101 protein-coding genes and 1 tRNA gene (2 of these 102 cut by a window edge) are annotated in these 115,343 nt (G+C 39.3%); 53 read left to right on the top strand and 49 right to left on the bottom strand.

Annotated elements, in window-relative coordinates; all coding sequences use genetic code 11:
* On the top strand, window positions 1-1,110 hold the 3' portion of the coding sequence (locus tag ACHWSC_RS19970; protein ID WP_394677916.1) for a Na+/H+ antiporter. It extends 468 nt beyond the left edge of the window; only the last 1,110 of its 1,578 coding nucleotides appear in the window; its start codon lies off the left edge, out of view; the stop codon is at window positions 1,108-1,110.
* 81 nt (window positions 1,111-1,191) lie between these two features.
* On the opposite strand, the gene ACHWSC_RS19965 is transcribed toward ACHWSC_RS19970, so the two are convergent.
* From ACHWSC_RS19965 to ACHWSC_RS19955, 3 genes are all read right to left on the bottom strand, one after another.
* Entirely contained in the window at window positions 1,192-1,458 is a 267-nt protein-coding gene (locus tag ACHWSC_RS19965) for a hypothetical protein (protein ID WP_088161582.1), read from the bottom strand.
* A gap of 39 nt (window positions 1,459-1,497) precedes the next feature.
* Window positions 1,498-3,294 (bottom strand): serine hydrolase, encoded by a 1,797-nt coding sequence (locus ACHWSC_RS19960; protein ID WP_394677915.1) that lies wholly within the window; start codon window positions 3,292-3,294, stop codon window positions 1,498-1,500.
* Between the two features lie 372 nt (window positions 3,295-3,666).
* Complete coding sequence (locus ACHWSC_RS19955; protein ID WP_201671370.1) at window positions 3,667-4,014, bottom strand: hypothetical protein; 348 nt, start codon at window positions 4,012-4,014, stop codon at window positions 3,667-3,669.
* A 216-nt stretch (window positions 4,015-4,230) separates the two neighbouring features.
* Between ACHWSC_RS19955 and ACHWSC_RS19950 the strand changes: the two genes are divergently transcribed.
* Window positions 4,231-4,890: a FadR/GntR family transcriptional regulator gene (locus ACHWSC_RS19950; protein WP_394677914.1), complete on the top strand. Its 660-nt coding sequence runs from the start codon at window positions 4,231-4,233 to the stop codon at window positions 4,888-4,890.
* Between the two features lie 88 nt (window positions 4,891-4,978).
* Window positions 4,979-6,190, top strand: coding sequence for an MFS transporter (locus ACHWSC_RS19945; protein ID WP_394677913.1), 1,212 nt, complete (start codon window positions 4,979-4,981; stop codon window positions 6,188-6,190).
* A gap of 49 nt (window positions 6,191-6,239) precedes the next feature.
* Here ACHWSC_RS19945 and ACHWSC_RS19940 read toward each other — a convergent pair whose 3' ends face one another.
* Window positions 6,240-8,117, bottom strand: coding sequence for a RagB/SusD family nutrient uptake outer membrane protein (locus tag ACHWSC_RS19940; protein ID WP_394677912.1), 1,878 nt, complete (start codon window positions 8,115-8,117; stop codon window positions 6,240-6,242).
* 36 nt (window positions 8,118-8,153) lie between these two features.
* Entirely contained in the window at window positions 8,154-11,369 is a 3,216-nt protein-coding gene (locus ACHWSC_RS19935) for a SusC/RagA family TonB-linked outer membrane protein (RefSeq protein WP_394677911.1), read from the bottom strand.
* Window positions 11,370-11,861: 492 nt separating this feature from the next.
* Between ACHWSC_RS19935 and ACHWSC_RS19930 the strand changes: the two genes are divergently transcribed.
* Window positions 11,862-12,401, top strand: coding sequence for a GNAT family N-acetyltransferase (locus ACHWSC_RS19930; RefSeq protein WP_394677910.1), 540 nt, complete (start codon window positions 11,862-11,864; stop codon window positions 12,399-12,401).
* A gap of 46 nt (window positions 12,402-12,447) precedes the next feature.
* Here ACHWSC_RS19930 and ACHWSC_RS19925 read toward each other — a convergent pair whose 3' ends face one another.
* The 6 genes from ACHWSC_RS19925 to ACHWSC_RS19900 all read right to left on the bottom strand — a co-directional run bounded on the left by ACHWSC_RS19925 (window position 12,448) and on the right by ACHWSC_RS19900 (window position 19,573).
* The gene (locus ACHWSC_RS19925; protein WP_075992649.1) at window positions 12,448-13,344 is read right to left on the bottom strand and encodes a polysaccharide deacetylase family protein; all 897 of its coding nucleotides are present in this window, start codon (window positions 13,342-13,344) and stop codon (window positions 12,448-12,450) included.
* Window positions 13,345-13,593: 249 nt separating this feature from the next.
* Window positions 13,594-14,343 carry a succinate dehydrogenase/fumarate reductase iron-sulfur subunit gene (locus ACHWSC_RS19920; RefSeq protein ID WP_394677909.1) on the bottom strand — a complete coding sequence of 250 codons (750 nt, stop codon included), beginning with the start codon at window positions 14,341-14,343 and terminating at the stop codon, window positions 13,594-13,596.
* Window positions 14,344-14,354: 11 nt separating this feature from the next.
* Window positions 14,355-16,271 carry a fumarate reductase/succinate dehydrogenase flavoprotein subunit gene (locus ACHWSC_RS19915; protein WP_088161590.1) on the bottom strand — a complete coding sequence of 639 codons (1,917 nt, stop codon included), beginning with the start codon at window positions 16,269-16,271 and terminating at the stop codon, window positions 14,355-14,357.
* A gap of 12 nt (window positions 16,272-16,283) precedes the next feature.
* Window positions 16,284-16,940, bottom strand: coding sequence for a succinate dehydrogenase cytochrome b subunit (locus tag ACHWSC_RS19910; RefSeq protein WP_075992652.1), 657 nt, complete (start codon window positions 16,938-16,940; stop codon window positions 16,284-16,286).
* A gap of 15 nt (window positions 16,941-16,955) precedes the next feature.
* Window positions 16,956-18,386: an anion permease gene (locus ACHWSC_RS19905; RefSeq protein ID WP_394677908.1), complete on the bottom strand. Its 1,431-nt coding sequence runs from the start codon at window positions 18,384-18,386 to the stop codon at window positions 16,956-16,958.
* Between the two features lie 20 nt (window positions 18,387-18,406).
* Window positions 18,407-19,573, bottom strand: coding sequence for a porin (locus ACHWSC_RS19900; protein ID WP_394677907.1), 1,167 nt, complete (start codon window positions 19,571-19,573; stop codon window positions 18,407-18,409).
* A gap of 323 nt (window positions 19,574-19,896) precedes the next feature.
* Here ACHWSC_RS19900 and ACHWSC_RS19895 point away from each other — a divergent pair, with 323 nt between their 5' ends.
* The 5 genes from ACHWSC_RS19895 to ACHWSC_RS19875 all read left to right on the top strand — a co-directional run bounded on the left by ACHWSC_RS19895 (window position 19,897) and on the right by ACHWSC_RS19875 (window position 24,031).
* Entirely contained in the window at window positions 19,897-21,288 is a 1,392-nt protein-coding gene (locus ACHWSC_RS19895) for a hypothetical protein (RefSeq protein ID WP_394677906.1), read from the top strand.
* Between the two features lie 103 nt (window positions 21,289-21,391).
* Window positions 21,392-22,423, top strand: coding sequence for a glutaminase A (gene glsA / locus ACHWSC_RS19890; RefSeq protein WP_394677905.1), 1,032 nt, complete (start codon window positions 21,392-21,394; stop codon window positions 22,421-22,423).
* Between the two features lie 27 nt (window positions 22,424-22,450).
* Complete coding sequence (locus tag ACHWSC_RS19885; RefSeq protein WP_075992655.1) at window positions 22,451-22,816, top strand: VOC family protein; 366 nt, start codon at window positions 22,451-22,453, stop codon at window positions 22,814-22,816.
* A gap of 124 nt (window positions 22,817-22,940) precedes the next feature.
* Window positions 22,941-23,381, top strand: a complete 441-nt coding sequence (locus ACHWSC_RS19880; RefSeq protein WP_394677904.1) for a carboxymuconolactone decarboxylase family protein — start codon at window positions 22,941-22,943, stop codon at window positions 23,379-23,381.
* 137 nt (window positions 23,382-23,518) lie between these two features.
* Entirely contained in the window at window positions 23,519-24,031 is a 513-nt protein-coding gene (locus tag ACHWSC_RS19875) for an SRPBCC family protein (RefSeq protein ID WP_394677903.1), read from the top strand.
* A 79-nt stretch (window positions 24,032-24,110) separates the two neighbouring features.
* Here ACHWSC_RS19875 and ACHWSC_RS19870 read toward each other — a convergent pair whose 3' ends face one another.
* The 8 genes from ACHWSC_RS19870 to ACHWSC_RS19835 all read right to left on the bottom strand — a co-directional run bounded on the left by ACHWSC_RS19870 (window position 24,111) and on the right by ACHWSC_RS19835 (window position 36,326).
* Window positions 24,111-24,854 carry a Bax inhibitor-1 family protein gene (locus ACHWSC_RS19870; protein ID WP_394677902.1) on the bottom strand — a complete coding sequence of 248 codons (744 nt, stop codon included), beginning with the start codon at window positions 24,852-24,854 and terminating at the stop codon, window positions 24,111-24,113.
* A gap of 68 nt (window positions 24,855-24,922) precedes the next feature.
* On the bottom strand, window positions 24,923-26,362 hold the full coding sequence (locus ACHWSC_RS19865; RefSeq protein WP_153847329.1) for a TolC family protein: 1,440 nt from the start codon (window positions 26,360-26,362) through the stop codon (window positions 24,923-24,925).
* On the bottom strand, window positions 26,355-29,519 hold the full coding sequence (locus tag ACHWSC_RS19860) for an efflux RND transporter permease subunit (protein WP_394677901.1): 3,165 nt from the start codon (window positions 29,517-29,519) through the stop codon (window positions 26,355-26,357). Before ACHWSC_RS19860 ends, ACHWSC_RS19865 begins: the two co-directional genes overlap by 8 nt.
* Window positions 29,520-29,540: 21 nt before the next feature.
* Complete coding sequence (locus tag ACHWSC_RS19855) at window positions 29,541-30,623, bottom strand: efflux RND transporter periplasmic adaptor subunit (RefSeq protein ID WP_201668346.1); 1,083 nt, start codon at window positions 30,621-30,623, stop codon at window positions 29,541-29,543.
* Window positions 30,624-30,801: 178 nt separating this feature from the next.
* The gene (locus ACHWSC_RS19850) at window positions 30,802-31,203 is read right to left on the bottom strand and encodes a hypothetical protein (protein WP_120334369.1); all 402 of its coding nucleotides are present in this window, start codon (window positions 31,201-31,203) and stop codon (window positions 30,802-30,804) included.
* An 84-nt stretch (window positions 31,204-31,287) separates the two neighbouring features.
* Window positions 31,288-32,502 (bottom strand): DUF763 domain-containing protein, encoded by a 1,215-nt coding sequence (locus ACHWSC_RS19845; RefSeq protein WP_394677900.1) that lies wholly within the window; start codon window positions 32,500-32,502, stop codon window positions 31,288-31,290.
* 158 nt (window positions 32,503-32,660) lie between these two features.
* Window positions 32,661-33,311, bottom strand: a complete 651-nt coding sequence (locus ACHWSC_RS19840; protein ID WP_394677899.1) for a hypothetical protein — start codon at window positions 33,309-33,311, stop codon at window positions 32,661-32,663.
* A gap of 93 nt (window positions 33,312-33,404) precedes the next feature.
* A complete protein-coding gene (locus ACHWSC_RS19835) occupies window positions 33,405-36,326 on the bottom strand; it encodes an FAD-binding and (Fe-S)-binding domain-containing protein (RefSeq protein WP_394677898.1) in 2,922 nt (973 codons plus the stop codon).
* Between the two features lie 214 nt (window positions 36,327-36,540).
* Between ACHWSC_RS19835 and ACHWSC_RS19830 the strand changes: the two genes are divergently transcribed.
* The 6 genes from ACHWSC_RS19830 (at window position 36,541) to ACHWSC_RS19805 (ending at window position 41,969) form a co-directional block, all read left to right on the top strand.
* Window positions 36,541-37,044 (top strand): FUSC family protein, encoded by a 504-nt coding sequence (locus tag ACHWSC_RS19830; RefSeq protein WP_312482796.1) that lies wholly within the window; start codon window positions 36,541-36,543, stop codon window positions 37,042-37,044.
* A 184-nt stretch (window positions 37,045-37,228) separates the two neighbouring features.
* Window positions 37,229-37,702, top strand: a complete 474-nt coding sequence (locus ACHWSC_RS19825; RefSeq protein WP_046673335.1) for an Lrp/AsnC family transcriptional regulator — start codon at window positions 37,229-37,231, stop codon at window positions 37,700-37,702.
* Window positions 37,703-37,720: 18 nt separating this feature from the next.
* On the top strand, window positions 37,721-38,788 hold the full coding sequence (locus tag ACHWSC_RS19820) for an EamA family transporter (RefSeq protein ID WP_394677897.1): 1,068 nt from the start codon (window positions 37,721-37,723) through the stop codon (window positions 38,786-38,788).
* Between the two features lie 145 nt (window positions 38,789-38,933).
* Entirely contained in the window at window positions 38,934-39,695 is a 762-nt protein-coding gene (locus tag ACHWSC_RS19815; protein WP_394677896.1) for a 5'-nucleotidase C-terminal domain-containing protein, read from the top strand.
* Window positions 39,673-40,632, top strand: coding sequence for a bifunctional UDP-sugar hydrolase/5'-nucleotidase (locus ACHWSC_RS19810; protein WP_120334364.1), 960 nt, complete (start codon window positions 39,673-39,675; stop codon window positions 40,630-40,632). The genes ACHWSC_RS19815 and ACHWSC_RS19810 overlap by 23 nt, the downstream gene beginning before the upstream one ends.
* A gap of 122 nt (window positions 40,633-40,754) precedes the next feature.
* Window positions 40,755-41,969, top strand: a complete 1,215-nt coding sequence (locus ACHWSC_RS19805) for an MFS transporter (protein WP_346068606.1) — start codon at window positions 40,755-40,757, stop codon at window positions 41,967-41,969.
* A 71-nt stretch (window positions 41,970-42,040) separates the two neighbouring features.
* On the opposite strand, the gene ACHWSC_RS19800 is transcribed toward ACHWSC_RS19805, so the two are convergent.
* The 4 genes from ACHWSC_RS19800 to ACHWSC_RS19785 form a co-directional block, all read right to left on the bottom strand.
* Complete coding sequence (locus ACHWSC_RS19800) at window positions 42,041-44,044, bottom strand: M13 family metallopeptidase (protein WP_394677895.1); 2,004 nt, start codon at window positions 44,042-44,044, stop codon at window positions 42,041-42,043.
* Window positions 44,045-44,155: 111 nt separating this feature from the next.
* The gene (locus ACHWSC_RS19795) at window positions 44,156-44,359 is read right to left on the bottom strand and encodes a hypothetical protein (protein ID WP_153847338.1); all 204 of its coding nucleotides are present in this window, start codon (window positions 44,357-44,359) and stop codon (window positions 44,156-44,158) included.
* A gap of 61 nt (window positions 44,360-44,420) precedes the next feature.
* A complete protein-coding gene (metA, locus tag ACHWSC_RS19790) occupies window positions 44,421-45,362 on the bottom strand; it encodes a homoserine O-succinyltransferase (RefSeq protein WP_394677894.1) in 942 nt (313 codons plus the stop codon).
* Window positions 45,363-45,475: 113 nt separating this feature from the next.
* Complete coding sequence (locus ACHWSC_RS19785) at window positions 45,476-46,006, bottom strand: TlpA family protein disulfide reductase (protein WP_394677893.1); 531 nt, start codon at window positions 46,004-46,006, stop codon at window positions 45,476-45,478.
* A gap of 232 nt (window positions 46,007-46,238) precedes the next feature.
* On the opposite strand from ACHWSC_RS19785, the gene acnA reads away from it, so the two are divergent.
* The 3 genes from acnA to ACHWSC_RS19770 all read left to right on the top strand — a co-directional run bounded on the left by acnA (window position 46,239) and on the right by ACHWSC_RS19770 (window position 51,394).
* On the top strand, window positions 46,239-49,007 hold the full coding sequence (gene acnA / locus ACHWSC_RS19780; RefSeq protein ID WP_394677892.1) for an aconitate hydratase AcnA: 2,769 nt from the start codon (window positions 46,239-46,241) through the stop codon (window positions 49,005-49,007).
* 278 nt (window positions 49,008-49,285) lie between these two features.
* Window positions 49,286-49,870 (top strand): pentapeptide repeat-containing protein, encoded by a 585-nt coding sequence (locus ACHWSC_RS19775; RefSeq protein ID WP_394677891.1) that lies wholly within the window; start codon window positions 49,286-49,288, stop codon window positions 49,868-49,870.
* A 138-nt stretch (window positions 49,871-50,008) separates the two neighbouring features.
* Window positions 50,009-51,394 carry a WG repeat-containing protein gene (locus tag ACHWSC_RS19770; protein ID WP_394677890.1) on the top strand — a complete coding sequence of 462 codons (1,386 nt, stop codon included), beginning with the start codon at window positions 50,009-50,011 and terminating at the stop codon, window positions 51,392-51,394.
* A gap of 83 nt (window positions 51,395-51,477) precedes the next feature.
* On the opposite strand, the gene ACHWSC_RS19765 is transcribed toward ACHWSC_RS19770, so the two are convergent.
* On the bottom strand, window positions 51,478-52,347 hold the full coding sequence (locus ACHWSC_RS19765) for a DUF808 domain-containing protein (RefSeq protein ID WP_088161609.1): 870 nt from the start codon (window positions 52,345-52,347) through the stop codon (window positions 51,478-51,480).
* Window positions 52,348-52,480: 133 nt separating this feature from the next.
* Between ACHWSC_RS19765 and ACHWSC_RS19760 the strand changes: the two genes are divergently transcribed.
* The 4 genes from ACHWSC_RS19760 to ACHWSC_RS19745 all read left to right on the top strand — a co-directional run bounded on the left by ACHWSC_RS19760 (window position 52,481) and on the right by ACHWSC_RS19745 (window position 55,839).
* Window positions 52,481-53,038 carry a DUF4256 domain-containing protein gene (locus tag ACHWSC_RS19760; protein WP_120334356.1) on the top strand — a complete coding sequence of 186 codons (558 nt, stop codon included), beginning with the start codon at window positions 52,481-52,483 and terminating at the stop codon, window positions 53,036-53,038.
* Window positions 53,039-53,073: 35 nt separating this feature from the next.
* Entirely contained in the window at window positions 53,074-53,931 is an 858-nt protein-coding gene (locus ACHWSC_RS19755; protein WP_394677889.1) for a DUF6265 family protein, read from the top strand.
* Between the two features lie 58 nt (window positions 53,932-53,989).
* Window positions 53,990-54,448, top strand: coding sequence for a GyrI-like domain-containing protein (locus ACHWSC_RS19750; RefSeq protein WP_201668332.1), 459 nt, complete (start codon window positions 53,990-53,992; stop codon window positions 54,446-54,448).
* 95 nt (window positions 54,449-54,543) lie between these two features.
* Window positions 54,544-55,839, top strand: coding sequence for a chloride channel protein (locus ACHWSC_RS19745; RefSeq protein WP_394677888.1), 1,296 nt, complete (start codon window positions 54,544-54,546; stop codon window positions 55,837-55,839).
* Between the two features lie 81 nt (window positions 55,840-55,920).
* On the opposite strand, the gene ACHWSC_RS19740 is transcribed toward ACHWSC_RS19745, so the two are convergent.
* The 3 genes from ACHWSC_RS19740 to ACHWSC_RS19730 all read right to left on the bottom strand — a co-directional run bounded on the left by ACHWSC_RS19740 (window position 55,921) and on the right by ACHWSC_RS19730 (window position 59,005).
* Window positions 55,921-57,342, bottom strand: coding sequence for an RtcB family protein (locus ACHWSC_RS19740; protein ID WP_394677887.1), 1,422 nt, complete (start codon window positions 57,340-57,342; stop codon window positions 55,921-55,923).
* Between the two features lie 103 nt (window positions 57,343-57,445).
* A complete protein-coding gene (locus ACHWSC_RS19735; protein ID WP_394677886.1) occupies window positions 57,446-58,540 on the bottom strand; it encodes a slipin family protein in 1,095 nt (364 codons plus the stop codon).
* 403 nt (window positions 58,541-58,943) lie between these two features.
* Window positions 58,944-59,005 (bottom strand) — tRNA-OTHER (locus ACHWSC_RS19730).
* Window positions 59,006-59,552: 547 nt separating this feature from the next.
* On the opposite strand from ACHWSC_RS19730, the gene ACHWSC_RS19725 reads away from it, so the two are divergent.
* A complete protein-coding gene (locus ACHWSC_RS19725) occupies window positions 59,553-60,140 on the top strand; it encodes a hypothetical protein (protein ID WP_394677885.1) in 588 nt (195 codons plus the stop codon).
* 81 nt (window positions 60,141-60,221) lie between these two features.
* Here ACHWSC_RS19725 and ACHWSC_RS19720 read toward each other — a convergent pair whose 3' ends face one another.
* Both ACHWSC_RS19720 and ACHWSC_RS19715 read right to left on the bottom strand, forming a co-directional pair.
* Window positions 60,222-61,475 carry an amidohydrolase gene (locus ACHWSC_RS19720; protein ID WP_394677884.1) on the bottom strand — a complete coding sequence of 418 codons (1,254 nt, stop codon included), beginning with the start codon at window positions 61,473-61,475 and terminating at the stop codon, window positions 60,222-60,224.
* Between the two features lie 76 nt (window positions 61,476-61,551).
* The gene (locus ACHWSC_RS19715) at window positions 61,552-62,403 is read right to left on the bottom strand and encodes an AraC family transcriptional regulator (protein WP_394677883.1); all 852 of its coding nucleotides are present in this window, start codon (window positions 62,401-62,403) and stop codon (window positions 61,552-61,554) included.
* Between the two features lie 390 nt (window positions 62,404-62,793).
* Here ACHWSC_RS19715 and ACHWSC_RS19710 point away from each other — a divergent pair, with 390 nt between their 5' ends.
* From ACHWSC_RS19710 to ACHWSC_RS19700, 3 genes are read left to right on the top strand one after another with little or no spacing between them, the layout of a single operon-like run.
* Window positions 62,794-63,408 (top strand): hypothetical protein, encoded by a 615-nt coding sequence (locus tag ACHWSC_RS19710; protein WP_394677882.1) that lies wholly within the window; start codon window positions 62,794-62,796, stop codon window positions 63,406-63,408.
* A 14-nt stretch (window positions 63,409-63,422) separates the two neighbouring features.
* A complete protein-coding gene (locus ACHWSC_RS19705) occupies window positions 63,423-63,776 on the top strand; it encodes a hypothetical protein (protein WP_145326766.1) in 354 nt (117 codons plus the stop codon).
* The gene (locus ACHWSC_RS19700) at window positions 63,761-64,957 is read left to right on the top strand and encodes an oxygenase MpaB family protein (protein WP_394677881.1); all 1,197 of its coding nucleotides are present in this window, start codon (window positions 63,761-63,763) and stop codon (window positions 64,955-64,957) included. The genes ACHWSC_RS19705 and ACHWSC_RS19700 overlap by 16 nt, the downstream gene beginning before the upstream one ends.
* Here ACHWSC_RS19700 and recR read toward each other — a convergent pair.
* A complete protein-coding gene (gene recR, locus ACHWSC_RS19695; protein WP_088161620.1) occupies window positions 64,954-65,568 on the bottom strand; it encodes a recombination mediator RecR in 615 nt (204 codons plus the stop codon). The two genes, ACHWSC_RS19700 and recR, sit on opposite strands and share 4 nt — an antisense overlap.
* Before the next feature lie 115 nt (window positions 65,569-65,683).
* Between recR and ACHWSC_RS19690 the strand changes: the two genes are divergently transcribed.
* The 6 genes from ACHWSC_RS19690 (at window position 65,684) to ACHWSC_RS19665 (ending at window position 74,428) form a co-directional block, all read left to right on the top strand.
* Window positions 65,684-66,388, top strand: coding sequence for a TIGR00730 family Rossman fold protein (locus ACHWSC_RS19690; protein WP_167512255.1), 705 nt, complete (start codon window positions 65,684-65,686; stop codon window positions 66,386-66,388).
* 211 nt (window positions 66,389-66,599) lie between these two features.
* Entirely contained in the window at window positions 66,600-67,157 is a 558-nt protein-coding gene (locus tag ACHWSC_RS19685; RefSeq protein ID WP_394677880.1) for an RNA polymerase sigma-70 factor, read from the top strand.
* Window positions 67,158-67,224: 67 nt separating this feature from the next.
* On the top strand, window positions 67,225-68,364 hold the full coding sequence (locus ACHWSC_RS19680) for a FecR family protein (RefSeq protein WP_394677879.1): 1,140 nt from the start codon (window positions 67,225-67,227) through the stop codon (window positions 68,362-68,364).
* Between the two features lie 35 nt (window positions 68,365-68,399).
* Complete coding sequence (locus ACHWSC_RS19675; protein WP_394677878.1) at window positions 68,400-71,669, top strand: TonB-dependent receptor; 3,270 nt, start codon at window positions 68,400-68,402, stop codon at window positions 71,667-71,669.
* An 18-nt stretch (window positions 71,670-71,687) separates the two neighbouring features.
* Window positions 71,688-73,238 (top strand): RagB/SusD family nutrient uptake outer membrane protein, encoded by a 1,551-nt coding sequence (locus ACHWSC_RS19670; protein ID WP_394677877.1) that lies wholly within the window; start codon window positions 71,688-71,690, stop codon window positions 73,236-73,238.
* Between the two features lie 68 nt (window positions 73,239-73,306).
* Window positions 73,307-74,428, top strand: coding sequence for an acyltransferase family protein (locus ACHWSC_RS19665; protein ID WP_394677876.1), 1,122 nt, complete (start codon window positions 73,307-73,309; stop codon window positions 74,426-74,428).
* 559 nt (window positions 74,429-74,987) lie between these two features.
* Here the strand turns inward: ACHWSC_RS19665 and ACHWSC_RS19660 are convergent.
* Window positions 74,988-76,448: an exonuclease domain-containing protein gene (locus ACHWSC_RS19660; RefSeq protein WP_244294275.1), complete on the bottom strand. Its 1,461-nt coding sequence runs from the start codon at window positions 76,446-76,448 to the stop codon at window positions 74,988-74,990.
* Between the two features lie 181 nt (window positions 76,449-76,629).
* Between ACHWSC_RS19660 and ACHWSC_RS19655 the strand changes: the two genes are divergently transcribed.
* The gene (locus tag ACHWSC_RS19655; protein WP_394677875.1) at window positions 76,630-76,911 is read left to right on the top strand and encodes a GNAT family N-acetyltransferase; all 282 of its coding nucleotides are present in this window, start codon (window positions 76,630-76,632) and stop codon (window positions 76,909-76,911) included.
* Between the two features lie 90 nt (window positions 76,912-77,001).
* On the opposite strand, the gene hutG is transcribed toward ACHWSC_RS19655, so the two are convergent.
* Genes hutG through hutH form a run of 4 tightly spaced genes read right to left on the bottom strand, consistent with a single transcriptional unit; the run spans window position 77,002 to window position 82,843 of the window.
* The gene (gene hutG / locus ACHWSC_RS19650; RefSeq protein WP_394677874.1) at window positions 77,002-78,006 is read right to left on the bottom strand and encodes a formimidoylglutamase; all 1,005 of its coding nucleotides are present in this window, start codon (window positions 78,004-78,006) and stop codon (window positions 77,002-77,004) included.
* The gene (locus ACHWSC_RS19645) at window positions 78,003-80,021 is read right to left on the bottom strand and encodes a urocanate hydratase (protein ID WP_394677873.1); all 2,019 of its coding nucleotides are present in this window, start codon (window positions 80,019-80,021) and stop codon (window positions 78,003-78,005) included. The genes hutG and ACHWSC_RS19645 overlap by 4 nt, the downstream gene beginning before the upstream one ends.
* 4 nt (window positions 80,022-80,025) lie before the next feature.
* Window positions 80,026-81,276 (bottom strand): imidazolonepropionase, encoded by a 1,251-nt coding sequence (gene hutI, locus ACHWSC_RS19640; protein WP_394677872.1) that lies wholly within the window; start codon window positions 81,274-81,276, stop codon window positions 80,026-80,028.
* Between the two features lie 7 nt (window positions 81,277-81,283).
* A complete protein-coding gene (hutH, locus tag ACHWSC_RS19635) occupies window positions 81,284-82,843 on the bottom strand; it encodes a histidine ammonia-lyase (RefSeq protein ID WP_333887063.1) in 1,560 nt (519 codons plus the stop codon).
* Between the two features lie 77 nt (window positions 82,844-82,920).
* Here hutH and ACHWSC_RS19630 point away from each other — a divergent pair, with 77 nt between their 5' ends.
* From ACHWSC_RS19630 to ACHWSC_RS19605, 6 genes are all read left to right on the top strand, one after another.
* Window positions 82,921-83,853, top strand: coding sequence for a LysR family transcriptional regulator (locus tag ACHWSC_RS19630; protein WP_394677871.1), 933 nt, complete (start codon window positions 82,921-82,923; stop codon window positions 83,851-83,853).
* A 117-nt stretch (window positions 83,854-83,970) separates the two neighbouring features.
* Window positions 83,971-84,261 (top strand): antibiotic biosynthesis monooxygenase, encoded by a 291-nt coding sequence (locus tag ACHWSC_RS19625; RefSeq protein ID WP_088161631.1) that lies wholly within the window; start codon window positions 83,971-83,973, stop codon window positions 84,259-84,261.
* 109 nt (window positions 84,262-84,370) lie between these two features.
* The gene (locus ACHWSC_RS19620; protein ID WP_075992695.1) at window positions 84,371-84,877 is read left to right on the top strand and encodes an S-ribosylhomocysteine lyase; all 507 of its coding nucleotides are present in this window, start codon (window positions 84,371-84,373) and stop codon (window positions 84,875-84,877) included.
* Window positions 84,878-85,519, top strand: coding sequence for a hypothetical protein (locus ACHWSC_RS19615; RefSeq protein WP_075992696.1), 642 nt, complete (start codon window positions 84,878-84,880; stop codon window positions 85,517-85,519).
* Between the two features lie 214 nt (window positions 85,520-85,733).
* Window positions 85,734-87,917 carry a bifunctional alpha,alpha-trehalose-phosphate synthase (UDP-forming)/trehalose-phosphatase gene (locus tag ACHWSC_RS19610; protein WP_394677870.1) on the top strand — a complete coding sequence of 728 codons (2,184 nt, stop codon included), beginning with the start codon at window positions 85,734-85,736 and terminating at the stop codon, window positions 87,915-87,917.
* Window positions 87,917-89,728: a glycoside hydrolase family 15 protein gene (locus ACHWSC_RS19605; protein ID WP_333887055.1), complete on the top strand. Its 1,812-nt coding sequence runs from the start codon at window positions 87,917-87,919 to the stop codon at window positions 89,726-89,728. Before ACHWSC_RS19610 ends, ACHWSC_RS19605 begins: the two co-directional genes overlap by 1 nt.
* Before the next feature lie 84 nt (window positions 89,729-89,812).
* Here the strand turns inward: ACHWSC_RS19605 and ACHWSC_RS19600 are convergent, their stop codons facing one another.
* The 3 genes from ACHWSC_RS19600 to ACHWSC_RS19590 all read right to left on the bottom strand — a co-directional run bounded on the left by ACHWSC_RS19600 (window position 89,813) and on the right by ACHWSC_RS19590 (window position 91,069).
* Complete coding sequence (locus ACHWSC_RS19600; RefSeq protein ID WP_075992699.1) at window positions 89,813-89,998, bottom strand: CsbD family protein; 186 nt, start codon at window positions 89,996-89,998, stop codon at window positions 89,813-89,815.
* A gap of 38 nt (window positions 89,999-90,036) precedes the next feature.
* The gene (locus ACHWSC_RS19595) at window positions 90,037-90,309 is read right to left on the bottom strand and encodes a hypothetical protein (protein WP_088161634.1); all 273 of its coding nucleotides are present in this window, start codon (window positions 90,307-90,309) and stop codon (window positions 90,037-90,039) included.
* 181 nt (window positions 90,310-90,490) lie between these two features.
* Window positions 90,491-91,069: a hypothetical protein gene (locus ACHWSC_RS19590; RefSeq protein ID WP_075992701.1), complete on the bottom strand. Its 579-nt coding sequence runs from the start codon at window positions 91,067-91,069 to the stop codon at window positions 90,491-90,493.
* A 145-nt stretch (window positions 91,070-91,214) separates the two neighbouring features.
* Here ACHWSC_RS19590 and ACHWSC_RS19585 point away from each other — a divergent pair, with 145 nt between their 5' ends.
* Window positions 91,215-91,565 carry a hypothetical protein gene (locus tag ACHWSC_RS19585; protein ID WP_394677869.1) on the top strand — a complete coding sequence of 117 codons (351 nt, stop codon included), beginning with the start codon at window positions 91,215-91,217 and terminating at the stop codon, window positions 91,563-91,565.
* 57 nt (window positions 91,566-91,622) lie between these two features.
* On the opposite strand, the gene ACHWSC_RS19580 is transcribed toward ACHWSC_RS19585, so the two are convergent.
* Complete coding sequence (locus ACHWSC_RS19580; RefSeq protein WP_153848526.1) at window positions 91,623-91,874, bottom strand: hypothetical protein; 252 nt, start codon at window positions 91,872-91,874, stop codon at window positions 91,623-91,625.
* A gap of 402 nt (window positions 91,875-92,276) precedes the next feature.
* Here ACHWSC_RS19580 and ACHWSC_RS19575 point away from each other — a divergent pair, with 402 nt between their 5' ends.
* The 3 genes from ACHWSC_RS19575 to ACHWSC_RS19565 all read left to right on the top strand — a co-directional run bounded on the left by ACHWSC_RS19575 (window position 92,277) and on the right by ACHWSC_RS19565 (window position 94,240).
* Window positions 92,277-92,777, top strand: coding sequence for an RNA polymerase sigma factor (locus ACHWSC_RS19575; RefSeq protein ID WP_088161637.1), 501 nt, complete (start codon window positions 92,277-92,279; stop codon window positions 92,775-92,777).
* 77 nt (window positions 92,778-92,854) lie between these two features.
* The gene (locus tag ACHWSC_RS19570) at window positions 92,855-93,046 is read left to right on the top strand and encodes a hypothetical protein (protein WP_088161638.1); all 192 of its coding nucleotides are present in this window, start codon (window positions 92,855-92,857) and stop codon (window positions 93,044-93,046) included.
* A 219-nt stretch (window positions 93,047-93,265) separates the two neighbouring features.
* Complete coding sequence (locus ACHWSC_RS19565) at window positions 93,266-94,240, top strand: DNA topoisomerase IB (RefSeq protein ID WP_394677868.1); 975 nt, start codon at window positions 93,266-93,268, stop codon at window positions 94,238-94,240.
* On the opposite strand, the gene ACHWSC_RS19560 is transcribed toward ACHWSC_RS19565, so the two are convergent.
* Window positions 94,237-95,442: an NAD(P)/FAD-dependent oxidoreductase gene (locus ACHWSC_RS19560; RefSeq protein WP_394677867.1), complete on the bottom strand. Its 1,206-nt coding sequence runs from the start codon at window positions 95,440-95,442 to the stop codon at window positions 94,237-94,239. The two genes, ACHWSC_RS19565 and ACHWSC_RS19560, sit on opposite strands and share 4 nt — an antisense overlap.
* 128 nt (window positions 95,443-95,570) lie before the next feature.
* Between ACHWSC_RS19560 and ACHWSC_RS19555 the strand changes: the two genes are divergently transcribed.
* The 4 genes from ACHWSC_RS19555 to ACHWSC_RS19540 all read left to right on the top strand — a co-directional run bounded on the left by ACHWSC_RS19555 (window position 95,571) and on the right by ACHWSC_RS19540 (window position 99,876).
* Window positions 95,571-96,326, top strand: coding sequence for a Ku protein (locus tag ACHWSC_RS19555; protein WP_120334437.1), 756 nt, complete (start codon window positions 95,571-95,573; stop codon window positions 96,324-96,326).
* A gap of 177 nt (window positions 96,327-96,503) precedes the next feature.
* Complete coding sequence (locus ACHWSC_RS19550) at window positions 96,504-97,130, top strand: hypothetical protein (protein ID WP_394677866.1); 627 nt, start codon at window positions 96,504-96,506, stop codon at window positions 97,128-97,130.
* Between the two features lie 165 nt (window positions 97,131-97,295).
* On the top strand, window positions 97,296-99,464 hold the full coding sequence (locus ACHWSC_RS19545; RefSeq protein WP_394677865.1) for an ATP-binding protein: 2,169 nt from the start codon (window positions 97,296-97,298) through the stop codon (window positions 99,462-99,464).
* A 112-nt stretch (window positions 99,465-99,576) separates the two neighbouring features.
* On the top strand, window positions 99,577-99,876 hold the full coding sequence (locus tag ACHWSC_RS19540; protein WP_394677864.1) for a hypothetical protein: 300 nt from the start codon (window positions 99,577-99,579) through the stop codon (window positions 99,874-99,876).
* Window positions 99,877-99,884: 8 nt separating this feature from the next.
* Here the strand turns inward: ACHWSC_RS19540 and ACHWSC_RS19535 are convergent, their stop codons facing one another.
* The 3 genes from ACHWSC_RS19535 to ACHWSC_RS19525 form a co-directional block, all read right to left on the bottom strand.
* Window positions 99,885-101,903, bottom strand: a complete 2,019-nt coding sequence (locus tag ACHWSC_RS19535) for a glycoside hydrolase family 43 protein (RefSeq protein ID WP_394677863.1) — start codon at window positions 101,901-101,903, stop codon at window positions 99,885-99,887.
* 266 nt (window positions 101,904-102,169) lie between these two features.
* The gene (locus tag ACHWSC_RS19530) at window positions 102,170-102,826 is read right to left on the bottom strand and encodes a response regulator (protein WP_394677862.1); all 657 of its coding nucleotides are present in this window, start codon (window positions 102,824-102,826) and stop codon (window positions 102,170-102,172) included.
* Between the two features lie 10 nt (window positions 102,827-102,836).
* The gene (locus tag ACHWSC_RS19525) at window positions 102,837-103,547 is read right to left on the bottom strand and encodes a hypothetical protein (protein ID WP_394677861.1); all 711 of its coding nucleotides are present in this window, start codon (window positions 103,545-103,547) and stop codon (window positions 102,837-102,839) included.
* Window positions 103,548-103,915: 368 nt separating this feature from the next.
* Here ACHWSC_RS19525 and ACHWSC_RS19520 point away from each other — a divergent pair, with 368 nt between their 5' ends.
* From ACHWSC_RS19520 to ACHWSC_RS19510, 3 genes are all read left to right on the top strand, one after another.
* Window positions 103,916-104,422, top strand: coding sequence for an RNA polymerase sigma factor (locus tag ACHWSC_RS19520; protein WP_394677860.1), 507 nt, complete (start codon window positions 103,916-103,918; stop codon window positions 104,420-104,422).
* Between the two features lie 169 nt (window positions 104,423-104,591).
* Window positions 104,592-105,314: an SIMPL domain-containing protein gene (locus ACHWSC_RS19515; RefSeq protein ID WP_394677859.1), complete on the top strand. Its 723-nt coding sequence runs from the start codon at window positions 104,592-104,594 to the stop codon at window positions 105,312-105,314.
* Window positions 105,315-105,688: 374 nt separating this feature from the next.
* A complete protein-coding gene (locus ACHWSC_RS19510) occupies window positions 105,689-107,023 on the top strand; it encodes a GH1 family beta-glucosidase (protein WP_394677858.1) in 1,335 nt (444 codons plus the stop codon).
* 19 nt (window positions 107,024-107,042) lie between these two features.
* Here the strand turns inward: ACHWSC_RS19510 and ACHWSC_RS19505 are convergent, their stop codons facing one another.
* Complete coding sequence (locus tag ACHWSC_RS19505; RefSeq protein WP_394677857.1) at window positions 107,043-107,855, bottom strand: hypothetical protein; 813 nt, start codon at window positions 107,853-107,855, stop codon at window positions 107,043-107,045.
* 108 nt (window positions 107,856-107,963) lie between these two features.
* Between ACHWSC_RS19505 and ACHWSC_RS19500 the strand changes: the two genes are divergently transcribed.
* Together ACHWSC_RS19500 and ACHWSC_RS19495 are read left to right on the top strand one after the other, a co-directional pair.
* On the top strand, window positions 107,964-108,479 hold the full coding sequence (locus ACHWSC_RS19500; RefSeq protein WP_205398221.1) for a hypothetical protein: 516 nt from the start codon (window positions 107,964-107,966) through the stop codon (window positions 108,477-108,479).
* 21 nt (window positions 108,480-108,500) lie between these two features.
* Window positions 108,501-108,887, top strand: a complete 387-nt coding sequence (locus tag ACHWSC_RS19495) for a DUF2809 domain-containing protein (RefSeq protein WP_394677856.1) — start codon at window positions 108,501-108,503, stop codon at window positions 108,885-108,887.
* 6 nt (window positions 108,888-108,893) lie between these two features.
* On the opposite strand, the gene ACHWSC_RS19490 is transcribed toward ACHWSC_RS19495, so the two are convergent.
* Window positions 108,894-109,412, bottom strand: coding sequence for a VOC family protein (locus ACHWSC_RS19490; protein ID WP_205398217.1), 519 nt, complete (start codon window positions 109,410-109,412; stop codon window positions 108,894-108,896).
* Window positions 109,413-109,671: 259 nt separating this feature from the next.
* Between ACHWSC_RS19490 and ACHWSC_RS19485 the strand changes: the two genes are divergently transcribed.
* Window positions 109,672-110,697, top strand: coding sequence for a threonine aldolase family protein (locus ACHWSC_RS19485; protein ID WP_394677855.1), 1,026 nt, complete (start codon window positions 109,672-109,674; stop codon window positions 110,695-110,697).
* Between the two features lie 94 nt (window positions 110,698-110,791).
* On the opposite strand, the gene ACHWSC_RS19480 is transcribed toward ACHWSC_RS19485, so the two are convergent.
* From ACHWSC_RS19480 to ACHWSC_RS19465, 4 genes are all read right to left on the bottom strand, one after another.
* On the bottom strand, window positions 110,792-111,508 hold the full coding sequence (locus tag ACHWSC_RS19480; RefSeq protein WP_394677854.1) for an MIP family channel protein: 717 nt from the start codon (window positions 111,506-111,508) through the stop codon (window positions 110,792-110,794).
* A gap of 127 nt (window positions 111,509-111,635) precedes the next feature.
* A complete protein-coding gene (locus ACHWSC_RS19475; RefSeq protein WP_394677853.1) occupies window positions 111,636-113,816 on the bottom strand; it encodes a DUF4838 domain-containing protein in 2,181 nt (726 codons plus the stop codon).
* 222 nt (window positions 113,817-114,038) lie between these two features.
* A complete protein-coding gene (locus ACHWSC_RS19470) occupies window positions 114,039-114,419 on the bottom strand; it encodes a PleD family two-component system response regulator (protein WP_394677852.1) in 381 nt (126 codons plus the stop codon).
* 167 nt (window positions 114,420-114,586) lie between these two features.
* On the bottom strand, window positions 114,587-115,343 hold the 3' portion of the coding sequence (locus ACHWSC_RS19465; RefSeq protein WP_394677851.1) for an NAD(P)H-dependent flavin oxidoreductase. It continues 323 nt past the right edge of the window; only the last 757 of its 1,080 coding nucleotides appear in the window; the start codon falls outside the window, past its right edge; it ends in the stop codon at window positions 114,587-114,589.

Here is a 115,343-nt window from a genome sequence, read left to right as displayed (position 1 = left end):
TCCTCATTAATAATTTTTCGCTTTGCAATGATTGCTGCAGCTACTGGCCAATATGTATGGTACCAAGCCGCCGTAAGCTTTATTTGGATGTGTATTGGTGGCGTGGGAATCGGACTGACAATTGCCTATGTTTTTCTGAAAATGCACAAACTTTTACCAACCGATTCCAATACAGATATATTGCTAACTTTTATTGCACCATTCTCGATGTATTTGGTAGCGGAACAGCTCCACGCTTCTGGGGTTCTTGCGGTTGTCAGTGGCGGCTTATTTCTCTCTTATCGTAGTCACGATTTTTTGAGCAGTGCATCCCGGATCCGGACAGTAACCGTATGGGAAAGCTTCTGCTTTCTATTGAATGGCATCGTCTTTATGCTTATCGGATTAGATTTACCAGAAATTGTTTCTGGATTGGGTGATACCAATATTTCTACTGCTATTGGCTATGGCGTAGCCGTTACAATAGTCCTTATTCTTGTACGAGTTTTTGCAGGGTATGCTGCGGTAATTACCACCTTGATTATGAGAAACTTTATAACGGTTGCAGATGCTCAATCACCAGGTTGGCAAACGCCAATGATTATCGGCTGGACGGGAATGCGTGGTGTCGTTTCTTTGGCAGCAGCACTATCCATCCCATTAACTTTAGCTGATGGATCTCCTTTCCCTCAACGAAACCTTATTCTTTTCATCACATTTGTTGTGATTCTGTTAACCCTACTCGTTCAAGGCTTGACGCTCCCTTTTATATTAAGAAAAATCAAATTAGTAGATAGAGACTTTATTAGAAGTGAAAAGGAGATCGATTATGAAATCCAGAACAGATTAGCCCAAGTCGCCGTTGACAAGATTCGTAATGATTACGCAGACAAAGTTGAAAGTTTTCCTACCTTGAAGGATCAACTACAGAAGTATGAAAATCAACTGCGGAGCTCCGAGATCATCATTAATTACGCCGAATACCGTAAAATCTATATCGATATCCTCGAAACCCAGCGCATTTGGCTTATCAATAAAAACCGTGAGGAACTTTTATTGGACGAAGAGATCATTCGAAAACACCTTCGTTTACTAGATCTTCAGGAAGAAAGATTGAATATGAGAAGTTAGTTTATCCCTAGATCAGCCTAATGCTGTACATTAATGATCGACAATACCGTTTGAATTGTCGATCATTAATAGCTAATTTACTTAATCTTCATCCAAATAAATGTCGTGGACAACAAAACGAATATTTTTGCTAAACACCAACATATCCTCCACATCTTCAGAATCTATAGCATAGAGTGTTTCTACCCCACCTTCATCCAAAAGTTCGGAATCTGGTATAAGTTCAAAAAAAGTGATTCCTTCAACAATGGATAATTCTTCAACTTTAATATATGATACATCCTGGCTTTTCCAAAGTGAGAGAATTTCCTTGGAAAACAATCGATAATTATTAGCTTGATTTGACATGGTCGCAAATTAGCAAAAAAAAAAACCATTATATTTATGTCATAACGTTTCTAAAATCTTACTGACTTTTTCATTTTTAGGATTAATTTCAAAAACTTTTCGATAATTCTCCTTAGCGCTATCTATTTGTCCTGATTTCAGGTAGGCTTCCGCTAAACTATCATAAACATTTTCACTTTTAGGATATAGCATCGTATTCACCTTAAATATATCAACAGCTTGATTTATTTTATGCTGATTGAGCAGTTCATAACCTACACCATTCAGGAAACCTTCTGAAAGCAAATCATTGGAACTATCCTGTTCTTTTGCTTTTTGATAAGCTTTTAATCCATCCTCGAAATTTCCTTCTAAAATAAGCTCCAGCGGAGTCCGGTCATTTGCATTGACTTTCGGATTTCTAGAATAAATCTTTTTATCGCGCAAAATCTGTACAAGCTCATATTGACCGCTTTCGGTATCCCTTGAAAATATGACGTTTACGTTTCGATCGCGCATAGCAAATGTATTTGCCGACACTTTAACCAATTCTACAGGCTTGTCTAGATTTTGGGCTGACATTAGCTTGCCATTTTGATTATAGATCCTTATAACACCATATCTTCCAGATCTATAACGTCCACTATTGTCATGTAGTTCTTGAGGACTTAGTGGCAAAATTTTATTTATTGGAGCTAGATAATTGGGCCATTGATAAGTTAATGCGACCGCTCGGACTAGTTCGTTGATAAATTCAGGTTTGTTTGTGTTTGTAAGAATAACTACTCCATCACCGCTTGTTTTATTTCCAATAAAATAGGAGCTAAAGCCTTCGTTCCATCCACCATGGCAAAAATAAGATGAGCCGTTATAATCTTCTAGGAATACACCTAATCCTATAATAGGTTCAATATAGGGACTTGTGAATTCTTCTGCCATCTTCTTAGAGATAACAAGACTACTTTTGCCATTTAAGGTCCGTTGAATATCGATTACGAATCTAGCGTAATCTTCTGCTGTTGACCATAGGCCCGCAGCCGCCTGTTCCGGGTAGACATGATATCTTCCTTCGACCTTTTTGCCATCCATCGTATAAGCCGTCGCTGCAAATTGTCTTTTCGATTCAGGAAGAGGCTGGGCAAAAGTGCTATTTTTCATACCCAAAGGCGAGAGTATCTTTTCTTCCATAATACTGCCATAATCTTTTCCTTCAATGTCAACGAGCATCTGTTGAAGTACCGTATACCCACCGCCTGAATATCGAAAATTTGAGCCTGGAAGTTTATCAACATAAACCATAGGTGTATTAGCTGGCTTTAGACCACTCAGTACTTCAACAGCTGTAGGAATTGGGTCTGTTATCCGATACCCCGGGAATCCACTTACAGTAAGTCCCGCAGTATGGCTAACGATATTTTTTAGTGTAACATCTTCCCCTTTGGTCCAGTCATTTTCAGGTATTTTCCAAGATTTCAGGTACAAATTCACATCGACATTGGATTCCAACTTGCCAAGCTCAACTTCCTTCAGTGCGGCATATGCACTTACAGGCTTGCTCATGGAGGCCACCTGAAATAAGGTATTTGACCTGACAGGCGTTTTCGAATCGAGATCGGCAAAACCATAAGTTTTGCTCCATAATACTTCAGAGTTTTTTATCACAGCGATGCTTACCCCTGGAACCTGATAGAATTCCATACGCGATATAATATTCCATGTCGGTTCACCCTCAAAACGAACAGGGGGTATTAGACTGGATTCTACATGAGAAATCTCATTTATTTTTTGATGGGCCGTTTGAGCAAATGCGGTTGACACTAGTATCGCAAAAATTCCAGTAATTGGTAAAGCTTTCATTTTATTTATGATCATTTAAATGGTAATACAAAGCTTCTATCCTATCAATCTTTAGCTTTGTAATTCTTCATTGAAATCTAATGCCAATTTTATTGCCAAAAACATAAGACACTATAAGACAGTTTGATATCATAATGTTTTAATATAAATTGATCGTATTCGGACATTTAATGTCCGAATACGATCAATTTAATTAGCTAAGTGGTACCTCGATTTTCTAACATCGTCACCTGTCTACCTCATCCCATGTTCGCATGTAGCAGCCATCTTCATTGTCGTAGTAAGATCGTAAATAGAAGTTCCCTTTGGGTTGTATTGCGGAAAATATGAGCGGGGATACTAGCCCCGCTACATTATTTGATTAATTGATACTTAATGATTAGGATTACCATAGTAGTTTTGGTAATTCTGAATGGTAGCGCTAAACCATGCACCACAGCTACTATAATACATATCATTGGCTCCATAGCTGGTGTATGTTAGAACCTGAGTTTCGATCAACTGACCACTTGTATTATAGATACTCATCGTCAATCTACATAGCGTACGAGACTTTCCGAGCTTGATCTCTTTGGCTTCGCTCACAATATTCAAATTAGTTTTTCCAGCTTGTGATTCGTAAATCGTTGATTTTTCAACCACGCTGTTGTCGACGGCTTTTGGACCTGTTTTTGCAAAAGTAGCAGATGACATTAAAGCCAAGGCTACGACGCTCATCATTAATTTTTTCATGTTTTTAAGTTTTAGATAAATACATTGGAGGACCAGCCTCTCTGTTAATTAATCCAAAACTGCTAATAAATTTAATTCAGTAAACCCTGTAATAAATATCTGTTGTAGTCGTAACAATATTCGGTTAGTTTGATCAAATTTTTGAAAATAACTAAGAATTCAAAAAATTCTACTACCTTTGCAATCATCAGATGATATGACTATATGAAGACTGAAGCTATCGTACGAAGATCCTTGGCGGAGGAAGTTGCCGCAGCAATAGAAGAAAAAATCAAATTGGGTGAATTTCCTGTAGAATCTAAACTTCCTACGGAACCAGAATTGATGAAGCAATTTGCTGTGGGCAGATCCAGCATTCGTGAAGCTGTCAAATATTTAAGTCAATCAGGCTATCTAAATGTGCAACAGGGGCTTGGTACTTTTGTCAAAAGTAGTACGGGTCATCATGCCCTTGATTCAAAAATTGAGAAAGCCAATTTTAACGATATTTTTGAAGTTAGACACGTATTAGAGTTGCGGATTATTGAAAAAGCAGCCTTAAATCGTACTTCGAAAGGTCTCAAAGATATGGCACAGGCACTTAAAAATAGAGCTAAATACGCCGAAATGGGAAATTTGACCGCATGCGTTAATGCTGATATTGCCTTTCACAGTGCAATTGCTGAATCATGTGGAAATAGTATTCTGACCGCTTTATATACAACCTTATCTGAGCATGTCAATAAGTTCTTCATGACTATTTATAAGGATACAGCCCCCTTCTTAACTTCACAACAGCAACACGAGGAACTGATGTTGGCAATTAAAGATAAAGAAGTGAAAAAAGCTGTTGATATTGCGAACCGAATTATCCAACAACTGTAATTTTCCTGTAGCATATGCAAACTATCAATCTCAATATATTCTATTTTTATCAACTAAAACATCAGATGACCTGATGAATATTTCCTTTATGAAAACACAATCACTAAACCCGAGTGGATCTTGGAAAAGTTCCGAAACTGTCTATCCGATTTTATTTGCGATTAGTCTTTCACACTTGCTCAATGACCTGATTCAATCTGTCATCCCAGCAGTGTATCCCATGTTAAAATCAAATTATGCCCTTAGTTTTACCCAAATTGGTATTATAACGTTGGTTTTTCAGCTTACCGCCTCTATTTTGCAACCTTTCGTAGGTTTGTATACAGATAAAAACCCTACTCCCCGGTCACTTGCTGTCGGGATGCTTTTCTCTTTAGCAGGATTGATATGCATTTCTTTTGCGTCAAACTTTATCTACATTCTCCTTTCTGTAAGTCTAATCGGGATGGGTTCGTCTATATTTCATCCGGAAGCTTCTCGAGTTGCTCATTTAGCTTCCGGAGGCAAAAAAGGGCTCGCCCAGTCTATCTTTCAGGTCGGCGGTAATGCTGGTGGTGCGATAGGTCCCCTTCTTGTAGCACTTATTGTGATCCCTTTGGGCCAACAATACATCGGTGTGTTTGGCGTATTGGCCATTGTAGCCGTTATGATTCTTACTTATGTTGGTAATTGGTATCAAATACACCTCAAGCCTAAGACACAAACAACTTCTGTTGGTGCTTCAAAATCTGACCTGTCAAAATCAAAAGTAATATTTGCACTTGTGATTTTATTGATACTCATTTTTTCCAAATATTTTTACATGGCTTCAATGACCAGTTACTTCACCTTCTATTTGATCAATAAATTCCATGTTTCTGTTCAGGAATCTCAGATTTATTTATTTATATTTCTTGCTTCTGTTGCCGCTGGCACTATATTGGGTGGTCCCTTGGGCGATCGTTACGGACGTAAATTAATAATTTGGGTATCAATTCTTGGGGCAGCGCCATTTACGTTACTATTACCCCATGTAGGACTTGGACTAACCATTGTCCTTGCTATTATAATCGGTTTGATCATCTCCTCGGCATTTTCTGCTATCTTGGTTTATGCGACGGAGCTTATCCCCGGAAAAGTTGGGATGATTGCAGGCTTATTTTTTGGTTTTGCCTTTGGCATGGGGGGCATTGGTTCGGCTGTATTGGGCTGGCTTGCAGATCGCACTTCAATTGAATATGTATTCAACATCTGCGCTTATCTTCCATTAATTGGAATCGTTACAGGATTACTACCTAATATTAGCCAAAAGAAAAACTAGTTATTAATAAGAAAAAGCCCTTCTACTATTAAAGAAGGGCTTTTTCTTGTTAATAACCTGGATTTTGAATTAGTTTAGTATTTCTATTTATCTCATCTCTGTGTATAGAGGTAAAATACATTTTGTCGTCCCAACTTCTATTTTCAATTCCTGGATCAATATTTGAAACAGCATAGGTATAGGTGTAATTCTCTGGATTATATTGGTAAAGAGTCACATTTTTACCAGCCTTAAGGGTTCCCGTGATATTTATAATATTCGCCTTTCTGCCTAATGTCTCAGACGCAATCATCCAACGCCGAGCGTCAAAAAAGCGATGTTCTTCGTAAGCTAGCTCAATCCGGCGCTCGTTTCTATAGCGTGCTTTTAATGCTGTACCCGTTTCGCTTGTGGATATTGCGGGCATTCCTGCTCTGAATCGGATTTTATTTAACCATATTTTAGCTTCATTCTCTTCCCCTAATTCAATACATGCTTCTACATAGTTCAATATCGCTTCCGTATAGCGAAACATTGGCCAAGGAATACGTTGTCGTGTATTTTGATCTTCCATTGTAGGATCTGGATCTGTAAATTTGCGAATATAATACCCCGTCCTCGAACCATTCCAGTCCTCAATTGGACTCTTTCTTGTATCGAGACCAAATTGAATAACCTTCTGTCCTTTCGCATTAATTACTTCGTATTGTCCAGTTTGAATTTGATTTGCCTTATCTCTTTCAGCAACATCTGCTGTCCTGGGCTTCCAATCTGCACCATCATATAAAATCGTTGCCTTTAAACGTGGGTCGCGGTTTTGATAGGGGCTTGCGGCCATAGAAGGAACGGACCAATCAAATTTTTGGCCATTACTCGTCTCATAGTCGTCTACCAATAGCTGAATCGGTGTATTTCCTGCCCAGTTGTGATAACCATTTGGCCCATTGTCACGTCCTACCCAACCACCTCGCTCATCTTTTTCATCAATAAAGAATCGACCTAAAATTATATCTTTTCCAGCTGTAAAATCAACAGTCTTACTACCCCCTCCTAATGATACAGCCATATAGTTGGCAGTTCCCTCACTAGGTGACGCCGGTTGAGTCAAGTCTAACTTATAGGCGAATTCTGTATGATCCAATACGGCTTTTGCTGCAGTTTTTGCTTTAGTCCAGCGTTCCATTTGACTACCATTGGTATACATTAAATACTCTGGATTTTTATATCCTGCTAATAAGGTAGATTTTGCTTTTGCTTTACTTCCATCATGGAGGTCACTGGCAGCATATAATAGCACTCTTGACTTTAAGGCCAATACAGCGGTTTCATTTGCACGTCCCTTTGCCGATGAAATACCCTTTAGCAAAAGAGCTGCACTATCAAGATCCTTTACGATCGCATTGACACACTCCTCATAGCTGTTTCTAGGCACCATATAGTCCTTATCATTCAATGTATAGATCTTATTATCAATCGGTATACCACCATAAAAACGTAACAGCTGTTGATAATAATATCCACGTAGGAAATAAGCCTCGCCTAAAAGCTTATCAGCCTTTGCTTTGTCAAACTTGGGTGAGCTTAAATTAGCAATGGCAATATTCGTTGCCCGGATACGCGTATACATACGTCCATATTCATAAGTATCCATTATATAGCCTTGATCAGCTGGATTTGATCGAGATTCGGTGACAGTATTTATCCCGCGATTAGGGTGTGTAAATAAAGCCTCGTCTGTCATGGATGCCATTTCCTGTTCATAAAAGCCTCCTACTCCAAAGCCGTTATAGATTTCTGTCACGAAAGCCTCAGACAACCCAGCATCCGACCAAACAATCTCCTGTGGCACTTCACTGAGTGGCTTTGTACTTACAAAATCGTCATTACAAGCTTGTAATGAAGCAGAAAGTACAAATAGTATAAGTGATATATTCTTAATTTTTTTCATTTTTTTTCTTAGTTAAGTTCTTGCGGTAACAACTGGTTAGAACGATAATAATGCGCCGACATTAATCAATCTCGCCTGCGGATAATATTGGCCCAACGCATTCACAGCTTCTGGATCGTACATTTTTATCTTACTCCAAGTAATGAGGTTCATTCCATTTGCATAGAGACGTAATGAACCAATACCAATTTTGCTACAAATACTTGAGGCTAAATTATACCCCAATTCTACGTTTTTCAACCTTAGATAATCTGTACTGCGCATCCAATAGGTGTTGTTATAGGAATAATATTGATTACCACGATCTGTCAAACGGGGATATACACTGCTCGGGTTACTAATGCTCCAACGTTTATCGTAAAACTCTTCTACAAAATTTCCGATAGAACCCGACTCATCCGTACCTACACGTATCTCTCCACCTGTAGCTCCCTGAAATAGTACCGATAGATCAAAGTCTTTATAGGTTAAGCTAAAATTGAACCCGCCCTGGAACGTAGGATCACTATTTTTGTCGCGTCTAACTTTATCATCTGGTGTTATTTTTCCATCACCATTGAAATCTTTATACTTCATATCTCCTGGGCGTAGAGTTTTTGTAATGGCACTGTAATCCAATTTATTGTTGGCAATGTCTTCCATGTCACGGAATACGCCATCATAAACATAATAAATATCCGTTTTGATAGGTTTACCTGTGCTTTGTTGCCATGCTGGCGCGCCAGGAGCTTCATCCCAGAAGATAATTTTGTTTTTCGCATAACCACCATTGACACCTACAGTATAGCCCAAATCTCCCACTTTACCGCGGTAACCTAAATTAAATTCCCAGCCCTTATTATCCACTTTACCAATATTTTCTGCTGGCAATGTCATACCTGTACTTTGCGGTATGGAAGCATTTTTCCTCCATAGAATAGAATTACGACGATTTTTAAAGATGTCAAACTCGAAATTTAACTTTCCTTGCAAAAACTGAAAGTCAAATCCAAGATTATAATTATTAGCGACCTCCCAAGTAATCATTTCGTTTGGAACGCGACTTTCATAAAGAGTTTTGGCTAGTTTATCGTTGACGATATAGGTTCCAAAAGAATAGGTTGAAAAATATTGATATTCTTGTAACTTGTCATCATAATAAATGTTGTCGTTCCCCATCTGGCCATAGGAAGCACGTATCTTGAAATAATTAATTACAGGTACATTTTCCTTCCAGAAATTTTCTTCTGATACGACCCATCCCGCCATAGCACCTGGGAAAAAACCAAATCTTTCACTTTCTGGGAACATATACGAGCCGTCATAGCGCCACAGAAATTCCGCGATGTATTTACTTTTGTAATTATAGCCGAATCTACCAAAGTAATTTAACCTTGCTCTTTTCCATGCAGATCCGTCATTATTTTTTTCCTGTTCTCCACCCGCGAAAAGATAATCGATGGCATTTGAAAGGAAATAGCGACGATATGCACTAAATTTATCATTATCGATTGTTTCTCTGTTAATACCAGCAATAGCATTCACTTGATGGTCACCAAATTTTCGGTCAAAGCTCAAGATCCCTCCAAGCAAGATATTTAGCTGATCTTCATTACTTTGATTTAAATTTGGGTCGGCAGGACCGCGTCTTCCCGGAACCAGTTGTGGTGTAGTACCATCCGCTTCGTAGGCCCCTTGCCAAGAATATAAAGTCCAGGGTGTAACCCATGTTTTTTGATTTTTTACATATTTATCAACAGAGGCATTCAATGTTAATTTAAGGCCATCTATCCATGGATTTGTAATCTCAACCTGCCCATTTGTTTGAAAATAGTAGCGTTTATCGTGATCGTAGCCTGTCGCATTAGTGGTAATTACCACCGGATTTTCGCCATTTTCGATATCTGGTCCTGGCATTCCATTGGGCCATATTGCAGGTTGTGTCGGATTTCCACGCATCAACATCCTAAAGATTGTACCAGCACTCTTAGTCGGGAAATTCCGGTTTTCCTGTCTTCCTAAAACACCAAATTGTGTTTTGATATACTGGCTGATATTAGCATCTAGATTAATCCTTAAATCATATTGTTTATATCCTGTAGCCGAATTTTTATAGTAGGCATCTTGATTCTGATACCCCAAAGACATAAGATACTTTACATCCTCGGTACCACCATTAATTTGCAAGTTATGCCGTTGTTGAGGGGACCAGTCTTTTAAAGTTGCCTTATACCAGTCTGTATTCGGATGTCCCCAAGGATCTGATCCATCCTTGAACTTTTGGATATCTTCCGGTTTAAATGGCGCATCTAATACCCCACCATCCTTTTTATTATAGCTTCCTTTGTTGTTTATTGCCGTATAAGCGGCGGACCATTCTTCAACAGGTAGGTTATAAATCTCCAACTCATTTCGGATCTCCGCAAATTGCGAGGCATCTGTTAACTTAGGTATTACAGTCGGTTGGGAATAACCTTGATTAAAAGTATAAGAAAACTGAGGCTTTCCTGTCTTCCCTCTTCTTGTCGTCACAAGAATAACCCCATTTGCTGCCCGGGCACCATAAATAGCAGCGGATGCATCTTTCAATACCGAAATATTTTCTATATCACGGGGATTAATACGATCTATCCCGCCTTCGCGCGCGGGAACCCCATCAATAACGACCAGAGGACTGCTATTACCTAATGTATTTGTACCACGTATTTTTATATTCGAGCCATCGTATCCTGGTTCAGCACTCCCATTGGTCGCTGTAACTCCCGGTACTCGTCCTGTTAATGCATTGGAAACGTTCAATGCCGGAGATTGAGCAAGGTCACTTCCTTTAACAGTAGCTACAGCACCTGTAACCGTTTCCTTGCGTTGTTTCCCGTAACCAACAACAACGACTTCTTCGAGATTGGATTCCGAATTCAAAAGCGTGACATCTATCGCATGCCGTCCTTTTACAGATTCATCCATAGACTGCTTACCCACCATACGAAAATTAATGATCGCATTCATAGGGACCTTATCCAATTTGTATTTACCTTGATTGTCGGTTTTTGTTACTAGACTTGTTCCATTTACAGATACTGTTACTCCAGGAATCGGCATTCCTGTTTCATCATGTACCGTTCCAGAAACACTTAGCTCCTGTTGAAAGAGAATTCCATAGCTTGCGAGGGTTGCAGCATCAACGATTTGAGGATTCAGGGCCACTAAAGAGCACAATGATCCAGTCCAAAACGCTCTCTTCCATTGATTTGAGAAATAATGGCAGTTAATCATAAAAACTGTTTAATTGTTTAAATTTTGTGTTTAATTAGTTATTTTTTTACCCCTTAAAGACATGTCGGTTTAGGTGTCTTATCAGGAGTGGTTTATAATTGTTTATCTAACATGAAAATACGAAAATAAATATACAAAGCAAGTGTTAATTTTACACTATTTAACATTTTATCATTAATCAATTGAAAGTAAGTGGCTTGAGAAAACAAAATGGCTAACCTTATTTTTGTATCATGTATAATCCGGCCTTATGAGGATGATACATGGTACAAAAAACGCTAACAGCTCGTCTTTAAACGAAATTTTTGCAAGAAAAGTAAACTCTAGTATATCGAAAGTATATTATCAATTTTTAAAATAATAATATGCATCTTTATCCATTATAATTAGATCTATAATTGATTTTTTTAAAACAACTATGTATATACAAATAGTGGAGCTCAATACGGATCTATTAATAACAAAGAAATAGTTGTATCTACAGACAAAACTATGAACATAAAAATTAGGCAAGAAAAGTCAAGTGACCCAACTATTGTATTCGAACTGATCCGAATCGCTTTTGAAAACGAACAGTATAGCGATCATCAAGAGCACATTTTAGTAGAAAAACTAAGAAAAAGAGCGGAATTTATACCACAACTTTCAATGGTAGCAGAAGTTGAAGGAGAAATAGTAGGCTACATACTCCTGACAAAGGTGCAGATTATTGATAAAGAGAATCAAAAAGCATTCGATTCTCTTGCCTTGGCTCCTGTCGCTGTGCTACCTCAGTTTCAAGGACAAGGAATTGGCGGTAAATTAATTCTTGCTGCCCATCAGATTGCAAAAGAATTGGGTTTTGGATCGGTAGTTGTGCTCGGACATGCAGACTATTATCCTAAATTTGGATATGTACCTGCATCAGTCTATGGTATACAATTTCCATTTGATGTTCCTGATGAAAATTGTATGATAAAAGAACTAACAGACAATTCCTTAAAAGGTATACAGGGCACTGTCCATTATCCAGAAGAGTTTGGTGTTATTTAATAAACCAAACTCTTCATTATGATTTGATGCCAATTAACAATCCTATTTAATATTTAATCGGATAGTCTTGCATAAATTCAAACTGATAACCATCTTTTTTCAATGCATCTATTAAAGAAGACAACTCCTGCTGTCCCTTTTGCGTTTGAAACATATCATCATGCATCAAGAAAACAACATTATTAGGCACCATTGAGCTTTTATTGTTCATGTAATTCCGAATGTGTGACAAAGTAGACTCCTGGCTTTGTATAGGTGCACCAGTGATGCTATTAAGCCTCCACTCGACATCCCAACCATAAATTGTATATCCGTTCTTATGCAATAAATCGGCGGTACTGGATCCATTCTTAAGGTCGATCTTACGAACATCATCATATATCCAAATATTCCTGCCCGGAAGTCGAACGATCTTATGTTTTAGATTGAGATCTTTTTCATTCTTTTCAAAATCAGCAAAAGCATTTTGGGGGTTATTATAAAATCGAGAATACTGATTGTTTGCATGTGTATAGCTATGATTATAACAGGCTATAAGCGGATTGGATTCATAACGGGCAAGATCTCGTTTCCTCCCTTTGCTCATATTAGCGTGCTTACCAATCAAGAATACACTCACTTTAATGTTTTTTTCTTTCGCAATAGAATCAATAAAGGCACTACCAATCAATGGTCCGTCATCGAAAGTCAGGTAGATATGTTTGGGATACGTATCAAATGCTTTCCGCAGGGAATCCTTAAGTTCACGTTTTTGTTGTTTGATCGGAACAGGATGCAAGCTATCTACTGTAAATTGAATCTGATTTTTCTGAAGTGAATCCCACCTATTTAACAAATGTGGTATTTTTTCCTTGACAACCAATTTTTCCGTAAGTGTGTCCTTCAGCTCGCCTTTTCCCAAGACTTTGTTTGAAAAATCCTTACATGCGGTTACACTAAACATTGTACTACAAATGAAAAGTACCACAAACAACCTACTACACTTCATATCAATCGCTATAACTTTAATGAATTTCTTTTTTCAAAATTACTACAAAAACCTATTTATTAACCATAAAATCTTACAAATCCCTACTTTCAGGGATAAGGTTAGTAACCTTCAACAATCCCGTACACCTCTCTTTATGGCTTCAGTTTTTATTATAAATCCGATATAAGAAACAATCGTGCCACTTTTTTCGACAGTTGGTCTCTATTTCTTTTTAAAAAATAGTGCTTTGTTATATTCAAAATTCATACGTGCTATATTCAAAACTGATATACCTTGTGGGCACTCCACCTCGCAGGCTTCTGTATTCGTGCAGTGACCAAATGACTCCAAATCCATTTGCTTCACCATATTTAAAACACGTTCATTGCGCTCTTCTTTTCCCTGTGGAAGCAAAGCCATATGGGTAATCTTTGCAGAGGTAAATAGTGCTGCGCTACCATTTTTACACGTTGCAACACAAGCACCACAGCCAATACAGGCCGCTGAGTCAAATGCTGACTCAGCTAACTCATGAGAAATAGGAATCACTGTCGCGTCTGGGGCTTGACCAGTATTGATGGATACAAATCCTCCAGAAGAAATAATTCGGTCAAATGCCGAACGATCCACTTTCAAATCCTTTTTAACGTGAAATGCTGCTGATCGAAAAGGTTCGATAAGAATCGTATCATTATCTTTGAATGAACGTAAATGTAGCTGACAGGTGGTTGTATGCTTAAGAGGTCCGTGTGCGATGCCATTGATCATCATACCGCATTGCCCACAGATCCCTTCACGACAATCATGGTCAAACTCTACAGGTTCGTCTCCATGCGTAATAAGCTGTTCATTTAGGGTATCCAACATCTCCAAAAACGACATATGTGGATTGAGATCTGTTAAGGTGTAAGTAACTAATTTTCCTGCAGCGTTGCGATCTTTTTGCCGCCATATTTTAAGGTGTAAATCCATAATCGTTCTATTTATTTATAGCTCCTTACAGTTGGTTGTATCTCTTCAAAAATTAATGGTTCCCGAATTAGCTCAGGTTCTTGCCCCTCTCCCTTCCAGGCCCAAGCGGAAATAAACTGGTATTCAGCGTCATTCCGTAATGCCTCCCCATCTGCAGTCTGATATTCCTCCCGGAAATGTGCCCCACAGGATTCGTTCCGCGTCAACGCATCATAACACATCAATTCTCCAATTTCAAAGTAATCGGCTACACGTCCAGCTTTTTCCAGTTCCGTATTTAAGGTATTGGCTTCACCACTAACAATAACATCTTTATAAAACTCTTGCTTCAGCCTATTAATCTCCACAATAGCATAACGGAGGCCTTTCTCATTACGCGCGAGCCCACAATAGTCATAGAGTATTTTACCCAGTGTTTTATGAAAATAATCCACGGTTTTACTGCCTTTAATCTTTAAAAATCGATCAATTTGCGCACGAACACCTACCTCTGCACGTTCAAACTCAATATGGTCTGTAGAAATTTTTCCCGTGTGAATATCGTTTGCCAAATAATTTGCAATCGTATAGGGCGCAATAAAATAACCGTCCACAGAGGCTTGGAGCAAGGAATTGGCACCCAATCTATTTGCACCGTGGTCTGCAAAATTAGCTTCACCTAACGCAAATAAACCCGGCAGGCTTGTCATCAGCTCATAATCTATCCATAATCCCCCCATTGAAAAATGCGCGGAAGGTGAAATCATCATCGGTTCTTTATAAGCATCATATCCCGTAATCTTTTCATACATATCGAACAGATTACCATATTTCTCTTGTATTTTCTGTTTCCCCTGTTCTCTAATAGCTTTCGCAAAATCAAGGTAAACAGCATTTTTAAGTGGACCAATCCCAAAGCCAGCATCAATCCGTTCTTTGGCCGCTCGAGATGAAATGTCCCTTGGAGCAAGATTCCCAAATGCCGGATAACGACGTTCTAAATAGTAATCTCTCTCTTCCTCAGGAATAGCGTTTGGTTCCCGCTTCTCATCTTCTTTCAAAGGAACCCAAATCCTTCCGTCATTACGTAACGACTCTGACATTAGTGTTAATTTAGACTGATAATCGCCCGACTGCGGCAACGAAGTTGGATGAATCTGAATCCAGCTCGGGGAGGCCATTAATGCCCCCTTCTTGTGTGCCCGCCAAATGGCAGAGCCATTACAGCCCATTGCTAGTGTCGATAGATAATAAATTTTACCATACCCTCCGGTTGCCAATATAACGGTATGTGCAGCGTGTCGTTCAAGCTCCCCTGTATCAAGATTTCGAACAATAACGCCTCGGGCCTTTCCATCTATTACGACGATGTCGAGCATTTCATGTCTGGAGAAAAGCTGTACGGCACCTTTGCCGACCTGACGCATAAGTGCCTGATACGCTCCCAAAAGAAGCTGCTGTCCAGTTTGACCTCTCGCATAGAATGTACGACTTACCTGTACACCTCCAAAAGATCGATTGTTCAGATAGCCTCCATATTCACGACCGAAAGGAACACCCTGTGCAACTGCCTGGTCGATTAAATTGAGCGAACATTCGGCCATACGATAGACGTTGGCCTCACGGGCACGAAAATCACCGCCCTTTAGCGTATCAACAAACATACGATAAACACTGTCCCCGTCATTTTTATAATTTTTTGCGGCATTTACACCACCTTGAGCAGCCACAGAATGTGCCCTTCTCGGACTGTCCTGAAAGCAGAAGGATTTTACCTGATACCCCATCTCTCCAAGAGAAGCCGCTATGGAGCTACCTGCCAGTCCGGTTCCGATAACGATAACATCCAGTTTTTTACGATTTGCAGGATTAACAAGCTTGGCAGTCTTTTTATAACGGGTCCATTTTTGATCCAATGGTCCATCCGGTATTTTTGAATTTAATGTCATAACTTCTCCCCCTTATTTAACTGTAAAAAATATATAAATAGGCATCAAAGCAAAACCAATGCTGATGATGACCGAATAGCTGATACCAATAATCTTAAACCATTTAACAAATTTGGGATGGAATAAGCCTAAAGTTCGAATCGCACTATGAATCCCATGAATAAGATGATAACACAAGGCAACCATCGATAAAACGTAAATAAGAACATACCACCATTGCTGAAAAACCTCGATTACAAGCACATATAAATCCTTGTTACCGCGTTCATCAAGTGGAGGAGCGCCAAATTTGTACACGTACCAAAAATTCTGGAAATGGATAACTAAAAAAATGAGGATCAGGGTCCCTAAAATCCCCATATTGCGCGAATACCACTTACTTGCTCTTCCCCGATGATCTGAAACATAGTGGGCACCGGTCTTTTTATTCTTTACGGTGATGATCAATCCGTCCAACGCATGCAAAATAATGCTGGCATAGAGTACGTAAGAAATAATTTTGATCAAGATATTGCCTGCCAAAAAATGGGAGTAGGCATTAAATTGTAGATGTGCTTGTTCCTGCGGTAAGAATAGCTGTAAGTTCCCTAGAAAGTGAATCAGTAAAAAGAACGCTAAAAATAAACCCGTCAGACACATAAGCATCTTCTTTGACAATGTAGATAACATAATAAGATCTTAATTTTAATAATAGCCTATAACCTTCATCCACAATCCACCAACGCCCATATAAATCACCAATAACACGATACCAATTTCCAGTCCGCGCAGCCACCATGATTTTAAATCGACATATCCGCTTCCAAAAAATACCGGTGCAGGGCCGTGGCCATAATGTGTCAAAACACCATAGATAGAGCCCAAGAATCCAAGCATCATTGCAAGCAACATTGGCGGAATACCCAAAGAAACACCAACCCCCAACAAGGCCGCATACATAGCCGCAACATGGGCGGTAGCACTCGCAAAAATGTAGTGACTAAAGAAATAAACAAGAATGATTACCGGAAAGGCTATTTGCCAACTTAAATCACCAATCTGTACTTTGATCAGGTCGCTAAACCAGCCGATAAAGCCAAGCTCATTTAAGGAACTGGCCATCATAACCAAAACAGCAAACCAAACAATTGTATCCCATGCTCCTTTTTCGGCTTTAACATCCTCCCAGGTCAATACAGAGGTCAGTAAAAGTAGTGTCAAACCGATGAAGGCTGTGGTTGTAGCATCAATTGAAAAAGAACCACCAAAAATCCATAATGCCAATAAGATAAAGAACGCCAAAAGCATTAACCATTCATTCCTGGAAATTGGTCCCATCTCTTTTAATTTCTGCGCCGCCATCTTAGGTGCATCACCTGTTTTTTTCAATTCAGGTGGATATAACTTATAAAGAACAAGCGGTACTACAAAAAATGCGACAATACCGGGTATAAATCCAGCAATCGCCCAGGACATCCAGGTAATATCAATTCCTAGGTTCGCAGCAAATTTTTGACACATTGGATTACTGGCCGTTCCCGTCAAGAACATCGAAGAAGCAATTAGATTCATATAATAACTATTTAAAGTTAGATAGGATCCCAATTTTCGATGTGTCTCTGGCTTATCTGGAACAGAATCAAAACTAATTGCCATCGATTTCATGATGGGATAAATAATCCCTCCCCCTCGGGCTGTATTACTGGGAATCGCCGGAGCCAAACAAACATCCGCCAAGCCCAATCCATAAGCAAGTCCTAATGAACTCTTTCCAAAAACTCGAATAAAAAGAAAGGCAATTCGATTTCCCAGTCCAGTTTTAATAAAACCCCGGGCAATGAAAAAGGAGATACCAATCAACCAAATTACCTTATCTCCGAAACCCGTCAAAGCTTTAGTAATCGACTTACCCGCATCTCCTGGGGCTAATACTTGTGTCAGGGCCGTAAACGCAATCGCCATCATACACATGGTACCCATAGGAGCTGCTTTTAAAATAATCCCAAGAATGGTTGCAGCGAAAATTGCAAATAAATGCCAGGCTTCCGGACTGACGCCTTTCGGTATTGGGATAAACCATAAAATGAGTGCTATTAGAAAAGTAATGGCAACATTTTTAATACTGATTTCTTTCATGATAAACGTAGTTTAATAGATTAGAATCGACTTTGTACTTGAACAATAAATAAATTTTTGTTGAATTCGCTGGTATTCTCTGTCTGCTTTTTATATCGGTCCAATTGAAGTCCCAATTGTATCCTTGCACCATAATTTTTTAAAAATTCCAAACCAAACATCGGCGTATATGTTTGACGCGCATTTGCATTGAGTTTATAATTAGGATCAATGTATTCATATCGACAAGATAGCTCGAAAGCGCTTAAATTGAAATAATTTACTTCATACCTTAAGTTTGGTAGAAAGTAGATGCCGCGGACCAAATATTCACTCAACTTGGATGTTCGCGCACTTTCTTCCAAAGAATAATACAGGTTATGATTGATGGCCTGCTTTGCTTCCAGTTGCATATCAAGATTCCATCGTTTGCCAAAACTGACATTACCAGTTAGATCTACCCCCAATGCATGTACCTGTTTCTTCATCACATCGCCAACGCCACCATTAAGTCCTAAATTGACACCGTACTTCTTTGAAAGTCCAAAAACCAGACGAGTGGCATATTGCTTACCATTATCGTTATCAACAACTTGATTCTTCCCGTTCCCATTTACCACAGATAGGGAATAACTAAAGGGCATATCGCCTAGCGTAGTCTCGCCTGTCGCAGCAACCCCGATTTGAAAACTTGCCCAACCTAATTTACCGAATTCAAGATACTGGTTAGACCAGTCCAAAGATTTGATGATGTCAATAGGATAAGTTTCCTCGATGCCAAACCAAGGACGAAATTGGCCCACTGTGATTGCCAATTTGGGACTAAACGTATATTTCAAGTAGGCATTTTCGAGCACTTTTGTTTTGGGATCACTTTTGAAATCTGCAAGGTTAGCTAATACGGCAACTTCAGTACGTTTACTAATTTGAGCGCGCATCTGTACCCGCATATATTTCACCATAAAATTGTTATCCGTACCTGAGCCATCACTGTGATGTAGCCCATTGACATCGACATCTTTTGTAGCACTAACAAGGTAACGGGCCTGAAACAAACCTTTCACCTGAAGCTTGGGATAAGTCGTGTCATCTTTTTTTTGTTGCACAGAATCAACTTTATTCTCTTGTACAGTACCTGGTTCTTGCCCTTTGACCAAGGTATGGCTCAATAAACATGCAATAGAAATTGGAATATAGCGTTTCTTCATACTTAAACAATTTTTTTCTTAGCCAGTAGCCCAGCTTACTTCTCATTGTTAATAATCTTGTCGTTCTAAATCTAATGTTGTAGGTACAACACATAGCTTAAAAAAATGTTTTGTTATTCTAATAAAATTTAATAACTGTAAGAAAATCAAACTGATTAAAAAAAGATCAGGTATAAATTCCGCGTTTTTATGTAATTTCACAGGCGAATTTCAATACAATCTAAATTTAAAACCTATAGATTGATCTTTTTATGAATTTTGCACTTCATGAAAAAACTTCATCATTTAAATAGGTAATACATTTTAGAATCGATAAATATATTATGAAAGAAAAACTAATCAGAACATGCTTTATTGGCCTTGCGCTCCTTTTGATCCAAAGCTTTTCAGTATCAAGCGTTCACGCCACAGACAAAGAAAAACCCGCTATGTTTTGGACCTGGCTAGATTACAACGCCAAAACAAACTTTGATTCTATTTGCCGTGAGATGAACTATCTGGGGATCGATGGCGTGATGTTAAATGCTGCTAGTCCAGATGAGTATCGTGTAGCGATTCCCATTGCAAAAAAATATGGCATTCAAGTTATCGCGTGGCTTTGGACGATGAACCTGGAACACGACAGAGATAAAATACTCAAAGAACATCCAGATTGGTTCAGCGTCAATCGCAACGGAAAAAGTCTCGCAGATACCACTGCATACGTTGGTTATTATAAGTTTTTATCGCCTGTAGTACCAGGAGTAAAAGAATACATCAAAAAGAAAATTGAATCCTATTGTGAAGTTGAGGGATTGGAGGGTATCTCTATTGACTACAATCGTTATGTGGATGTTGTCCTCCCCACAACGCTTTGGCCTAAATACAATATTGTCCAAGATCGCGAGTATCCCGCTTGGGATTACGGATACCATCCCATTGCTATAGAAAAATTTAAAAAACAATATGGCTATGATCCTCGTGCACAAAAAGATCCATCGAAAGATCTCAAATGGCGCCAATTTCGTTGCGATCAGATAACAGATATCGCCAATATGATTGCAGAAATTGTTCATTCTCATGGCAAAACAATGGCGGCATCCCCTTTCCCGACCCCCAAAATGGCTTCACGTATGGTACGTCAAGATTGGGGTAAGTGGAATTTAGATGTTGTTTTTCCGATGGTGTACAGCAATTTTTATACAGAAGATCCAAGCTTTATTAGCGATTGTACCTTAGAAAATGTGCGCGACAAAGGTGCAAATACGACCCTACACTGTGGGTTGATGGCTAAAAATAATGAGGAAATATTTACCGATATGGATGAAGCGCTAAACAATGGTGCGCAGGGAATTTCTATTTTTACCATCCATAGCTTAAAAGATCCTCAGATCAAGGAAAAATTCAGAGCCTATACAGCTGCTGCGAAAGCGAGAAAAGCTCAAAATAATGGAACTTTAACACGCTTGGCACACGTGAAAATCGAAAATAATCCCTTCAAAAAAGAAGGAATTATGAAATTAATCAACCAAAAGATACAAGATTTGGTCCGTTCAGAAAACCCTGCTGCGAGCCCGATAGCATTATCAAAATATAAAAAAATAGATGCATATGATGTGACTCAAAAATACCTGGTTACTGATAAAGTGACCAAAAAGAATTTTTACGTCACCTTCTTTTTCTATGGCGGTATACTTTCCGGTTGGAATGTTGATCCAGCTCCAAATGCAGCCTAAGGGATGACCTACTAGGAAGAGGTGCTAAAACGTTATCTATTTAGCACCTCTTTTCTTTTTAATACACTGTTCCCTATCTTTGGAACGAACAAATAATTAAAAAATGAGAAAAAATGTTAGGTTGGTAGCCTGTGTTATAGGCTTGATATGTTTTGGATCAATTCCTGTAGCCTTTGCTCAAAATGGTATTCAAAATCAACAGGGTGCTAAAACCACGATTATTGATAAAGCATTATTGGATAAAATATTGGATAAAAATAGACAGTCATTCAAAGAAGGTAAAGTGGCCGATTATATTCCGGAATTGGGTAAAGCCAATGCATCGTCCATCGCTCTTTCGGTTGTAAATAGTGATGGAACAATCGTTAGTATCGGAGATGTACAACAAAGATTTACAATTCAGAGTATTTCAAAAATTGTTTCATTAATGGTCGCTGTATTGGAAAACGGAGAACGAAATATTTTTGATAAAATGGGGTACTTTGGTACAGACAAACCTTTCAATCATTTTGCGAATTTGGAAACATCGGGTAAACCGCTCAATCCAATGATGAACGCTGGTGCCATTTTAACGACATCGCTTATTAAAGGAACAGGTGAGGAACCTTTCCTTAAAATACTCAATATGATTCGTTTTATAACAAATAATGAAAAGATTGATTATAGTAAATCCGTATATAATTCGGAACGGGAGACTGGAAATCGAAACAGAGGTATGTTCTATCTGATGCGCAACAATGGACTCATTGATGGTGAAGGTGAAGATAAACTAAATAATTATTTTAAACAGTGCTCAATTGAGATAACCGCAGAGGATCTAGCTAAAATAGGTTTCTTTTTTGCCAATCATTGCGTGCGCTATGATGGAAATAAGCAATACAATAATCCAAGTCTATCTCAGCTAGTTCAATCGCAAATGCTCATTGCAGGGATGTACGAATTTAGCGGCGAATATGCCAGAACTGTGGGACTTCCAAGTAAATCGGGCGTTGGTGGCGGAATCGCAGTAAGTGTACCGAATAAAATGGGTATAGGGGCCTATAGTCCAGCCTTGGATCAACACGGTAACTCGGTAGCCGCTTATCGCATGATATTAGATTTGGTGAAAGAGAAATCACTGAGCCTCTTTTATTAACCTTAGTAAATTCTAGTTAACTATAACATGATACGGACAGAACCAATCATCGCTGTGGATAACGTTCCCAAAAGCTCACAATTCTACCAAAAGCTTTTAGGCTGTGCGAGTCAACATGGAGGAGAAACATTTGAAATTCTCACGGATAACGGAACTGTTATTCTCTGTTTACACAAATGGGGTGAACATGATCACCCTACTATGCGGAATCAAATACATGCAGGGAATGGATTCATATTATTCTTTAGAGTAGACAATTTAAAGCAAATTTTCGAAAACGCTACTTTGCTAAATGCAGTCATAGAGAAAGATATACATTACAATGAGAATTCTTTGAAGGATCAATTTATCCTACGTGACCCCGACAATTATTACCTGATTGTATCAGCCTAGTCAGATCTATTTGTTTGTCAATCGCGTACAGGATTGTATTCATCAGTAAAATCTCCGTTCTTAAACCAGTTTAACTTTTGTATTGAATGTTTGATGCAACTTTGTCTTATCAAAATTTAAAACAATGACCACACGATTTAATATTGCAAAAGTAGATGCAACCGCCTATAAGGCGATGATGGGATTGGAAACATATCTCAACGATATTTTTTTAAATCCTATTCAGAAGGAACTCATAAAAATACGTACTTCACAGATCAATGGCTGCGCCTTTTGCTTAGATATGCACACGAAGGATGCACTGAAGTATGGTGAAACTCCACAACGGATATTTTTATTAAATGCCTGGCGAGAAACGGATCTATTCACCGAGGAAGAACAGATATTGTTGGAGATGACGGAAGAGATCACATTGATACATCAAAAGGGATTGACAGAAAGCACTTTTCAAAAAGCAAAAGAAATATTTGAAGAAAAAGAGATTGCACAGATTATTATGGCGATTATTACCATAAATGCATGGAATAGAATTGGTATCAGTACCCATTTGGAACTATTAAAATAGTGCTAGACACTTCGTTAAAAAGCTTCTTCTACGATTAGGAGAAGCTTTTTCATTTACAAATAATTTCCTTTTATTTTCCTGTTAAAATCCCAATTATCATTTATCTTTATTAGGAAAACCTATATAAATACATGATTATGAAAATCATAAAAAAAATCCTCATTGTTTTAGCGGTCATCATCGCTATCCCCTTAATTACAGCGGTCTTCGTCAGTAAAGACTTCTCGGCCCAAAGTGAGATCACGATCGATAAGCCAAAGCAGGAAGTGTTCAACTATGTAAAAATGCTTAAGAACCAAGACAACTTTGGTGTATGGCAGCTTTCAGACCCGGAAATGAAAAAAACTGAACAGGGTGTAGATGGTCAAGTTGGCTATAAATCTAGCTGGGATGGCAAGAAAGTTGGTAGAGGTTCACAGACTATTACGAAAATAGTCGATGGCGAAACGATCGAAACGTCCCTCGATTTCGGCATGGGTGAACCAGCCAAGGGTTATTTCATCTTAAAAGAGATCTCGCCTAATCAAACCTCGGTGACTTGGGGGATTTCAGGAAAATCGCCCTATCCATGGAACTTTATGAACTTATTTATGAATATGAACAAAGATTTCGATCAGGGACTGAAAAATCTGAAAAATAGACTAAAATAGAGACTATACAAAGCAAAAAAAGGTGGTTAAAATAAACTTTACTTTAACCACCTTTTCTTATTTTTAAAAGGAACAAAATTTATCTTCTGCGCATTAAAATTCGTAGAATGTACCAGAACAGCAACATTATTGATGAAAATAGCTGTAGGGCCGCCCCAACGTATTGTTCGTTGCCGTAACTATACTTCAGATTTTGAGTTTGATAGAGTATGCTTCCGGAAGCAAGTGCAATCATTGCAACCGAGAACCATAATCCAAGCTCAAAACCAAAAATAGCACCGGCGACAATTGCCCCCAAGGATAAGAAGCCTCCAATTACCAGAATATTCCTGAGGAATGAAAAATCTTTATTGGATACAAATGCTACAACAGTAAGCCCGGTAAACAATGCCAAAGTCATTATACTTGCTTGATAAATGACACTAATTCCTTCTGTCATAAACACCGCCATAAAAATCATTGGCAGAAAGATAATTGCTTCCAGTACAATATAGAAAGCTAGTCCTAGATATTGGGTTTGACGGCTTTGCGAAAGCGTCCATCTTGATGAAAGTGTGGACCCTAACCAAAAACATCCCAATAAGAATAACCAAATAAATTTTCCGCTAACCATCCAAACGATAAAATCATAAGGGATCAATTTGATCAGCAAAGTTTCCAAAACGATAAATGCTAAAATCGAAAGCGCAACATGAAGATAGGTTTTTTTATAAAACACTCCCCTTTCAGCATCATCACTAATAAGAATGTACTCTTGTGATTCCATAAAACAAATACGATTGATTAAGTAAGGATTAAAAATAAGCATTAATTCTATTTCCACAAGAAAGAAGTTTGCACAGGCTTATAAAAAAAGAACCCCGCCTAGCGGGGTCCATTCAAACAAACAACTTATTTCCAGCCTCCTCCCAAATCTTTATAGATATTGACAACAGCATTGAGCTGCTGCTTCTTCGTTTCTATCAATTCAAGTTTCGAATCCAGCACATCGCGTTGTGTCATCAAAACCTCCATATAGTCTGCCCTCGCTGATTTAAAGAGATCATTTGACACAGACACGGAATTATTCAGAACCTCAACTTCTTTTGTTTTGAAATCGTAGCTGCGCCCTAGGTTTTCAATATTAGAAAGTTGTGTAGAGACTTCTAAGTAAGCATTTAGAATTGTCTTCTCGTAATTATATACAGCCTGTATTTGTTTCGCGTTGGCCGTATTAAATTCCGCTTTAAGCCCATTCTTATTTATCAATGGTGCTGCAAGCTCTCCTATTAGATTATACAAAACTGATTCAGGCATCTTAAATAGATAGGAAGGCTTGAATGCCTGTAAACCCAAAGCAGCCGAAATCTCCAAAGAAGGGTAAAACTCTTTCCGTGCGATCTGTACGTCCAACTTCGCGGCAGCGAGCTCATACTCTGCCTCACGAATATCAGGTCGATTGCTCAGTAATTGGCTCGGTATGCCTGTTTGAACCTTCGCCGGGATCAAATCGACAAAATTGCTTTTGTCACGTTTGATCTCTTGTGGAAAACGCCCCAAAAGAAAATTAATACGGTTTTCAGTTTCTTTGATCTGCTGCCTCGTCTCAAATTCCATGCCTTTGGTTTTCAGTACTTCAGCCTCAAACTTTTGAACCGCCAGTTCTGTTACACGAGCAGCCTGTTTCTGCAATCGGATCACCGCAAGCGCATTATCCTGTAGCTCGATATTCTGTTTGATAATGGTCAACTGATTGTCCAATGCCAATAACTCATAATACGAACGGGCAACCTCGGCAATAAGGCTGCTCAAGACGAAATTTTTCCCTTCTACCGTAGCAAGATAACGGTTGAGTGCGGCTTGCTCGGAGTCCTTAAGTTTTTTCCAAACATCGATTTCCCAGCTTGCATACGCACCAATTGTCAAATCCCCTAGTGGATCCGGCATTTCCTTTCCAGGAGCAATTTCTGTGCTGGCATCACCTGCCCCCTGGCTGGTATATCGTCCAACTTTTTCAACACCTCCTCCGGCACGTAAACCAACCGTAGGTTTCAACGCCCCTTTTCGTAAAAGAATATCATTCTTTGCGATTGCCAACTCCTGCAAAGTAACATTCAGTTCCTGATTGTTTTTTAAGGCTGTATCTATTAATACAACTAGATTTGGATCAGTAAAAAATTCACGCCACTTAACCGATGCTGAATTCGTTGTGTCAGATTTATCTACGTCTGTAAATTGCTGCGGAACAAATTTATTCTCCTGTATTTGTGTCGCTTTCGGAACCTTACATCCCGTCACTGCTGCTGAAAGCGAAAATGCAATGACCCATTGTATTTTTCTGCGATTAGTCATTATTATCAAGTTCTTCAGTTAATGGATTTTCATCTTCGTGTTTAATAAGCTTACGTCTAGAGGCAATAGTTCCGAAGATATAGTACAAGCCTGGTATCACTAAAATACCGAACACTGTTCCAAACAACATACCTCCCGCTGCCGCCGTACCGATCGTACGGTTTCCTATCGCACCTGGGCCAGACGCCATAACTAAGGGAATCAACCCTGCGATAAAGGCAAAAGATGTCATCAAGATAGGTCTAAACCTAACTTTTGCACCATCCAAGGCAGCTTCAATAATACTCAATCCTTGCGAATGCCGCTGGGCAGCAAACTCAACAATCAACACGGCATTTTTACCAAGTAAACCTATGAGCATGACCAAAGCGACCTGTGCATAAATGTTGTTTTCCAATCCCAATAACTTCAATAATAGAAAGGCCCCGAAGATTCCGATTGGTAAAGAAAGCAACACCGCAAAAGGCATAATAAAGCTCTCATACTGAGCGGAAAGTATCAAATAAACGAAACCAAGACAAATTAAGAAGATATAAATTGCCTGATTTCCACGACCTACCTGATCTTTGGAGATACCAGCCCAGTCAATGCCATAGCCTCGAGGTAACGTTTTGGCAGCGACTTCATTAATCACCTGAATTGCTTCACCACTACTGTAGCCTGGTGCGGCAGAGCCCGAGATTTCAGATGCCATATACATATTGTGCCGAGTAATCTCAGAAAGACCATAAACCTTTTCCATATGCATAAATGCTGAAAATGGGACCATTTCTTCTTTTTCATTCTTCACATATAGCTTTAAGATATCTTCCGGCAAAGCCCTATATTGCGGCAAAGCCTGCACCATAACTTTATATTGCCGGTCGTACTTAATGAAGTTCGTTTCGTAATTACTACCAACCAAAGTCGAAAGCGTATTCAGCGCATTATCAATGGTAACACCCTTCTGTTGCGCCAGATCATTGTCTATATGCAACATATACTGCGGAAAACTCGCGCTGTAGAAGGTAAATACAGACGATAATTCAGGCCTCTTGTTCAACTCACGCACAAAATCCTTACTTACCGTTTCCATTTTCTTGTAGTCACCAGAACCTGCTTTGTCCAGAAGACGAAGCTCGAACCCACCCGCGGCACCATAGCCCGGTACGGCTGGTGGTTGGAAAAACTCGATAGACGCCCCTGGGATATTTTTGGCAGCAGCCTCTAGTTGCTCAATAATCTCTTGCGAGGATTCTTTACGTTCTTCCCAGCTTTTCAAGTTGATCAAACAAGTACCTGTATTTGCTCCAGTTCCTTCAGTCAGGATTTCATAACCAGCTAACGACGATACCGATTGTACACCATCAATGTTTTCAGCTTCTTTTTGCAATGTCTGGGCTGCTAAATTGGTTCGTTCCAATGTCGATCCCGGCGGCGTTTGAATAATGGCATAAATCATCCCCTGGTCTTCATTGGGGATAAAACCTGCAGGAACAGCATTATTCAAAAAGTAGGCTCCAATACAAAAACCAATTAATACTAAAAATGTAAACACCCGTTTATCCACTATCCCTTTCAACAAGTAAACATATTTATTGGACATCTTATCAAACAATCTATTGAAGGAATCAAGAAACTTATCGATAATGGATTTCTTTCTTGCCTTGCCATGATTATTCTTCAGCATGATCGCACATAATGCTGGAGTCAGTGTCAATGCCACAACACCCGATAGGATGATGGATGTTGCCATGGTAATGGAAAACTGCCGATAGAATATTCCTACGGGACCAGACATAAAGGCAACGGGGATAAAAACCGCCGCCATAAGAAAAGTGATCGCAACAATGGCACCGCTGATTTCATGCATCGCTTTTTTCGTTGCCTTATAGGCCGAAATATGAAGTTCTTCCATTTTGGCATGAACGGCTTCAATAACCACAATCGCATCATCCACAACCACACCAATGGCAAGCACCAATGCAAACAGGGTGATCAAGTTGATGGTAATTCCAAAAAATTGCATGAACAAAAATGATCCCACCAATGAAACCGGCACTGCAATGGTTGGAATCAAGGTCGAGCGCCAATCTCCTAAGAATAGAAAAACCACAATAGCAACAAGCACAAATGCTTCCAATAAAGTATGGACTACCTTTTCCATGGATGCATCCAAAAATTTTGAAACGTCATAGCTAATTTCGTAATCCAGCCCTTTAGGAAAAGATGCCTTCAATTCCTTCATTTTGCTTTTAACGTCTTGGATTACCTGAGAAGCATTACTTCCATAGGATTGTTTTAAGACAATCGCTGCGGATGGTTTTCCGTTCAATGTAGAATAGATATCATACATCGCCGAACCGAATTTGATGTCCGCAACATCTTTTAAGCGTAACATTTCACCATTTTCACCCGCACGTAATACGATATTGCCATAACCTTCAGTTGTCGTAAAACGTCCCGGGTATTTCAATACATATTCGAAAGATTGGGAGGTCATACCGGACGACTCGCCGGCTTTACCTGGTGAAGCTTCCAAACTCTGCTCTGATAAGGCTTTCATTACCTCTTCTGCAGAAATCTTGTAGGCTGTCATACGATCTGGTTTCAACCAAATACGCATCGCTAATTCGCGCGTTCCAAGAATATTAGCCACCCCAACACCGTCTACACGACGTAATTCGGAGACAATATTCATGTCCGCATAGTTATACATAAAGTTTCCATCAAGCTCTTTGTCTTTGCTATAGAGATTGATGTACATGAGCATGTTGGATTCTTCACGTGTAATCTTCACTCCCTCACGTACCACAATTGGAGGAAGCTTATTCACCACAGAAGCCACACGGTTCTGCACATTTAATGAAGCCTGATTCGGATCTGTTCCTAGGTTGAATACCACCTGGATACTTGCTTCCCCGTCGTTACCGGCATCAGAAGCCATGTATTTCATGCCCGGAACCCCATTTATCGCCCGCTCTAGCGGAATGATAACTGATTTAATCATCAACTCACCATTTGCTCCAGGATACTCCGCAGTGATATTCACCTTCGGTGGCGATATAGATGGAAATTGTGTTACAGGAAGCTGTACCATAGAAAGCACACCCAAAAACACAATGATCAGTGATATAACGATCGAAAGTACTGGTCTATTTATAAAACGACTAAACATAGTAATTTAAGTGTAAGGGGTCTATTCTGTTTTTAACTTCAAATTTGAAATGGCGTCTTTAGGTTGCACAAAGCTGTAGTTGATTTTATCATCCTCTTTCGCTTTCTGAATACCGTCCAACAAAAATTTATCATCTTTTTGAAGTCCACTCGTTACCACATACAGATCTGGTAGGGAGTTACCGATTGTGATATGACGAGCTTTTAATTTGCCATCCTTATCGACTACATACACATATTTACGATCCTGCATTTCGTATGTCGCTTTCTGTGGAATAATTAAAACCTGTTTCAACGGAAAGTTCATCACCACCTTGCCGCTCTCACCATGTTTTAATAGACGGTTTGGATTGGGAAATTTCGCTCTAAAAGCAATATTTCCTGTTTCACTGTTAAATTCACTTTCTATGGTCTCTACAAGACCATTTTGAGCAAATAGCTCGTTATTGGCAAGTAACAGGCCCACATGGGTATCCCCGCGTTTACTAACGTTAGTTTGATAGCTTAAATATTCTGGTTCGGAAACATTGAAATAAACCAACATCTCACTATTATCGGACAGACTTGTCAATAATTCACCTTCATCCACCAAACTTCCCAATTTCAATGGAATCCGATCAATGGTTCCGTCAAAAGGTGCCCTGATTTCTGTAAAGGAGAGATGTAATTTTGCAATCGCTGCCTCGGCTTTGGCTTGCTCAAGCTTCGCTTTAGCCATAGCGAGTTCATTGGGCGATACAACATTTTTATCAGCTAATGTTTTTGTATTTTGAACTTCAATTTCTGCGACATTAACTTCTGCAGATGATTTGCGGTATTCGGCCTCATACATCTTCGGCATAATCCGAAAAAGTAGTTGCCCCTTATGGACAAATTGTCCTTCGTCCACGAAAATCTGTTCAAGATAGCCCTTCTCTTGAGCCCGAAGCTCAATATTTCGGAAAGATCTAATCTGGGAGACAAAATCCTTACGGATAGTTGTATCCATTTGTACCGGAGAGGTCGCTGTGAATTTTTCTTTTTCTTCTTTTTCTTCCTTTTTGGAAGTACACCCGATTTGGCATAAGCTAATAGCCAAACTAGCGAGCATAAATACTCTTTTCATTTGTAAGCGTCTAATTAAAAAAATAAGTTTGATTGTTTGTTGTGCTGGTTGGTGAAATAACCTCTACTTTGGTTTATGGCCGTTTCGACTTGTTAATAGATTGTACAAATCGATTACAACGCAATGGAGCATCCCTTAGGATATCCACCAAAGCATATGAAATTTCGAAGGGTATATTTTAAATTCTCCAGTTTTGTTGAAGAACGTATCTTTGAGGGAAAAGATAGGCTATGAAATTGCAAAAAGGAATCTTCTTTGCAAATCGAAAAACAAAAACAAAAAGGACAATTGCAAAAAGCAGCAGCGCAACAAATTGAGACGTTACCTGCAAATCCTTGGTCAATTGAAAATTCTCGGCATCAAATTCCTCTATAACGGGATTATCACTGTGTATATTACCATAAAATAGCGGATCGATGTGATCAACCGATGCATCAATATACTTCTGCACGTCAGCATGATTATGCTGGTACATAAAACTGACAGCTGGTCGGTCGGATTCAATGAGCACAGCATGGCTATTACTGCTTCTGATAAATAAGAAGCATAGGAAAAGGAGTATGGTAATAACCGCTTTCATTGCGGAGCAAATATACTAGCGTACAAATAATTTTAACGATCTTTAACACATTTTAACAAAACAATTACAATCCGCAGATTTCCGCTAGAAAAGTGATAATTGCAAACCCCGTCCATTTGTTCGCAAAGGTTCTGCATCTCCAAAGACTGTCCTGCCTCCATACTTCCAAGAATCCCTTCGTTCCTCCGCTATAATTTGCTGAATATCAAACTGTGGCTGAAAATCTCTTTCGCTATCCAGGACGATCTGGTGCAACTTGTTGATTGATTTTAACTTTTCACCATAACCCAGTTTAGATTTTTCAACACCTTTTTGTAAAATCTGAATGCTCTCATCGTAAATGGTTAATGGAACCGGAAAAGGATGTCCATCTTTTCCGCCATGAGCAAAGGAAAATCGAGCGGGGTCGTTGAACCGTGAAGGCGCACCGTAGATCACCTCACTAACCAGGGCCAATGACTGTAACGTGCGGGGACCAACTCCTTTTAAAAGCAGTAGGTCTTCAAAATGGCTTGGTTGACTTTCTCGGGCGACGTACAACATCGCTCCCAATCTTTTCAAGTCAACATCTGCAGCACGTACATCGTGATGAGCTGGCATAATAAGTTTAGCGAAATCTTGCATTACTTTACTTGAATCCTCTCCCACTATAGTCATGATACCTGCTCTATTGGCTGCCGCTTCTGCAGCTGTCAAGTTGAGGATTATACCTTGCGAAGGCCCACTGATACCAGCATGAGGTTCTTCAACGAACGATTTGACCTTTTCGGAATGCCAATGGTAGCGACGAGCAGTACCATCCTTTTCATGCATACCTTGCTGGACAACAGACCAATTACCCTGATCTGTTACGATAAAATTATGTAAATACAGTTGGTAACCATCTTGAATGGCTGTGTTATCCACTTTAGCGACAAGCTTACTGCTACGAATCAAGCCGTTGCCATCCAACCCAATTCGATCTGACAACTGAAGTAGTTCCTGTGGAGTTTGCATAGACAACTTGCCTTTCCCCCCACAGATATAAAGCCCCAGCGACTTCGCATCTGGATTAATAGCGCGTTTTAATGCTCCCATAACAGCGGTTGTGATCCCTGAAGAATGCCAATCCATCCCGAGAACGGCACCAAAACTCTGAAACCAGAATGGATCCGCCAGTCTTCTTAAAACTTCATCTTTACCATAATCCGTGAGTATAACTTCAACTATTGAACGACCTAGGGAAGCCATACGTTCGTAAAGCCACGCTGGTACTTTTCCATAGTGTAATGGGAGATCTGCAATGCCGGACCGTTTCATTGTAAACTAAATATATTAGTACAAATCTATCTCTTTTTCATATAAAATAAAAACGGCTAGATAATTTCTAGCCGTTTTTATTTTATAATCAATCTATACACTACACCTGAGCATATAACTTAGGGCTCATCGAAGTAGCGGCACATGTCACAGCTTCACTACTTGCCCGTTAACGCTGATAACAATCCAGCTCGGAACGAAGGATCTTTTTCAGAAAACTCAATAGAATGCTTATACGTGTCTACATTAAAGAAGAGCTCCGCCGGAGCAGCTTTTTTATTGTCCAAAAATAGTTTAAAGCTATATGCTGTTTTTTTGGATAAGTCAGCATTCACCTTATTGGATGAAAACACATTCGGAAGAATTACATCTTTTGCAAAAGAATCCGTTGTAGGCGTCTGAAATAAGTCACCTAACGCTTTAATTAAATTGTCAGACTGTTGACCCGATGACGAGATTCTAATTTTACCTTTGGTAAAACCGACGTCATCACTCGGTTGGCCATCTATTATACCTGCAGGTATAAAATCTACAACCTCAAACTTCGCTCCTACAGTATCTTGTTTGTAAAGAGATTTTGTGATATAAATACGACTTGAATCGGTTAAGATCTCATCTGTGATACGGAGAAAAAAGTTCTTCTTTTCTGCGCCCGGTGTACCATTCGTAAATTGTTCGATTTTTACACCTTCAATTTTGTTAACCGTTGTTGTATCACTTCCATCAGTTTTCTTCTGATTGGAATTTCCGCAACTAGCCATCAGCACCGTAGCGGTTGCAAGAAATGCTATAGATTGAATCTTGTACATATTGAATTGTTTGTTATCAGTTATTAATGAATATTGCTCTTATAATATTACCATTATTACTGATAACAAACAACTATTATCAATGTTTTTATTTTATTTCAATAAAGCATCGTATAAAATTTCCACAGGATGATAAGATTTTCTTCCTACACCATCTTTAATCTGGTGCCTACAGGAAGTACCCGCCGCAGCAATTAACGTATCGGATGATGTTTTACGTATGGTTGGTAACAAAACCAGCTCGGCCACTTTCATCGAAACATCATAATGTTCAGCCTCATAACCAAATGATCCTGCCATACCACAACAGCCCGAAGGAATAGTTTCTACGCTAAAATTCGTCGGGAATGATAGAACCTGCTCTGTCACAGTCACGAGGTGAAAAGCCTTTTGGTAACAGTGACCATGCAGCTTTATCTTTTTTGTTGTTCCAGTAAACTGTTCCGGATGAATACGCCCTGCCTTCATTTCAGTCAACAGAAATTCGTCAATCATCAACGCATTTTTGGCTACTTTTTGTGCGTCAACTCGTAAATCATCGTCTACTAAACTCAAATACTCGTCTCTAAATGTAATTATTCCTGATGGTTCAACGCCTAAAAGTGGCGTATCATCCGTAATTAACCCCTTTAGGGAATGGATATTTTGATTCGCAATCTTCTTTGCTTCTTTGACAAACCCTTTGGAAAGATAAGTCCGCCCACTTTGCACATGTTTTGGAATGACTACTTCATACCCCAATGCCGTCAATAATTTGTATGCTGTAATACCGATCTCTGCATCATTATATTCCGTAAACTCATCCGAAAAAAGATAAACACGACGCTTGGCATCACTTACCACTGCTTGTTTTTTTACCCATTGGGTTAAAGTCGTTCCATTGACTGTTGGCAAGGAACGCTTTGGCGCAAATCCGACTGTTTTTTTGACCATTCCTGACAAGAAATCATTTTTGACCACAAAATTATAAAGAGGTGCTACCCACGATCCGAGTTTCTGAGACTGGGTGAAATTAGCAATTAATTTTGTTCTAAACCCCGCACCATGCTCATCATAATAGTGTTGTAGAAATTCTGCTTTCATTTTAGCAACATCTACGCTAGAAGGACACTCCGTTTTACAACCTTTGCAGCTTAAACAGAGATCCATAACCTCTTTGATCTCTTCATGATCGAAACGGTTTTTCTTTGTAGAATTCGTCAAAAACTGACGCAGCATATTTGCCCGCGCCCGTGTCGTATCTTTTTCATCGCGTGTAGCCATAAACGACGGACACATTGTTCCACCGGTAATTTCAGTCTTTCGGCAATCTCCCGAACCAGAACACTTCTCCGCCAATCGAAGGATAGACTCATCTTTGGAAAAATCGAAGTAGGTCTTTATTTCAGTTCGGTTGCTATCGTTGTCATAGCGCAAATGAGAATCCATCGGCGGTGTGTTAACAATCTTATTTGCATTAAAAACTCCCTGTGGGTCAAAGATGAATTTGACTTCCTCAAGTAATTTGTAAACTTTTTCGCCAAGCACTTTGCCTATAAATTCTCCGCGCAGACGACCATCACCGTGCTCACCACTCAGCGAACCGTTATATTTTAACACAAGATCACTCGTTTTCTCAAGGATTGAACGAAAAGTACGTTTACCGGCTGCTGTTTTCAGATTTACAAAGGGTTCGATATGCAGCTCTCCCGCTCCTGCATGCGCATAATAAGATGCATGTACTCCCTCTTCTATCAAAAGCTTTTGAATATCACGCACGTAAGCAGGTAGGTCCTCAGGCGAAACAGCACAATCTTCAATCAAATTTACAGGCTGACTGTCCCCAGGCAAATTACGGATTAAACCAAGGCCCGCTTTGCGCACATCCCAAACTAAATTCGTCTGTTCAATACCGGTAATATAAGGATAGGCATATCCTAAGCCACGAGCAATTAGATCTGCTTTCAATGCCATCGCTTTCGCCTCTGTTTCGGCGGCTGTAAGCCCCCTAAACTCAACAATTAATAAAGCCTGTGGATCCCCCTCAATAAAAAAACGATTATACTTATAGGTTGGATGCCCAACCGTGAAATCCATGATGTATTTGTCTACCAATTCAGATGCTTCTGGTTTATGTTCCAAGGCAATCACATTGCCATGCATGCACTCCACCATATCAGCAAAGTGAACACAGAGTAAACCTAGTTCCTGAGGTGGTAAGGACATCAGTTTGAGTTTCGCTTCTGTAACGATAGCCAAAGTTCCTTCGGATCCTGCTAATAAATTACACATATTGAAAGGGGCCGAACGATCAGCAAGAATATCCAATGCATAGCCGGTATTTCTTCTTGTGATGGATCGTTTGGGGTAGCCCGCTTCTATGGCACTTAAATGCTGTGGATCTGTCAATAATTCATTCATATTACGATAGATATCGCCCTCACGACCAGCTAATAATAATTTCTTAAAATATGCTGCTTCATCAATCGCCTCAAAAGTCACTTCAGTACAGTCGTCCAAAAGGACGTTGGCCGAAATCAAATTGTGCCGTGTATCTCCCCAGACAATTGAATGCAAACCCGAAGAGTTATTGCCAATCATTCCACCAACCATGGCACGGCTTGCCGTCGAAGTTTCAGGCCCAAACATCAGTCCGAATGGTTTAAGATAACTATTTAAGTCGTCACGAATCACACCTGGCTGCACCCGAACCCACTGCTCTTCGACATTAAGTTCAATAATACCGTTAAAATGACGCGAAATATCCATAATAATACCATGGCCTACAACCTGTCCCGCCAAAGAGGTACCGGCAGTACGGGGTATTATAGTTATCCTATGCTGCTGCGCAAAATCAATTAATTTTTTAATGTCATCAATATCAGCTGGTATTGCTACAGCCAACGGCTTTTCCTGATAAACAGACGCATCGGTCGAATAGGCAAGCAACATTGTTTGATCCTTGGTTTCATTGGTATAAAAGAGCTCCCCCTTGAGTTGAGACGCTAATAAGGCTAATTGATTTTGATCTTTCACTTAATCTGCATTTAATGTATGAAACAAATTTAGTCAAATTTATGCATCGGAAAAAGAGATGAATGCAAGAAACACACAAATCAAAAACAAAAAACGCATAAAAACGCAAAACAGGGTAATTTACCACAAAAGTCAATTTTATTTCGTTCCTTCAAACAATGCGTGTATTTTTGTGGCACTACATCATTTAGTTAACGATTGATATCTTCCTTATATGCGTAATCTATTCCTTCGCTATACGCTTCATTCTGATTTTATTATATACACCATTCGGGTATTGATTGGCTTCCTTATAGGTTACCCACTCTTTGTATCCTTTCCCCAGTATTCTGTTTCTTGGACACTCATATCGATTATACTGGTCATTTCGCCACAAGAGAATGAGTCAAAAAAAATAGCTATCGATCGCGCTAAATCCAATTTTATAGGTTCGGCAATCGGGCTTAGTTTATATTTTGTACCTATTACACAACTATACGCCATGATTATCGGCATTGTCGCGTCGTTGATTACATGTAAGCTACTCAACATCATGGCTGTGGCGCGAACATCTATGGTCGCGCTAATTATCGTCTACCTTCATGAACAGCAAAGCCGCTCCTACTTCGCCGCCTTGGATCGTTTTGGTTGTGTCTGTTTAGGTTGTCTGATTGGATTGGGGGTCATCCTGTCTACAAGAAATATTATTCTGAAATTAAGAAAAAGGTATAATTGTTGAATTATACCTTTGGGCGACCTAAAAAGCAATATACTTACTTTCAGCACCATAGCCCAACTGGTTAAGATTTCTTTACAATAAATTCGAATAAAATTCACATATTATTCCGTTTAATCAGAATAATATTCAGAATAGCTTAAATAATTTTGAATATTATACTTTTTTACCTACCTTTGCAGTCGAAATGACAAAAGTAGAATATAATTTAGACCAAGTCGACTATAAAATCTTGCGCTTAATGCAGGATAATGGACGGATCAACAATGCTGATATCGCAAGAGAATTAGGTATGGCACCATCAGCAATCCTCGAGCGCGTAAAGAAGCTTGAGCAAAAAGATGTGATTTTAAAATATAGTGCCAAGATCAATCCTGCCGCGGTCGATCAAAAACTTTTATCGTTTATTTTTATCAAAGCCAATGATATTATTGGCGAACAGGGTGTAGGGTTGGCACTTGCCGAAATCCCTGAAGTTCAAGAAGTACATGACATTGCAGGTGATGATGGTTACCTTATTAAAGTAAGAACTGCAGATTCTACAGGTTTAGTGGATCTCATGCGAAATACCTTAAGTAAAGTTGAAGGTATTATTTCAACGCGGACAACAATTGTACTTCAGACAGTCAAGGAAGATCAGCAGGTTGTGATACCTGAGTAATAGAAAGGAGGTTTAATTATGTTGCAAGGACAAAAAAAGGCAGCTAGCCCATTAATGGTTGTTGTTGCTTATTTCATTATTTATGTGGTATGGGGCTCTACCTTTTTCTTTATAGAAAAAGCATTGCATAGTTTCCCGCCATTTATTTTGGGTTCGTTTCGATTTGTTGCAGCCAGTGCAATCCTAATGACATATTGCGCCATAAAAGGATATAAATTATTTAACAAGCGTTCTATTCAGGAGGCCGCAATCGTAGGTTTTTTATTGCTCTTCGTCGATATGGCAGGGGTTATCTGGGCCGAGCAATATGTATCTGGTGGTGTTGCCGCTATTATTGCAGCAGCTGCTGCAATCTGGTTTATATTATTGGACAAACCAAAATGGAAAGAAAACTTTAGCAGCATTAGCACAGTTGCCGGCGTAGCATTAGGTTTCTGTGGTGTTGTGATGCTATTTGCTGAACAGATCATGGCGACCAATGACAATACAGATGGCACCCTTAAAGTGATTGCCTTATCGATTTTAGTATTGGGTTCTATCGCTTGGACTGTAGGTTCGTTGATTTCCAAATATTTTAAAAAATCTGACAAAGAAGAAAAAGAGGATCTGCATGTTATGGTAAAGACCGCTTGGCAAATGGTTACCGCAGGTGTCCTCTTTAATATCACAGCGCTTTTTACCGGCGAATATGCATCATTTACCCTGCGTAGTGTGGCACCTGTTGACTGGTTTAATTTGGGGTATTTAATTACATTTGGCTCAATTCTTGCTTTTAGCTCTTATATCTGGTTATTGCAGGTGCGTCCAGCAATGGAAGTAAGTACCTATGCGTATGTGAACCCAATTATTGCACTTATTTTAAGTCATTTTTTCACTTCGCACGTTGTAACCTCCTTGCAAATTGTCGGTTTAGCCGTTATTCTATTTTCAGTCTTGTTGATGAACTGGAAAGCGTATCGCACCAAACTGTCGTCGCGCAGCAAAAGGAAAAAGATCATCCAACAAGGTAATAAGCTGGAGAACTTGAAATCAGCAGATCGCCGGATGGATGCCAATACTATTCCTGACACGGAATTAGTTCACTAGGTTGTTATTTTTCTAATTATATGGACAAAGCTTAATGTGTAACAATGTTAAGCTTTTGTTGTTTTTAAAAATTAGCTAACATTGGATAAGATTTGTTCATATATAATTGGCTAACTTTGCAAAGTATTTGGTTAAATTAAAGAGAATGAATATATCGAAGCAAATTGCCTTTATTGGTAGCCTTGGTGTCGCTTCGCTTTTGATGGTTACAGGTTGTACAAAACAGCTCCATCCAACGCAAAAAGATTTCCAACAATATCATATCAATAGCGATATGCAAGCTGATCCTGCAGTCGTATCAATCTACGAGCCCTTCAAGCACAAAATGGAAGCGGAAATGAACCGTGTAATTGGACATGCGGACATAGCATTGACAAAAGAGAAAACAGCGGAAACATTAATGGGCAACTTTTTTTGTGAAGCCTTGTTGTGGATGAGTGAACATAATGCCCATAACCCTGCGGATTTAGCTTTCGCAACAAAGGGTGGGATTCGAAATGACCTTAAAGCAGGAGATATTACCGTAGGACATATTTTCGAGGTTATGCCCTTTGAGAACATGTTGACTATACTCGAACTCAAGGGTAGTCAGATTCGTCAGCTTGCTGACTATATCGCAACAACACATGGTCAACCTATTGCTGGAATGACTTTGACAATTACAGGCAACAAAGTTCAGGACATCAAGATCAAAGGTCAAGCTATTGAAGACGATAAGTTATATAAACTAGTGACCTATGATTATCTTGCCAATGGTGGTGACAACCTTACCCTATTGACACAACCTGTATCGCGAGCAGATTATCCGCAACGTATGCGTGAAGGTTTGATTGAATATGTGAGTGAATTAACGAAAGAAGGCAAAAAAGTAAATGCAGAATTAGATGGAAGAATTAAAATCAATTAACCGAAGATCATTTATCAAGCAAGTTGGTGGATTTTCTGCTGCTGTTGCTTTGGGATCACTTCCTTTTCAAGTCGACGCGAAGAGCAAAAAGGTAAAACTTACAATTTTACATACCAACGATGTTCATAGCCGTATTGAACCGTTTCCAATGGACGGCGGTAAATATCAGGGATTGGCTGGTGTTGCGCGCAGAAGTACTCTTATCAATAAAATCCGCAAAGAAGAAGAACATCTTCTATTACTGGATGCGGGCGATATGTTTCAAGGTACCCCCTATTTTAATCTTTTTGGAGGAAAACTTGAACTTGATCTCATGACAAAACTGGGTTATGATGCGGGGACATTCGGAAATCATGAATTTGACAATGGTCTTAACGGTCTTGTAAAATACCTGGATCACGCTAAATTTCCATTCTTAACAGCCAATTACGACTTCAAAGGAACTGTATTGGAGGGGAAAACCCAGGATTATACCATATTCCATAAAGGTGGAATTAAAATAGGCGTTTTTGGACTAGGAGTAGATATTGAAGGATTGGTTGACCCCAATAACTTCAAGGGAATGAAATATTTGGATCCTATTGAAGTATCCAACAAGGTGGTCCGCATATTGAAGGAAAAACACAAATGTGATTTGGTCATCTGTTTATCGCATTTGGGCTATCAATATGAAAACGATAAAGTGTCAGATCTAATCCTTGCCGCTAAAACCTCAGATATTGACCTAATTATCGGCGGCCATACCCACACCTTCTTAAATGAACCAACACTGGTTACTAATTTGAAAGGAACAAAGACCGTTGTGAACCAAGTCGGTTTTGCCGGGATTAATCTGGGACGTATTGACTTTATTATGGAGCCGGGGTCTGAGAAGAAACAAATGGTCGCAAGTACCTATCAGGTCAATCCTTCAATTCCAGAATCCATGTTGGCATAATATGATCTAATTTTAATAAATGCCAAGTTGACTAATCAATTTGGCATTTTTTTTACCAATACTACAAGAAGACGTATGAATTAAAAAACTTATACGATCTATACAAGCTGATTCATCATTCAATGAAAAGAATTTTATCGATATACCTCGACTCCTTTAAGGGACTGTCTCAAGCCGCATGGCTACTTGCCATAGTTATGCTCATCAATAGAATGGGAAGTATGGTGATTCCCTTTCTTGGACTCTACATGACCCAGGTTCTACATTTTGACATTAAACAAGTTGGTGTTGTATTGATGAGTTATGGATTCGGCTCCGTTTGTGGTTCTTATATAGGTGGCTGGCTGACTGATCGGATTGGTAGTTTCAAGGTTCAGTTCGGAAGTCTCATATTGGCCGCGCCTTTATTCTTACTGATTCCACATTTCAAAGAGGTGCAGTCGTTATCCATCATGATTTTTACGTTAAGCTTAATCTTCGATGCCTTTAGACCTGCAAACTCGGTGTCAGTGGCGAGTTATGCTAAACCAGAAAATATCACGCGTGCTTTTTCATTGAATCGCCTAGCGATAAATTTGGGATTTTCAATCGGCCCAGCGGTTGCTGGCTTTTTGGCCACCATCTCATTCAATTGGATCTTTTATGGAAATTCTTTTGCCGTCCTTTGCGCTGCAGTGATTTTCTTTGTCTTTTTTCATAAACGAGAAAAAAGAAGCGATATCAAATCAAAAAAAGAGATTATTCCTGAAAACGAATTGCCTCAAAAAGGACGAAATCCTTATACAGACCTGCCTTTTGTCTTATTCAATATCTTTTGTTGTATTTTCTCATTTTGTTTCTTTCAGCTGATTACGACTTTACCACTTTTCTACCGAGAGGTTCATCATTTGAACGACCACCAAATCGGATTTCTACTCGGTTGGAGTGGTTTCGTTATCGTATTGCTGGAGATGTTTATCGTCCATATCGCTGAAAAAAGATTCTCGTTAATTAGCACGCTCGTCTTTGGAACATTTTTATGTGCCAGCTCTTATGCCATGCTAAATTTTACTGGCGGGCTCGGTTGGTTATATTTCACATTCTTTATTTTTGGTTTAGGTGAGATGCTGACATTACCCTTTATGGCAACGGTTTCTGTTAACCGCTCGACACCCAAAACACAAGGAGCATACATGGGCTTCAATTCCCTTGCTTTTTCAGCAGCAAATATATTTTCACCACTTTTAGGGACAAGCATAGTCGACTCCTTTGGTTTTACAACACTATGGTGGGCGACGGCATTGACCTTATCTGCAACGGCAATCGGGTTCTATTTGGTTCTGAAATGGATGAAATAGTATAAACTAAATAAAAAAAGCGGGTGTATTTAAAATTAAATACACCCGCTTTTTGTAAAATGATTGATAACCTACCAAATTTTAATACGTTTATCGACCGGAACAAACATTTTGTCGCCGTTCTTTGTATCCCAAGCTTTATGGAAAGCATCTAGGTTAATGATCGGCGCAAAAGCACGGTACTGTGCCGGAGAATGCGGATCAGTTTTCACTTGATTGACCACAAACTCGTCTGTTGTCTTCGTTCTCCATATTGTAGCCCAGGAAAGGAAAAAGCGCTGGTCCTGCGTAAAACCATCTATTAATCCAGGATTTCCCTTATCTTTCAGATAAAGTTGCAATGCATCAAAAGCAACTGATGAACCTCCCAAATCCCCAATATTCTCCCCTAATGTAAAGCGACCGTTCACAAAAACACCTGGTACAGGTTCATAGGATTCAAATTGACGTACCAAAGCATCAGCCGCCGCTTCAAATTTCGCCTTATCACTGTCGCTCCACCAGTTGTTCAGGTTTCCGTTTCCATCGTATTTCGCACCCTGGTCGTCAAATCCATGTGAAAGTTCATGACCAATTACCGCACCGATACCACCGAAATTAACTGCAGCATCAGCCTTATAATCATAGAATGGTGGCTGAAGAATCGCTGCCGGAAAGACAATCTCGTTAAACAATGGGCTATAATAAGCGTTTACAGTTTGTGGAGTCATCCCCCATTCTGACTTGTCTACTGGCTTATCTTGTTTCGCCAAATTTTGGTAAAATGCCCATTTACTCGAAGCCAATACATTTTCATACAACGATGTACCAACATCAAGTTTGCTATAATCTTTCCATTTATCCGGATAACCAATTTTAACTTTAAACTTAGCCAGTTTGTCCAATGCTTTTACTTTCGTTTCATCCGACATCCAAGTTAATCCCTTGATATGTTGCCCGAAAGCTTTAACAAGATAGCTTACAAGCTCTTCAGCTTCAGCTTTGGCCTTCGGAGGGAAGTTTTCTTTCACATATAATTTTCCCAATAACTCCCCTGCGATCGAATTGACAAATTCCACACCGCGCTTATCTAAAGCACGCTGCTCCTTTTGTCCTTTTAACTTACGACCCCAGAAGTCAAAATACAGATCATTAAGCTCCTGTGTAGTATATGACGCTGCATTATTTAAAATATGAAATGTCAATAGCTCTTTGATTAGCGGTAGATTTTCAGGATTGAAAACTCGATCCAAATTTTCATAATACTTTATTTCCGGCACAATCACAGTATCAGCCTTAAAACCGACATCCTTTAGGTACTTTGCAATATCCACGTTTTTCACCATCTTTTTTAGATCAGCTACAGCGATCGGATTATATCGACCATTAGCATCACGTGATTGCTCAACAGTTTTAAGGTTTGCGGCCATCTGCTTTTCAAAGGCAACAATTTTTGGACCTTTTAAATCCTTCGTAACTTGGCCCGATTTAGCATAAAGTGCAGAAATATAATTTGAATAGTCGGTTAAGGTTTCTTCGTTCTTCTTGTCTTTTACTTGATAATATGAACGTCCCAAACCTAGACTTCCTCCGCCAAGGTATACTGTATTAACATCGGAATTTTTAAGATGCGCATATACATAGCCACTAAAAAAAGGATTTCCACCAATGGGTGCTACCTCAACAAGATATTTATATAAATCATCGAAATTCTTAATGGCTGCAATTTTAGTAAGATAAGGTTTAACAGGCGCTAAACCAAGTTTATTGCGCGTTTTCATATCCACAAATGATTTATACAAATCACCTATCTTCTGATGGTCTGTACCCTTTTGGAACTGTCCAGATAATGATTCTTGCAAAACCTTCAAAGTAGCAATATCGGTATTTTCACGCAATTCGTCAAAAGAACCCCAACGCGCTTTATCGGAAGGTATTTTGACTGTTTTCATCCATTGCCCGTTCACAAAGTTATAAAAGTCATCTTGAGGACGAACACTCTTATCCATGTAACTCACATTGATTGCATTGTTTTGCGCATGGCTTGTCAATGAGCCGCAGGCTAACAAGGCTGCAAAAAGTAGATTTTTCTTCATATAAAAATTTAGTTTGTTTATCGCTATACACAAACTTAAGAAAAGTTCTTCTATTGTTGATGCAACAAATATGGTTCTAATGACAACCAAAATTAAGAAGCATAGTTGGGTCTATGCTTTATTGCGGGTTGATTTACGTAGTACAAGGATAAAAATCAGTAAGAACAAGGCAATACCTGCGATCCAGATCCACGGATTAGCATACCATAAAGTACCATTCGCTTCTTTGAGTTTTTGATTTTCTTCTAGCGTAACCTGTGCTTTCAATAAAAAAAATGAAAGAACAGAACAAACTAGTAAAGCAGTCTTTTTCATATTTAATCACTTAACATGAATAGAATGCTTTTTTAGCCGTTTTTGTTTGAAATGAATTAAATTATCCTTGTTTGATTTCGCCTAAGTAAACCACATCTTTTAGATCAAAAGGAGTTTCTTGATACACGAAGTAATTCAACCAGTTATTGAAAAGCAGGTTCGCATGGCTTGTCCAGCGCACTAGAGGACGGTTTTCGGGATTGTCATCGACATAATAATTCGCTGGCATAGCAATCTCCTGCCCTTTTTCTAAGTCTCTCTTATACTCTTCATCCAATGTAAAAGGAGCATATTCTGAATGTCCCGTTAAATAAAATTCTCGTCCACCTCGTGAAGAAACGATAGCAATACCTGCTTCTGGCGATTCTGAAAGAATTTCCAAACCCTCTTTCACCAGGAGATCATCCTTCTCAATGGTCGTATGGCGGCTGTGCGGTATAAAGAACTCATCATCAAATCCACGGAATAGCGGATGTCTTTTGTTTAACGTAGTATGCTTAAATACACCAAAAAGCTTTTCCGCTAGTGGCTTCTTCTCTACACCATAGAAATGATACAATGCAGCTTGAGACGCCCAACAGATATATAAGCTTGATGTTACATGGGTTCGTGCCCAATCGAAGATGGTCTGAATTTCTGCCCAGTAGGTCACTTCCTCGAAAGCAACCATTTCAACTGGAGCTCCCGTAATAATCATTCCGTCGTAGAAATTCTCCTTAACCTCAGTCAAGCTCTTATAAAACATCTCCAAATGCTCTTCGGGGGTGTTCTTTGAAACATGCGTTTCAAGTCGCAAAAATTCCATTTCCACCTGCAAAGGATTATTTGACAGCAAACGAATAAAATCTGTCTCTGTCGTAATTTTAAGCGGCATCAAGTTCAGTACTAAAACGCGAAGCGGTCTAATGTCCTGCTCATTTGCTCTTAAATCACTCATGACAAATATATTCTCCTTTTTCAACAACTCAATGGCAGGAAGGTTATTAGGAAGTTTGACCGGCATAGATAATTTCTCCTTATACAATTAGCATGCAAAATTAGCAAGAAAATGCCATAAATGCTAAATGAAACATAAATTATCTTCTATTATATTAATATAATCTCCAACACCAAAATCTATTCCTTACTTAAATCCAATAGGGATTTTCTGAATTTCTGCGACCCAAAATTCATTCCACCAACATGCTTAATGACCAACTTACCAGCCTTGTCCAAAATAATGGTTGTGGGTAGGCTTGTGGTACTCAATTCATTCGGCAACGCCGAATTTAACTGATAGACAGGTAGACTGTATTTTCTTTTCGCCATAAATTTCCTCGAAGTGCTAAGATTTCCATCAATATCGACAGACAAAATAATAATCCTATCGTTGCTTTTAAAATCCTGATAGAGTTGATCCAATGAAGGCATCTCAGCAAGACAAGGTGGGCACCATGTCGCCCATAAATTAATAACCACAACTTTCCGCTTGAGTTGATTTAGGCTCAACACATTGTTTTTACTGTCCCTAAAACTAAGATCATATCCTTCGGTCCAGCCATTGTCCTCCCCTTCGGCAACAGAACGTGTACTTGCTTTACCCAGAAATGGGCTGCAAAACAACAAACTAACCAAGAAAAGGACACTATAATTTACTCTTTTTCTCATACAACACTGTTTCTAAGCATAAACATTAACATAACGTTTGCATCCTAATTTGATTGTCTCTAAATCAGAAAAAGCAATCTATTTTTTTATCCTATTTTTTAATTCATTTTTTAGCGCCGATATAGGCATAAATTCCGTTTTGGAATACAAAAGCGGAAAGATATGTGTAAAAGATATTACAAACAAATTTGGGGATATGTGTATTATATAGTATGAAAATAAGTAAATGAATATGAGCAAAGAGAAATCAATACGAGAAATTGAAATTAACGGAAAAGTTTACCAGTATAGTTCTATTAAAGATCTTCCTGAAGGTAATATCACGCACCTGCCATTCAGCATCCGGATACTACTGGAAAATGTATTGCGTAACCATGATGGATTCAGTATCACGGACGAGCATGTCAATACCCTGATTCATTGGACTCCACAACCTGTTGACAAAGATATACCCTTCAAACCGGCTAGAATTTTAATGCAGGACTTTACCGGAGTACCTGCTGTAGTCGATATGGCTTCCCTACGTGCCGAATTTATCCGTCATGGCAAAGATGGACAAAAAATAAATCCCGCTATACCTGTGGATCTAGTTATTGATCATTCCGTTCAGGTCGATTACTTTGGCACAGACTACTCGTATGACAGGAATGTCGAGTTGGAATATGAACGCAACCGCGAGCGTTATGAACTCCTTAAATGGGCACAGAAAGGATTGAAAAACTTCACTGTTGTTCCTCCGGGTATGGGTATCTGCCATCAGGTTAATTTGGAATATCTTGCCAAAGGAGTAATTGAACGCGACAATTGGCTTTTTCCGGACACATTAGTAGGGACGGATTCTCATACACCAATGGTGAATGGTATTGGTGTACTGGGTTGGGGAGTTGGTGGTATTGAGGCTGAAGCTGCCATGCTTGGACAACCCATCTTTTTCACCTGTCCTGAAGTTATCGGCCTTAAACTTATCGGCAAAATACCAGCGACTTGCACCGCGACAGACATGGTCCTTTCGATAACAAAAATACTTCGCGATAAAGGTGTTGTGGGCAAATTTGTTGAAGTATTTGGCGATGGATTGGACAGCCTTTCGGTGACAGACCGTGCGACAATCTCCAACATGTCCCCAGAATTTGGCTGTACGGTTACCTATTTTCCGATTGATGACCGAACCCTTGAATACATGCATAGCACCAATCGAAGTGCAGAGCAGATTAAAATTGTTGAAGATTATTGCAAAAGCAACTTACTCTGGCGCACGGGCAAGGAAGAAATTCAATATTCGTCGGTGGTTGAATTCAATTTATCAAGCCTGGAGCCAACTGTATCTGGCCCCAAAAGGCCTCAGGATAAAATTCTAGTGAAGGATTTAAAAACCACATTTTCACAACTCTTAGACAGCGAACACCATCGACAATATGTCCCTGTTTTACAGCGGTCGGAATCTGCCTGGCTTGCTGACGGCGGTTCAGGAACAGAGTTTACCTTTGGTAAGGTACCTGTCGAACATGATTCCCCGCATGAAGTTATTCAAGAGTCTATTCATGCCGTTCGTATCAAACACAATCATAAGGAGTATATTGTCAGTGATGGCAGTATTGCGATTGCTGCTATAACAAGCTGTACCAATACCTCGAACCCGACTGTCATGATCGGTGCAGGATTATTGGCCCGTAACGCCATCGAGCGCGGACTTCGCACCAAATCCTGGGTCAAGACCTCTTTAGCCCCAGGTTCAAAAGTCGTTACACAATATCTTGAAAGATCAGGACTTAGTGCTGATCTTGATGCCCTGCGTTTTCACACCGTGGGTTACGGTTGTACCTCCTGTATTGGAAACTCCGGTCCTCTTCCACCACAGATAGCAGAAGCGGTGGAAAAAGGTGAACTAATTGTTGCCTCGGTATTATCAGGCAACCGAAATTTTGAGGCCCGTGTACATCCACAGGTAAAAATGAACTTCTTAATGTCGCCAATGCTTGTTGTGGCCTATGCGCTGGTCGGACGAGTGGATATTAATCTCTTGGAGGAACCATTGGATTACGACCCTAACGGTCAGCCCGTATATCTGAAAGATATTTGGCCAAGCCGCGAGGATATTATCGAAACCGTCAATGCCTGCGTCAAACAATCGGATTTCCAAGAAGTCTATGATGTCATATTCGACGGGTCGACAGACTGGCAAGAACTTGAAGTGAATCTTGATCAAAATTACCAGTGGGACAATACGTCCACCTACATCAAAGAATCGCCATTTTTTGAGAATTTACAAGCCGTTCCTAATCCAATACAGGATATTCAGAATGCAAGGGTATTACTTTATCTCGGTGACTCGGTGACTACGGATCATATCTCACCCGCAGGTTCATTCAAAGAAGAAACTGCAGCTGGACAATACCTCAGATCACATCAGGTAAGTAAAGAAGATTTCAATTCTTATGGATCTAGACGTGGGAATCACGAAGTCATGATGCGCGGAACATTTGCCAATGTGCGTATTAAAAACAAAATTACCGATCGTGAAGGTGGATTTAGCCGTTACTTCCCCACCAATGAGGTGAAGACGGTATATGAAACTGCAATGGAATACCGCAAAAACAACACAGCGCTCATCGTACTGGCAGGAAAAGAGTATGGTTCGGGTTCCTCCAGAGATTGGGCGGCAAAGGGAACATTCCTCCTTGGCGTGCGTGCGGTTATTGCTGAAAGTTTCGAGCGTATTCACCGAAGTAATCTTGTCGGTATGGGCGTAGCACCTCTTGTATTTATCAATGACGAAAACGCAGAGAAATTAGGACTAGATGGAACAGAAGTCTATAGCATCTCGGGACTTGAGAACGATTTAACACCCCATAAACTTCTCTCGGTAAAGGCGGTACATGACAATGGAACAGTAACCACATTTCAAGTGAAAGCAAGACTCGATTCAGCCATTGAAATAGAGTATTTTAAGAATGACGGTATTCTACAATATGTGCTGCGTCAGTATTTAAAGAACAACTAACATTGTCCAAATTAGCGCATCGAAATATCTAAAAAAGTAAAGGGCACTGATCAGTGCCCTTTAACAAACTATATAAAAACCTACCAGAGTTCTACAATACATCAGTCTTACCCCCAGCACCCCAAGAATTATGTTTTATGGCTATGCCAAAAATAGCTATAAAAAATCCTCCTTTTTATCCCTGAAATCAGGTATTTTGTTCGCAAGCGGAAATAGCGCCTTTGACTTTATTTTAAAGTAAAATCATTCGGCAGAATTGCTTATTTTCGCTAAAATCAATGCTAACACGATACAAAATGGAAGAACTTGTCGAACAAACAATCACTAAACAAACATTTACAGCTGAACTGAAGCAAGTTCAGGAATTCTACAAATGCACCTTTGAGCAATGTGATTTCCAGAACGCAGAACTCGTAGATCTCCTATTCACAAATTGTGAATTTAAATCATGTAATCTTTCTAATGTCAGTCTAAAGGGCACACAATTAGATCATGTTGTTTTTAGTGATTGCAAAATGCTCGGCATACACTTTAATGAATGTAGTTCATTTTCCTTTCATGCTAATTTCAGCAACTCGGTTCTGGATTACTCCTCTTTTTTTGAAAGAAATATAAAGAAGTTCCAGTTTGAACAATGCTCTTTGCAACATGTGGATTTTGAACGGGCCAACCTTCAACAGGCGCTGTTTAAAAAAACGAATTTGCTAAATGCCCGCTTTGTACAATGCAATCTCGAGGGCTGCGATTTTCGGTCTTCGATCAATATCCAGCTAGATCCAGAGGTCAATCGTATGAAAAAAAGTAAATTTGGCCCGGAACAACTACCTGGCCTACTGCTTAAATATCAACTGATTATTGATTAAATATGGAAAAACCCGTTGTATTAACTCCCAAAATCAATGTATTCATTTGAAACATGTTGATTTATCGTTAAATAACGGATTTCAGGGATAAAACTCCCCACTTTCAATCAGGATATTTGTCATTCAAAGTTTAAGAAGATGAAAAAAATATCCCTATCATTCGCAGCTATCTTAGCGGCCAGCACAATGTCGTTTGCACAGATCAATAAAGCATTTAAGATCAACTATGCCATTACGTATCCTGTCGATCCCAGCGAAGAAGCACAAGCAGCTCCAGTTTCTGTTTACGAAGCGTATGTTAACAATGATAAAATAAAAGTTATATCGGCTTCCGGAGACGGCGAAGAGTCAATCTTTCTCATTAAAAAAAATGAAGAACAATCAATTATATTGTACCCAGGACTGGCAAAATACGTCGTTAAAGAAAATGCGCTCAGCCCACATGCGATCAAATTCATCCCAAACCAGACAAAAATGATTGCCGGTTATCCCTGCAAACTAGCTCAGGTCGAAATTCCTATTTCAAAAGATAACGAGGAAAACAACACCTTATCGATCTGGTATAGCGATAAATTGCCAGCCACCTATTGGGAGGGATTTGATCTGTTCAAAAAAATCCCCGGAGCGGTGCTGCAGTTAACAACACCTCTTGGAATGGATATGATTGCCCAAAACATCGCCGATAGCCAACTGGACGACAAAGATTTTATCGTACCTGAGGATTATGAGCAAGTAGCATCCATTTATGACGACGAGGAAGATTCGGAAGAAAGCAACCAGATTGCTGAAAATCTGTATTTATTTGAAGATGCTGCAAATAATCTCCTAGGGATACAAGACGGTGAAGAAAAAACAATTGTACCAGCACAATACCTATACATCGCACCATTTGTTAGCGATCTTAGTATAGTTCAATATAAAAATGAAAAATATGGTGCCATTAATCTGGCCGGTAAACCAATCATCCCCTTCCAATACGATTATTTAGGTTACGATGATCACCTTGGACAACTGGTTTTTGGACTAAACGAAAAATATGGGGTCATGGATAAATCCGGCAAAATTTTAATTTCCGCAAATTATGATATGATATCGTTCATTAACGGTGGTTATGCCGTATTTCAGCAGAAAAATAAATATGGTATATTGAATCAGGCGGGCAAAATAATTGTCCCGGCGACCTATAGCTATATTTCTGAAAATAATTCAACGCATTTCATTAGTATCGAAAACGACACGTATAATCTTACTGAAATAAAAACCAATAAAATCGTTGCTCCCGACTACGATTTAATTTCAGTTACAGAAGAACCTAATCTTTTCCTTGCTAGTAAAGATGGAAAATATGGTTATTTAGATGGTCAGGGAAAAGTGGCCATACCATTTATATACAGCGGGGCTACCTCTTTCAGTGATGGTGTAGCTTCTGTCTCATTAGCGGATTCGGACGATGTAATTTTGATTAATACAAAAGGTGAACGTGTAGAAATAGATGCCGCGGCAGAGGCAACAGATACAATTTAAGAACCAGAAACCAAAAAAGGCAGCAGATATACCTGCTGCCTTTTTTGTTATACGCTTGCCGATCATCAAAGATCAATAGGAGTTTATTTTTTCCTTTTAAACAGCTTTTTGCCAATCGTAAATAAAATCACCACGATAATACCTCCTCCTAGGCCAAACAACAGCTCTTTTATCATTCCTGGCAGGGCTGGTAGCGCATGGTGTAAGAAATCAATGTAATGCGCAAATATTCCGCCTGAAACCAGAATTAAAGCAAATGTACCTACAACGGCCAATAATTTGATAACAAAGGGCAGCGCACGGACTAAAAACCGACCTAGGCTCGCAACAGGACCTTTTTCACGGGAGGTTTTAATTAATTTATAACCTGCATCGTCCATGCGAACGATAAGTGCTACAATACCATAGACTCCGACTGTGGCCAAAAAAGCAACAACCGAAACCGTAATAATTTGTAAGGATAAGCTTTTTCCCAGAACGGTTCCCAAAGCAATAATGACGATTTCCACAGAAAGAATAAAGTCTGTCGTAATAGCCGATTTTACCTTCGCTTTTTCAGCGGCAACTGAGTTTTCAGCAACGACAGTCTCCACTTTTGTTTCCTCCGTAGGATGTTTGCGATGGAACAGGTATTCAATAATCTTCTCAACACCTTCAAAAGCAAGATAGAAACCTCCCAAGATTAAAATATATTTGATGGCAATTGGAAAAAAGACATTCAGTAATAATGCTATTGGTACAATTATCAACTTATTGAGCAGTGAGCCCTTTGTAATTGCCCATAAAACCGGGAGCTCGCGTGAAGCTAAAAAGCCAGTCGCCTTCTCGGCATTAACCGCTAAATCGTCACCTAAGATTCCAGCAGTTTTTTTTGTTGCGATTTTACTCGCTACTGCCACATCATCCATCAACGCTGCAATATCATCTAGAATTGCAAATATTCCTGAAGCCATAGTTATATAAAAATTGAACGTAAAAATATAAATTTAATTCAATTTTGAAATAAGGAATTTAATCCATTTGCAATATCAAGCTACATTACATTTGAATTAAATACGTAATTTTAATACCACAAGGACAACCATTATGAAAAATTTGCTTACAGAAGAGGAACAGTCAATGCTACTTGAAACGCTAAAAGAAAGGTTTCAGAAATTCCCCAAACGACACCCACAGCTCAGCTGGGACGAAGTAGTGCATAAATTGCTTGAAAGCCCCCAAAAATTATGGAGTTTGTTCCAAATGGAAAAGAGCGGTGGCGAGCCCGACCTTGTTATTATTGATCCAAACAAAAAGCAGTATGCTTTTGTGGATTGTACAGAAGAAAGTCCCAAAGGAAGAAGAAGCCTCTGTTTTGACCAAAAAGCCTTAGATGACAGGAAGGAAAACAAGCCTATTGGAAGCGCTGTCGAAGAAGCTAAAAAAATGGGGACCGAGCTGCTTTCTGAACAACAATATCGCCAACTCCAAATGTTAGGTGAATTTGATTTAAAAACTTCCAGCTGGATACAAACTCCAGCGGATATTCGTAAGCTTGGTGGCGCCTTATTTGGAGACAGACGTTACAACCAAGTTTTCACTTATCATAATGGTGCGATCTCCTATTATGCGGCACGGGGCTTTCGTACCATACTTTTTCTTTAAATAAAAGCACTTAACCATCAAAATATAATACCTATATGAAAACAATTTTAATCGCTACCCTACTCTTTTGCTTGGGAGCTGCTCAACCACTTTTTTCACAAGTATCTTTTCCTTCTTTCTTAGAAGGGACGTGGAAGGTTGACAATAAAGAGGAATACGAACAATGGGATCGTATAAACGAACATGAATTAAAAGGCCTTTCCTATGCGTTGAAAAATGGCCAAAAGATAGTCAGTGAATACCTAAAATTGACCAAAATAAAGGATAAAATCATATATACAGCACTAGTCATCGGACAAAACAATGGGAAAGAAGTCAATTTTGAGCTAAATTATCAGGATAGTACCTATTCTTTTGTCAATGAGGCCCATGATTTCCCTAATTACATTCGATATACACGCGTCGCTACAAACCGACTTCATATTGCAGTGGAAGGAAAATCGGGAAAAGTCAGATCTTTTTATGCGACTAAAATCGTACCCACAACGACCGTAGCGAACCCAAATTACGATCAGGAACTCGCAAAAAAATTAGGAGCCGATGATTATGGAATGAAATCCTACATCTTTGTCCTCCTGAAAACTGGCGAGAATAAAACAACAGACAAACAATTTATTAATGAATGTTTCAAAGGTCACATGGAAAATATCAATCTTCTCGTAAAAAATGGGCAACTGATTGTTGCTGGGCCGTTTGGAAAAAATGACAATAACTTCCGGGGGCTTTTTATCTTAAATAACATGGCTTCTATTGATGCGGCAAAGCATATTTTAGAAAACGATCCAGCGATAAAGAATGGTCTCTTAGAAGCTTCATTTTACCCTTGGTATGGTTCAGCTGCTTTAGCAGAATACCTGTCCCAAGTAGATAAAATCTGGAAAAAACAACATTAGCTGTTTGTTCGTGACATACAGCTGTCATTTGCCGATCTAACTTTGCAGAAAACAAGACATGAAAAATCAAACAATCCCTTCATTCAGTATAATTGGCCTCGCCATCCGTACGAGCAACCAAGATGGACAGGCAGCTAAGGACATTCCGGAACTTTGGGCCCGCTTTTTTAAAGAAGATGTATTAAGCCGTATTCCCAACAAGATATCCAGCGAACTCTACTGTATCTATACCGAATATGAAAAGGATCACACCTTACCTTATACCACTTTCTTGGGCTGTAAAGTAAGCAATCTTGAAGAAGTACCCGAAGACTTGGATGGTATTCATATCGCTGAAAATCATTACCAACACTTTACTGCAGAAGGAAGTTTAGAAGATGGGATCGTTTATGAAACTTGGCAAAAGATATGGAGTTCGGATTTACCAAGAACGTATGCCGCAGACTTCGAAATATATGGCGAAAAAGCCCAAAATCCGAAAGACGCAAAAGTGGATATTTTCATCGGTATCCAGTAGGCCCGCTATCGTAACAAAAAGTATGTCGTAAGCTATTTATCATTTATTTTAAACTAAATAACACTTACCTTTGTGCCGATTTAAAGAAAAACATTATGCAAGGCAATACGACATACAGAAAAAAAGTTGTTCGATATAGCTATTTAAAATTAATTGGAAGTTCAGCTCTTGTCAGTATCATTTGTTGCTTATTGGCATACAGTCTCAAGCACAGCACTGGTTATGTACAGGAAGAATTGTTTGAAAGAGTATCTTCCTGGAATCCTAAACTGTTTATTATTCTACCCAGCATAGGTATTACAGCTATTTATTTCTTACGGAAATACGCTTTTCAAAACAGAAAAAACAAAGGGATCAAAGAAATCTATACAACATTGGAAACAAGAAAAGACCATTTGCCTTTTTTTAAGATTCCATCACATTATATCAATGGTTTTCTAACTGTAATTTTTGGTGGCTCAACCGGTGTTGAAGTCTCCACAGTTGTTGCCACAGCCACAGTCGGTAACCAAGCGTATAAAACATTACATCCGGCTTGGGCCTACAAAACCGAGTTGATCTGCGCAGGCGTAATTGCTGGAGTCACACTGTTGTTTGGAAGCGCATTGGGTGGTTTTCTTTTCGCTTTTGAGGTAATTGCACGGAGATATAATAAGACTTTACTCATTAGTGGACTAACTTCAATGGCTGTGGCGTCCGTATTTGTTTATTACCTTGACGCAAGTCCTTTATTTACATTTGAGGTAAAAGTATGGCGATGGCAGGCGATCCCTTTTGTCGCTATTTTAGGACTGATTGGCGGGATCTTAGCGTTATATTTTACTAAAATTGTTATTTATGCAAAATCCTATTTTGCAGGCATAAAAAGTAATTTTATCCGAGTCAACTTGGGCGCAATCACCGTTGGGACGTTTATCTTTTTCTTGCCGGCACTGTATGGCGACAGCTATCATGGTCTCGGAGAAATTCTAAAAAGCAGTCTGCATGATTCTGTTAATTTACTGTACTTTCTTCCGCTGATCCTGCTTGTTCTCTTAAAACCTTTTGTAGCCTCTTTGACTTTAGGTGCAGGTGGTGATGGCGGAGTTTTTGCCCCAAGTATTGTTACAGGTGCATTGTTAGGCGTCTTGTTTGCACAGCTTTGTAATCATTACCTAGGCACACAATTGGTGGTGATAAATTTTGCTCTTTTTGGTGCTGCAGCAATGCTTTCTGCGGCTATACACGCACCATTTACGGCAATCTTTATTATTGCAAGCCTTGTTCCTTCAGGCTATTTATTACTAGCACCGCTACTCATCAGCAGTTTTATTGCGAAAGTGCTGGCAAAAAAACTATATCCTTATAATGTATACACCTATAAGGAAGTGGCGACAGCCAAACCATTTTAATCTCACGCATTGATCAACAAAACATGATCAAATCACAATAAAAAAGCGCCTCAAATACATTTGAGGCGCTTTTTTCATGATTTAATCTTCCCTGCTCCCATCATCTGCCATACGGACTAACTTGGGCGAAAACTTTGCCACGACATCAACAAGATCTTTTTGTGAAGCCATTACGGTATGGATGTCTTTATAGGCCATCGGCGCTTCATCCATCCCTGCCCCAAGCAACATAATACCTTTATCTTTAAGCATCGAATGGAGATCATGGGAAGATAACGTTTTAATCGCTTGCGTACGGCTCATCAGTCGACCTGCCCCATGAGATGCCGATTGTATCGCATTCGACTCCCCTTTTCCACGAACCAAAAATCCTGGTGTAGCCATGGAGCCTGGAATAATCCCCATAACCCCTTTTGCAGCTGGCGTAGCACCTTTTCGATGGACAATAACCTCTTGACCATTCCACGTTTCCTTCCATGCAAAATTGTGGTGATTTTCAACCTTCGCCAACAATTCGGCCCCTAAAGCCAACGTAATCTTTTCATGGATCACTTCATGGCAAGCTGATGCATAATCGCCGGCGAGATTCATCGCTAGCCAATATTCTTGCCCTTCATGGCTGTCTAGGTCCAGATAGGCCAGATTTTCCGCTTGGTAAGGCAACTTACACAAGGATTTGGCTAATTTTGTATAATGTGCCGCAATGGTAGCGCCCATTCCTCTTGAACCTGAATGGGTCAGTAAGCCTAAATAGGCTCCGCTATCAATGTTCAAAACCTCATCTCTTTCTTCAAATTCGACTATACCAAACTCCACAAAATGATTCCCCCCACCTGAAGATCCCAATTGCGTCCAGGCCTTATCCTTCAATGCGGAAAGGAAGCTGTTCTCAGTGAACAATTCGTTATCCAATACAGCATGATCTACACGTTCATGTCTCAAATATCCATTGCCAGCACCAAACTTACTATTACGCAGAATAATGTCTTTCAAGGTCATTAAATTCTCTTCCAAAAATGAGGCTGGCAAATCAAAGATCGACAAAGCCATACGACAGCCAATATCGACACCGACGCCGTAAGGAATCACCGCATTAGTAGTCGCCAGTACTCCACCAATTGGCAACCCATATCCTTGATGTGCATCTGGCATCAGCGCTCCGGCAACTGAAACAGGCAATTTCATAGCGATATTCATCTGTACTTTTGCCCCGGTTTCGATTTCAGATGCGCCATAGATCGTATATTCCGCCGGAGTCTCGTTCAATGCAATTAACGACTTATCAACAGCCTCTTGTCCAAGTATGGCATGGGCCAAAATTCCGAAAACAGCATCTTCTGAATACCCGGTCGGATCTTCCAGGACAGACTTGAACTTTTCGAGCATTTCTAACCGCGTAAAACCGTGTCTTTTACTATTGATCTTTAATGCCACGCCCAAGGAATGATTCTCTTTATATCCTAATGCAATTAAATCATTGCCATTTATTCTCTTATTTTCCATTTTTTTACGTTCTTTTTTGATGGAGCAGCCATACAACTTTTCCAAAGCAGGTAACAACATCTCTTTACGTTGCTACCCGCACCTCTTTCAACTTATTAATCTTTTATTTCACAAACAATTGCTTAAGCTGATCAACAATCTGTCCATTTCCGGAAACCGAAATCGTATTGATCTTTTCAGCAATCTTTTCGACATATTCCATTTCCTTCAATTTAAACAACATACTGTTTTCTTCCATCAGCTTCGCGGTATTCAACAAACTCCGTGTTGAAGCAGTCTCTTCACGACGCATGATGCTATTTGCCTGCGCCCTCTTCTCTGCAATCAACACCTGGTTCATGATGTCCCGCACATCTCCTGGTAAAATAACATCTTTAACGCCACAGGTCAACAGTGTTATGCCCAAGCCCGCGACTTGTGGCAATGTATTTTCTAAGACATAGCCCTGTATTTCGGTCTTTCGCTCCATCAACTCGTCCAAAGTCATCTGGCCAATATAGGACCGTAAGGTCAACTGCATCAACGAATACAATTGCTTTTCATATTCTTTATTATCCAATAGCGCTTTGACAATATCCACAATCTGATATTGCAGCGTGAAATTGATTCTGATCTGTGCCTTATCTTTGGACAAGATCTCCTGTCCCGCCACCTCCAACGTCAAGACTCTCATATCAGCTTTTGAAATCGCTATGGTTTTTGCATTCTTCCACCAACAATACGTTCCCGACTTCAAAATATCTACAAACACACCGTCCACAAAAAGCAATGCTTTCTCATTTGGTTCAATTTTATATTGACGTACATAATAGCCTAAGCTCTGCTTCTCCAGCAATTGACGATTAACAGCTGCAGGGATCTCAATCTCCGTAATGTCTTCCAATTGAAATCTGCGTTCGCGCAATTCCTTCCAAAAAACATGTCTGCCAGATGCTAACGTCTTTTCAAAATTACCATTCAAAAAAACAAGACAGATCTCCGTATCACCTACTTCTACGATATCGACCAATTCGGAAAAACCTGTCAACTGCAACAGTACATCGACATTGCGACCGGAAGGAAATGGATGAGTAGTCGTGTACTTCTCCAGTTTTTCACCAAATCCCAACCAGTAGTTACCGGATTTCAAAACACGGATCACCGCATTCTTCTTAACAACCAATCCGATTTCGTCTGTAGTTATCTGTACTCTTTTCATTGTATATTCTTTTAAATTTTCCTCATTTCTATTATAAAACCTGCTATTTTTTATCCCTTGACCTCAAGCGGGATTCGAAAGTCCAGGTACCCTTTTTTAAAATCAAAAGCCGATGAACAAATACCCCATCTTATTGTCATGACGTTTTATTATAAACGCAGATACCTCACTTAGGAATCTCAGGCCATCAATCAATTGCTCAATCGCATGAAAACAGCGTATAAGCAGGATAAAAGATAGCAAGCTTCTACCAAACGACCTTTTTGAAGAAAGTCTTAACTTTGAATGTCCGAATGGACAGTTCGATGCAATACCCTTATGCTATTCCATCCGAAAATGGAAGTGGGATTCGAACCCACACAATTGTGTTGTTATTCTAACCAGACTGAACTATCCTGATTGCTCAGGAGTAGGAATCGAACCTACGACCCACAACTAACTGCTTTGCTCTACCCTTGAGCTACCTTTTTTACAGGAGAGGATTCGAACCTCTAACACGAGCACTTTCCTTTCAACTTCTCGTTTTATCAGTATATTGAAGCTCATAGAGAACAATACTAACCTGCTATACTGAAACAGGTGACCAGGATGCCATCTGAAGAAGAAAGGCTCTTTTATACTTCATAATAAAGTATATATCTTAAAGCTTTTCGCTATAATTTCCATCAAAGAACGTTTGTCATTGTTGACATTACAAATATCGCAGGTTTAATACGCAGGGAATTTGCGTAACAATAAAAATAAATAAGAAAAACTCATGTAAAACTATATAGTGCTGATATACAGGTAGTAAAAATAAATGATTGGTGTAAAAAAAGATTAAGAGTCCTGAACTGCGCAAATTCATTGCGTCTTAAATCGACACGGTAGACTTGTGGCCCGCTGCATTATTTCAAAAAAAACGGAAAATTAGATTTTTTGATGAATATTCTGTTGAATATAGTGGTAATCCGTGATCATGTTATCCGATTTATATCCTAATTTTATTCCAATATTAAGACGATATCAAAAAATGAAAAGTTTATATGCAACAATAGGGCTGTTTTGCATGTTAGCAAGCTGTAAAAATTCAGCGCAAGACCATAAAAGCGCTACTGCAAATCATCCTGCAAAGCAAATACCATTCAAAGACAGCACAAGGACAGCAAAGCAAGACACGGCAGTGGGTCAGAATCAGCAAGCAGAAGCTTGGCTGAAAGGAATTTTTCAATGTACAGGTTCCGCATCTGGAAAATATTGTTACTATCTGGATAAAGAGGACGCATTATGTACCAAGCGATTCCAAGCCTTTTTAAAAGATGCGAATGAAATTTACGGGCCCTCCAACCTCACAGATGAAGAACTACCCAAAGCTGAGGCAGCTTACAAGGCCAAATGGGGAAAAATCTACACCTTATATACGGAGGAAACCTGGTTATTTGGAAGAGGTAATGACGACGCATTGGATATCAAGGATGTCAAAATCGACAAAGTAACTGAAAGCAAATTTATCGTATTTATTGATTACGGTAATGATATCCGAACAAAAAATGAAGTTCAATTGGTCAATGAGCAAGGTTCTTATAAAATAGATTATTGCAAGACGACTTTCCTACGCTAAACGTTATCCCCAGCATTGAAAATGCCAATTTTCTAGATGATAAATTGGCATTTTCAATTTATGATTATTTGCTACTTTCAATTAAGCTTGGGAACTATTGTTCCATTTGACCACATTTCCCTGATGGATAAGCCCATAGACAGTTGAGATGCGAGAAACTGCTTCTGCAGAACAACTCGCATCGACAAAAAGGAGGCTAGCATCATCTCCAACTTTCGGCCATACGGAATTCCCTTGATCATCAAGCGGAATTTTGCCATTGGTCGCATAACGAAGGCAACGGGATAACTCGAATTCAGTTTCATAACCATATAATTCCGCAGCCAGATTGGCTTTTTGAAGCATATTACCACTACCGAAAGTACCCCAATGGTCCTGAACATTGTCGTTTCCTACGAAAACTTCCACTCCCGCTTTTTTCAATTCCCGAAATGGCATCAACATATTGCGAAAAGGAACCGAACTGCAGATACCAACTTTCGCTTCTGCCAATCGTTCGGCCGTATGTGCTAAGTCCTTTTTCGGCATGTAGCCTAAGGCGAAAGCATGACTGATAAATGTACGTCCCTGCAATGCCGGATTTTCCAATGCTTTATCAATCAAATAATGTATGGTCTTAACACCTGATTCCCCACCCTCATGCAAGTGGATATCGATTCCCTTGTTATTATCCAATGCAAGTTGAACTGTCAAGTCCATCGGTTTCTCAATACTGCCGTCAATACTAAAGGGATCCAAACCACCAATAAAATCTACCTGCCCCCATTTAGCGACTTCCTCCATCAGCTTCGCTGATGCTGTGTAGAATAGACCGTGCTGAGGGAATGCAACCAGTTCTGCAGCAAATGAATATTTTAAATGTTCCAGCGCCTGTAACAAATGCTCCAATGACTTTGTTCCCGATGTTGGATCTACATTAAAATGCGTACGTGCAAAATTTGTTCCGTAGCCCTGTAAAAGCGCGATTAACTTTTCGGCCCGTTCGACAGAGGTTTTCAACAACTCGGGGATAATCACCTGTTCCTTGGCAATCATATCTTTTACAGTTCTATTTTTTGGAAATACCGCCTTCCAGGGCAGGCCGTATAATGTTTTATCCAAATGAATATGCATGTCACGGAATGGTGGCAATGCCAATTTACCTTTCACATCAAAAGCTTTTCCATTCGCTACCGATTGCGCTTGCTCAATATTTTTTATTTTATTTGCCTCAATTTGAATGTCAAACAATGCTGTTTTTGTAGCAACAATTTCCTCATGCTCATAAAGAAAGCCTGTTTCTAACAACACATTCTTCAACAAATATGTCTCTTGATTCTGATTGATCTCATTCATACCTATATCATTTTTACCAAAGCTAAGTGATTTGAGACAATGATCTTTGTACGAATTATCACAGCTTGTGTAGATATTATGGCTGCGCTTTAAACTGGCTTGGCGTCATATTCGTATGGCTTTTAAAAAACTTGCTAAAGCTTGCATTATCGTAAAACCCTAAATCAAAGACAATAGCTTTGATCGTTTTATCCGAAATTTTAAGCAACCGCTTTGCTTCCAGTAACACACGTTCCTGGATCAAAAATGAAGCTGATTTCTGTAAAACCCGATTACTTAACACATTCAGATAATTTGCCGAAATATTTAGCTTCTCGGCATAAAAAGCGACTGATTTTTCACTTTTATACCATTCATCGATAAGCTGCACAAATTTTGCCATAATTGGATTAGCCTGATATTGTTCATAATCATCATAATTATCCTGAACGATCTTGCTGATCAGAAACGTAATTACTTTGACCCGTGCGTAAATCAATTCCCATAGGATCTCACCATCCTGCAAATCATTTGCAATTGCCTTGAATTCTGTCAATAACGACTGAAAATTGGTCGTTGAAAGATCAATGACCAAATGCTTAAGATAATAAGAAATAGGAAATCGCAACGCAGGTAATAAACTTTCAAACCAACGCCTACTGATCATGAGCTGCAGTGCATAGGTAGGATCAGCCATCTGCCACTGATGTACCTGTCCCGGAAAAACCAGATGTAACTGATTTGCGCCTAGTACAAAACGGTCAAAATCTATTGTATGTGTGCCTACAGACTCCTGAAACAATAAAAGGATAAAAAAATCGTGTTTGTGCGGTTCACTAATTTCTCTAGGGCCAATGAGCTCATGAAAAAGCAAATCGCGGTCAGCGATAATCCCTTCCTGAAATTTCTGCAGGTCTAATATTGGAAAATGGTCGTTGGGTTGATACATAAACAGTATTCCAAAGATAGTATCTAAATATTAAAACAAAAAACAAAAGCTAGTGAGAGCTGGTAACAATGCTACAAATTACGACTAACTTATGACCAACTTCGTCCTGCAAGCACAGTGAGTCCACAGTAAGTCCACGTTGAGTCCACCTTTTTTAAGTGCATTTACTATGGATGCATCGTACAGACATACTGCTTACAGTCCGAAGTTGGTTACTCCTAGTCCATAATTTGTTCAAACGAAACTCTTATTGTTTGGACTCTTTGTATAAAAGAAAATTGTTACGATTATAACTATTGTTTAATACAAAAAAATGTTACTTTAACGCGGCTGCTAGGGTGTCAAGCGATATTGAATGCCGACGCCCCAAATCTAATTTAAAATCGAGAAATGCAAATCGAAATCGGTCGTATATTTTATGAAATAGTTCCCTGGAATAAAGATTATATCCAAATTTCGGGTAGTTCATCACCCTATCGTGTACATGCTCCGGCACATTGCGATGTTGCTTTCCTTAAAGAATACATCAAGTTAAACCCGCCAGAAAGTAAATCGGAAGGTATATCCTATTCCTATCTAGAAAATCCCTACTACCTATTTGGAAAACCTTATTTGGTCAAAATCTATCCTTCCACAACGCTAGCAACCGTTGAACTGACAGCTACAAGTATATGTGTATATCAAAAGAAGAGCACGAATACATTGAAATTACTGCACAAATGGAGTCAGGAATTACTCTATCATGAAATAATCAAGCAGATTGCTTATTGGGAAGAACAGTTGGATATATATGATGTAGCTAAAGTAACCATCCATAAATTATCCAAAAACGATTTTAGAATCGTTGAAGGTGGATTTCATTTTTCAAATCGACTCATTGATTTCGAAAAAGAACACATCAATCTAATTATTCTAAAGGCTTTCTGTAAATTTGCTCATAAGACGCAAAAAGAAACAGAAGCAATTTTCAGTTTATATATTCCAAACTGGAGAGATCTTTATTAGTACAGCATAATAAGATGACAGAAATTAACATCAGAATCCAACTAAAAAAAGACGATTTAATCATACCATTCAGCAATCAAGATCTTATACCATTCATCGACAAACATCAGCAAGAAATCAATGATTACGTTATCGAGCAATTGGAAGATAAAGATGGCGCACCGCATTTAAGTGACTTTAGCATAAGTGGATTGACTTTTTATACAAATAGTACCGAAGGTTCTTTTAGACTTCATTTTAAAATTGATCGTCAATTTTGTTGTAGTGATCTCTCATCGTGTCAAATGGATTATATAGATTTTAAGTTTAATAAATCAAATGATAGTATCACACTAACTGGAAGTTATACCGTTTGGACAATTCAATAGAAGATATGCGAGTACCCGAACGTTATCAAGTTAATACAAGTTCATTTTCTTTTTATTGGTCAAAGGGTCTTGGTGTCGAATTGCTTCGCAAATTGCCGACGAAACTTTCCATCGCTGCTGCCGATCAATTTACTCCTTTACTCTATCAATTTGACAATAGCTGCGACCAACTTGTCGAGCAGCTACACCTAAAAATTGGTTTCCATCAAGGTCAACAACTGCTTAAAGATGCACTTGCAGGCGAGCCTATTGATGCAGCATACGAACATGTATTGCTGAATTTTTTAAATACATTAGATCTCAGCCCTTCTTGGTTAGATTGGGATAAAATAGAACAAGGCATTGGGCTCAGTCAACGCTCTGGTTTATCAGGACTTATTGTGTTACGGGACTATGTCCTCATGGGAGGCTATGAATCCAGTGCGATCAATAAACCCTTAATCTTTACGGGAGCACTAAAAAAAGGTGCCGTAAAACGGCTCACCGAAACGGTAACCTTTTGGGTTGATATCACAGGCGATGATGCACTGAAAAAGGGTAATATTGGCATAGAGGCCATTCTACTCACCCGATGTATCCATTCGTATGCGCGATTAAACATCCTAAAGCAGGGTCAGTGGCAAACAGAAAAATGGGGCATTCCATTAAATACATGGGATATGCTTGCAACCAATCTCGGATTTTCTCTTGTTTACCTAACGGGACTAAAACGCATGAAATTCAATGTATTGAAAAACGAGATTGAAGGTTTATTCCATGTCTGGAAATTTATCGGAACATTGCTGGGTATTCCAATGCAACTTCTCCCCGACACAGAGGAGCAAGCTATTGAAGCTTTGTATTATTGGACCATGACACAACAATCAGGAGATCAGGATAGTTTAGCTTTAGCAAAAGCGCTTATGGAAGAGCCCATTAAAGCAGCATACCCCACAAACAAATGGGGACGAAAGCTCATGCGCGAAATTCATCTCTACTACAATCATTATCTATTGGGAGACTATTCCTGTTCACTATTGGGTTTAAAGAAGACGGTACTCGGTAAAATTGCTTATGTGAATATCTTAAAAAATAAAAAAGCAAATCGTATGATTACCGACAGCATATGGCGACAACAACAAATTGACAAAGGAAGAAAAGTACACGAAGGCGTGAAACAAATCTATCTGAAATACAATTAACCAACGTTGCGCTCGTAAGGCACCCGTGTCGCAATGGAGCGTCCCAGGGTCAGCTCATCGACATATTCCAGCTCACCACCAAAGGCTATACCGCGGGCAATCGTTGTAATTTTTACATCAAACTCACGCAATTTACGGTATAAATAAAAAATGGTGGTATCCCCTTCCATTGTTGCTGAAAGGGCCAAAATAACTTCTTCTACCTCACCTCTCTGGATTCGATTAATTAACCCTTCGATTTTTAGATCAGCAGGGCCAATACCGTCCATTGGCGAAATTAATCCTCCCAATACATGATATACCCCTTGATAGGAATTTGTATTTTCGATGGCCATCACGTCTCGCGTGTCTTCTACAACACAGATCAAACTTTTATCGCGTTTGAATGAGGCGCATATCTCACATATACTGTGGTCAGAAATATTGAAACATTCTTGGCAATATTGAATATCTTCTTTCAAGCGATCGATAGAGGCCGTAAAACGCGCTACATCTGCATCGGACTGCTTCAACAGATGCAAAACCAGTCTTAATGCCGTCTTTTGTCCCACGCCAGGTAATTTTCCAAATTCGGCAACTGCGTTCTCGAGAAGTTTAGAAGAAAAATTCATAATGCAAATGTAAGAATAATCAGAAAAAGTAGCTAGTATTAAAAAAATAGCTATATTGTATTCCTTTTTGAAAAATTAGGTTTTAGAAATTAAATGTATAACGTTATATATGGACATTACAAAAGAAGATAAAATTATCCGCGCATTTGAAAACAAAACATGGCAGGAAATTAAAGTAAAGGACTCATGGCAGATTTTTAAAGTGATGTCAGAGTTTGTGGATGGGTTTGAGAAATTGGCAAAAATTGGCCCCTGTGTTTCAATATTTGGATCAGCACGTACTCCACGCGAACACAAATATTATCAAATGGCGGTAGATATTGCTAGCTTATTGACGGAACGCGGTTATGGTATTATCTCCGGTGGTGGACCGGGTATTATGGAGGCAGCCAATAAGGGCGCCTACGAATCTGGAGGTAAGTCTGTTGGTCTAAACATTGAATTGCCATTCGAGCAATTTCACAATAAATATATTGACCGCGACAAATTGCTTGAATTTAAGTACTTTTTCGTCAGAAAGGTCATGTTTATGAAGTATTCTCAAGGGTATATTGTTATGCCTGGAGGTTTCGGAACCATGGACGAACTTTTTGAAGCGATCACACTGATTCAAACCGGTAAAATTGCACGTTTTCCAATCGTATTGGTCGGCTCTGAATATTGGAAAGGATTAATGGACTGGGTTCAAAATACAATGATTTCAAACAAATATATCAGTGAAGAGGATTTAAAACTATTTCGAATTGTGGATACTGCCGAGGAAGCAGCTGATCATATTTTCCGATTCTACGATAAATACTTGTTGAAACCAAACTTCTAAGAAGCACCACTTCAAAAAAGGAGTACCTGTTGATTCAGGTACTCTTTTTTTTGTCTATTCGAAGCCGCTTTCCTTTGCAAAATATGCGTTTAGCTGCTTAAAGCCAGCTTTTATATATTAAAGTTGCATTATTCATAATTTAGTCCCTACATTTATAGCGCATTTAGCATTTCACGTCGTATAACCATAGAAAAACAAATTATAGTCTTGCATGAGAGATTTTGGAGGCCGTTCAGATGAAGAGTTGATCGTGTTGATTCAACAAGACGATAGCTTAGCGTTCGAAGCTTTGTACGATCGCTATTGGAAAAAGCTTTACTACCAAGCTGCCCGCAAAACAAATTCACTGGAAGATGCGCAGGAAATTGTACAAAATATCTTTACTTCACTTTGGCTGAGACGCCATCAACTCCAAATTGAAAGCAATCTCGCCTCCTACCTCGCTGTGGCCGTTAAATACAAAGTATTTAAATATCTCGCACAACAATACAAACAGGAAGCTTTTAAGCATGATACGGAATGGGTGGATTTTGACAACTCGACGGAAAATTGGCTTCAGTTTGAAGAGCTTCGTGTTCGGCTAGATCAGCTTGTTTCGGAGCTGCCTGAAAAATGTCAACTTGTTTTCAAATTATCCCGCGAAGAAGGACTCTCCTATAAACAGATCGCTGAAAGTATGAACATCTCTGTGAAAACTGTCGAAACCCAATTGAGCCGTGCCCTAAAAAAAATACGCACTGGTATTCAGCGCTTTCTGGTTACTTTGTAATTTTTTTTCTCTTCTTGTCAGGGTATCAGCCCAATTTAGGGACTCTATATATAAATAACCCCTAAATATGGTTGATCATAATCAATTCCGGATAAAGCAATTGGCTTATAAATGGCTTCAAGGCACATGTACCCCTGAAGAAGAAGCCGAACTGCAACAATGGTATGAAACAAGTAATGGCGAACCTCTCCCTATCCCCGAGGAGCTCGCAACAGATGAACAACAACTCAAAGAGCTGTTATTCTTACATATCAAGCAGGAAATCCAAGCGTCAAAAATCAAGCGAATTCCACAATGGGTGAAATTGAGTGGAATAGCTGCTGCTTTGGCACTGTTATTTATATTGCCCCTTTACCTTGTTAAAAGAACAACCGGAGATACCCCGCAGGTAGCCGTGAAGACGCAACAGCAAGTTCATCCGGGCATTAAAGCAGCCGTATTAACTTTAGCCGATGGAACTAAAATTGATCTTTCTGCCCACCAACAGAGCGTTCTCCATCAGGATGAACAGGTGAAAGTTGTTACAACTGCTTCCGGAATCGTGCAATATCAATTTACAGCCAGTAAGAATACCGCTGCTAGCCGTACCAATACCATTGAAACGCCAATTGGAACAGAGTATACGATAATTTTGGCCGATGGTAGTAAGGTGTGGCTAAACGCTGGCTCCGTGCTGACATTTCCTGAATCTTTTGCGTCGAATAGCCGTGAAGTAAAATTATCTGGTGAAGCCTATTTTGAAGTCAGCCACGATAGTAAGCGACCATTCTATGTGCGATCCAATGAACAAACCATTCGCGTATTCGGAACCCATTTTAATGTACGCTCCTATCCAAATGAAAACAATAAAACCACACTTATAGCGGGCTCTGTACAAGTCTCGCAATTCGGCAAGTCAAAAATGCTGAAACCTGGTCAAGCAGCATTTACCTCAGGTGGGAATCTTATCGTAGCAGAAGCCAATATCGAAGAAGCAATGGCCTGGAAAAATGGCTTTTTCTATTTTGAATCGACACCAATAAAAGATGCACTCGCCGCCATAAAACGCTGGTATAATGTAGATATTGTCTATAAAGGAACAAATGAAAAGCGTGAACTGACAGGAAAAATAAAACGTAATTCAACGGCCCAGCAACTGGTTGAGACCCTCAACTTCCTGGATATAAAATGTCGATTGCAAAACAATAAAATTGAAGTTGAACTCTAAATTATTTAATATAAAACAAACTTACCCAATTAATTATGTATAAACTTAAAACCATCCAAGGGACTGGTAAAAAGGCAAAACTATTTGCTGCTTTACTTGCTATCCAATGCGTTTCCCATGCAAATTTGGCGATGGCAAATGTAAACCAAACTAAAATCAAGTTACAAGACAAGGAATATACTTTGGCAAAGTTTGCTAAAGAGATCGAGCGTCAGAGTTCTTATGTGTTTCTGTACGATAACTCACAGATTAATGATAACCAAAAAATCCGAATAAACCATAAAGATGGTTCTATTGTTGAAATTCTGGATGACAACCTGAAAGAGCTATCGTATTCTTATAAAATTGTCAACAACACCATTGTCCTAAAAAGGAAAACAGATGATATGCCCTTAAGAAACACGATCAATGTACAACAGCTTGTCAAAGGACGCGTTTCCGATGTCGATGGTAAGGCATTAACAGGGGTCACAATCCGCAATACAACAACAGGTAGACAAACGGAAACAGACAGTAAAGGTGAATTCTCGATTGAAGCGACCTCTACACATCAACTCAGCTTCAGTTCGATAGGTTATGAGACTATCAGTAGTACGGTAGGCCCCAATAGCTTCCTCAACGTGCAGATGAAAACTGCCAACAATCAACTGGAACAGATCGTTGTGGTGGGTTTTGGAACACAGAAGAAAAAGGACATCACGGGAGCCATTGCAACCATGAGTACAAAAGATATTGAAGATCGCCCTGTAACCCAATTGGCGAGTGCCATGGAAGGTAAAATGGCGGGGGTAGAAATTGTAAAATCCTCCGGACAACCTCAAGCTGGCTTCTCCATTCGTGTTCGCGGAACCTCAACAATTACTGCAGGTAGCAATCCATTATACATTGTAGATGGTGTTCCTACTGAAAATATATCGGAGCTCAATCCATCAGATATTCAAAGTATTTCTGTACTAAAAGATGCTGCTTCTGCCGCTGTCTATGGATCTTCTGGAGCAAATGGCGTTGTGTTGATTACGACCAAAAGAGGAACAAACGGTAAGACACAGGTAAATTTCGAAACCTATCAAGGATTTTCCGCCATCAGAAAAAAGCCTAGCGTTCTAAATGCGGTACAGTATAGAGAATTAATGACTGAGATGGGAGAAGCCTTGGATTGGTCGAAATATACCGCTGATACGAACTGGCCAGATCAGTTATTCCGCACCGGCCACAGCCAAAAATACCAGGCTTCAGTACGCGGTGGAGATGAAAAGACAGGGTTTTACATTTCTGGATCTTATCAAAAAGATAATGGTACGGTCATCACAAATACAGTAAACAAGGTCAATTTTAAGGTTAATTTGGATCATCAGATCAATAAAATCTTTAAAGTTGGAACAAGCTTATCTTACAACCGTTGGTACGATGTGGACATTAACGAGAACTCCCGAAATGGAGTCATCATGAATGCTTACCTGGGCTCTCCAGTCATCGGCATATACGGTGATAAAGGGGCTTTCACAGTAGATCCATTCTATACGGATCTCGACAACCCCGTTGCATTGGCAACAGGCAACGAGCACAGCTATATCAACAACAGATTTACAGGAAATGCTTTTGTGGAGGCTAATATCCTACCGGGACTAAAATTCAAATCGCTGTTTGGGTATGAGAAATTTAACAACCAGTACCGCACTTTTGTGGATCCGTTCCGCACGACAGAGGGTAGAAAATATAAAGGGATGGCGACGCTCCAGCAGCAGGACAATCAGTATTGGATGTCCGAAAATACATTAAACTATGACAGAACTTTTAGTGACAAGCACCACTTCACAGGTTTACTAGGTTATATTACCACTAAAACACAAACAACAATCTCAAATATCGCTACCCAGAATTTTGCTAATCCAGCAATTCACACCGTCAATGGAGGTTCAATGATTACGGCGATGCCAACAGCGATAGATGCTGCTGTATCCACTGTCTCCGGCATTGCAAAAATCGGTTATGATTATAACGACAAGTATTTATTTACAGCAAATCTGAGAGCTGACGCGTCATCTGTATTTGGGCCTAATAACCGTTGGGGGTACTTCCCTTCTTTCTCTGCCGGCTGGCGTTTATCCAATGAAGATTTCTTCAGTTCCCTGAAAAACACAGTAAACGATTTGAAAATACGCGCTAGTTGGGGTAAGGTTGGAAATAGCCAAATCCCGGCCTTTTCCTATCTTGGTTTAGTTGACGTCACGGGATCTTACAATATCGGGGATCAGGTTGTACCGGGGTATACACCTTCTACCTTGGACAACCCCAATCTAAAATGGGAAACAACAAACCAGACCGACATTGGTGTGGATGCCAGTTTCTTTAATTCTAGATTGATATTTGGTGCAGATTATTATGCAAAAAGGACTGTAGGCCTACTTCTCAACTCAAGAGTTCCTTATAGTTCCGGTTATAGAACTGCGTTGAAGAACCTCGGCGACCTACAGAATAGAGGTTTCGAATTCGAATTGAGTAGCCGAAATTTCGTTCACGATTTCAAATGGAATACAACAGTGACCTTTGGGCTCAATCGCAATAAAGTACTGAATATTGATGGCGGAACCTACTATGACGGAAATATTGATGGCCGTGGCAATAGTACGATTGCAAAAGAAGGGGTTGCATTGGGATCATTCTGGGGCTATGTCGCGAAAGGCGTCAATCCAGACACCGGAGATATGATCTATCAGATGGCCGATCCTGAAGCAGGTCTCCAAACAAGTGATATGGCTATCATTGGTAATGCTACACCAAAATTCTCTTATGGCATGACAAATGATTTTAGTTATAAGAACTTCAGCTTTTCTTTTTTCTTACAGGGTGTACAGGGAAATGATATCCTTAATGCGACACGTATTTATACCGAAGGTATGTGGGAACCGAGAAACCAAAGTGCTGCCGTGTTAAACAGATGGACAGTCAATAACAAAAATAGTACTATGCCGCGTCCGGATCTAAACAATACAGACGACAACTATAATTCACAGATTTCTTCCCGTTTTGTAGAAAAAGGTTCCTACCTCAGAGTAAAATCGATGACCTTGGCCTATACCCTACCTAAACAAGTGCTTGAAAGATGGAAGCTCAATAAGGTCCGTTTTTATGTGACCGGCGAGAATCTGTTAACATTCACAAAATACTCAGGTTTAGATCCTGAGGTAAGCATGTATGGGGGAACGAACCAGGAAACCGTGAGCTCCAATATGGCGCCGGGCATCGATTTTGGTACTTCGCCGCAGGCACGCACCTTTATTGTTGGTTTAAACCTAACTTTTTAACCTTTTAGCTTACAAACAATGAAATCAACTAGATATACGTCATTAGCCATCGTCTTATTGGCTTCTCTTGCTCTAAATTCCTGCAAAAAGTTTTTAGATCTTCAGCCTACCTCCACAGTAACGAGTGAAAATGCCTATCTCACCGGAGACAATATTGAGAAAGCATTAAACGGGGCCTATAATTCTTTTATAGGCAATGGTACCCGCCCAGGAAGCAATGCCAATTATTATCAATGGGAAATGATTTTACAGACCGATATCCGTTCGGACAATGCACACGCTGCTGGTGGTGGCGAAATAGATTTTGCACAAATTGACTATAATACCATCACAAATACCAATGAAATGGTACGCAGGGATTGGGAAGAACTGTATGGAGCAATCTCAAAATGCAATATCGTTATCGACAATGTTGATAAAGTCACAGATCCTACTTTTTCGGATGAAAGACGCAAACAAATTCTTGGAGAAGCTTCATTTTTAAGAGCCTTCCATTATTATCAATTGGTCAAACTTTACGGTGGTGTACCCTTGGAAAAACACTCCAATAGTACAGATGCCGAAGTATTACGCATCAAGCGATCAACTGTAGAGGAGGTTTATGATTTTATAGATTCGGATCTACAAGTGGCAGCAAACAATCTTCCCGATGGATTTGGGCAAGCCTCTATTGACAAGGTTAGAGCTACAAAAGGTGCTGCAAATGCCTTGCTGACCAAGATATGGGCACAACGCCCCGATCGCGATTACAATAAGGTATTGCAATACGCCGATGCAGTGATTACTGGAAAAGGTGGCTATCAGCTCCTCCAAAACTATGCGGATCTTTTTGACGGTAAACATAACTATAACAGTGAATCCATCATAGAGATTCCCTACATCGCCGGCAGTCCCAATCTAAGCTGTTGGGGTGGCGCATTCTTTTTCCCGGATCTTGATGAAAATGGCCAAATCAACGAAAACGAATGGCGCCGGTATGGCACACCTTCGAAAGATCTAGTCGAAGCTTATGACAACGCTGGCGACACTGAACGAAAGAATGCCAACATCTGGTTTTTCTCTGTCCCTTGGGCAGATGAGTTTTGGAACCCTTGTGGAGATGCCGATACAGAAATCCCATTTAATGTAAAGCAAAAACATGCCAACAGCTTCCAAAGTGGCGATCATTTTTACCTTTTGCGCCTTGCGGACATTATTCTGCTTAAAGCAGAGGCTCAAAACGCCTTGGGAAATACTTCTGATGCAATAAACACCATTAACGTCATACGTCATCGCGCAGGGCTGTCCGATTTATCCGGTGTCAGCTCCAGTGCACTAAAGGCCATTATTCTCAACGAGCGGCGATTAGAACTTGCTTTCGAAGGTCAACGTTGGGATGATTTAAATCGTTATGGTGTCACGGTAGATGTAATGAATAAATTAAATGAAATAAAATTTACATGCGATAACGGCAAACAGAGCAACCCCACGTTGATTAAGTATAATTTTAACCAAAATAGCCTGCTCCTTCCAATACCATTATTGGAACTGCAGGCAAACCCAAGCCTGACTCAAAATCCAGGCTATTAATTAGACCAAGCATAGGCTGTTCAAAGGATTAATTCCTTGAACAGCCTTTTTTACTAATATACTTTATTATGACTCGTTTTAAATCACTGGATATTTTCCGTGGGTTTACACTTGCGGCTATGATTCTCGTCAATAATCCCGGCAACTATCATCATGTATTTCCTCAACTTGAACACTCCGTCTGGCATGGATGTACGTTTACAGATCTTATATTTCCATTTTTCTTATTTGCTGTCGGAAACTCTATGGCATTTTCTTTAAAAAATATAGATCAACAGGCTCCATCAGCCTATTGGCAAAAAGTTGCGAAAAGAACGGGCATCCTTTTTATGCTGGGCATCTTTTTAAATGTTTTCCCTTTTGTAGAATGGAATAGTCTTCACCAGCTCGAGTGGATTCCCCTTGCCAAGTATAGGTATTTTGGGGTGCTGCAGCGTATTGCGCTCTGCTATTTCAGTACGGCGATTATACTATACTATTTTAGAGACAAAGGTGCGGCCACTATTAGTATCTTGCTCCTATTAGTTTATTGGCTAATTTGCTATTGTGGTAATCCAACAGATCCGTATAGTCTGGAGGGGTGGTTTGGAACGGCACTGGATATCCGAATCTTTGGTGCCTCCCACCTCTATCACGGCGAGGGAACAGCGTTTGACCCAGAGGATATCTGGAGCGTATTACCGGCCATCAGTCAAACGATATTCGGGTATATTACCGGAAAGTACATTATTCAAAAACTGACAGGAAAAAGGGCGCTGATGAACCTATTTATCGTAGGTCTGTCCTTTATCCTGATTGGCTATCTATGGTCATTTGTTTTTCCTATTAATAAGAAGATCTGGACCAGCAGCTACTCCGTATTCAGCACTGGAATTGCACTTTCTTTTCTTGGTATATTAATCTATCTTATCGAATTTCAAAACATCAAAGGGATAATTTATACTGTCTTTGACGACTTCGGTAAGAATACATTATTTATCTATTGTCTTAGCAGCTTAATCCCCACGATTTGTTCTTTTATTTTTATCGGGGATACAGCTCAAAATCTTTGGAACTTAAGCTACCATTTCCTGTTTGATAGCTGGCAGAATCAACAGTTATCCTCAGCCCTTTTTGCGCTACTCTTTGTCGCTTTGAATTGGTTGATCGCATATTACCTACGGAAGAAAAAGATCTATATCAAAATCTAGGTCAAGGTCCATTTGGCTTAAAATAGGCAATCTGAATAATAGGAATAAAAAAAAGGGCCAAGGCCCTTTTTATATATAAAGATATGGATAAGATATACCGCAGCTACTTTTAGAAAACGCCCCATCTTTGTTTTACTATTTCGCTATTACAGTATGCTGACACTAAAGTAGCTTAAACTAACTACACAGAGAAAAAACTCAGGGGGACAAAGGGGGGACAAAAGGCAATCTCCTGAAAAACAGCAAATTGAAACACATATTTAAATAAAAAAAAACGCTAATTTATTTTGAATAATCATAATAGAAGTCATACTTCGCTTAAAATTCTTGTCCGGAAATATAAAAAAAAGAAAACCTGAGGTTGGGAGCCCCAGGTTTTAACTAACCAATTATTAACCTAAATTATGAAAAGTCTTTTTTTAATATTCTACACAAAGAATATTTCAACTATTGGACCAAAATCGCGCATAAATTACTATTTCACATTTCTTTAACAGATTACTGAGATTGAAATGACTAAACGCAAGACATTTCCAAAATAAGAATAGAAAATATACTGTTAAAAGAAATTAAAGAGGCTATTCGGAGCCAATTTTTCATAAGAGAAATCAGGTTCTGCCGCAACATCAGGTAAAATCTTTGATTTTGTTAAGAAATGTATTTTAGCGGGTTGTCTTTCTGCTGCCATTTTGACCAATTCCATCATGTAGTGATTGCTCTGATATCTTTTAACTTGTCCTTTTATATCTTCAAACCTGCTATACTGGCCGTATTGATCAATATATCCCATTCCATAAAAAACACCATTTTCAATGACAATACAGCTTTTTTCATCGGAATTACGTCCTTTATCGATCAATACAAAGGATGGCTGCTGTTTGAGCCAATCCTCGATACAACGTTCCACCCGGGTATTGTGTAGGTCTCGATCGGGCAATTCGGTCTTCTTTAAAGCTTTCGTAGACAAACTGGCGTGCCCAAACTGACAAAATTGCGGATTAATAGCGTCCTGCTGAATAAAGCTTTGCAACAACTGTATAGCGTCATATTCCCGCTGAAACAACTGAATACATTCTTGTCCCCTTGTTGTCTTCCCAATTGCCAGATGGAGATAGCCATTTTGATCTTCATAAGAGAACAAACCAAATTTAGGCTCATACCGTTTAAGTGCTCTATTATATTTTGGCCAGAATTTTTTGATTTCAGCACATTCCAACAACAATGACATCAGCTCTGTCCCGCAGCACTCATAACTTATATGATGAATTTCTTTTAAGAAATGTTGCCTTTGCGCTTGAATATTATTCCCTGTAAAATGAGATAATACTCTTTTTTTTATATTGACGGCCTTGCCAACATAAATTACTTTTCCAGCTTTGTCGTGAAAATAATAGACTCCAGCCTCGTTGGGCAATTGCTCATACTCCAAGGGATTTAAATGCGGTGGAAAACGTTGATCTAGCGCTTTATGTTTAATCATATCCTGAAATACCTGTTCGGTATCTAGCACTTTCAAATAAGCAAAGAGAATGGCTGTTGCATCAGCGTCGCCACCCGCACGGTGCCTATTTTCAATCGGGATATCTAGATAATCACATAGGCGTCCCAAACTATAGGACAATAATCCCGGCTTTATTTTTCGCGCATAGCGTACTGTACACAATTTAATCGCCGACCACTCGAAACCCGATTCCTGAAGCTGAAATCGAATGAATGAATAATCAAAATTTACATTATGCGCAACAAAAATACGGTCTTTGAGCATTTCATAAATGTGCTCGGCTACCTGATCAAATAACGGAGCGTCCTTCACCATGTCATTGTCTATGCCCGTAAGCGCAAAAATCGAATTCGGAATCTCTTTCCCTGGATTCACCAAGGTCTCCCAACGTTCCAAAACCTGATTACCATCATGAATAACAATGGCAACCTCTGTGATCCTGCTCGATTTTGCATTGCCACCTGTAGTCTCTATGTCCACAATGGCAAATTCTTGTCTTTTGCTTTGATTTACACTCATAACGCAAAGCAAACATACTAAAAATATTAGCTATTTAAAAGGGTCACCGCAATTTTACAAAACACGGAAGCCAATTATACAATCTAGCTGATAAAAATAGCTGTTTTTCTAAATCACTGTTCATATTATATATTGCTGGATTTTGTCTATTTTGTACTTTTCTTTAATTAAATTCATGCTCATGGAAGTAATACAAAAAAATGACGATAAACATGGTAGCTTTGAGGTTATCGATCAGGAAAAGTCAGTGGCACAAATGACCTATACCTGGGCTGGTCCTACAAAATTCATTATAGACCACACGGAAGTAAATTCTGAATATGCAGGAAAAGGACTAGGTAAACAGCTATTGATGGCGGCAGTGACTTATGCACGTCAAGAAAATTTAAAAATTATGCCTTTATGTCCTTTTGCAAAATCAGTTTTTGATAAGGATCCAGCATTAGCCGATGTGCTTTTTTAAGACCTCGCCAATGTGAAAAAAGATGGTTAGATTGCTGTCGCAATGTATCTAACCATCTTTTTTGCCTCCTGTTTAGCTAATGAGCAGTTGCTAATCAAGTTTAATTGCTAATTTGTTTATCAACTTAAAAATGAGATCAGCCGTTAGTTTGGCCGTTCTGGAATCAATATCAAAATGGGGATTGAATTCGGCAAAATCGACAGATTTTAGATTAGGCAGATCCAGTAGCATATCGTAGATCGTAAAAAACAAATGATCAGGAACTATACCGTTAAATGCCAATGCACTTACTCCCGGTGCATAGGCTGCAGCGAAAGCATCAAGATCAACCGTCAAATACACATAATCCACTAATTTGGAGAAACGAACAATTTTTTCCCTAATTAAATCCAGCTTTTCAATGACCAAACTCTCTCTTTCAATAATCTGCACATCCTTCTCTGTGGCATAGTCCAGCAATCCCTTGGTATTACTAATTCCTTGAATACCAATCGCCAAGTAATGAAATGGCAAATCAGCTTTAGACTGATCCTGCTCGATTTGATAGAATCCCGTTCCAGAATTCCCTTTGCCATCCTGCAATGGACGGATGTCTAAATGGGCATCCAAATTAATAATGCCAAGACTTTGATTCCGACTCTTTAGAAATTCTTTAACACCCAAATAATGGCCATAAGTTACTTCATGGCCACCACCTAAGACGATTGGAAATCCTTCTTGTTCGAGAATACAATTTAAAGCAGCCCCTAGTCCCTGCTGAGACAGATCTAAATCACTGTCTTTTAAAAGTATATCACCACAGTCTTTAAGTTTTAGTTTATCAGAAAAATGTACAGGAAGGTTTGTTAATACATTCCGAAGTGCTGTCGGTCCATCTTTGGCTCCTACACGACCTTGATTGCGTCCAACCCCCTCATCGCTACAGAATCCGAGAAAAGCAATGGAATGCCTTAAATCGGGCTGCTCGAGAAGATCAACACAATCCATTAATTGATGCCAACGCATCCATTCGCGATCCTGCCCATCGATACGCCCCTTCCAGACCGCTTGGTCACCTTTGTTATATATTTCCGGATTATTCAACAATAAGTTCATTCGCTCAGATCAAATAATTGTTCAATAATATCGTCATCTACAAGTTGCGCCCGGGTAACTTGCAATGCCGTATTTCTCTCCATTGCACGATCTAGCGCCTGATTAGCTTCCTTATTTCTAGCCCAGGCGCGCCTAGCAATCCCATTATTCACATCAAAATACAGCATCTTTTCCAACTTAAAAGCTGCTTCTTCAGAGCCATCTAGCAGTAGACCGAAGCCTCCGTTGATGACTTCACCCCAACCGACTCCACCGCCATTGTGAATAGATACCCAAGTGGCCCCTCGGAAACTGTCGCCAATGACGTTATGAATAGCCATATCTGCTGTAAATTGACTGCCGTCGTAGATATTGCTTGTTTCCCGATAAGGTGAATCGGTACCGCTCACATCATGATGGTCTCTTCCCAAAACAATAGGTGCTTCAAATAAGCCACTTTTTACGGCTTCATTAAAAGCCTTTGCTATGGCAATACGTCCATTGGAATCTGCATAAAGAATACGCGCCTGAGAGCCTACTACAAGTCTATTTTTACCAGCTTCTTTGATCCATTGAATATTATCTTGCATCTGCTGCTGAATCTCCACAGGGGCTTCTTTTCGAAGCTTTTCTAAAACTGTCATGGCTATTTCGTCTGATTTTTGGAGATCCGAAGTCTTTCCAGACGTGCAAACCCAGCGAAATGGTCCAAAACCATAGTCAAAACACATTGGACCAAGAATATCCTGCACATAAGATGGGTAGCGGAATTGATCCTTTTTATCATTCCATACAGCTGCACCAGCACGACTGCTTTCCAACAGAAACGCATTGCCGTAATCAAAGAAATAGGTTCCCTTGGATACATGCCTATTGATGGCATCGACATGTCGTACTAAGCTTTCTTGTACACATCGCTTAAACCGGTCAGGATCGGTCGCTAACAGCGCATTGGATGCTGCAAAGGTCAGCCCCATTGGATAATAGCCTCCAGACCAAGGATTATGTAATGATGTCTGATCAGATCCTACCGTGATGTGGATATTTTCGCGATCAAAGGCTTCCCACACTTCGACAATATTACCGATATAGGCGAAGGAAATTGTTTCCTTTTGATCCATCGCCAACTGTACCTGTTCAACGAGTTCATCGATATTTTCTATCAATCGGTCTACCCAACCCTGTTCATGCCGCTTTTTTGCCGCAGCGGGATTTATTTCAGCGCATACGGTGATACAGCCGGCAATATTACCTGCTTTGGGCTGTGCGCCACTCATACCTCCCAAACCAGAAGTCAAAAATACCTTGCCTTGAATGGTATCGTCTACTGCTAAATGTTTTCGAAAAGCGTTCATGACAGTAATTGTGGTGCCATGCACAATACCCTGTGGACCAATATACATATAGGAACCTGCAGTCATCTGCCCATATTGTGTAACGCCTAAGGCGTTAAAACGTTCCCAGTCATCCGGTTTCGAATAGTTTGGAATCATCATGCCATTGGTTACAACAACACGAGGTGCATGTTGTGAGGAAGGGAAAAGCCCCATTGGATGACCACTGTAAAGATGTAAAGTTTGCTCATCTGTCATCTGCGAAAGATACTGCATGGTGAGGCGATATTGCGCCCAATTTTGGAAAACAGCTCCATTCCCACCATAGGTAATCAGTTCATGGGGATGTTGTGCTACAGCTGGATCGAGGTTGTTCTGAATCATCAACATAATAGCTGCCGCCTGCTTACTCACTGCTGGATAATCATCTATCGGTCGAGCGTGCATTGCATATTGGGGTCTAAAGCGGTACATGTAGATTCGCCCAAAACTACGAAGCTCCTCTAAAAATTCAGGTGCTAAAACCGTATGCCATTGTTTTGGAAAATAACGCAATGCATTCCGTAGGGCCAGCTTCTCTTCCGACTTGGTGAGAATATCCTTTCGTCTGGGGGCATGACTTATTGTATGATCTCGTTCTACTTTTGGAGGTAATACGGTCGGAATACCTTCCGCAACCTCACTCTTAAATGTATCTTCCATGTTGTTATATTGAGAATACTTCCTGACCATTTTTCCATACTGCTGTAGGCTGCAAGCTTCCTTGGTAGTAGGTAATATCCTGATAATTATCTGTTTTAAATAAACTAAAATCTGCTTTCATGCCCTTGGTCAACACGCCGCGATCCGACAGGTTTAAGGCTTTTGCAGCACGGTAGGTTAGTGCCGAAAGCAACTCCGCATTCGTCAACTTTTCTGCTGTTGCCAAAATACTCGCACTCGTCAGTAACTGTCCCATGGGCGCGGACCCTGGATTCCAGTCACTTCCTATTGCCAAACATGCACCTGCATCCAGCAACTTTCTAGCAGGTGTAAAACCACATCCAAGGCCGATAGAGGCAGCAGGCAGCGCTACAGCAACAGTAGCTGAGTGTGCGATAAGTTCTATTTCAGCCGCAGTTGATGCTTCAAGATGATCCGCAGATTGAGCACCGAGTTCTACAGCAATCTGACTTCCCGAAGTGGTAAATTGATCGGCATGAATAGTCAGATCAAAACCCATTTCTTTTGCTTTTCGTAAATAGGCTATGATGTCTTCCCCCTGAAAAGCCGTTTTTTCGATAAATGCGTCAATCCGATTTGACAGCCCTTCTGATTTCAATAGGGGAAAGAGATCTGTTGTGATCAGATGAAGATAATCTTTTGCCGATCCGTCGAAATCCCGTGGGAGCATATGTGCCGCCAAACAAGTTGGAATAAGGTCTGATGCCGTACGATGATCCGATTCCTGAATGCCCCGTAATATCTTAAGTTCTTCTTTAACATTGAGGCCGTAACCACTTTTAACTTCAATTGTTGTGATTCCTTGCCTTAATAGAAAATTTGCGCGCTGGATAGTGAGATCAATCAATTCTTCTACGTTACAATCCCGGGTATGGGAAACGGTGCTCCAGATCCCACCTCCTGCCGCTGCAATCTCCAGGTAGCTTGAGCCTGCATTTCGAAGGGCGAAATCATTCGCTCGATTACCGGCAAAAGCAATATGTGTATGGCAATCAATAAAGCCTGGCAGAGCGACTTGATCTCCTTCTACAAGTACAAGTGCCGCCTCCTTTCCCCATTGCAGTTGTAGTTGCTCAAAATCCCCCACTTCCAAAATATTGTTACCTGCTATTAAAATACCTCCTTCTTTAATAATAGCCAATTGTTTATCGTGGAGCGCCCCATTTATGGGCATATTTGACATCGTTAATACCTGCCTAAAAGGTCCAACTAATTTCAGCTCTTTTTCCATCATTCTTCGTTTAAAACATTTCAAACCTTTGTTTCAAATCCGCTTCAATCTCACCTGTAGCATATTGACGATGCAATGTGATCAGTTCGCCTGATTTTACGAGCCTTTGTGCCTCAGTCAGCAGCTCTTCCATAGGTTGATCGGATTCAATATGCGGAATAGACTGGCGAATTCTTGCATGGATAGCTTCCAATGCTGCAGTCGATTTTAATGGCTGATGGTAATCCTTGGCCTGTGCCGCACATAACAGTTCAATACTTAGTATTTTATCGACATTGTCAATGACCTGCAGTAATTTTCGGCCGGCAATAGATCCCATACTGACATGATCTTCCTGGCCTAAAGAGGTAGGAATGCTATCTGCACTTGCAGGAAAACAAAGTCCTTTATTCTCACTTGCAATCGCGGCCGTGCTATATTGTAAGATCATAAATCCTGAATTGAGACCGGTTGACTTCATTAACAATTTTGGGACTCCGTTGGTTTGACCTTCTAAAGACAAATAGACCCTTCGGTCCGAAATATTGCCAATTTCCGATGCGGCCAGTGTGGCATAATCCAAAGGCAAAGCAATTGACTGTCCGTGAAAGCTACCGCCACTAATGGTTAGTTCATCATTAATGATCACAGGATTATCGGTCACTGCATTTATTTCGATTTCTATGGTATCCTTCAAATGAAACCAAGCATTGCGTGATGCTCCATGGACCTGAGGGATACAGCGCAGCGAATAGGGATCTTGTACACGAGAACAGTCTTTGTGGCTTTCCAAAATGGCCGAGCCATGAAGCATGTTAAAAATGCTTGCAGCGACATAGCGGTTTCCTGGGTGCGGGCGTAATTGATGTAATTCTGTAAAAAATGGTTTTATTGAACCATTTAAGCCTTCAATCATTAAGGTAGCAATAATGTCAGCGTTCTGAAGTACACGATTTAACTCGGCAACAGCCATCACACCATGTGCAGCCATAAATTGAGTTCCATTGATTAAAGCCAGACCTTCTTTTGCACCCAGCTGAACCGGTGCCATACCGTGTTTTTCCAAAACGGCAGCTGTCTCCACAATCTCCCCTTCTACGTTAACTTTTCCTAAACCAATCAATGGTAAAAATAAATGTGACAATGGGGCCAAATCACCCGATGCGCCGACAGAACCTTGTTTGGGAACCACAGGAATGACATGATTTTCAATATGCCAAATAATCCGCTCAATCGTCGTATACTGAACTCCTGAAAATCCTTTAGAAAGCGCGTGAACTTTAAGAATGAGCATCAATTTGGCCAAATCGTTGGCTATAGGTTCTCCCATACCGACAGCATGGCTTTTGAGAATATTTTCTTGTAACAGCTGCGTTTGACTTGCATCAATAAGTGTGGTACACAATGGACCAAAACCGGTATTGATCCCATAGACAACCTCACCGCGCTCAACTATTTTCCTGACATAACTGGCGCTTTGCTCGATCTTATCCTTGACTTCGGGGGAAATTTCCCCGGTAACCGTTCCTTTTGCTATCGCTAAAGCGGTGGAGCATGTTAGCTGCCCACTGCCATATAAAAATTTTTCCATTATCATAACTGCTTTACTCAAATGTACTTGCTATATTTGATAATTAGAAATACCATTTTTATCATCAATTGATAACCATGAATTATCAAATAGAGCTAAGACATTTACTGTATTTTAAAGTATTGGCAGAAGAACTGCATTTTAGAAGGGCTGCCGAAAAATTGTTTATTGCGCAGCCAGGCTTGAGCAGGCAAATTAAGCAGCTGGAGGAATCCTATGGCGTAACACTCTTTGAGCGTAATAAACGAAATGTTCAAATGACTGAAGCGGGGATGTATCTCTTTCAGGAGGTGAAAGAACTATTTCGGCACTTGGATCAGATTGAAACTCAACTTCAAAGTTTTGCCAACGGTAAAATAAGCACCTTAAAGCTGGGGTTTATCGGGTCGGCTGTTCAAACAATCTTACCGCAATTGCTTGTCACCTTAAAACAGCAGCAGCCTGATATCGAGTTATCACTTCACGAACTAGCGAATGAAACCCAGCTGGATCTGCTGGAGAAAAAAGAACTGGACTTAGGGTTTGTTCGTCTTTCCGAAACGCCCCCGGGGTTATGTAGCTTACCTATACATACAGAGCATTTTAGCCTCGTTTTACCCAACGATCATCCCCTTTTGAAGTCGCCGCAACCAAGTCTTGATGCGTTCAAAAATGAATCATTTATCTTATTTTCCAAAAACTATAGCCACTCTTATTATGATCTCGTGATGAGTATTTTTAGTGATCATAAGTTTATCCCCAAAGTTACTTTACGCACAGTGAATGCTTTAACTATTTTCAATATGGTTGCTCAGGGACTGGGTGTTGCAATAGTTCCTTCATCTTTAAAGAACGGATACCATGTTGATGTTACTTTCCTTGAATTGGATACTTTGCCGCAGCGAACGACCCTCTCCTTGGTTTGGAATGCCCAAAATCGTAATCCCGGTATTCCATTAGTTATTCAGATCATCGCTTCGCAAACCAACAAAGCTAGACCTGATACTGCCGACATAAACAATAATAGCTAAGCCTGCATCAAAAGAATGTCAAATAAATTGTTCGGATAAGCTTGTTATTGTATTGCATATAAAAAACAAATTCTCTAAGTTTGATATATTTACTAAACTTTATTTAAAAAACGAATTATGATTTTAGAAGTAGCTGTATTACAAATTATTGAAGGGCAACAGTCCGATTTTGAAAGAGATTATAAAACAGCTTGCCAGTATATTAGTGCGAGTAAAGGTTATATCACGCATTCCTTACGTAAATGTATTGAAAAAGATAACCAGTACATTTTGTTGGTTGAATGGGAAACTTTAGAAGACCATACCATTGGTTTCAGGGAGTCGGCATTATTTAAGGAATGGGAGAAACTTTTACATCATTACTACGATCCATTTCCAACAGTCGAACATTATGAAGTGTTAAAATAGTAGTTTTGTCGTCCTTTTCTACAATAATCTAGTATCTTTGTAGAAATTTTTGATATTCAACTTTTAACCCCTATAACGTCACAAGCGTTATAGCTTTGAACAGAACAAGATGTACACAAAAGAAAAAGCAAAAGTAAATAGTTTTACGGTAGATCATACCAAGTTAAAACAAGGGATCTACGCTAAAGCTTCTACAACCAATAACAGCAATGTTGAGAGTTATACAACTTACGACATTCGCATGATCAGACCGAATTCTCCGGAGCGTATGCTATCACCTGAGGTCATGCATACCTTAGAACATTGTTTTGCAACAGAAATTAGAACCATCTTAGGTGATGAAGTTATTTATGTTGGGCCAATGGGTTGTTGCACGGGATTTTATGTTGTATTGGCTGGAACAGCGAAAACTCCTCAGAATGTGGCGGAATTGATGAAAGAAGTATTAGAGACTGTTCTTACAGAAGGATACGAAGTACCTTTCCAAAACCCGATTAGCTGCGGAAATTACACATTCATGGATTTTCCCACCTCAAAACAGGCTTGTGTTAACTTCTTAAATCTAATTACTGCCGAAGAATTGGAATTTGAGTATCCATATATCGAAGAAAATTAAATGATCCTGAATAAAGATATTGAAACGATTATCTTGGTAGCAAATAAAAATGAGCTATCTTTTAATTCGACAAGTGAATCGACTTTCGTATACGAAATTGGTGTAGGTAAAGTAAATGCGCTCCTGTCCGTAGCTACGCTTTACGAAGACATCAAAGCATTAGGGATTAGTCCCGTTCTTCTCAATGTTGGCACGGTAGGTTGTACAAGGCATCCGATAGGCCATGTCCTTTATCCGGCATACTATGCACAAGGGGATGCTTATACGGATGGATTTTTCCTGGAAAACACCTTGTTTTTTAAAGGTCAGGGCGTATTGGAATCCATATCTCGTGATGAATTTCGCTACGAAGATGCACTTTTGACATCGGATCGTTTTATCAATGTAAATACTGCTTTTTATCAGGATATCAAACATTTTAATCCTTTGGCATTTGATATGGAATCTTATGCCCTAGCGAATTTCTGTTTTCAAAAAAACCTCACCTTTCATAGTATTAAAATTGTTTCAGACAATTGTGATGGTACAGTTAAAGATTGGGAAAGTATTTTAGGAGAAATTTCAGGGAGATTAGGTGATATTCTCGATCAATTCATGAAAAAGCTGGATAACGAAAAAGCTGCTGCGGTCAGTATATCGTAATCTAATGAAATAGCAAAAAAAAAGACCTGTAGAAATAGAGGTCTTTTTTTTTGCAAATTACCGCGTTCTTTCTTCAACAGCTTCCCTATTGTCTTTCTAATTTGAATTTATTCAAACTATTCTCTCCCGAGGTTGTTCAGATAAGTGGATTACAAGCCCATCGTTATTTCAATATAACTCTTCCACACTGCAAATAAATCGATCTAATATTCTTATGAAGAAAAAGAAGAAAATAATAATTTCAAATAGACTGCCGATACAAATAGAGCGAAAAAAAGAAAAATTAATCATCAAGCCGAGTGCGGGCGGACTGGCAACCGGTTTAAATTCCGCCTTTGATACGGATGAAATACTTTGGGTTGGCTGGCCGGGAATTGTTCCCAAAGATGAAGAGGAAAAAGAAAAGATTGTCGAGCTTCTCAAACCGATGAACTTGCTTCCTGTTTTCTTATCCAAAGATGAAATACGCAATTTCTACGAAGGTTATTCCAATGAGGTCCTCTGGCCTATTTGCCATTATCAACCGAGCTACATCCATTTTGACCGCGAATATTGGTCTACCTATGTCATGGTAAATAAGAAATTCTGCGAGGCTACGCTTTCTATCGATGAGCCATCCGATTTTATTTGGGTCCATGATTATCAGCTTATGCTGCTCCCTCAACTGCTGCGTTCAGAGAACCAAGAGCTCAACATCGGTTACTTTCACCATATCCCTTTTCCTTCGGAGGAACTCTTTATGAACATTCCGCAACGTAAAGAATTGGTTGAAGGTTTACTGGGAGCAGATCTTATCGGATTTCATACTTTCGCCGATAGTCAGAACTTTCTAAATGCCTGCAAAAAAATACTGCATGTATCATCTGGACATAACCAGCTCAAGTACAAAGACCGTCATATATTTATAGAATCCTTTCCGATGGGCATTGATTTTGATAAATTCGTCGAAGTCAGCAGTCAGCCTAAAATCCAGTCCATTGCAAGCCAATTCCGGAGCCATTTTCCCGATCAAAAGATTATTATAGCTGTAGATAGGCTCGATTATAGCAAAGGGATATTAGAGCGATTACGTGCATTCCTCACTTTCCTTGAAAAATACCCCGAGTGGCATACAAAAGTTGTGTTATATATGCTTATCGTGCCCTCCAGGGATAAGGTATCGCAATACAAAAAACTGAAAGATGAGATTAACCGGAAGGTGAGTGAAATCAATTCCATTTATGGCAATCTAAGCTGGACGCCAGTATTATATTTTTATAAATCGCTTCCATTCGAAGAACTGGTTGGATTATATGTTGCATCCGATATCTGTATGATTACATCTACGCGAGATGGGATGAATCTTGTAAGTAAAGAATACATCGCCAGTAAGACTTTGTCAAAGGGCGTATTGATTTTAAGTGAGTTTGCAGGCGCCTCCAAGGAACTTGTTGATGCCTTGATTATTAACCCCTATAATCGTACGGAAACGGCAGACAGTATTTATCAAGCGCTTAAAATGCCGCCCGAAGAAATTCAGGAACGTAACGATGCCAATATTCAGATTATACAGAAGTTTAATGTGCAGCATTGGGTGCAGCTTTTTACCAATCGTTTGGCTGAGACCAAAGCCATACAACGTGACGAATGGGCAAGACGAATCTCGGATAAGGTATTGAATAGTATTTCAGAAAGGTATAGCAAAAGTAGCAATAGACTCTTTTTTCTGGACTATGACGGTACCTTGGTCAAATTCCAGAATCATGCCCAGAAAGCAACGCCGACGACCCTGTTGTATAACCTTTTGGATAATATTATTTCTGATCCACTCAATACATTGGTCATCATAAGCGGCCGATCACAAGAGAGCCTATCGTCTTGGTTTGACGGTCGATCTTACTATTTAGTTGCCGAACATGGTATTTGGTCAAATTTCCCAAATTTCAACTGGTCGTATAAAAAAGGATTGGCCCTCCACTGGATGCCTGAAGTAAAAAAGCTGATGGAAAAACTCGCCGATCAAACTCCGGGGGCTTACATCGAGGTCAAGCCCTACTCGTTAGCTTGGCATTATAGAAAAGTGGAACTGGGCTTAGGCGAACTTAAAGCAACAGAGCTAAAGGAGATTTTAAACCCAATGCTCAACGACTATGGATTACAGCTACTGGACGGAAATGCTGTCATTGAGGTCAAAAATACAGAAGTTAATAAAGGTAAGGCGGCATTGGAAATCGCAGGACATATAAAAGCAGATTTCATGTTGGCTATTGGCGACGACATTACCGACGAGGATCTATTCAGGTATCTACCGCAATCGACCATAAGTATTAAGGTAGGCAGCAACAAATCTGCAGCAAAATATTATTTAGATGAACAAGAAGATGTTCTTCAATTTTTAAATCAACTTATCGTAAAATAATGAACGAAAATACAACAGAAAACAGACATATCTACCAATCTGGAATCATTGGAAATTGTTCCTACATAGCGCATGTTGGCATCGATACAAACATATCATGGTTGTGCTGGCCATCGTTCGAAGATAGCTTTGTATTCGGCAGTATGATCGATAAAAATCAAGGTGGAACTTTCAAGATCAGTTCAGAGGAAGCAGTTGTGGAAACCAAGCAGTATTACGTCAAAAACTCCAATGTGCTCTGTACGGAAATCCACACGGAATCCTACGCCTATCGTATTACAGATTTTGCACCTCGTTTTGAACAATTCGGGCGGTATTTTAAACCGTTGATGCTGATACGAAAGATCGAACCACTGCATGGTGCCCCTAGCGTCAACATCAGATGTCAGCCGACTGCTGACTACGGCCGCTTGGCACTTAAGCCTACCCGTGGCAGCAACCATATTCTTTATAGCAACGATCAGGTCGGAGAGCGGATTCGACTTACTACTGATCTGCCTATTTCACATTTCTTCCAAGAGGAAAGCTGGACCATTATCAGTGAAAATAAATACCTTATACTGACGTATGATGCAGCTTTCGAATCGGCTATTGTGAGCACCTGTGAGGATTTCCTCCATAAGACGCTCAGTTATTGGCAGCGATGGATTAAAAGGTGTAGTATCCCCAACATTTATCAAACAGAAGTTATCCGATCAGCTCTGGTGCTGAAACTTCATCAATATGAGGATACAGGAGCAATTATCGCCGCATCAACAACTAGTCTGCCCGAATATCCAGGTTCGGGAAGAAACTGGGACTACCGTTATTGCTGGGTACGTGATAGTTATTATGTCTTAACAGCATTGACGCACATCGGTCAGTTTGAAGAAATGGAAAGCTTTGCTAATTATATTGCTGGCATCACGCATCGCAACCCTGGAAGACTTCAACCTTTGTATGGTATCCTTGGTACCACCGAACTGACAGAACAGATCTTACCTTACCTAAAAGGCTATCAGGATAACGGTCCAGTGCGGATTGGCAATCAAGCTTTTGAACATATCCAAAATGATGTATACGGCCAAGCAATGATTGCCTTGTTACCTCTTTTCACTGATCAACGTTTTAAAATCCATGAAAACAAGAATGTGTTAGGCTGGGTAAATTTCATTCTCGAAAAGATTGAGGCTACTATAGAGGAAAAAGATGCCGGTATCTGGGAGTTTAGAAATTTCGCCAACCACCATTGCTATTCCAATCTTTTTCAATGGGTTGGATGTAAGGCGGCCCTATTGATTGCGCGTCAAAATGGTTATCAAGATATGGAGGATCGCGCGAATGTCCTCTTAAAAAAAGCAGAAGCTTATATCGAGGCCTGTTATGACGAAGAGCGAAAAGTCTATCAGAATGCTATTGATAGCCGGAATTTAGACGCCAGTACCTTGCAGCTCATTGTCATGGATTACCTTGACCCAAAATCGGAACGCGCTCTTCATCATCTCGAAATGCTGGAAAAGGAATTAAAAGGTGAAAATGGGCTTTTCTATCGCTATAAACATCAGGATGACTTCGGCAGACCCAAATCCACTTTCTTAGTCTGTGCATTTTGGTACGTGGAAGCACTAGCCTGTGTCGGCCGTGTGGAGGAAGCGAAAGAGATCCTCGAACGTTTGCTGACCTACAGCAATCACCTGGGGCTGTTCAGTGAGGATGTTACCGAGGACAATGGCAGCCAATGGGGCAATTTCCCACAAGCCTACAGTCACGTTGGATTGATGAATGCCGTTTATCGGCTTGCCATAAAATTAGATAAACCAATTTTTCAATGACATAAAAACAAAATGTGCGTTCAAAATAAATTGATCGCACATTTTTACGCTTATAATTGCCAATTAAATGGCCTTGATTAATTATTACAATTTATCCAGCCAGTTTTCTACCTCTTCTTTGGTTTTTCCGGTCTTTTGTTGCAATTTACCCAACAATTCATCTTCCTTTCCCTCGGCATACAATAGATCATCATCGGTTAAATCTGCATATTGCTGTTTCACTTTACCTTTCAACTCGTTCCAACGGCCTTTCCATGTTAAATTACTCATAAATGCTCCTTGTTTTTAAAAAATGAATGTATGTACTTTTATATTAATGTCTGTTTATAGCTGTCAAAATGTTCACAGATCTCCTCCATCCCGATTCGCTTGCCCATCAAGTCTATAAAACGGTTTTTATACAATGAAAATATGTATAGTCCCGTTGCCAAACTCCCTATGACAAAAATACCTTCCAGTTCATTGCTCTTCACAAGCTTGTTGTTCAGGTGGCACTCTTTGAGTAACGGAATGTTATAAGAAGACCATTTACCCATTTTATCTTTGAGTACCAAACCAATATTTTTTGTCCCTGTCATCATTTCAGCTCCTTTTATTAGAAAAACAGCTACGTTGCTTCAAATGTTTTCTAATTTTTGTCATTTTGAAAAGAATAGGTCTTTCATACACAAGAGCAAGTAATTATACGGTGACGTCCAAAAAAAATGTTTCCAATTGATTAATTGGAAACATACTGTTAAAGATTGCTTTTACTATTTTTTGTTAGCGTTTACCTGGTAAATAGATTTGAAAACCTACGCCAACGCCTAAACCACTCGCACCGCTGCCGGTATTAATATTAGCCTTGCTATAATTGTAGCCAAAGGTAGCTTCCAAAGCAACAGTTCGTGTGATAAAATGTGCATATCCAACATTGGCTCCTACCGCCAGTGCGACATCTTTGCCCCTAGAACTTCCTGAGATACCAATGTCTCCCTGTCCAAAAAACCGACCTGTACTTGATCCCGCATTTGGAAAGTAATAACGCACAAATGGCGCTACACCATAAGTCCATTCATTATCAGCATCTTTTTGAGTAGCCAAGCCAAGATTTGCCTGTGCACCAATAGCCAATCCATCGGACACGAAATAACCAGCTCGTGGTTGAAGTGCTACATTAAATGATTTTCCTTCAAAACTATAGCCAAGATTACCGATCGATCCACCGACCATCCAATTTCCTTGTCGAATAGGTTCAATTCCGACATCCGAGGACATCTGTGGTGTAGTTTCAATTTTCTGAGCATGGGCCTGATACCCAATTCCTGCTGTTATTAATAAAAGAAGTGTCAATTTTCTCATAGTATCTCTATTATCTAAATTACTTTAGTTTAATAACAAGATCGACAAATGAAAAGTTTTAAATTTATTCTTAAAATATATCGTTTTGTCATTTTGTAAAAAAGAGAACCAATCAGATTTGACTCATGTTCCTATTAAAAAGACGATGAATACAGCAATTCAATTTGGTGATGCTATTTCAGATTATTTCCAAGAAAGCTCCCTATTCTTGAACGAAATAGCCACAATGGAAAACGAACCGGACAGCTACAGTCTTAAGCATGTATATAGGCCATCCAAGGTTTCGGATCGAGATGCGGTCAATCTCAAACTATACGCTCCAAAAAGTATGGCTGGCCCCGATCCAAGTGAAGAAGAACAACGCGACCGCACCACTAAAGAAAAGATTAATACAGAAGAGGATCAACATAAAGAGAAACCAGATCATTCAGAAGAAGATATTTATGATGCTGATTCAGGGCAAAAGGAAAAGGACAAAAAAAACTCCCACAACTAAGGGAGTTTTTTTGTAGATATAACGAAGAGGTCCGAGTGACCTTTTCTAAGTGCTCCTTTAAGGTTTAGATTGTATAGCATTGATGCTATCCTTCCTCAGCGTGTCTGCTAAACTGGTATCCTTCTGCATGCTCATTTTTTGTTGCTCGCTTAAATTGTATCTTGTTTCATCGGCAGCGCTCGGCGCGATATTGTCCGCCTGACCACTTCCTTCTGCTGGATTTTTGTTTGGATTTTGGCACGCAAAGAATAGTGTGCTGCAAAATAATAACGTTCCCAAAACTACCGTGAATTTCTTGCTCTTTTTCATATTTTATTTTGTTTTTGTGATCAATCTTTTTCTTAAGAACCACATTCAGAACTTATTAGTTTAATAAAAACTGATAAAAAACAATCATTTAAACTTCTGCTTAAAAAAACAGACAGTTCCCATACTCCACTAAATACAGAAGGATACCCGTAATAAAGACATTTTTTAATGGAACAAATACCCAATTGACCGGGCGCAAATCGGTCGCCTATTTTTATCGGGACGCTTTCAATTGTGTACTCTTGTAGCGTTTAGGCTACAAAATGATCAATACGCAGGTGTACGTATTTTTCCCCTATACCTGTTTAAACAAGTTTTAGATGAACCTGAAAACATAAATGTAGCACTTTAATTGCACCTCCATATATCAAATAAACATCAATCAATTTAACAAACGATACTATGAGCAATTCCAATTTGAATATTTTAGTCGAGGAAAAAAGAAGTCTTTTGAAACATTTTGCGGGAAAATTCACCAATGATCCCGATGAAAAAGAGGATTTAATTCAAGAGACGCTTATTCGTGCATTGAAATCGATCGATGATTTTATCCGTCATCCAAAATTAATGTCGTGGCTCTACGTTATTATGAAAAATGTTTACATTAACCAATATCGTAAAGCCAAACGTATAAACGACATCCATGAAACATACATCGGTCTAGAAAGCACTAACACTGTAGAATCCAATAAAAGTGACAGCAAGTTTATCGCTGATGATATTCAAAAAGCGATGTGCAGTTTGTCGGAAGAAAATTACCAGGTGTTTCAATTATTCCTTGAGGGATACAAATACCATGAGATCGCCACCTATTTTGGCATGCCCGAAGGAACAATCAAAACCAGGATACACATGACGCGAAAAAAACTTCAAAAACAGCTTAAAATTTACAAATTAAAATAAAACAAAACGTAGCTTTTGAGGTTATCTACCTAAAGTAACTTAACCGGATAGCTGACAATTCGCTAAATAATAAATATATGAAATCAGAAGTTAAAACAAAAAATCAGCACAATATGGTCATTACGCTGATTATCTGTGGCGGTCCCATTGGAAAAGGAAATGGGAAGACCATTGTACAAGCGGTAGTTACGGACACATTAGACAAAAATCAAACTAAAGTAGAGACAGAAAAAGGTAAAAAATCTCCTTCTGTAAATAAAACAAAATAGATGAGAATTTACTCATAGAACCTTGAAATTTATCCATAGAAAGGGTTGCTTTTGTTAAGAAAGTAACCCTTTTTAATATATTTTTCTTTCTATTTACCTGATAGTCCATCTCCCCTTTCCTGTATAAAACCTTTGATTTATGTGAATAATACGGATCTTATCTTTTTCGAAAACCGGGGATGCCTCTCTTCCGTTCTTACAAGAAAGATTAAAATTCATATGAAAGTAAAAGCTGGTTATACAAGAAAGAAAATAGGCAAGTCTTTTAAATATTTAGATACATCAGGATCAGAAGTATCTGATAAAAAGATCTTAGAAAGAATAATGAAACTGGTTATTCCGCCCAACTGGAAGGATGTATGGATTGCCAAAAGTGCAACCAGTGATCTGCAAGCTTTTGGATTCGATCAAAAAGAGCGTAAACAATATATCTACCATACGAAATTCGTTGACCAACGACAAGCGGCAAAGTTCAGCAATATTCTTTTTATGGGTAAATATTTGCAAGAATTAAGAAAGATCAGCACTAAACATCTCAAACATCAGGTTTGGGATATGGACAAATTGTGTGCAATTGCTTTTAAAATTATGGACAGTACATTAATTCGTATCGGCAATAAGCGCTATACACTGACCAATAAGTCATATGGCCTAAGTACACTGGAAAAAAGGCACATCAACATCGAAAACAACAAGATATCTTTGGCTTATAAAGGCAAAAAGGGTGTTTTTCAGCAAAAGTCATGGTCCAATAGGCAACAGGCTAAGCTTCTGGAAGAACTTTTAAAAATGAAGGGAAAGAGGATATTTCAGATTGATAGTGCTACCTGCGAAAGCACGTTCTGCGGTGCGGCCTTTAATCAGTATCTCCGGGAGAATTCCACGGGTCAGATCAGCTGTAAAAGCATTCGTATTTGGGGAGCCAGTCGAGAAGCTTTTTACCAGCTCGCCCAAACAAAACAGGCGGAGGCACTTAATGCCCGAAAAAGACAGCTAAACAAGGTAATTAAACATGTTGCAGAGCAGCTCGGCAATACAAAGACTGTTTCACAGACTTATTATATCCATCCTACCATACAACGTTTATTTATGGAGGGAAGATTCCCCAGTATAAAAAGTAAATTACCGCTTGCGAAATTAGAGGATAAATTATACCGTTTTCTGCTTAAACACACCAATAAGGCAATTGTTTAACGTCCAAACCTAAACCATTCGTCCAATGGATGGCTTAGGTTATTCATCCAGCATGATGCCATATCCATGGCGGCAACAGAAAATGTGATACCATTTCCACCGAAACCACATACAAAGTATGAGTTTTTAAACTTTTCATGTTTTCCGATATAGGGCAATCCATCTTTGGTTGTTCCAAAAGTACCAGCCCAGGCAAAATCTGCGTGAAAGGCCCTATCGGTAAAAATTTTGTTAAATGACTTTTCCAATTTAAGTGATTTCGCTGAAATGAGACTATCTCGCTTGATGGGGTCTTTAAATTCTTCATCTTCTCCCCCAATCAGAAACCTATGATCATCTGTGGTGCGCATATACAGATAAGGTTCAGCAGTATTCCAAATAAGCAGATCGCGATACCGATCATAATTGTCTTTATCGGCTTCTGACACGATTGCAAATGTACTCAAGAGGTCGACAAATTTCTCCGGAATAAGGTTTGTCGTTTCATATCCTGTACAATAAATAATTTTCTTCGCTTTGATTTTAGCTCCTGTCGAAGTGGTTACAAGATTATGCGCCGACTTATATAATACAGTGTCTAAGGCTGTTTTGTCGAAAATCAATAATCCCTTTCTAACGTTGTATGCCAGCAGTTCATGTGTAAAGCAAAAGGCATCTATGCTTGCCCCTAGAGCCGAGAGAATTCCAGCATAAGCGCCATGTATAGCATAACGATCCTTGATATCTTGTTCCGTTAACCATTTAACGTCAAAACCCGCCGTTTGTCGAGCTTCAAACTCTTGCTTCAACCAGGAGATATCTTTTTTCCTTGCCGCGTAGTAGAGTGATTTTTTTGTTCGGAAACCAGCTTTGGACCGGATTTTCTTTGCGATTTCCCCCAATTTGACAATTGCTTCACCACAGGCTCTGTAGCTCGCTATTGCGCCCTCTTTACCAATTAATTCCTTTAATCTATACAAAGGCACATCAATTTCATATTGCAACATAGAGGTTGTTGCCGCCGAACTCCCATTCACAATTTCACGCTTGTCGATAAGAATACATTTCTTTCCATCGTTTATGCATTGATGTGCGATCAGGGCCCCTGTAATGCCGCCCCCAACGACGAGAACATCACAGCTAAGATCATCTTGCAAGGAAGGATAACTATTTAGAAGACCGTTTTTTATTAACCAGAAAGGTTCATTTGACTTTAAATCCATTGTAATAAAAGCTTATTGAATGTTTGTATAACTATTTCTGAAAAGAAATAGTTTGGTTGGCATTTTATTAAATTTCAAACCATTTGAGCATTAGCTAGGTTATCTTATTAGCAATTAATAGATTACTTATGCGAGCAATTTGGACGGGGGCTATTGGTTTTGGTTTGGTCAATATCCCAATTAAAATATATAGTGCAACGGAGAATGCTGCTTTAGATCTGGATATGCTTGATCGAAATGATCTATCCAATATTAAATTCAAGCGGGTGAATGAACAAACCGGCAAAGAGGTAAAATGGGACAATATTGTTAAAGGATATTTCATAAAAGACCACTATGTCGTGCTGGAAGATGCAGATTTTGAAGACGCAAGTCCAGAAAAGACCAAACTTATCAATCTTCATGCTTTTGTCAAACTGATGGATGTAGACAGTATATATTTTGAAACGCCCTACTATCTGGAGCCACAGAAAGGTGGAGAAAAAGCCTATCAGTTATTGCTCAAAGCATTAGAAAAAACTAAAATGGCGGGCTTAGGGTCGTTCGTCATGCGAAATGTAGAACATCTAGCCCTTATAAAGCCCTATCAAAATGCATTGGTTTTGAATAAAATACGTTATCAACAGGAAATCAGAGCACTTGATGAGCTTAAGTTACCTACTGCAATTAAAATTCAAAAAGCAGAAATGGATATGGCTACACAGCTGATCGAGCAACACAGCACATCCTTCGATATCAGCAGCTATAAAAATGAATATATGGACGAGCTCCTCAAAATAATCAAACAAAAAGACAAGGGTAAACGTCCTACCATTCGAAAAATGAAAATAGAGCATACAAAAGCGGATGATTTGCTTGCAAAACTTAAAGCAAGCCTAGGTTAAACAAAACACCCTGTGCCATGATACGTAAACTAAAATCGGGTCAATATCGAATATATGCCAGGCATCCTGATAAAGAGACGAACAGACATCGAAATCTGGGTACTTTTGATACCCTTGGGGAGGCAAAAAAAACACGAGCAAGAAATTCAATATTTTAAGCATAAGAAGTGAAATAAGATGAAGAATATCATACCGGAACAGAAAGAAGGCAAGCACCTGGATTGCTTTGAATCCCTCGAGTTTCCAAGTGAAGCTATGGCCAATTTAGCCTATGCTTCGGCTATAAACAATCTTAGAAAGGTCAACCATTGGCATGAACTCGCTCAGATACCTGCTACTGTGTTTCAATTAACAGCGGGTTATGGTACTCCAATTGATCGTTTACTCGAATTACATGATTATATCCGACTCAATATTCCAGGACCGGGACTTCCAAGTAGTGATGGTTATGATTGGGTGAATGTTGTCAGCCTCATTTCAGACAAAACGGACGATTATAGTGTTTTTGCCATAACATTGAAACCTTGCCCCGATCCAAGCCATCCTGGGGATAAAAATACAGCTCATTTTTTTGAAGGAGTTTCATCTTCTACCTTTTTGATCGAACAACGGAGGAATAGTATTTTGTTCCAGTACGCTGGAAGAAACGAGATCATCAATGTCGACAATGAGAATATGAGTGATAATGTTAGGAATTATTTCATTGGTCTAGCAGCTAAAATTGGGGCATCTTACCCACAATGGAAATCACTTCTTAAAGGGATGGCCCATGCCGTGGCCAAAGAGTTTAATGTTCAGCATTAGTTCCTTCTGCCGAACGGAAATTGGCAGCAGCTTTAATTTCGAAATAAAAAGAACCCAATAAGGCAACTTTATATCTTTTATAACCTTCTGTTATAAAAGATTCAATCGATATTGTCGTAATTTTTTTTGTATATTTATGTATATCATAAGAAGTTTTGGGGTATTATGAATCATACATTTCAATCTAACAATCAAACCATCATTACGCTTCAATCTTTTGGCAGTCTGGTCATCTTAGATCGACATTTTAATGTCGTTGGGATAACCGAATCTGTCGTAAATGATCACGACGCCAAAGAGAACCTATTAGGAACTCATTTCTTTGATAGCTTTAGCAACACATTCGGTGAAGCGTTATCCAAAATCAAGAATGCAGTAACTGATCTAATTGAAAACGGGCAGTCGCGCCATATTTTACCCATTAAAATGAGAAAAGAACGTGTTTACGTAAAATTGCGAAGACACGATGAATACTTCTATATCGAGTGGGAACAACAACACAAAAAATACATTGCTGCAAAAAAAATAAATGAGCTTAATTTTTTGCTAGATACTATTCAACCGAATAATTGGGACCGTGTTTGTTCGGCCATCAACAAATTACTGAATTACGATCGGGTTTTCGTTTTGCAGGTTCAGGAAACGGGTTATAGTTCCGTGATTGCGGAACATACAGCAGATGGACAAGCCCATTTCAAAGGAATGGAGTTCTCGAAAGATTTTATGCCTGAAGAAGTTTTGTTGTACTATCGGAGCTATTCATATCGATATGCTCCCAATATTAATATCGAGGGACAAGAATTCTATTGTACGGACGAAGGAATTGATCCGGTCTCGAGTTTATTATCACCTTTACCTGAACTTCACCGGCTTTTTTTAAAAAAGATAAATGTACAAAGCGCCTTGTTTTTTAGAATCTGTATCGATGATGACTTTTGGGGTCTTGTGGTCGCACAAAACGATGAAGAGCGGGTGGTCGATCTGCAGCAACGAAAACTATGCACGTTTGCCATCCAGGCAGCCACCAGCAAATATGAGAGTCATGTCAAACAGAATCTGTTGGAAAGAACGGAACTTCTTAAACTCGCTGAAGAAGAGTTAAAAAGGAGTCTTTCTGAAAATAAAATGGTGAATTGTGCTTTGATACAGCATATGGATATTCTTACCCAACTGGTCAATGCAGATGGATTGGCCATATTTAACCAGGGCGATGTTTTTAACTATGGTCATTCTCCGCAGAAAGCGCAATTTTATGAAATCATTCAATTCCTGCAAAAACATACCGATAAAGCCCTCTTCAAAGATTATAACTTTCGGCTGAATCATCAGGATAACTTCAACGATAAATTGGGTTTTGCGGGGCTCATGTATCTAAAGGTTGGCTTGGAAAACGATTATTACCTCGTTTGGTTTAGAAAGGAAAACCGTAATCAGGTGATGCAGATGGAGCTGAAAAACGAGCCGCATGAAAGCAAACAGCTCAAAATCTGGGAAGATATGCGCTATGACGTTGCCAAACCCTGGAATGATGCTGAAATCAATTTTGTCCTTCGTCTGAATCAGATTATCAAGGAATCCATTTTTGCAAAATTAAAGGAACGTCAGTTGCTAAATGAGGAGCTTCTGAGTTTGAACAATGAGTTGGAAATGTTTACACATACCCTATCTCATGATTTAAAAAATCCCTTGTCCATCTTAAAAATGGGCATACAATTTCTACAGCAGCACTCCGACAATATTGATTTTACAAAAATCAATAAGTGGTACCAGAATTTCAGCCGAAGCGTTACAAACATTGAAGATATTATCAACAATATGGTCCAGTTGAGCCAGCACCGTTCCAGTATTTTAGACAAGGAACCACTTCCCATGGCCTATACAATTCAGCGCATATTTCAAGAAAACAGCATTTTATATAACGTCAATAATTGCCAACCCACTTTTGGTACCCTATTACCAATTTGGGGCGAAAAAAGTGCCGCGTATCAAATTTTTTCCAATTTAATTGTTAACGCAATAAAATATTCTGCACAGGCAGACAGGCCTTTAGTGACAATAGATAGTTCCGACGAAGACGATTATACGCATTATCAGATCAAGGATAACGGTATTGGCATACCAAGTGACCACCTGCCTCATATTTACGAAATGTTTACCAGAGCCGACAATGTGGGTTCAATACCTGGTACGGGCATTGGGCTTTCGCTGGTGAAACGGATAATGGAGCGATTGGGAGGAAGTATCGAAATTGAATCAGAGGTTGGTATAGGCACTGTTGTCCACCTCTACTTCCCTATTGTTAAGCCATTTCCTGAACAAATGTTACTCGATTGATCTTTGTTTCAAATCCTGAAATCTTTCAAACTATTTTCCATCTAACGTTGTTCATTTAAGGAGAGAATACCATCCAATAAAAAGGATCGTATCACTTAAAAAGAAATCGAAAATGGAAGAGATATTGCAACATGCAGTAGTAAAACGAGGTTTAATTATTGCCTATTATTTTAGTAACATCTGGTATCGTAAAGGATTGTTCGGGGAACGTACTATTCCCGATCCAAATGACACTGATCCGATCGAACATCCTGAACCAACTATAGATGAAATCGATCCGGAAGAAGAGGAAAATATCAACTACACACATAAAAATCCGCAGACAAGAAGCGAGATAAGCCCTGGAAAGAAGTCTTCCGCTACCTGGAACGAAAATGTCGAAAATCGGGCCATACCCAAAAAGACAGATTGACCGATGGGTCAATCTGTAAAGATATTCAACTGTCCTTTTTCATCAAAAAATACATCGCTGATAAAAACGATACGCTGATCTCCCGTCTTTAGGGTGCGGCCATGATATACACAGCGGATTTTTCCTTCCCTGTCCTCAAATAGACTATTATGCCCGGTACCCGAAACCATTCCACCCCTATTGGTATTCCTTTCAATGATTGGATTAGATACCGATTTTTGATAGCTTCCCAAAGGGGTTGTTGCTGTTGCGTAACCAACAGCATAATTGGCTCCCGCAAAATAATTGGCCGAATACATCATATAGTATAATCCGTTTTCTTTGACCAAAAAAGAACCTTCTGTCCATCGTCTATTGACCTCACCTGAAGTAACTGATCTACTTTCCCATTCTGATTGTGCATCGTTCATCGTAACTGGGGGGCGCATTAAAAGAACTGGACTACCGATCACCTTCGTCATACTGCTATCCAATTCGACTCCGTAGACCCAGCTTTCTTCAATATTTTTATAGCCAAATTTTTTCTCCGCCCAAGTTGCAATTTCTGATTCCACAGGATGTTCGTAGCAGCAACGTGAATAGAACAGATAATTTCTATGGTCTGTATCTCTAAAAACATTCGCGTCAATGATGGGGTATCCAGGATCAAAAATAGGTTTCCCGGTCAGATCTTTAAATGGCCCCAATGGACTATCCGCCACTGCAATTCCTATACGATAGTTTTCCAGCTGTTTTTTGGGATTTTCTTTCCAATGAGCACTATAATACATGTAATATTTGTTATTCACACGATAAACTTCAGGAGCCCAGAAATCCTTTTCCCCCCAACCATTCGGCTGTTTGGCATCGTATACTTTTCCCTCCTTTTTCCATGTCTTTAGATCTTTGGAACTATAGGCTATAAATCCATTTTCAGTCCCGCCGGTTCCATATAAATAGTATTGATCCGAAGGTGGATCGAATACAATAAAAGGATCACCAAAGGCTACATCTGTTTGATAGGATTTTCTAGGTCGCCTCGATCGTTGATCTGTGCTTAAAAAGCGAAACTTTGCAGTTTCGAATTGCGGAATCAAGAGACCGCTGCTATTTGCCACAAATTGAATCGGCACTATGGCTGTCCGCCGAGGTGCAACTTTTTCATCTGAAAAATGTGTATGACAGACGTAATACCATTGCTTTCCTCTTTTGAAAATGTCACCGTGTCCAGTTCCGGCAAATCCGCTATTCTTACGGCTTAATGCAGGTTGACCTTCCAGTTTTTTCCAGGGTCCATAAATATTTTCAGCGATAGCAACACCGACAGCGTAGTCCTTATTCCGAAAATCATTCGCCGAATAGAACATATAATAATATTTTCCCTCTCGAATAACGGTGGGACCTTCACTTACTGTCCAATCGGCATTCGCCGTATTTTCCCAGGGAAGTTCTGCGTGGAGACATTCTTTCAGCGTTTCATCCTTTATTCCGGAATAATCTGACTTCAGCTCCGCCACAAAGATTCTATTCCCATCCTTTAACCTTACATGAAATAGGTATTTTTTCCCATCTTTATCGCGGAATACAAATGGATCAATTTGCTTTTGCCCGATAGCAATTGGCACTTTGGCAGTTTGCTTAAAAGGACCTGTTGGAGCATCACCGACTGCGATTGCAATATGCTCATCGGCTGTGTAAGCCATATAAAACTTACCATTCTCAAACCATACTTGTGGTGCCCAAAACCCTTTTGATCCAAAGATATCGCCCTTTACAGCCGCAAAACCTGAATTAACTCCCTCCGGACTTACCCAGGAATCTAAATCCTTAGACTGGTATACTTTAAAGCCCTGCTGTTCATGCTGATCACCATTCGTACCATAAAGGTAATAATATCCTTTGTGATAGAATATGGTCGGATCCGCTTGAAAAATGCCGTTTATCGGCATCTGCGCATTTTCAATCTGATCTTTGTTTACAGTTTGCGCAAATGTCCTTTGGACAAAAAACAGTAAGAAAGCAATAGGTAGCAAATATATTTTGTTCATTGATTATAATACATCATATAGGTGAAAGCCTAAAATTGAACAAATATTTGCTAAGACTGGAGGTAAATCGTATCAATTGAATATCATTTTGTATCAATTTAAAAATCTCCTGATAGATTTATCGAAATCCATTCTCTTCTATTCCCACAAACCCATTTTACTATCCAGACTTTTTCTATCCGAAAACATTTCGATATATACACCAACATACTGACACTATCTTTACGGATCAAAATTTCCCTGATCATTTGCCTGGAAAATTTTCGCTAATTTAAAATGCCTCTTTCAAAAGCAAACTTAACCAGATGTGCCGTGTTTTTTACGCCCGCTTTGTCTATGAGGTTCTGACGATGGCCCTCAACAGTACGCTTACTTAAAAAAATCTTATCTGCAATTTCGACATTCGTGTAGCCTTCCGCAATCAGTTTTAATACTTCCAGTTCTCGCTCCGAAATATCAAAATCCGTTTGCAATTCTCCTGGGATCTGCGCATAGCTTTGCCCAGAACGGACTTGATCTAAAAGTATCATGGCGATCTCTTCGCTCATGTACCGTCCGCCGTTAGCAATATGATTCAACCCAAAAAGCAATTCGTTATAGCCAACATTTTTGACCAAATAGCCAGCAAGACCAGATTCAAAAGCCTCAATGACATAATTAATCTGGTTCAGCATAGATAATATAACCACTTTAATAGATGCATATTGACTATTTAGAACCTGAAGCAATTCCATGCCGTCCATTTCATCCATACTGATATCCGTTAAGACGATATCAGGAACAGGATTTGCACTCAGGAAGTCAAGGGCCTCTTTGCCATTTGACGCTTCGCCAACGACTTCAAATCCTTCTTGAGATTCTAATAGTAATTTTATTCCGTTACGTACAACCATGTGGTCTTCAACCAATAGTATTTTTATCATTATTATCTTTTTAAATAGTCAATTTTAGTAAAATACCTGTCGCAAGCGTATCACTCATAATCCGCGCATTATAGAGCTCGGCAATTTTTATCAAACGCATTGGACTGCTTTCGAGTTTTGATACTGACAAGGCTTCTCCTTGTTTGAAAAACGGCGATACTTTGACAAGGATTTCAAATTCGATCACTTGCACTGAAATTGAGATGGCCTGTGAAGGTATCTCATCATTTAAGTACTGAAAAATAGCTGTCAGGAGTTTAAATAGATGAACTTGTGCCTGTTGATGCAGCTCTCTCAGATGTGGATCAAGAAGGATATCAATTATAAAACCAGATCGTTTCTTGTAACTGGCCACGGCTTCATCAACCGCATGAAAAATTCCCAGGTCATTTAATATGGGATTGTAAAGCAATCCCGCTTTATTGCGGATTTCTATAACTAAGGTAGTCAATGAATCACGTAGGCAACGTAATTCTTCAAAATCGCCATAACGATTAGTGAAATTCTGAAGCGATACACGCATTCCGTAAAGCTCCTGAGCCAATTCATCGCGAAAATACCGTCCTATTTTTCCGATATCATCCTGTTGATTCCTAATAATCGATTTATAAAAATCTTCTTGGCTACCGTCCCATACCTCCTTTAACTCCGCCTTATCTTTTAGGCCTTCAGATTGGCCTTTTGGTCCATCTGATAGGTCAAAATATAGTTTTTTGTTCACGTCCCCCATATTGTTTTCCATTTCATGTTGTAACTAATAACCACTTCAAGGTACGAACAGTTTTAAAAATTAACACCTATTTAGCTAAAAGATGTATCCTTTAAAGTACTACGTATAAATACGTGCAAGAAAAAGATAAATGGGGGAATTTAGACAGGAAAACACTTGTTGTTAAAGTAAAAAAGTTCAAATACCCCCCCATACATCTAATGAGCAATCCACACAAAACACTACATATCAATCATTTAAAATAATAAATAAATATACTCGCTTGATAACACTGGCCTCTATGCATCCTTCCAAATTATTTTTTCTAGCATCTTAATTGCAGTGAATGTAGAAAAGATAGACACTTAAAATTTGATAATATGGAAAATACAACAATCGATCAACTGTTTAAGGAAAAAAGGCCTACGTTAAAGTATTTGGCAGCGCAATTTACAAATGATCCGGATGAACGGGAAGATTTGGTTCAAGAGACCATGGTGAGGTCGCTAGCATCTATCGAAAAATTCCTGAAACATCCGAAATTGATGTCTTGGCTCTATATCATTATGAAAAACACGTATATCAATCAATATACACGTAACAAAAGGTTAGAAAATTACAGAAGCGAATACATCAGCACTGGTTATCGCAATGAAATAACAACCAATCGCGGAGAAAATAATTTTGTTGCTTCTGATATACAGCATGCGCTCAATAATTTATCGAAAGACTATTATGACGCCTTTGCTATGTTTTTGGAAGGATTTAAATATTATGAAATTGCAGAGCATTTGCAAATACCGGAAGGAACAGTGAAAACACGTATACACATGGCACGAAAGTCCTTGCAAAAACAGCTTAAGATTTACTCAAAAAGTATTAATTAAAAAAATAGTCTTATTTAAAGAACAAAAAGCAGGTTATAGCCTGCTTTTTGAATTTACACCCCGTTATTTTGGCTAATATTGTTTTAGTCACTGCCGCTACCTCGGGATATATTTATTATATTTAGGGTGAAACTTACTAATTAAAATATCACTTTGAACATCATGTAATATGAAAAAGCAAACAATCGCTATATTTCTTATATGCTTGAGCAGCATAATTTTAATATCGTCGTGTGGTTCGGTATCAAAGGAAAGTGAAAACAGAATTCGTGTAAGTGGCGAAGGAAAGATTAGGATCATGCCCGACCAGGTCACCCTGACCATCAATACAACTTTCACAAAACCCAGAATGGTAGACGCGGTACGAGAAACACAAGCAACAGTCGACACCGTAATAGCGTTGCTCCAAAAATATGGACATCAAAAAGAAGATATCAAAACGAGTAGCGTGTCTGCAAATAAAGACTATCAATACATTGGTAATACCAATAAATTTATAGGTTATCAAGCACAGCAAACAATCGATTTTGTTTTACACGACTTATCGAAATTCACAGAATTAACGGGAAAATTGTTAGAAACAAAAATTAGTGGAATCGGTTCCATCTCATTTGACCACTCCAAAGCAGACAGTATTTTAAGAGAAGCAGATCTTATTGCATATGATGATGCTTTAAAATCGGCAAAAAAACTTGTATCTAGGGCTGACGTTAAAATTGGTAAACTGTTATTTTTGTCTAATGATGGAAGCGCATCCAACGAATCAACGCAGTACAGAACAGGAATGGCTCTAGAAACATTCAATAAAGGCTATGGTGGTGAAGGTTTTAAAATTGCTCCCGAAGTTTTAGAATTTAAAAGAACAATATTTACGGAATTTGAAATCAAATAGATGCCACACCGATTCTGTCTCCAATCAACCAGCGTCCTCGATTCAATGGTTGAATGAAAAAATAACGCTCGAGGGATGGTGTTTTAGCCGTTACGCGGACGAATTAGCTACCGATGATAGTCGAACTATTTTTTCGTATATTTAACATATAGTTTATATCCAGTTCATATAAGTTCTGTTACTTTATAATGCGATAATTAATGTAGTCAACGGAGTTAATGTATCTATTATGAAAACGATAAACTATTTTTTCCAGCGGATTATATTTAGAATCTTTTTGGGTCGATTCAGTTCATTCTATTCACCATTAAGATTCCACAAAACTTAATTGTTTTTAAAAACGGCATTGAGGTCCGATAATTTTATTTTTGTAAATGCTATTAACCAAAGATGCCTTTGGCAAAGATTTTATTTGGGGAGTTTCTACAGCTGCCTACCAGATTGAAGGAGCACATGATTTGCATGGAAAAGGCCCTTCTATCTGGGATATATTCGTCAAAAAAAGAAACCGTATATTTCAAAATCAACATGGTAATGAGGCCTGTGATTTTTACAATCGCTATGTTCAGGACCTGTATTTGATGCAGGGAATGCATATTCCTAATTACAGATTCTCTTTATCATGGAGTCGTATATTTCCAACTGGCATTGGTGCGGTAAATCAATCTGGATTGGATTTTTACGATCGTTTGATCGATTTATCCCTTGAGTTAGGGATAACACCTTGGCCTACCTTATATCATTGGGATCTTCCACATGCATTGGAAAAGAAAGGTGGCTGGGTAAACCGTGATGTGAAAGATTGGTTTGGAGAATTTGTTTCCAAATGTGTGCAAACCTACGGGGACCGCGTCAAGCATTGGATGGTTCTCAACGAACCTACAGTATTTACTGCTGCAGGTTATTTCTTTGGTGTACACGCACCAGAGAGAAAAGGTTTGGGCAATTTTTTAGCTGCGGCCCATCACGCTGCATTAGCACAAGCTCAAGGCGGCCGAATTATTAAGTCTTTACAGCTTAATAGCGAAGTAGGAACGACTTTTTCTTGCTCCCATGTTGAACCATTTACGTCGAAAGACAGAGACATTATTGCGGCGAAGAAAGCAGATGTATTGCTCAACCGCCTATTTATAGAACCACTACTAGGAATGGGCTATCCAACGCAAGAGATTAAAATACTGGGTAGAATTGAAAAGTATATGCACGCGAATGATGAGCGAGATCTGAAATTTGATATGGACTTTATTGGCGTGCAAAATTATACACGGGAAATTATACGATACGCCATGTTCGTTCCTTATCTTCAAGCAAAGATAGTGTCGGCGAAAGAACGCAAAGTTGAAATGACCGAAATGAACTGGGAAGTTTATCCAGCCTCCATTTATTATATGCTCAAGAAATTTAGTGCCTACCCTAATATCCCCACTTTAATTGTTACCGAAAATGGTGCAGCATTTCCTGATCAAATTGAAAATGGTTTAGTGCATGACCCCAAAAGATTGAGCTATTTACAGCACGCTTTACAGGAGGTTTACCGTGCAAAACAAGAAGGAATAAATGTCAAAGGGTATTTTGTATGGACATTCATGGACAATTTCGAATGGGCTGAAGGATACCGTCCAAGATTTGGACTAGTTTATGTTGATTTCAACAATCAACAGCGCATCGTCAAATCCTCTGGACATTGGTACGGAGACTTTTTGAAATAAATAAATGGCTTCTCCATCCTTATGAACGATATATCAAATTTGTAATTTTCAATAAAATCAAGCCAAGAAACAATGCAGCAACAATACTAAGTATTGTGACCAATGTATTCCTTCCATTGTCTGCAAAAAAATAGATGGATAGTCCAGCCAATATACATGGAATACCGATAACAATAAGCTTGATCCAATATATTCGGTCTTCTTCCTTACGGATAATTTTTGTTTCAACTGCGGCTAAAACATCCGGTCTATTCTTTCTAAAATATTCGAGAATAATTTCGATTTCGTCTGAACGCAATTCACGAGGACGTACAATCTGCTGCTGCAAGGCAATAAGTAAAGTATTTTCATCTCGCTGAACTGAAATAACGGCCGACATTGGAAAGCGCTTTTTATACCCCATAGGGTTCATTGCATATCCTTTGTAGTCATTGTTACCTGGACTTAAACATACAAAATACTCCGAACTCATTGCGAAGATCACATCGGTATGTTCCTGTTTGGTTTCTTTCCATATAACGATAGCAGGCTTAATGGCTGCAAGCAATAGACATTGGAAAATAAATATACCAAAAGACAAGCTGAATATCCATGACAAAGAAAATGAAAGGATTAAAAAAGCGATGATAAACCAAATAACATTTGACCAAAAGTCAATTTTCCGCTCGATTAAATAGAAGATAATGACGCAGACTATTGGCGCAATACCGGCTTTCCAATCCCAAAATATACTTACAATTCCGAGTATTGAAAACAGCGCATAAGTCAACAGCTGAAAGTATGCTGACTTCCGCTGAAAATTAGTTCTTTTAATTTCAATGATATTTTCCAATGCTTTCTTTAATGAAATAAAAAAATCTCTGTCGCTAAGATAGCTCTGATTGCATAAATATAAATATCTTTACTAAAATAAAAACGCGTAAAAATAGAAGCCACTGCTATGAATACCTTTCAATTTAAATCCCATAATGTTAAAAAGGGCTTGATCTTTGGATTTGGTTACCTAATTGTTGTTTTTATCCTATGTTGTTTAATTTTTGGCGGCATAAATGGATTAGCTGATGCCGTAAACAATTTTGGTTCGGCAAAAGGTCTTGGGATATTGGTTGCTGTCGTTGTAATCGGTCCCCTAGTCATACTATTGCAATTCATCAATCCCAAGATAGAAATACAAGTTGATAAAAATAACTTATCTATTAAACAACCGAGAAAGGAGGACAAAATTATTCCGTTAGAAGTAATTCATTCCATGGAAATAAATCGTTCATTGGTCAACCAACTTCAACTATTCGACCAGAATGGAAAACTACTTACGACTATTCACCCTCAAAACGATATGAATGTTATTTTCTCCATTGCAAATATAATCGCGCAACATGGTGGATTTACACAGAAAAAAGGAACCAAAAAGATCTTTGGTAATCCCGTTGAAACGATCTCATATTTCAGGCAATAACACTGTAGCGCATTCGTTTCGATGAAACCAAAAATACACTATCTACTTCGCGTTGTTTTAACCATCTTCCTAGGTTTGTTGTCACGGAAAATATCCGCCATTCCTACCATTACCGGCGATGTACTGTATGCAGTTATGATTTATTGGTTGTCACGTTTTTTATTTACGAGGAAACCGTTATTATTTTCTTTTACGACGACACTTATATTTTGTTTTGCCATCGAATTTTTACAGCTTGTACAAAATCCTTTACTTATATGGGTAAGAAACAATCCGCTTCTGCGGCTCGTGTTTGGACAGGGCTTTTTATGGTCGGATCTTGTGGCTTACTGCCTAGGAGCCGTCGGAGCTGCATGCATTGATTATTTTAATTGTCAAATTAAAGACAGACCCCACGTTACGAACTAAATAGACCTACTTCGTGGTTTTGGCCCCCAAATCGATGCCCATCTTTTCATAAGCAAGATCATTTGGCTGCCAAAGCTCTATTTTGTTTCCTTCAATATCCATGATATGAGCAAATTTGCCGTAGTCAAAGGATTCGATCGTATCAAGTACCGTAACCCCCTCCTTCTTCAATTCATCGATTAAAAGCTCAATATTGGCTACCCGATAATTGATCATAAAATCTTTTTCCGAAGGGCCAAAATAGGAAGTGCTCTCTTTAAAAGGGCTCCATTGCGTAAATCCCTTTTTCGTACTATCAGCTCCCTGATACCACTCAAATACAGCGCCGTAAGAATTTGTAGCCAGTCCCAAATGATCGGCATACCAAGCTCTTACTTTTTTAGGATCTTTACATTTGAAGAAAATTCCACCTATACCGGTTACTCTTTTCAACTCGGTGGATCGATATGAATGGCTCAAGTTATTAAAAGCATACCCCATTCCAAATGCCAGCAAAATACTTGCAACAAATATGAATCTTTTCATAATTTAATAAGGACAAATCAGTTATTCTACCTTCTCTCCCGAATTTAATCATTAGTTTTGACAAAACATTTACGGTGCTCCAGAAAACATTCTTATCCTACAACATCAGTACTTAAAACGCATAGCTTTTGTCTAATTTTTTCTAGATTAAGATTGTTAAAAAATGAGATTGTATGTATACATTTGACCTACACAAGACTCGAACGTCCTACCCTAGGAAAAGAGTTTAATAAAGCATCCGCATTAAATAGATAAATTTATGTACAACTTTAAAAATGACTATTCAGAAGGGGCACATCCCCGCATTTTAGATAAGCTTATTGAAACGAATCTGATACAGCAATTGGGCTATGGAGAGGATGACTATTCCAATGAAGCCAAATCGATTTTGAAGAAAAAGATAGCTAATCAGCAAGCCGTTATCCACTTTTTATCTGGGGGCACACAAACAAATCTTCTTGTCATATCTTTTCTTTTACGTATCCATGAAGCAGTGATCAGTGCAAAAACAGGGCATATATCTGCAAATGAAACTGGTGCTATAGAAGCAACTGGACATAAAGTCATTACTGTTGAAACGTCTGATGGAAAATTGACACCTAACGATATTACTACGGTACTCAAGGAACATGCCCTGGCGCCACATGTGGTAAAACCAAGAATAGTTTATATTTCTAATTCCACTGAAATCGGCACAATATATTCTTTGGCAGAATTGGAAGCGCTATATGTGTGCTGTCAGCAGCAACAGCTGTTACTTTATTTGGATGGCGCACGATTGGGCCATGCTTTGACGGCGAAAAACAACGATTTAACCTTTGCAGCTATTGCTAAGTATACTGACGTTTTCTACATTGGCGGAACAAAAAACGGAGCTCTTCTGGGCGAGGCAGTTGTGTTTAACCGTCCCGAATTAGCCGTAGATTTTGACTATGCGATCAAGCAGAAAGGCGCCTTGCTAGCCAAAGGCAGAGTGCTTTCAATTCAATTTCTAACGCTATTTCAGGATGATTTGTATCTTGAGCTGGCATTAAGAGCTAATTCGCTTGCGATGCGTATGGCGAAGGCCATCAAAGACAAAGGATATTCCTTTTTAACGGAATCAACCACCAATCAGATTTTCCCCATTTTACCTAAATCGCTCATCGAAGCACTGCTTATAAATTATCAATTTTATATATGGAAGGATATCGATTCAGATTATGCAGCGGTTCGTTTGATCACCTCCTGGGCTACGGACGAGAAACAGGTTACTAACTTTATAAATGATATATTGAATTCCTAGGGATTGTTCCGCCCTAGCCAATAAATCTTATATAAACGAAAGCGCCCAATAGGTAATCTCTTACGTATCGGGCGCATCTTATAAAATTAAAAAACTAGTCTTTAGGTTCAAGGGCTTTCCATACTCCTGCTGCTACAGCTGCCCCTACTAATGGTGCTACAATAAAGAGCCAAAGCTGCGATAAAGCCTGACCGCCGGCCAGAATCGCGGGCCCAAATGAACGAGCAGGATTAACCGACGTACCTGTTACAGGAATAGCAACCAAATGGATCAAAAGAAGCGTAAAGCCGATTGCAAGCCCAGCCATTGTGCTGTTTCCTACCTTCGAAGTTGTTGCCAGTATCACAAACAGAAAAATGAAGGTTAACACGGCTTCAATCAAAAAGGCGGAAGCAGTACCATACTCGTTTTGATATCCTTTACCCCAACCGTTTGAGCCATACGCCCACTCTCCTGCCGTAAATCCGGCCAATTGCCCACTTAAAATCTGCTGAAGGACAAATGCCCCCAAAAGTGCACCAATAAACTGAGCAACAATATAGACAACCGCATCCTTGGCAGACATTCTACCTGCCAATAACACACCAACAGTCACCGCAGGATTGATATGACAGCCTGAAATTCCGCCGATCGCGTACGCAAATACCACCACCGAAAGACCGAAGGCGACAGCAATACCCAAAAGACCAAGACCAGAAAGCCCAGCTGTGGTATTGGCTCCTGCAATAGCGGCCGCACCGCAACCAAAAAGTACCAAACCAAATGTTCCAATTAGTTCGGCGACAAATTTTGAAGATGTTTTAATTTCCATATGAATCTGTTTATAACTTAGTTAACTCTAATTTAATCATTTTCCGTATAAAATTATACTGCTAAATAAATTATTGTAGAACAATATCCACACCGCTTTAAAACCAACGTTAATAAGCTTTTCTATATTAATTTAACCAGATTTCATCACAGGCTATAAGAGGCTTTCGCTTAGGATGATACCGCCATTCGGGTAGTTTTGCCAAAGGTGCAGCATAAACCCGGATCACTTTAACACTGTCATTTAACAATACTTGATAAGGTATCTTGTCCAAGGTGTAATCCTCCTCAACGGATTCAAGCTTACTGAGAAATACATCTTGGAAATCTTTTCCATTCTTAGATACCGAAATTCGAATTTCTTTTGGTGGAAATATCCAATGTCGGGCATCCTTTAGAAAATTAAGCGCTATGGTATCTATTCGCCTTTCCTTTTCAAAATCAAAAGTAATATCCATCGGCTCCCCGTTCCAAAGCAACCAATTATAGCTATAATCCATATAGCCCGGCACACTATCTGTAAGTGTTTTTAGCCCATTGGCAGGGAAAGAAGGATCAAATGGATATCTCAACTTAATATTTGCTTCAGAGGCCTTATTTGCTCTAACGCCAGCTTTGAATATTTCAGACCACTCCTTTGCATAACTATCGGGTGATGCACCACCTTCGGCAAGCTCTATAACGCCCAATTTTTTTGCATCTTCAACAAATTGTGTTACTTTACGACTTACCTTTTGTCTCACAACCCAACGCTCCCCCTCTTGTTCAAATATGCCATGTTGATGCGGTCCATAGAATCTTGCTTGTTGCAAATAGGTATAATCCAACCCAAGTCCAATACGCCTGACACGGGATTCTAGTAAAGGATTACCTTCACTGGCTATTTCCGCTTTTTCTAATAATGTACTATACTTATCCATGGCCTCTGGACTTAAAAAGTCATGTCTATTATCAATCGGGTTTCCGTAAATAGATAAAGCTGATGAAGGCCCAGGCAAGTGGTTTCTTCGTTCCGCAAGGTATGCTTTAATAAAGGGTGCAGCCTTGCCGTAATAGCCCTCGATAAATTCGTTGGTTAGCTGTTCTTCTGAAAGCGTCGTATCCCAGGCGAGGTTAGCCAATATATAGGCATTTAGCTCCGCCATATCGCTATAAGTCGCTCCTCCACCTTGCAAAAAGACCCCTTCGACACCTTGCGCTTTCAAATATTGTAGACTTTCCTGCATGGTTCCTTGGATCGGAAATGGCGCAAGATAATTGGTGAACTGTGTCAGATAATCCCATACAAATACATGCTTGGCTTTAGCTTTCCAAGCTCCTAATTGTCTACGAAAAGTTGCTGCTGATGGTTCGCTTCCAATGTCATTTTTTCTAAAAGCATCGATATTACTTAATATAACAGAAACATTATCGGCAACCCTGAGGTGTGTTGGGGCGTTTGCTGATTCTAAATACGCCAGTGTTGTAAATTTTTTGTCGGGAAATTGTGCGGCCACTCTATTCACAAAGTGAATCAGTGAGCCTTGCGCTCCACCCTCCCGCTTATCAATAGCCTGACATCGATCGCAAGTACAGCTTCCGATATCGTCATTGGCCGCGATAGACCAATAAGTAGCTGTGGGATTTTCGCTTATCCTACGCTTGAAATAAGCTACTGTAAGATTAACAACGTCCTCGTTAGATAGACAAAGTTGAATAGGTTGACGTTTTCCATCATACAGGGAGAAATACTCCGGATATTCTTTAAAATAAACTGATGGCGGCAATATTTTACTGAAAGTGTGCCCCCAATCTCCCCAGCGCTCTTCCAAATTATGTAAACCATACCAATCCATATACTCCTGATCTAGTTCAACAGGGAAATAAACCTCTCTAAACTCAAAATTTGGTTTGGAATAAATCTTCAGATCTGAATCCACTGCCAGGAATGTCAATTTTGGAACATATGTATTTTCTTTACCTACATACCACTTTCGTCCACCAATAATATCCCTGACATAACGATATGCCGCAAATAGCACACCTTTACCACTTCCCTTGATATAAATATTCTTTCCTACAGCTTGTATGGAGTAACTGTCTTCGGGAAACATATTAGTTATTGAGCTTTTTTCCAAAATAATGGCATGTGTGACTTCGCCTTTAGCTTGTATTGCAAAATCTACACCTGTACTTTCTTTTGTAAAAGTGTTTATCACCGCAGCAGCTTTTTGTAAAACAGGATCATTTGCATCCGCTTGAATGACATAGTCCGTTTTCCCTTGATCAACTAATGTAATTCTTTCTTTACCCTGAACTATCGTTACCATTGACAATAGACATAACATAAACTTCCACATCATATTAAAAATATTTCCTTAATGATAGATTTAGGTCATACTGATTCATAAATCTATTTTCAGCAACTTTGTAATAGCTCCAACCACCCATGAGTGTAAAACCCCAATTGTCTATACGATGTTGCCGTCAAAATACGCCAGCCCTCACCCTCGAAAAATGATCAAATGACATGGATTACATGTTCAAATTTACTAAGCATGACCTATTCTTAATCGTACACGAGATATCAGTTCTGACGGAGAGATAGGCTTTTTAATATAATCATTGGCTCCGACTTCAAAGCCTTCCACAATACTATTATCATCACGGTAACCAGAAATAATAATAACAGGTACCTGATTATTCGTGTCGCTTTTCCGAATGCAATTGATTATTTCGTAACCATTAGCAAAAGGTAATGCCAGGTCTGTTATGACCAAATCAATGGTTTCGTCAGAAACCAACGAGAGCGCTTCCTTGCCAGATTTAGCAAGTAATAGGTCATAGCCCTCCCTTACAAGAACAAATTGCATTGTGCTTAATAGAATCTCATTATCTTCGATAACAAGAATTCTCTTTTTTTCGTTCCCCATAGCGGTAAAATTTTAGTTTTTCACGGTGATGCAAAGTTTCAAAAAAAAAAGAGAATTCGTTGTAGATTAACCACTACAACGCCATTTAAATTATTTAAACACAGATTTTAGTTATCAGTTCTAATTAAAATGACAGTATGCTGACAGGCGAAAAGTTTATATTATTGTTAAACAACTAAACTAGTATGCAAATTTTCAACCTCTCGTATTAACTTTTGCATAATATCTGTTGTCGAAAGTTCACTGTAAGAATGGATCGATTGTCCGGCCCAAATATTTACAAAATCGACATTTTTATTGGCTTTGGCTACTTTTCGTAATTCCCCGGTGAGTTTATTTTGATAGGGATATGGTAAGATATATTGCGACTTGTCCAAAGCTTCAATAAATGTATTCTTTATGCCTCTGGCATAGCGCCCTGAAAAACTCCTTGTCAAGACAATATCTGATTCCTTAACATGAGAAAGACGCGCTTTCTCAAAGTCCAGTAGTGCACTTTCTTTAGATTTGAGCAATAAACTCCCAATCTGAAAACCATTGGCTCCTAATAGCTTTGCAGAATGGATCGTGCTTGCATTATATAATCCACCGGCATAAATAAGCGGCACGTTTACATGCTCTTTCACTTGTGGTAGCAGAGAAAATCCGCCAATCTCAGGAACAGGTGCCTCCTCAAAACTTCCGCGATGTCCCCCAGCTTCTAATCCCTGTACACAGATCACATCAATACCAGCTTCTTCCAAAGCAATTGCTTCTGCCACAGAAGTGCATGTACCAATAATTATCACATCATTGTCTTTCAATCGTTTTATACTTTGTGCATCCAGATTTCCAAAAGTAAAACTCACAACTTTACACTGATGGCTTATGATCGCGTCAATTTGTTCCCTGTAATCTGTAATATGGATGCTATCGAGCTCCGGT

Source organism: uncultured Sphingobacterium sp. (assembly GCF_964277905.1).
GTDB lineage: Bacteria > Bacteroidota > Bacteroidia > Sphingobacteriales > Sphingobacteriaceae > Sphingobacterium > Sphingobacterium siyangense.
The sequence above is the reverse complement of the archived record's forward strand: the minus strand, read 5'-3'. Positions and strand labels throughout refer to the sequence as shown.

What these genes read in the sequence shown, in the direction of transcription:
- ACHWSC_RS19920 (WP_394677909.1), bottom strand. Translation starts at nt 14,343, where the DNA reads ATGGATTTACACCTTAAAATATGGCGGCAAAAAGATCGCAACGCTGCA.
- ACHWSC_RS19495 (WP_394677856.1), top strand. Translation starts at nt 108,501, where the DNA reads ATGAAACCAAAAATACACTATCTACTTCGCGTTGTTTTAACCATCTTC.
- ACHWSC_RS19955 (WP_201671370.1), bottom strand. Translation starts at nt 4,014, where the DNA reads ATGATGAGCGTCGTAGCCTTGGCTTTAATGTCATCTGCTACTTTTGCA.
- recR (WP_088161620.1), bottom strand. Translation starts at nt 65,568, where the DNA reads ATGAATTTTTCTTCTAAACTTCTCGAGAACGCAGTTGCCGAATTTGGA.
- ACHWSC_RS19875 (WP_394677903.1), top strand. Translation starts at nt 23,519, where the DNA reads ATGAAAATCATAAAAAAAATCCTCATTGTTTTAGCGGTCATCATCGCT.
- ACHWSC_RS19850 (WP_120334369.1), bottom strand. Translation starts at nt 31,203, where the DNA reads ATGAAAGCGGTTATTACCATACTCCTTTTCCTATGCTTCTTATTTATC.
- ACHWSC_RS19645 (WP_394677873.1), bottom strand. Translation starts at nt 80,021, where the DNA reads ATGGAAGATACATTTAAGAGTGAGGTTGCGGAAGGTATTCCGACCGTA.
- ACHWSC_RS19860 (WP_394677901.1), bottom strand. Translation starts at nt 29,519, where the DNA reads ATGTTTAGTCGTTTTATAAATAGACCAGTACTTTCGATCGTTATATCA.
- ACHWSC_RS19475 (WP_394677853.1), bottom strand. Translation starts at nt 113,816, where the DNA reads ATGGTAACGATAGTTCAGGGTAAAGAAAGAATTACATTAGTTGATCAA.
- ACHWSC_RS19545 (WP_394677865.1), top strand. Translation starts at nt 97,296, where the DNA reads ATGAATCATACATTTCAATCTAACAATCAAACCATCATTACGCTTCAA.
- ACHWSC_RS19585 (WP_394677869.1), top strand. Translation starts at nt 91,215, where the DNA reads ATGAATACAGCAATTCAATTTGGTGATGCTATTTCAGATTATTTCCAA.
- ACHWSC_RS19855 (WP_201668346.1), bottom strand. Translation starts at nt 30,623, where the DNA reads ATGAAAAGAGTATTTATGCTCGCTAGTTTGGCTATTAGCTTATGCCAA.
- ACHWSC_RS19960 (WP_394677915.1), bottom strand. Translation starts at nt 3,294, where the DNA reads ATGAAAGCTTTACCAATTACTGGAATTTTTGCGATACTAGTGTCAACC.
- ACHWSC_RS19820 (WP_394677897.1), top strand. Translation starts at nt 37,721, where the DNA reads ATGTTGCAAGGACAAAAAAAGGCAGCTAGCCCATTAATGGTTGTTGTT.
- ACHWSC_RS19555 (WP_120334437.1), top strand. Translation starts at nt 95,571, where the DNA reads ATGCGAGCAATTTGGACGGGGGCTATTGGTTTTGGTTTGGTCAATATC.
- ACHWSC_RS19925 (WP_075992649.1), bottom strand. Translation starts at nt 13,344, where the DNA reads ATGTTTAGTGTAACCGCATGTAAGGATTTTTCAAACAAAGTCTTGGGA.
- ACHWSC_RS19510 (WP_394677858.1), top strand. Translation starts at nt 105,689, where the DNA reads ATGCTATTAACCAAAGATGCCTTTGGCAAAGATTTTATTTGGGGAGTT.
- ACHWSC_RS19570 (WP_088161638.1), top strand. Translation starts at nt 92,855, where the DNA reads ATGAAATCAGAAGTTAAAACAAAAAATCAGCACAATATGGTCATTACG.
- ACHWSC_RS19945 (WP_394677913.1), top strand. Translation starts at nt 4,979, where the DNA reads ATGAAAACACAATCACTAAACCCGAGTGGATCTTGGAAAAGTTCCGAA.
- ACHWSC_RS19490 (WP_205398217.1), bottom strand. Translation starts at nt 109,412, where the DNA reads ATGAAAAGATTCATATTTGTTGCAAGTATTTTGCTGGCATTTGGAATG.
- ACHWSC_RS19565 (WP_394677868.1), top strand. Translation starts at nt 93,266, where the DNA reads ATGAAAGTAAAAGCTGGTTATACAAGAAAGAAAATAGGCAAGTCTTTT.
- ACHWSC_RS19480 (WP_394677854.1), bottom strand. Translation starts at nt 111,508, where the DNA reads ATGGAAATTAAAACATCTTCAAAATTTGTCGCCGAACTAATTGGAACA.
- ACHWSC_RS19935 (WP_394677911.1), bottom strand. Translation starts at nt 11,369, where the DNA reads ATGATTAACTGCCATTATTTCTCAAATCAATGGAAGAGAGCGTTTTGG.
- ACHWSC_RS19705 (WP_145326766.1), top strand. Translation starts at nt 63,423, where the DNA reads ATGACAGAAATTAACATCAGAATCCAACTAAAAAAAGACGATTTAATC.
- ACHWSC_RS19615 (WP_075992696.1), top strand. Translation starts at nt 84,878, where the DNA reads ATGATCCTGAATAAAGATATTGAAACGATTATCTTGGTAGCAAATAAA.
- ACHWSC_RS19845 (WP_394677900.1), bottom strand. Translation starts at nt 32,502, where the DNA reads ATGAAACGGTCCGGCATTGCAGATCTCCCATTACACTATGGAAAAGTA.
- ACHWSC_RS19535 (WP_394677863.1), bottom strand. Translation starts at nt 101,903, where the DNA reads ATGAACAAAATATATTTGCTACCTATTGCTTTCTTACTGTTTTTTGTC.
- ACHWSC_RS19795 (WP_153847338.1), bottom strand. Translation starts at nt 44,359, where the DNA reads ATGAAAAAGACTGCTTTACTAGTTTGTTCTGTTCTTTCATTTTTTTTA.
- ACHWSC_RS19680 (WP_394677879.1), top strand. Translation starts at nt 67,225, where the DNA reads ATGGTTGATCATAATCAATTCCGGATAAAGCAATTGGCTTATAAATGG.
- ACHWSC_RS19865 (WP_153847329.1), bottom strand. Translation starts at nt 26,362, where the DNA reads ATGACTAATCGCAGAAAAATACAATGGGTCATTGCATTTTCGCTTTCA.
- ACHWSC_RS19575 (WP_088161637.1), top strand. Translation starts at nt 92,277, where the DNA reads ATGAGCAATTCCAATTTGAATATTTTAGTCGAGGAAAAAAGAAGTCTT.
- ACHWSC_RS19950 (WP_394677914.1), top strand. Translation starts at nt 4,231, where the DNA reads ATGAAGACTGAAGCTATCGTACGAAGATCCTTGGCGGAGGAAGTTGCC.
- ACHWSC_RS19530 (WP_394677862.1), bottom strand. Translation starts at nt 102,826, where the DNA reads ATGATAAAAATACTATTGGTTGAAGACCACATGGTTGTACGTAACGGA.
- ACHWSC_RS19745 (WP_394677888.1), top strand. Translation starts at nt 54,544, where the DNA reads ATGCAAGGCAATACGACATACAGAAAAAAAGTTGTTCGATATAGCTAT.
- glsA (WP_394677905.1), top strand. Translation starts at nt 21,392, where the DNA reads ATGAGAAAAAATGTTAGGTTGGTAGCCTGTGTTATAGGCTTGATATGT.
- ACHWSC_RS19805 (WP_346068606.1), top strand. Translation starts at nt 40,755, where the DNA reads ATGAAAAGAATTTTATCGATATACCTCGACTCCTTTAAGGGACTGTCT.
- ACHWSC_RS19905 (WP_394677908.1), bottom strand. Translation starts at nt 18,386, where the DNA reads ATGAAAGAAATCAGTATTAAAAATGTTGCCATTACTTTTCTAATAGCA.
- ACHWSC_RS19670 (WP_394677877.1), top strand. Translation starts at nt 71,688, where the DNA reads ATGAAATCAACTAGATATACGTCATTAGCCATCGTCTTATTGGCTTCT.
- ACHWSC_RS19550 (WP_394677866.1), top strand. Translation starts at nt 96,504, where the DNA reads ATGAAGAATATCATACCGGAACAGAAAGAAGGCAAGCACCTGGATTGC.
- ACHWSC_RS19720 (WP_394677884.1), bottom strand. Translation starts at nt 61,475, where the DNA reads ATGAATGAGATCAATCAGAATCAAGAGACATATTTGTTGAAGAATGTG.
- ACHWSC_RS19915 (WP_088161590.1), bottom strand. Translation starts at nt 16,271, where the DNA reads ATGACATTAAATTCAAAAATACCGGATGGACCATTGGATCAAAAATGG.
- ACHWSC_RS19750 (WP_201668332.1), top strand. Translation starts at nt 53,990, where the DNA reads ATGAAAAATCAAACAATCCCTTCATTCAGTATAATTGGCCTCGCCATC.
- hutH (WP_333887063.1), bottom strand. Translation starts at nt 82,843, where the DNA reads ATGGAAAAATTTTTATATGGCAGTGGGCAGCTAACATGCTCCACCGCT.
- ACHWSC_RS19725 (WP_394677885.1), top strand. Translation starts at nt 59,553, where the DNA reads ATGAAAAGTTTATATGCAACAATAGGGCTGTTTTGCATGTTAGCAAGC.
- ACHWSC_RS19665 (WP_394677876.1), top strand. Translation starts at nt 73,307, where the DNA reads ATGACTCGTTTTAAATCACTGGATATTTTCCGTGGGTTTACACTTGCG.
- ACHWSC_RS19540 (WP_394677864.1), top strand. Translation starts at nt 99,577, where the DNA reads ATGGAAGAGATATTGCAACATGCAGTAGTAAAACGAGGTTTAATTATT.
- ACHWSC_RS19485 (WP_394677855.1), top strand. Translation starts at nt 109,672, where the DNA reads ATGTACAACTTTAAAAATGACTATTCAGAAGGGGCACATCCCCGCATT.
- hutI (WP_394677872.1), bottom strand. Translation starts at nt 81,276, where the DNA reads ATGATGGAAAAAGAGCTGAAATTAGTTGGACCTTTTAGGCAGGTATTA.
- ACHWSC_RS19560 (WP_394677867.1), bottom strand. Translation starts at nt 95,442, where the DNA reads ATGGATTTAAAGTCAAATGAACCTTTCTGGTTAATAAAAAACGGTCTT.
- ACHWSC_RS19500 (WP_205398221.1), top strand. Translation starts at nt 107,964, where the DNA reads ATGAATACCTTTCAATTTAAATCCCATAATGTTAAAAAGGGCTTGATC.
- ACHWSC_RS19810 (WP_120334364.1), top strand. Translation starts at nt 39,673, where the DNA reads ATGGAAGAATTAAAATCAATTAACCGAAGATCATTTATCAAGCAAGTT.
- ACHWSC_RS19660 (WP_244294275.1), bottom strand. Translation starts at nt 76,448, where the DNA reads ATGAGTGTAAATCAAAGCAAAAGACAAGAATTTGCCATTGTGGACATA.
- ACHWSC_RS19825 (WP_046673335.1), top strand. Translation starts at nt 37,229, where the DNA reads ATGACAAAAGTAGAATATAATTTAGACCAAGTCGACTATAAAATCTTG.
- ACHWSC_RS19900 (WP_394677907.1), bottom strand. Translation starts at nt 19,573, where the DNA reads ATGAAGAAACGCTATATTCCAATTTCTATTGCATGTTTATTGAGCCAT.
- ACHWSC_RS19800 (WP_394677895.1), bottom strand. Translation starts at nt 44,044, where the DNA reads ATGAAGAAAAATCTACTTTTTGCAGCCTTGTTAGCCTGCGGCTCATTG.
- ACHWSC_RS19880 (WP_394677904.1), top strand. Translation starts at nt 22,941, where the DNA reads ATGACCACACGATTTAATATTGCAAAAGTAGATGCAACCGCCTATAAG.
- ACHWSC_RS19625 (WP_088161631.1), top strand. Translation starts at nt 83,971, where the DNA reads ATGATTTTAGAAGTAGCTGTATTACAAATTATTGAAGGGCAACAGTCC.
- acnA (WP_394677892.1), top strand. Translation starts at nt 46,239, where the DNA reads ATGAGCAAAGAGAAATCAATACGAGAAATTGAAATTAACGGAAAAGTT.
- ACHWSC_RS19595 (WP_088161634.1), bottom strand. Translation starts at nt 90,309, where the DNA reads ATGATGACAGGGACAAAAAATATTGGTTTGGTACTCAAAGATAAAATG.
- ACHWSC_RS19590 (WP_075992701.1), bottom strand. Translation starts at nt 91,069, where the DNA reads ATGAGAAAATTGACACTTCTTTTATTAATAACAGCAGGAATTGGGTAT.
- ACHWSC_RS19895 (WP_394677906.1), top strand. Translation starts at nt 19,897, where the DNA reads ATGAAAGAAAAACTAATCAGAACATGCTTTATTGGCCTTGCGCTCCTT.
- ACHWSC_RS19930 (WP_394677910.1), top strand. Translation starts at nt 11,862, where the DNA reads ATGAACATAAAAATTAGGCAAGAAAAGTCAAGTGACCCAACTATTGTA.
- ACHWSC_RS19630 (WP_394677871.1), top strand. Translation starts at nt 82,921, where the DNA reads ATGAATTATCAAATAGAGCTAAGACATTTACTGTATTTTAAAGTATTG.
- ACHWSC_RS19620 (WP_075992695.1), top strand. Translation starts at nt 84,371, where the DNA reads ATGTACACAAAAGAAAAAGCAAAAGTAAATAGTTTTACGGTAGATCAT.
- ACHWSC_RS19600 (WP_075992699.1), bottom strand. Translation starts at nt 89,998, where the DNA reads ATGAGTAATTTAACATGGAAAGGCCGTTGGAACGAGTTGAAAGGTAAA.
- ACHWSC_RS19910 (WP_075992652.1), bottom strand. Translation starts at nt 16,940, where the DNA reads ATGTTATCTACATTGTCAAAGAAGATGCTTATGTGTCTGACGGGTTTA.
- ACHWSC_RS19755 (WP_394677889.1), top strand. Translation starts at nt 53,074, where the DNA reads ATGAAAACAATTTTAATCGCTACCCTACTCTTTTGCTTGGGAGCTGCT.
- ACHWSC_RS19940 (WP_394677912.1), bottom strand. Translation starts at nt 8,117, where the DNA reads ATGAAAAAAATTAAGAATATATCACTTATACTATTTGTACTTTCTGCT.
- metA (WP_394677894.1), bottom strand. Translation starts at nt 45,362, where the DNA reads ATGCCGGTCAAACTTCCTAATAACCTTCCTGCCATTGAGTTGTTGAAA.
- ACHWSC_RS19815 (WP_394677896.1), top strand. Translation starts at nt 38,934, where the DNA reads ATGAATATATCGAAGCAAATTGCCTTTATTGGTAGCCTTGGTGTCGCT.
- ACHWSC_RS19830 (WP_312482796.1), top strand. Translation starts at nt 36,541, where the DNA reads ATGCGTAATCTATTCCTTCGCTATACGCTTCATTCTGATTTTATTATA.
- ACHWSC_RS19770 (WP_394677890.1), top strand. Translation starts at nt 50,009, where the DNA reads ATGAAAAAAATATCCCTATCATTCGCAGCTATCTTAGCGGCCAGCACA.
- ACHWSC_RS19710 (WP_394677882.1), top strand. Translation starts at nt 62,794, where the DNA reads ATGCAAATCGAAATCGGTCGTATATTTTATGAAATAGTTCCCTGGAAT.
- ACHWSC_RS19965 (WP_088161582.1), bottom strand. Translation starts at nt 1,458, where the DNA reads ATGTCAAATCAAGCTAATAATTATCGATTGTTTTCCAAGGAAATTCTC.
- ACHWSC_RS19685 (WP_394677880.1), top strand. Translation starts at nt 66,600, where the DNA reads ATGAGAGATTTTGGAGGCCGTTCAGATGAAGAGTTGATCGTGTTGATT.
- ACHWSC_RS19735 (WP_394677886.1), bottom strand. Translation starts at nt 58,540, where the DNA reads ATGAAAAGAGTACAGATAACTACAGACGAAATCGGATTGGTTGTTAAG.
- ACHWSC_RS19785 (WP_394677893.1), bottom strand. Translation starts at nt 46,006, where the DNA reads ATGAGAAAAAGAGTAAATTATAGTGTCCTTTTCTTGGTTAGTTTGTTG.
- ACHWSC_RS19715 (WP_394677883.1), bottom strand. Translation starts at nt 62,403, where the DNA reads ATGTATCAACCCAACGACCATTTTCCAATATTAGACCTGCAGAAATTT.
- ACHWSC_RS19775 (WP_394677891.1), top strand. Translation starts at nt 49,286, where the DNA reads ATGCTAACACGATACAAAATGGAAGAACTTGTCGAACAAACAATCACT.
- ACHWSC_RS19470 (WP_394677852.1), bottom strand. Translation starts at nt 114,419, where the DNA reads ATGGGGAACGAAAAAAAGAGAATTCTTGTTATCGAAGATAATGAGATT.
- ACHWSC_RS19885 (WP_075992655.1), top strand. Translation starts at nt 22,451, where the DNA reads ATGATACGGACAGAACCAATCATCGCTGTGGATAACGTTCCCAAAAGC.
- ACHWSC_RS19655 (WP_394677875.1), top strand. Translation starts at nt 76,630, where the DNA reads ATGGAAGTAATACAAAAAAATGACGATAAACATGGTAGCTTTGAGGTT.
- ACHWSC_RS19515 (WP_394677859.1), top strand. Translation starts at nt 104,592, where the DNA reads ATGAAAAAGCAAACAATCGCTATATTTCTTATATGCTTGAGCAGCATA.
- ACHWSC_RS19760 (WP_120334356.1), top strand. Translation starts at nt 52,481, where the DNA reads ATGAAAAATTTGCTTACAGAAGAGGAACAGTCAATGCTACTTGAAACG.
- ACHWSC_RS19610 (WP_394677870.1), top strand. Translation starts at nt 85,734, where the DNA reads ATGAAGAAAAAGAAGAAAATAATAATTTCAAATAGACTGCCGATACAA.
- ACHWSC_RS19605 (WP_333887055.1), top strand. Translation starts at nt 87,917, where the DNA reads ATGAACGAAAATACAACAGAAAACAGACATATCTACCAATCTGGAATC.
- ACHWSC_RS19580 (WP_153848526.1), bottom strand. Translation starts at nt 91,874, where the DNA reads ATGAAAAAGAGCAAGAAATTCACGGTAGTTTTGGGAACGTTATTATTT.
- ACHWSC_RS19740 (WP_394677887.1), bottom strand. Translation starts at nt 57,342, where the DNA reads ATGGAAAATAAGAGAATAAATGGCAATGATTTAATTGCATTAGGATAT.
- ACHWSC_RS19675 (WP_394677878.1), top strand. Translation starts at nt 68,400, where the DNA reads ATGTATAAACTTAAAACCATCCAAGGGACTGGTAAAAAGGCAAAACTA.
- ACHWSC_RS19520 (WP_394677860.1), top strand. Translation starts at nt 103,916, where the DNA reads ATGGAAAATACAACAATCGATCAACTGTTTAAGGAAAAAAGGCCTACG.
- ACHWSC_RS19840 (WP_394677899.1), bottom strand. Translation starts at nt 33,311, where the DNA reads ATGTACAAGATTCAATCTATAGCATTTCTTGCAACCGCTACGGTGCTG.
- hutG (WP_394677874.1), bottom strand. Translation starts at nt 78,006, where the DNA reads ATGAACTTATTGTTGAATAATCCGGAAATATATAACAAAGGTGACCAA.
- ACHWSC_RS19765 (WP_088161609.1), bottom strand. Translation starts at nt 52,347, where the DNA reads ATGGCTTCAGGAATATTTGCAATTCTAGATGATATTGCAGCGTTGATG.